The organism is Shewanella mangrovi, assembly GCF_000753795.1.
Classification (GTDB): Bacteria; Pseudomonadota; Gammaproteobacteria; order Enterobacterales; family Shewanellaceae; genus Shewanella; species Shewanella mangrovi.
In genome coordinates this window covers 346,030-461,372 of the sequence record NZ_JPEO01000001.1, presented here as the reverse complement: position 1 = coordinate 461,372, position 115,343 = coordinate 346,030, and the positions used below count along the sequence as shown (strand labels likewise).

At 50.1% G+C, this 115,343-nt stretch carries 88 protein-coding genes, 1 other RNA gene and 1 riboswitch (2 of these 90 only partly in view); of the genes, 38 read left to right on the top strand and 51 right to left on the bottom strand.

Annotated features, from left to right (window positions below):
• From ssrS to sodC, 3 genes are all read left to right on the top strand, one after another.
• A non-coding RNA gene (ssrS, locus tag HR45_RS19160) (6S RNA) lies at window positions 1–47 on the top strand; it begins 138 nt to the left of the window's first position.
• 132 nt (window positions 48–179) lie between these two features.
• Window positions 180–800 (top strand): 5-formyltetrahydrofolate cyclo-ligase, encoded by a 621-nt coding sequence (locus HR45_RS01835; protein ID WP_241461036.1) that lies wholly within the window; start codon window positions 180–182, stop codon window positions 798–800.
• 127 nt (window positions 801–927) lie between these two features.
• Window positions 928–1,455: a superoxide dismutase family protein gene (sodC, locus tag HR45_RS01830; RefSeq protein WP_037439108.1), complete on the top strand. Its 528-nt coding sequence runs from the start codon at window positions 928–930 to the stop codon at window positions 1,453–1,455.
• An 88-nt stretch (window positions 1,456–1,543) separates the two neighbouring features.
• Here sodC and HR45_RS01825 read toward each other — a convergent pair whose 3' ends face one another.
• Window positions 1,544–2,485 (bottom strand): DUF808 domain-containing protein, encoded by a 942-nt coding sequence (locus HR45_RS01825; protein WP_037439106.1) that lies wholly within the window; start codon window positions 2,483–2,485, stop codon window positions 1,544–1,546.
• Window positions 2,486–2,721: 236 nt separating this feature from the next.
• Between HR45_RS01825 and rpiA the strand changes: the two genes are divergently transcribed.
• Window positions 2,722–3,381, top strand: a complete 660-nt coding sequence (gene rpiA / locus HR45_RS01820; protein WP_037439101.1) for a ribose-5-phosphate isomerase RpiA — start codon at window positions 2,722–2,724, stop codon at window positions 3,379–3,381.
• A 41-nt stretch (window positions 3,382–3,422) separates the two neighbouring features.
• Here the strand turns inward: rpiA and HR45_RS01815 are convergent, their stop codons facing one another.
• The 6 genes from HR45_RS01815 to brnQ all read right to left on the bottom strand — a co-directional run bounded on the left by HR45_RS01815 (window position 3,423) and on the right by brnQ (window position 9,676).
• Window positions 3,423–3,785, bottom strand: a complete 363-nt coding sequence (locus HR45_RS01815; protein ID WP_037439099.1) for a cupin domain-containing protein — start codon at window positions 3,783–3,785, stop codon at window positions 3,423–3,425.
• Window positions 3,786–4,322, bottom strand: coding sequence for a hypothetical protein (locus HR45_RS01810; RefSeq protein ID WP_037439097.1), 537 nt, complete (start codon window positions 4,320–4,322; stop codon window positions 3,786–3,788). It lies immediately after the preceding gene.
• A 326-nt stretch (window positions 4,323–4,648) separates the two neighbouring features.
• Window positions 4,649–6,373, bottom strand: a complete 1,725-nt coding sequence (recJ, locus tag HR45_RS01805) for a single-stranded-DNA-specific exonuclease RecJ (RefSeq protein WP_037439095.1) — start codon at window positions 6,371–6,373, stop codon at window positions 4,649–4,651.
• 84 nt (window positions 6,374–6,457) lie between these two features.
• On the bottom strand, window positions 6,458–7,177 hold the full coding sequence (gene dsbC / locus HR45_RS01800) for a bifunctional protein-disulfide isomerase/oxidoreductase DsbC (protein ID WP_037439093.1): 720 nt from the start codon (window positions 7,175–7,177) through the stop codon (window positions 6,458–6,460).
• A 123-nt stretch (window positions 7,178–7,300) separates the two neighbouring features.
• Window positions 7,301–8,215: a site-specific tyrosine recombinase XerD gene (xerD, locus tag HR45_RS01795; protein ID WP_037439084.1), complete on the bottom strand. Its 915-nt coding sequence runs from the start codon at window positions 8,213–8,215 to the stop codon at window positions 7,301–7,303.
• A gap of 57 nt (window positions 8,216–8,272) precedes the next feature.
• Window positions 8,273–9,676, bottom strand: coding sequence for a branched-chain amino acid transport system II carrier protein (brnQ, locus tag HR45_RS01790; RefSeq protein ID WP_037439077.1), 1,404 nt, complete (start codon window positions 9,674–9,676; stop codon window positions 8,273–8,275).
• Window positions 9,677–10,016: 340 nt separating this feature from the next.
• On the opposite strand from brnQ, the gene HR45_RS01785 reads away from it, so the two are divergent.
• The 4 genes from HR45_RS01785 (at window position 10,017) to HR45_RS01770 (ending at window position 16,584) form a co-directional block, all read left to right on the top strand.
• Entirely contained in the window at window positions 10,017–10,739 is a 723-nt protein-coding gene (locus HR45_RS01785; RefSeq protein WP_037439075.1) for a tRNA1(Val) (adenine(37)-N6)-methyltransferase, read from the top strand.
• An 82-nt stretch (window positions 10,740–10,821) separates the two neighbouring features.
• Window positions 10,822–12,042, top strand: a complete 1,221-nt coding sequence (gene srmB / locus HR45_RS01780; RefSeq protein ID WP_037439073.1) for an ATP-dependent RNA helicase SrmB — start codon at window positions 10,822–10,824, stop codon at window positions 12,040–12,042.
• A gap of 187 nt (window positions 12,043–12,229) precedes the next feature.
• Window positions 12,230–13,438: an efflux RND transporter periplasmic adaptor subunit gene (locus HR45_RS01775; protein ID WP_037439071.1), complete on the top strand. Its 1,209-nt coding sequence runs from the start codon at window positions 12,230–12,232 to the stop codon at window positions 13,436–13,438.
• Window positions 13,438–16,584 (top strand): efflux RND transporter permease subunit, encoded by a 3,147-nt coding sequence (locus HR45_RS01770; RefSeq protein ID WP_037439069.1) that lies wholly within the window; start codon window positions 13,438–13,440, stop codon window positions 16,582–16,584. The genes HR45_RS01775 and HR45_RS01770 overlap by 1 nt, the downstream gene beginning before the upstream one ends.
• A gap of 56 nt (window positions 16,585–16,640) precedes the next feature.
• Here HR45_RS01770 and HR45_RS01765 read toward each other — a convergent pair whose 3' ends face one another.
• Window positions 16,641–17,651 carry a response regulator gene (locus tag HR45_RS01765; RefSeq protein ID WP_037439067.1) on the bottom strand — a complete coding sequence of 337 codons (1,011 nt, stop codon included), beginning with the start codon at window positions 17,649–17,651 and terminating at the stop codon, window positions 16,641–16,643.
• Window positions 17,648–20,590, bottom strand: coding sequence for an MHYT domain-containing protein (locus tag HR45_RS19205; RefSeq protein ID WP_052074415.1), 2,943 nt, complete (start codon window positions 20,588–20,590; stop codon window positions 17,648–17,650). The genes HR45_RS01765 and HR45_RS19205 overlap by 4 nt, the downstream gene beginning before the upstream one ends.
• 237 nt (window positions 20,591–20,827) lie before the next feature.
• Between HR45_RS19205 and HR45_RS01755 the strand changes: the two genes are divergently transcribed.
• Both HR45_RS01755 and HR45_RS01750 read left to right on the top strand, forming a co-directional pair.
• Complete coding sequence (locus HR45_RS01755; protein ID WP_037439066.1) at window positions 20,828–21,442, top strand: TatD family nuclease-associated radical SAM protein; 615 nt, start codon at window positions 20,828–20,830, stop codon at window positions 21,440–21,442.
• A gap of 74 nt (window positions 21,443–21,516) precedes the next feature.
• Window positions 21,517–23,742, top strand: a complete 2,226-nt coding sequence (locus HR45_RS01750) for a PAS domain-containing protein (RefSeq protein ID WP_037439064.1) — start codon at window positions 21,517–21,519, stop codon at window positions 23,740–23,742.
• Here HR45_RS01750 and HR45_RS01745 read toward each other — a convergent pair.
• From HR45_RS01745 to HR45_RS01725, 5 genes are all read right to left on the bottom strand, one after another.
• Window positions 23,729–25,180, bottom strand: a complete 1,452-nt coding sequence (locus HR45_RS01745; RefSeq protein ID WP_052074414.1) for a hypothetical protein — start codon at window positions 25,178–25,180, stop codon at window positions 23,729–23,731. The genes HR45_RS01750 and HR45_RS01745 overlap by 14 nt on opposite strands.
• A gap of 71 nt (window positions 25,181–25,251) precedes the next feature.
• Complete coding sequence (locus HR45_RS01740) at window positions 25,252–25,752, bottom strand: hypothetical protein (protein ID WP_037439060.1); 501 nt, start codon at window positions 25,750–25,752, stop codon at window positions 25,252–25,254.
• The gene (locus HR45_RS01735; RefSeq protein WP_052074412.1) at window positions 25,745–26,221 is read right to left on the bottom strand and encodes a hypothetical protein; all 477 of its coding nucleotides are present in this window, start codon (window positions 26,219–26,221) and stop codon (window positions 25,745–25,747) included. Before HR45_RS01735 ends, HR45_RS01740 begins: the two co-directional genes overlap by 8 nt.
• Window positions 26,222–26,561: 340 nt before the next feature.
• Window positions 26,562–27,077, bottom strand: a complete 516-nt coding sequence (locus tag HR45_RS01730) for a hypothetical protein (RefSeq protein WP_037439057.1) — start codon at window positions 27,075–27,077, stop codon at window positions 26,562–26,564.
• A 9-nt stretch (window positions 27,078–27,086) separates the two neighbouring features.
• A complete protein-coding gene (locus HR45_RS01725) occupies window positions 27,087–27,908 on the bottom strand; it encodes a cytochrome c3 family protein (protein WP_037439055.1) in 822 nt (273 codons plus the stop codon).
• Window positions 27,909–28,401: 493 nt separating this feature from the next.
• Here HR45_RS01725 and HR45_RS01720 point away from each other — a divergent pair, with 493 nt between their 5' ends.
• Window positions 28,402–29,148 carry a winged helix-turn-helix domain-containing protein gene (locus HR45_RS01720; protein WP_037439054.1) on the top strand — a complete coding sequence of 249 codons (747 nt, stop codon included), beginning with the start codon at window positions 28,402–28,404 and terminating at the stop codon, window positions 29,146–29,148.
• Complete coding sequence (locus HR45_RS01715) at window positions 29,141–29,656, top strand: hypothetical protein (RefSeq protein WP_037439053.1); 516 nt, start codon at window positions 29,141–29,143, stop codon at window positions 29,654–29,656. The genes HR45_RS01720 and HR45_RS01715 overlap by 8 nt, the downstream gene beginning before the upstream one ends.
• On the opposite strand, the gene HR45_RS01710 is transcribed toward HR45_RS01715, so the two are convergent.
• The 4 genes from HR45_RS01710 to HR45_RS01695 form a co-directional block, all read right to left on the bottom strand.
• Complete coding sequence (locus HR45_RS01710) at window positions 29,653–31,434, bottom strand: ABC transporter ATP-binding protein (protein WP_037439052.1); 1,782 nt, start codon at window positions 31,432–31,434, stop codon at window positions 29,653–29,655. The genes HR45_RS01715 and HR45_RS01710 overlap by 4 nt on opposite strands.
• Window positions 31,424–33,169: an ABC transporter ATP-binding protein gene (locus HR45_RS01705; RefSeq protein ID WP_037439051.1), complete on the bottom strand. Its 1,746-nt coding sequence runs from the start codon at window positions 33,167–33,169 to the stop codon at window positions 31,424–31,426. Before HR45_RS01705 ends, HR45_RS01710 begins: the two co-directional genes overlap by 11 nt.
• Window positions 33,170–33,578: 409 nt before the next feature.
• A complete protein-coding gene (nhaD, locus tag HR45_RS01700; protein ID WP_037439049.1) occupies window positions 33,579–35,036 on the bottom strand; it encodes a sodium:proton antiporter NhaD in 1,458 nt (485 codons plus the stop codon).
• A 239-nt stretch (window positions 35,037–35,275) separates the two neighbouring features.
• A complete protein-coding gene (locus HR45_RS01695; protein ID WP_037439047.1) occupies window positions 35,276–36,013 on the bottom strand; it encodes a DUF481 domain-containing protein in 738 nt (245 codons plus the stop codon).
• A gap of 297 nt (window positions 36,014–36,310) precedes the next feature.
• Between HR45_RS01695 and HR45_RS01690 the strand changes: the two genes are divergently transcribed.
• Entirely contained in the window at window positions 36,311–37,675 is a 1,365-nt protein-coding gene (locus HR45_RS01690) for an MATE family efflux transporter (RefSeq protein ID WP_037439045.1), read from the top strand.
• Window positions 37,676–37,757: 82 nt separating this feature from the next.
• Here the strand turns inward: HR45_RS01690 and HR45_RS01685 are convergent, their stop codons facing one another.
• Entirely contained in the window at window positions 37,758–39,914 is a 2,157-nt protein-coding gene (locus tag HR45_RS01685) for a S46 family peptidase (RefSeq protein ID WP_037439409.1), read from the bottom strand.
• A 175-nt stretch (window positions 39,915–40,089) separates the two neighbouring features.
• A complete protein-coding gene (locus tag HR45_RS01680; RefSeq protein WP_037439043.1) occupies window positions 40,090–41,277 on the bottom strand; it encodes an amino acid permease in 1,188 nt (395 codons plus the stop codon).
• A 296-nt stretch (window positions 41,278–41,573) separates the two neighbouring features.
• A riboswitch (yybP-ykoY riboswitch) is annotated at window positions 41,574–41,676 on the top strand.
• A gap of 84 nt (window positions 41,677–41,760) precedes the next feature.
• Here HR45_RS01680 and HR45_RS01675 point away from each other — a divergent pair.
• The 3 genes from HR45_RS01675 to HR45_RS01665 all read left to right on the top strand — a co-directional run bounded on the left by HR45_RS01675 (window position 41,761) and on the right by HR45_RS01665 (window position 44,546).
• Complete coding sequence (locus HR45_RS01675; protein ID WP_037439040.1) at window positions 41,761–42,318, top strand: TMEM165/GDT1 family protein; 558 nt, start codon at window positions 41,761–41,763, stop codon at window positions 42,316–42,318.
• 744 nt (window positions 42,319–43,062) lie between these two features.
• Entirely contained in the window at window positions 43,063–43,731 is a 669-nt protein-coding gene (locus HR45_RS01670; protein WP_037439039.1) for a RipA family octameric membrane protein, read from the top strand.
• A gap of 92 nt (window positions 43,732–43,823) precedes the next feature.
• Window positions 43,824–44,546, top strand: a complete 723-nt coding sequence (locus HR45_RS01665; RefSeq protein WP_037439037.1) for a hypothetical protein — start codon at window positions 43,824–43,826, stop codon at window positions 44,544–44,546.
• Window positions 44,547–45,078: 532 nt separating this feature from the next.
• Here the strand turns inward: HR45_RS01665 and katB are convergent.
• The 5 genes from katB to HR45_RS01635 form a co-directional block, all read right to left on the bottom strand.
• Window positions 45,079–46,539, bottom strand: coding sequence for a catalase KatB (gene katB, locus HR45_RS01655; RefSeq protein WP_037439033.1), 1,461 nt, complete (start codon window positions 46,537–46,539; stop codon window positions 45,079–45,081).
• 380 nt (window positions 46,540–46,919) lie between these two features.
• A complete protein-coding gene (locus tag HR45_RS01650) occupies window positions 46,920–47,351 on the bottom strand; it encodes a hypothetical protein (protein ID WP_037439031.1) in 432 nt (143 codons plus the stop codon).
• 215 nt (window positions 47,352–47,566) lie between these two features.
• Window positions 47,567–48,853 (bottom strand): serine hydrolase domain-containing protein, encoded by a 1,287-nt coding sequence (locus HR45_RS01645; RefSeq protein WP_037439029.1) that lies wholly within the window; start codon window positions 48,851–48,853, stop codon window positions 47,567–47,569.
• 262 nt (window positions 48,854–49,115) lie between these two features.
• Window positions 49,116–49,565, bottom strand: a complete 450-nt coding sequence (locus HR45_RS01640) for a PaaI family thioesterase (protein WP_037439027.1) — start codon at window positions 49,563–49,565, stop codon at window positions 49,116–49,118.
• 81 nt (window positions 49,566–49,646) lie between these two features.
• A complete protein-coding gene (locus HR45_RS01635; RefSeq protein ID WP_037439025.1) occupies window positions 49,647–50,255 on the bottom strand; it encodes a DUF2238 domain-containing protein in 609 nt (202 codons plus the stop codon).
• Between the two features lie 156 nt (window positions 50,256–50,411).
• On the opposite strand from HR45_RS01635, the gene serA reads away from it, so the two are divergent.
• Both serA and ygfZ read left to right on the top strand, forming a co-directional pair.
• The gene (serA, locus tag HR45_RS01630) at window positions 50,412–51,641 is read left to right on the top strand and encodes a phosphoglycerate dehydrogenase (protein ID WP_037439023.1); all 1,230 of its coding nucleotides are present in this window, start codon (window positions 50,412–50,414) and stop codon (window positions 51,639–51,641) included.
• A gap of 112 nt (window positions 51,642–51,753) precedes the next feature.
• Window positions 51,754–52,719, top strand: a complete 966-nt coding sequence (gene ygfZ, locus HR45_RS01625; protein ID WP_037439021.1) for a tRNA-modifying protein YgfZ — start codon at window positions 51,754–51,756, stop codon at window positions 52,717–52,719.
• A 56-nt stretch (window positions 52,720–52,775) separates the two neighbouring features.
• Here ygfZ and HR45_RS01620 read toward each other — a convergent pair whose 3' ends face one another.
• Together HR45_RS01620 and HR45_RS01615 are read right to left on the bottom strand one after the other, a co-directional pair.
• Window positions 52,776–53,795 carry a response regulator gene (locus HR45_RS01620; RefSeq protein WP_037439020.1) on the bottom strand — a complete coding sequence of 340 codons (1,020 nt, stop codon included), beginning with the start codon at window positions 53,793–53,795 and terminating at the stop codon, window positions 52,776–52,778.
• 22 nt (window positions 53,796–53,817) lie between these two features.
• Window positions 53,818–59,085, bottom strand: coding sequence for a PAS domain S-box protein (locus tag HR45_RS01615; RefSeq protein ID WP_037439019.1), 5,268 nt, complete (start codon window positions 59,083–59,085; stop codon window positions 53,818–53,820).
• Window positions 59,086–59,375: 290 nt separating this feature from the next.
• On the opposite strand from HR45_RS01615, the gene HR45_RS01610 reads away from it, so the two are divergent.
• The 3 genes from HR45_RS01610 to HR45_RS01600 are packed head-to-tail and all read left to right on the top strand — an operon-like array spanning window position 59,376 to window position 63,701.
• Window positions 59,376–60,056 carry an ABC transporter ATP-binding protein gene (locus tag HR45_RS01610; RefSeq protein WP_037439018.1) on the top strand — a complete coding sequence of 227 codons (681 nt, stop codon included), beginning with the start codon at window positions 59,376–59,378 and terminating at the stop codon, window positions 60,054–60,056.
• The gene (locus tag HR45_RS01605; protein ID WP_037439016.1) at window positions 60,049–62,583 is read left to right on the top strand and encodes an ABC transporter permease; all 2,535 of its coding nucleotides are present in this window, start codon (window positions 60,049–60,051) and stop codon (window positions 62,581–62,583) included. Before HR45_RS01610 ends, HR45_RS01605 begins: the two co-directional genes overlap by 8 nt.
• A complete protein-coding gene (locus HR45_RS01600; RefSeq protein WP_052074411.1) occupies window positions 62,583–63,701 on the top strand; it encodes a lipocalin-like domain-containing protein in 1,119 nt (372 codons plus the stop codon). Before HR45_RS01605 ends, HR45_RS01600 begins: the two co-directional genes overlap by 1 nt.
• Window positions 63,702–63,758: 57 nt before the next feature.
• Here the strand turns inward: HR45_RS01600 and HR45_RS01595 are convergent, their stop codons facing one another.
• A complete protein-coding gene (locus tag HR45_RS01595) occupies window positions 63,759–64,904 on the bottom strand; it encodes a serine hydrolase domain-containing protein (RefSeq protein WP_081933353.1) in 1,146 nt (381 codons plus the stop codon).
• Window positions 64,905–65,174: 270 nt separating this feature from the next.
• Between HR45_RS01595 and HR45_RS01590 the strand changes: the two genes are divergently transcribed.
• The 6 genes from HR45_RS01590 to phoA all read left to right on the top strand — a co-directional run bounded on the left by HR45_RS01590 (window position 65,175) and on the right by phoA (window position 75,116).
• Complete coding sequence (locus HR45_RS01590) at window positions 65,175–66,155, top strand: MDR family oxidoreductase (protein ID WP_037439012.1); 981 nt, start codon at window positions 65,175–65,177, stop codon at window positions 66,153–66,155.
• Between the two features lie 217 nt (window positions 66,156–66,372).
• On the top strand, window positions 66,373–67,668 hold the full coding sequence (locus HR45_RS01585) for an amidohydrolase (RefSeq protein WP_037439011.1): 1,296 nt from the start codon (window positions 66,373–66,375) through the stop codon (window positions 67,666–67,668).
• Window positions 67,669–67,976: 308 nt separating this feature from the next.
• Window positions 67,977–69,614, top strand: coding sequence for a malate dehydrogenase (quinone) (mqo, locus tag HR45_RS01580; protein ID WP_037439010.1), 1,638 nt, complete (start codon window positions 67,977–67,979; stop codon window positions 69,612–69,614).
• Between the two features lie 627 nt (window positions 69,615–70,241).
• On the top strand, window positions 70,242–71,852 hold the full coding sequence (gene mqo / locus HR45_RS01575) for a malate dehydrogenase (quinone) (RefSeq protein ID WP_052074410.1): 1,611 nt from the start codon (window positions 70,242–70,244) through the stop codon (window positions 71,850–71,852).
• A gap of 170 nt (window positions 71,853–72,022) precedes the next feature.
• Entirely contained in the window at window positions 72,023–73,693 is a 1,671-nt protein-coding gene (locus tag HR45_RS18955) for an ArnT family glycosyltransferase (RefSeq protein ID WP_052074409.1), read from the top strand.
• Window positions 73,694–73,718: 25 nt separating this feature from the next.
• Window positions 73,719–75,116, top strand: a complete 1,398-nt coding sequence (phoA, locus tag HR45_RS01565) for an alkaline phosphatase (RefSeq protein ID WP_037439009.1) — start codon at window positions 73,719–73,721, stop codon at window positions 75,114–75,116.
• Window positions 75,117–75,176: 60 nt separating this feature from the next.
• Here the strand turns inward: phoA and HR45_RS01560 are convergent, their stop codons facing one another.
• The 5 genes from HR45_RS01560 to HR45_RS19200 form a co-directional block, all read right to left on the bottom strand.
• Window positions 75,177–76,406, bottom strand: coding sequence for an MFS transporter (locus tag HR45_RS01560; RefSeq protein ID WP_037439006.1), 1,230 nt, complete (start codon window positions 76,404–76,406; stop codon window positions 75,177–75,179).
• 103 nt (window positions 76,407–76,509) lie between these two features.
• Complete coding sequence (locus HR45_RS01555; RefSeq protein WP_052074408.1) at window positions 76,510–78,678, bottom strand: bifunctional diguanylate cyclase/phosphodiesterase; 2,169 nt, start codon at window positions 78,676–78,678, stop codon at window positions 76,510–76,512.
• Complete coding sequence (ercA, locus tag HR45_RS01550) at window positions 78,662–79,846, bottom strand: alcohol dehydrogenase-like regulatory protein ErcA (RefSeq protein WP_241461035.1); 1,185 nt, start codon at window positions 79,844–79,846, stop codon at window positions 78,662–78,664. The genes HR45_RS01555 and ercA overlap by 17 nt, the downstream gene beginning before the upstream one ends.
• Before the next feature lie 198 nt (window positions 79,847–80,044).
• The gene (locus HR45_RS01545; RefSeq protein WP_241461034.1) at window positions 80,045–80,245 is read right to left on the bottom strand and encodes a hypothetical protein; all 201 of its coding nucleotides are present in this window, start codon (window positions 80,243–80,245) and stop codon (window positions 80,045–80,047) included.
• A gap of 52 nt (window positions 80,246–80,297) precedes the next feature.
• The gene (locus HR45_RS19200; protein WP_037439002.1) at window positions 80,298–80,474 is read right to left on the bottom strand and encodes a DUF1328 domain-containing protein; all 177 of its coding nucleotides are present in this window, start codon (window positions 80,472–80,474) and stop codon (window positions 80,298–80,300) included.
• Window positions 80,475–80,792: 318 nt separating this feature from the next.
• Here HR45_RS19200 and HR45_RS01535 point away from each other — a divergent pair, with 318 nt between their 5' ends.
• Window positions 80,793–82,199 (top strand): diguanylate cyclase, encoded by a 1,407-nt coding sequence (locus tag HR45_RS01535; protein ID WP_052074407.1) that lies wholly within the window; start codon window positions 80,793–80,795, stop codon window positions 82,197–82,199.
• 275 nt (window positions 82,200–82,474) lie between these two features.
• Here the strand turns inward: HR45_RS01535 and HR45_RS01530 are convergent, their stop codons facing one another.
• From HR45_RS01530 to HR45_RS01500, 7 genes are all read right to left on the bottom strand, one after another.
• Window positions 82,475–84,385: a CocE/NonD family hydrolase gene (locus HR45_RS01530; RefSeq protein WP_206537873.1), complete on the bottom strand. Its 1,911-nt coding sequence runs from the start codon at window positions 84,383–84,385 to the stop codon at window positions 82,475–82,477.
• Between the two features lie 151 nt (window positions 84,386–84,536).
• Window positions 84,537–86,444 (bottom strand): CocE/NonD family hydrolase, encoded by a 1,908-nt coding sequence (locus tag HR45_RS01525; RefSeq protein WP_037439000.1) that lies wholly within the window; start codon window positions 86,442–86,444, stop codon window positions 84,537–84,539.
• A gap of 150 nt (window positions 86,445–86,594) precedes the next feature.
• Window positions 86,595–88,022, bottom strand: coding sequence for an ATP-dependent RNA helicase DbpA (gene dbpA, locus HR45_RS01520; RefSeq protein ID WP_081933351.1), 1,428 nt, complete (start codon window positions 88,020–88,022; stop codon window positions 86,595–86,597).
• Window positions 88,023–88,074: 52 nt separating this feature from the next.
• Window positions 88,075–89,334 carry a glycerophosphodiester phosphodiesterase family protein gene (locus HR45_RS01515; RefSeq protein ID WP_037438996.1) on the bottom strand — a complete coding sequence of 420 codons (1,260 nt, stop codon included), beginning with the start codon at window positions 89,332–89,334 and terminating at the stop codon, window positions 88,075–88,077.
• Window positions 89,335–89,467: 133 nt separating this feature from the next.
• Window positions 89,468–90,748 (bottom strand): hypothetical protein, encoded by a 1,281-nt coding sequence (locus HR45_RS01510; protein WP_037438994.1) that lies wholly within the window; start codon window positions 90,746–90,748, stop codon window positions 89,468–89,470.
• A gap of 197 nt (window positions 90,749–90,945) precedes the next feature.
• Complete coding sequence (locus tag HR45_RS01505; RefSeq protein ID WP_037438992.1) at window positions 90,946–91,659, bottom strand: 16S rRNA pseudouridine(516) synthase; 714 nt, start codon at window positions 91,657–91,659, stop codon at window positions 90,946–90,948.
• The gene (locus HR45_RS01500; RefSeq protein ID WP_037438990.1) at window positions 91,649–92,287 is read right to left on the bottom strand and encodes a helix-turn-helix transcriptional regulator; all 639 of its coding nucleotides are present in this window, start codon (window positions 92,285–92,287) and stop codon (window positions 91,649–91,651) included. Before HR45_RS01500 ends, HR45_RS01505 begins: the two co-directional genes overlap by 11 nt.
• A gap of 127 nt (window positions 92,288–92,414) precedes the next feature.
• Between HR45_RS01500 and HR45_RS01495 the strand changes: the two genes are divergently transcribed.
• Entirely contained in the window at window positions 92,415–93,017 is a 603-nt protein-coding gene (locus tag HR45_RS01495) for an NADPH-dependent FMN reductase (RefSeq protein ID WP_037438988.1), read from the top strand.
• Window positions 93,018–93,031: 14 nt separating this feature from the next.
• Entirely contained in the window at window positions 93,032–93,451 is a 420-nt protein-coding gene (locus HR45_RS01490) for a VOC family protein (protein ID WP_037438987.1), read from the top strand.
• A gap of 70 nt (window positions 93,452–93,521) precedes the next feature.
• Here the strand turns inward: HR45_RS01490 and folM are convergent, their stop codons facing one another.
• Window positions 93,522–94,226, bottom strand: a complete 705-nt coding sequence (gene folM / locus HR45_RS01485; protein ID WP_037438985.1) for a dihydromonapterin reductase — start codon at window positions 94,224–94,226, stop codon at window positions 93,522–93,524.
• Window positions 94,227–94,250: 24 nt separating this feature from the next.
• Complete coding sequence (gene ung / locus HR45_RS01480) at window positions 94,251–94,919, bottom strand: uracil-DNA glycosylase (protein WP_037438983.1); 669 nt, start codon at window positions 94,917–94,919, stop codon at window positions 94,251–94,253.
• Between the two features lie 147 nt (window positions 94,920–95,066).
• Between ung and HR45_RS01475 the strand changes: the two genes are divergently transcribed.
• A complete protein-coding gene (locus HR45_RS01475; protein ID WP_037438981.1) occupies window positions 95,067–95,456 on the top strand; it encodes a tautomerase family protein in 390 nt (129 codons plus the stop codon).
• Between the two features lie 115 nt (window positions 95,457–95,571).
• Window positions 95,572–95,901, top strand: a complete 330-nt coding sequence (locus HR45_RS01470; protein WP_037438979.1) for a DUF3144 domain-containing protein — start codon at window positions 95,572–95,574, stop codon at window positions 95,899–95,901.
• 90 nt (window positions 95,902–95,991) lie between these two features.
• Here the strand turns inward: HR45_RS01470 and HR45_RS01465 are convergent, their stop codons facing one another.
• Window positions 95,992–96,999, bottom strand: coding sequence for a zinc-binding alcohol dehydrogenase family protein (locus HR45_RS01465; protein WP_037438976.1), 1,008 nt, complete (start codon window positions 96,997–96,999; stop codon window positions 95,992–95,994).
• Between the two features lie 122 nt (window positions 97,000–97,121).
• On the opposite strand from HR45_RS01465, the gene HR45_RS01460 reads away from it, so the two are divergent.
• Complete coding sequence (locus tag HR45_RS01460; protein WP_037438974.1) at window positions 97,122–98,015, top strand: LysR family transcriptional regulator; 894 nt, start codon at window positions 97,122–97,124, stop codon at window positions 98,013–98,015.
• Here the strand turns inward: HR45_RS01460 and HR45_RS01455 are convergent, their stop codons facing one another.
• Together HR45_RS01455 and HR45_RS01450 are read right to left on the bottom strand one after the other, a co-directional pair.
• Entirely contained in the window at window positions 98,016–98,630 is a 615-nt protein-coding gene (locus HR45_RS01455; protein ID WP_037438972.1) for a LysE family translocator, read from the bottom strand. It lies immediately after the preceding gene.
• Between the two features lie 144 nt (window positions 98,631–98,774).
• A complete protein-coding gene (locus HR45_RS01450) occupies window positions 98,775–101,282 on the bottom strand; it encodes a TonB-dependent receptor plug domain-containing protein (RefSeq protein WP_037438969.1) in 2,508 nt (835 codons plus the stop codon).
• A 460-nt stretch (window positions 101,283–101,742) separates the two neighbouring features.
• Here HR45_RS01450 and HR45_RS01445 point away from each other — a divergent pair, with 460 nt between their 5' ends.
• The gene (locus tag HR45_RS01445) at window positions 101,743–103,347 is read left to right on the top strand and encodes an AMP-binding protein (protein ID WP_052074406.1); all 1,605 of its coding nucleotides are present in this window, start codon (window positions 101,743–101,745) and stop codon (window positions 103,345–103,347) included.
• Between the two features lie 7 nt (window positions 103,348–103,354).
• Here the strand turns inward: HR45_RS01445 and HR45_RS01440 are convergent, their stop codons facing one another.
• Together HR45_RS01440 and hemG are read right to left on the bottom strand one after the other, a co-directional pair.
• Window positions 103,355–103,870, bottom strand: a complete 516-nt coding sequence (locus HR45_RS01440; RefSeq protein WP_037438967.1) for a cytochrome b/b6 domain-containing protein — start codon at window positions 103,868–103,870, stop codon at window positions 103,355–103,357.
• A gap of 9 nt (window positions 103,871–103,879) precedes the next feature.
• Window positions 103,880–104,401, bottom strand: coding sequence for a menaquinone-dependent protoporphyrinogen IX dehydrogenase (gene hemG / locus HR45_RS01435; protein WP_037438965.1), 522 nt, complete (start codon window positions 104,399–104,401; stop codon window positions 103,880–103,882).
• Between the two features lie 257 nt (window positions 104,402–104,658).
• On the opposite strand from hemG, the gene HR45_RS01430 reads away from it, so the two are divergent.
• Complete coding sequence (locus HR45_RS01430) at window positions 104,659–105,501, top strand: TIGR03899 family protein (RefSeq protein WP_052074405.1); 843 nt, start codon at window positions 104,659–104,661, stop codon at window positions 105,499–105,501.
• 10 nt (window positions 105,502–105,511) lie between these two features.
• Here HR45_RS01430 and cobA read toward each other — a convergent pair whose 3' ends face one another.
• Window positions 105,512–106,321 (bottom strand): uroporphyrinogen-III C-methyltransferase, encoded by an 810-nt coding sequence (gene cobA, locus HR45_RS01425; protein ID WP_037438963.1) that lies wholly within the window; start codon window positions 106,319–106,321, stop codon window positions 105,512–105,514.
• Between the two features lie 280 nt (window positions 106,322–106,601).
• Between cobA and HR45_RS01420 the strand changes: the two genes are divergently transcribed.
• Together HR45_RS01420 and HR45_RS01415 are read left to right on the top strand one after the other, a co-directional pair.
• Window positions 106,602–107,537 (top strand): phospholipase A, encoded by a 936-nt coding sequence (locus HR45_RS01420; RefSeq protein WP_081933350.1) that lies wholly within the window; start codon window positions 106,602–106,604, stop codon window positions 107,535–107,537.
• Between the two features lie 18 nt (window positions 107,538–107,555).
• On the top strand, window positions 107,556–108,998 hold the full coding sequence (locus tag HR45_RS01415; protein ID WP_037438961.1) for a S41 family peptidase: 1,443 nt from the start codon (window positions 107,556–107,558) through the stop codon (window positions 108,996–108,998).
• 330 nt (window positions 108,999–109,328) lie between these two features.
• On the opposite strand, the gene HR45_RS01410 is transcribed toward HR45_RS01415, so the two are convergent.
• The 3 genes from HR45_RS01410 to HR45_RS01400 are packed head-to-tail and all read right to left on the bottom strand — an operon-like array spanning window position 109,329 to window position 113,609.
• Entirely contained in the window at window positions 109,329–110,084 is a 756-nt protein-coding gene (locus tag HR45_RS01410) for a phosphoadenylyl-sulfate reductase (RefSeq protein ID WP_081933349.1), read from the bottom strand.
• Window positions 110,077–111,771 carry an assimilatory sulfite reductase (NADPH) hemoprotein subunit gene (gene cysI / locus HR45_RS01405; RefSeq protein WP_037438957.1) on the bottom strand — a complete coding sequence of 565 codons (1,695 nt, stop codon included), beginning with the start codon at window positions 111,769–111,771 and terminating at the stop codon, window positions 110,077–110,079. Before cysI ends, HR45_RS01410 begins: the two co-directional genes overlap by 8 nt.
• Before the next feature lie 50 nt (window positions 111,772–111,821).
• Window positions 111,822–113,609 (bottom strand): assimilatory sulfite reductase (NADPH) flavoprotein subunit, encoded by a 1,788-nt coding sequence (locus HR45_RS01400; protein WP_037438955.1) that lies wholly within the window; start codon window positions 113,607–113,609, stop codon window positions 111,822–111,824.
• A 414-nt stretch (window positions 113,610–114,023) separates the two neighbouring features.
• Here HR45_RS01400 and HR45_RS01395 point away from each other — a divergent pair, with 414 nt between their 5' ends.
• Window positions 114,024–115,343, top strand: the 5' portion of a protein-coding gene (locus HR45_RS01395; RefSeq protein WP_037438953.1) for a Re/Si-specific NAD(P)(+) transhydrogenase subunit alpha. It continues 207 nt past the right edge of the window; the window shows 1,320 of its 1,527 coding nt (coding positions 1–1,320); the start codon lies at window positions 114,024–114,026; its stop codon lies beyond the right edge, outside the window.

Below are 115,343 nucleotides of genomic sequence, written 5' to 3'. Positions count from 1 at the left end.
CTTCTGGTTCAAGGGCTTACGCCGGTTAACGGCACTTTGGGGAGCATCCCAATATATAAAATCGGCTTAGGCCGATTTTTTTCTTTGTGGCGCTGCGAGTGACATCTGGTGCGCTTGCACTCTCTCAGAGCAGACGCCATCATAGCGCTAGAACTGGTGAACTGATAACGAGCATTTTTGTGACCATTCCGGCTGGCAGCGCGATTCCCCATGATCAACGATTAGCCCTTTGCAAAGCGCTTAGGAGCCAGATCCGCAAGCAACGCCGCGCCCTATCTGCCGAATTTCAGCAGCAAGCTTCAACCGCAGCAGCGGCTCGGTTATTGGCGGTCATCGACGCGCAACCAAAGATACAGCAGGTCGCACTCTATTTTAGTTGTGACGGTGAGCTGGACACGTCACCACTGTTCGCTGCGTTATGGCAGCGCGGTATCAAAACCTGCCTGCCAGTGTTACATCCCTTTAATCGCGGTCATCTGCTGTTCTTACACTACCACGCTGACAGCCCCATGCGGCAAAACCGTTTTGGCATTGCCGAGCCGCTGTTGGATATCCGTCACCTGGTGTTGCCCACCCAGCTGGATATGATTGTGACGCCGTTAGTCGCCTTTGATAACCAAGGCAACCGTATGGGAATGGGCGGCGGTTTTTATGATCGCACCCTAGCTAATCCTCACGTATCTGCCCTGGCTGTCGGCTACGCCCATGACTGCCAACATCACGAGCAACTGCCTCTGGCCGAGTGGGACATTCCATTACCGCTTATCGTCACCCCGAACCGCTTAATTAATAATCATTAACCAAACAATAATATGATTTGCGTCACGTTTTTTATGAGTATAAGCTGATGCGACTGCCGTAAGGGTGCCTGCTACCTATCTGCGTAGTTGTCTTACGGTTCATTCATAACCAACGGAGAGGTTGTCTATGTTTAAACGTTCTATGATTGCGCTGGGTTGCTCGGCGTTATTGTTATCCTCTGCTGCAATGGCTGCCGATGCTGAAGTCGAAGTCTCCTTATTAACCGCCTCAGGCAGCACACCTATTGGTACTGTAGAGCTGAGTGATTCCGCATACGGTTTAGTACTGACACCACATCTGAAAGATTTAACCCCTGGCGTACACGGTTTCCATATTCACCAAAATGGTAGCTGTGGCCCAGCGGAGAAAAATGGCAAAACGGTACTGGGTGGCGCAGCAGGCGGTCACTTTGATCCTGATGGCACCGGCAAGCACGGTTACCCATGGACAGATGGCACCCACAAAGGTGACTTGCCCCCCTTGTTCGTGACGACTGATGGCATGGCAGGAACACCTGTGTTAGCGCCAAAATTGAAAGTAGCCGATGTAAAAGGTCACGCGCTGATGATTCATGCTGGCGGTGATAACTTCTCGGATGAGCCAAAACCTCTTGGTGGTGGCGGTGCTCGCATGGCCTGTGGTGTGATTGAATAAGTCAGCCCAAGCTAAATCTAATCCTAAAAAACGCAGCTTTATTGAGCTGCGTTTTTTATGCGGTTTCTCACGGCGTTTAACCCTGAGCTTAGCCCGTCACTCGCTGTTTTATTTTGCTCAGGCCGCTAATCAGCACTAGCACCACGGCACCTGCAACAATGCCTAATCCTGCATTGAGCAGCGTCGGCACCAATATACTCAACAGACTCCCCATGCCTTCGATAGCCGATGCCGCCACCGCTTGGTGTTCAATCCATTCGCCAATGCTATGCACCCCGTGAGCAATAATGCCGCCACCCACCATAAACATCGCCGCGGTACCCACAACCGTCAATAGCTTCATCAGTTTTGGTGCGGCACTGACTAACATCAGTCCGACACGGCGAATGAATTGCCAGCCTCGGCCCTGTCCCTGCCGCTCGCTCATATACAGGCCAACATCGTCCAATTTGACAATCGCCGCCACCAGCCCATAAACCCCCGCGGTCATCACCACCGCAATAATGGCAAGTGTGGTTAACTGAGTGACGAACTCACTGTCGGCCACGATGCCGAGGGTTAACACGATAATTTCCGCTGACAGCACAAAATCGGTGCGAATAGCGCCTTTGATTTTGTTTTGCTCCCACGCTTCCAGCCCGCCTGCGTGTTTAAGACTCTCTGCGGCATCCGCTTCGCTCTTGTGTTCAGTTTTATGGGTCAACTGATGCCACACCTTCTCAAAACCTTCAAAGCAGAGAAACAAGCCACCGAGCATCAGCAGCGGCATAATCAACCAAGAAATAAAAGCGCTAATCAGCAAGGCTGCGGGCACTAAAATCGCCTTATTCCGCAGCGAGCCTTTGGCCACAGCCCACACCACAGGCAATTCCCGTTCAGCACGAAAGCCGGTCACTTGCTGCGCGTTGAGAGCCAAGTCATCGCCGAGTACACCGGCAGTTTTTTTAGCGGCAACTTTACTCATTACCGCTACGTCATCGAGAATGGTGGCAATGTCATCCAGCAATGTCAGCAAACTCGCCCCTGCCATATGTTTACTCCTTGTCATTAAGTTCGACTAAACGCGGCAGAGAACATCCCCTGAGCACGCGCAACACCGACGCAAATATGCAATCGATAAATTCAGTTTGAGCGCAACATAGTACCTCAGTCACCATGCGAACTCCGTAAAATTTAACGCGTTTTATCAGCAATCGCTGCAGTAACGCCAATATGTGGCTATAATAGCGCGCGTTACTCCTCATCCTCTCAACTCTGGAACAGATAATGACCCAAGATGAATTGAAGAAAGCTGTTGGCTGGGCTGCACTGAAATACGTTGAAAAAGACAGTATTGTGGGCGTAGGTACCGGTTCTACTGTCAATCATTTCATTGATGCACTCGGCAGCATTAAAGCCGATATCGAAGGAGCTGTGGCAAGCTCTGAAGCTTCTGCCCAACGTTTAAAAGCGCTCGGTATTCCGCTACTGGATTTGAACAGCGTTGATCAACTTGATGTGTATGTTGATGGTGCTGACGAGATCAATCCGCATATGGAGATGATCAAAGGCGGTGGTGCGGCGCATACCCGTGAAAAAATCGTCGCTGCTGTCGCGAAAAACTTCATCTGTATTGTCGATGAAAGCAAGTTGGTTGATGTGCTGGGCGACTTTCCACTACCAGTTGAAGTGATCCCGATGGCGCGTTCTTATGTTGCGCGCGAGTTGGTGAAGTTGGGTGGCGATCCGGTCTACCGTGAAGGTGTGGTCACCGATAACGGCAATATCATTCTTGATGTTTATAACTTCAAGATTATGCATCCGGTTGAGATGGAAAAAACCATCAATAATATTACCGGTGTGGTCGCGAACGGCTTGTTTGCATTACGTGGTGCCAATGTAGCGCTAGTGGGCACTAACGAAGGTGTAAAAACCATCGAAGGCTAAGCCAAGATTCGCTAAAAAAGCCGCGTTATACGCGGCTTTTTTTATGTCTCTTTTCTGTCAGTCTTGGTATTGACATCAGCGGGATAAAATACCGCTAACCACACGGTAATCTCAGCAGGCGTGGTCCAACTCACACGATGGCGGCACCCCGCTGGCAGTAGCAAACTATCTCCCACCGTTAATGCCACTTCACTGTTGTCGGCATATTGAATACGTGCTGCGCCTTGCAGCAAGAGAATCCATTCGTGTTCAGCTTGATCGTACCATTGGCCTGCGGGCGTCTGTTGGCCGTGAGAAAGGATGCGTTCTATGCGCAGCTGCGGATGATTAATCAGGGTATCAAACTGCTCTGCCGCCAAAAATGGCGGCAGAGCGTCGAGCAGATTTAGCCGTTGTTGCGTCACTTAGGAATCAGAAGGTGCTAAAAACGGTGATTGCACCTGACGGTTATCCACCATAGTGATATAGCCCTGTGATGGTTGCAGCATCAGCTTAAGCGTGTAGCGAAATGGTCTGTCGATGTTATCTTCAAATTTCACATCGAAGGCATAGCTGTAATGAGTGCAAGATTTGCCATTAAGCCATTTTTGAAATTCGGCAAACTCGCGCTTTCCTTCGGCCGTCAGTTGGAACTGGTAACGGTTACGTGACTGAGTAATAAAAATCCAGCTACGTTCAGCTTGCATCATGTCGATGCCAACCAGCACTAACGGAAACTCCTTTCTAATAGAGCCCTCGGCAGATACGATCTCAGCGCCGAGTTTAATTGTTCTGAGTTTTACAAAATCGTCTACGACTAATCTTGCGCGAATAGAATCTGGGTTAATACCGACAAAATCCTGTTCATCAAAGGTCACCAGATGCTCGTCATTCCCTGTTGTTTCAGATACTGATGAACAGCCAGATAGCATGATCGCCAGCACTACCAACATATATTTCATTACGCATCTCTCCAGCCTGAAGCCAAGCCCCTTAATTGGTCCACTACACTTATAGCGTGTTCGGAGATTTTGTAAAGGCGTAAACAATTTTTTTACATTAAACTTTTTTTTAAGGGAATTTTTTTAAAAAACAAGCGTCAAAGAGGGATCCAAAAGACGAGAATTTGGCGAAAATCAGGCCATTTTTTGTCTGAAATGTGAAGTAGGCATAAAATTTGCGCGGAATAGATTTTGGCCAATAACGCACGCCATAGCGGCGTTAAATAAGTGCGCGACAATCGCCCCGATTGCCGCAGAGAAAATACCGATAACGCGGGTGCAGAATTTTACATGGGCTCCAGTTGATCGATTAACAGCTGCAGGCTGATATTGCCGCGAAACTCATTGATATCGAGCTTATAAGCGAGACGCACATGCTGTACTGAGGTATCAGGCCAGACACTCAGATCAACGTTAAACGCAATTCCATCCACCATCACGCTGCCACATTCACTTTCCAGTACCAACTTCAGGTGTTTTTCCCCCACTAAACGCTGCTGCAAAATGCGAAAATGGCCATCAAATAATGGTTCAGGAAAAGCTTGTCCCCATGGGCCAGCGTCACGCAACAACTGGGCAGTATCCAGCGTAAACAACTCTAATGGAAGTTCACCATCGGTGAGCAGCTCACCGGCGAGATCTTTTGCTGACAACTGATCGCGCACCGCTGCGTCAAAGGCTGAAGCAAACTCACTAAAAGCGGATTTTTCTAACGTCAGGCCTGCGGCCATAGCGTGACCGCCGAACTTCTTGATCATGCCCGGCTGGCGACTATTCACTAACTCCAGTACATCACGCATATGCAGACCAGCAATAGAACGCGCTGAGCCTTTTATTTCTGTATCACTGGCTTCAGCAAAAGCAATCACCGGACGGTGATAACGCTCTTTAATGCGCGACGCCAAAATACCTATCACCCCTTGGTGCCAATCGGCTTGATACAAGGCAATGCCCCACGGCATATCATCTGCACTCAATTCTAAGCTGCGCAGTCGCTGCAACGCTTCTTGCTGCATGCCGGCTTCTAACTCGCGGCGTTCTTGGTTTAAGCCGTCGAGCTCTGACGCCATACGTCGCGCTGACATAAGGTCATCACAAAGCAAGGTTTCTACGCCGAGCGACATATCATCCAACCGCCCAGCAGCATTAAGCCGTGGGCCGACCGCAAAGCCAAAGTCGGACGCCACAATTTTTTCCGGGGCGCGGCGAGCCACTTCTAGCAGCGCGGTAATCCCCGCACGACATTGGCCAGCGCGCACACGTTTGAGTCCAGCATCCACCAGAATACGATTATTGCTATCGAGCGCGACCACATCCGCAACGGTACCGAGTGCGACCAAATCTAGTAGCTGCCCTAAGTTAGGTTGCTGCATGCCACGAGCAGCAAAATAGTCGCGTTCACGCAGTTCGGCACGTAGCGCGGTCATTAAGTAAAAGGCCACCCCAACCCCGGCGATCGACTTAGAGGCAAACGGACAGCCCGCTTGGTTGGGGTTCACAATCGCATCGGCATTGGGCAACTGACTACCTGGCAGATGGTGATCGGTAACCACCACCCGCATGCCAGCGTCTTTGGCGGCAGCAACCCCGTCAATAGAGGAGATGCCGTTATCAACCGTGATCAGTAACTGCGCCCCCATCTCTTTGGCAACAGCCACAATCTCTGGACTCAAGCCATAGCCAAAGTCAAAGCGATTAGGAATAAGATAATCGCAATTGGCGTAACCCAGCATGCGCAATGCTAATAAACACACTGACGTTGAGGTCGCACCATCGGCGTCAAAGTCCCCCACAATCACTATGCGCTGCTGCTGCGCCATCGCATCTGCCACAATGCGGGCAGCGTCAGTTAAGCCCAACATAGTGCTAGGACTTAAGAGGCGTTTGAGCACAAGTTCACAATCATCGAGTTTGACGCCACGGCGGGCGTAAATCTGCTTCAGCAGTGGATGCATAGTGGCGGGCAGATGACTGTCATCTACTGTGGGGCGACGAACAATGGTATGGATCACGAGGGTAAGTCTTCTGAAAAATCGCTAGCGGCAAGATAACAAAAAGGTGAGCCTGATGCTCACCTTTTCATGGTAACAATTGGCTTAGTTCAGTGAGCTGAGCGCCTTGTTAAGCTGTTGTGGCGGCAGATAGCCAGGGATCATAGTGCCGTCTTCTAAAATCATTGACGGAGTACCACTGATACCAAAGCTCACGCCCAATTTGTATTGTCCGCCGATGTCAGCATTACAAGAAGCCAATGGCACAGATTTACCCGCTTTGGCATCGTCCATCGCTTTAAGCGGTTCTTTTGAACACCAGATAGACTGCATTTCATCAGCCACTTTTGATGGCACACCTGCACGTGGGTAGGCCATGTAACGCACGGTAATACCGAGGTCATTATATTGCTGCATTTGACTGTGCAGCTTACGGCAATAGCCACAGGTGATATCAGTAAACACGGTGACCACATGCTTTTCATTTTTAGCTTTGTACACCAGCATCTTATCTTCAAATGGCTTAAGTTCTTTCAAGCGTGGCTCCGCCATAGCGGCCTCGGTTAAGTTCTTCATACCATCATTGAGATCATACATGGTGCCTTGCACCAATTTGCTGCCATCTGGCGACACATACAAAATGCCGTGGCTGGTCACCGCTTGCAGCAAGCCTGGGATTTGTGACTCGGTCAGCGAGGTGATCTCAATGCCAAGGGTTTTACCTAAGCTCAGTTTCAGATCATCATATTTATTGGCAGGTGACGCCAACAACATAGGTGTGACAGCGAGGGAGATGCAGAGGGTTACCACTTGCGAAAATTTCATTTTACGTCTCTCTGTAGAACGCTTTACTCAATTAGCAGTTAGCGTGCATGTATTGCTGGAACACTAACGCTATTGGGACTGTAAATCAACAATCTTCACCGCGGCCAATTGTGTGTAAATCTGTCAGCCACGCGGGTGAAACTGTGCATGTAGCTGCTGCAGTCGCGCTTGTGCAACATGGGTGTAGATTTGCGTCGTCGATAGCGAACTATGCCCAAGCAGCAGTTGTACCACCCGCAGATCGGCGCCGTGATTCAGCAGATGTGTGGCAAACGCATGACGCAACGTGTGCGGCGACAGCGCCTTATTGATCCCGGCCCGCAACGCATAAAGCTTTATCCGGTGCCAAAAGGTTTGCCGCGTCATCATGCGGCTGCGACTGGAAGGAAATACCACATCACTTACTACCTCACCGAGCAATATGGGCCGCGTATGACTCAGATAGCGCTCAAGTTCTTCCAGCGCGATTTCGCCAAGCGGCACCAAGCGCTCTTTACCACCTTTACCCGTGATGCGTACCAAGCCCTGACGCAAACCGAGTTGTTCCATCGTCAGCCCGACTAATTCGCTGACACGCAGGCCGGTGGCGTAGAGTAATTCCAACATCGCTTTATCGCGCGCCTCGATGGTGTCTTCACTGTCGGGTTCAGCCAGCAGCGCCTCAATGTCGGCTTCGGTCAGGGTATCAGGCAACTTGCGCGCCAATTTCGGTGACGAGATCAGCGCCATCGGATCTTTTTCAATCTGTTTATGGATTAATAAAAAGCCGTAAAAGCGACGCAAACTGCTGAGCAAACGTGCTTGAGAACTGGCCTTCAAACCAGCATCAAAGCGTTGCCCAAGATAGTCTTGCACTATGTCACGCCCGGCGTCGATAAGCTGCACGCTCCGCTGCTGCAGATATTGGTCAAAATGTTGTAAGTCCGTGCGGTAAGCCGATAGGGTGTTATCACTCAGCCCGCGCTCCGACCAAAGATCATCAATAAAAGCTTCAATGATGGCATCGGGCTGATACGGTTGAGGATTGGCAGACAAGATTCGCTCCTTAAAAACAAATGGCGCCGCAGCGCCATTACTTTCCCTAACGCTGTAATACTAAGCGTTGGCTGCTGTAGGTTTACTGCTGTGGCCTATGATAATACAGACCACCACTGCCACCAATGTCGGCACTAACCAAGCCATCCCTTGATCATACAGCGGCAGCTCCGACATCACAGGTGATACCCAGGCGACAAACTGAATTAAGGCGCTGGCAAACGGACTGGTGTCACTCACGTCAAACGATTTCATTGACGCCGCAGCGACCTTTAAGCCATCGAAAATACCAAACAATAATGCCACTAACAGCGAGATGCGGTGGGTCAGTTTCGGACGACGGAAAAAACGTTCCAGGAAAGTCATCAGCACTAACGCAATGGCAACCGGATACACCATCATCAGCACCGGAATACTGATACTAATCAGTTGGCTCAAGCCGACATTGGCAACAACGGCACAGACAACACTCAGCAGCACCACCAACAAGCGATACGGCAAAATCGGGAACAGTTCACTGAAGTAATCCGAGCAAGAGGTCACTAGCCCGACCGCGGTGGTCAGACAGGCCAAACTCACCACTAATGCCAAGGCGATATTACCGTAATCGCCAAACTGCTGATTGACATAGTTGGTCAGAATTTGTCCACCGTTGCTGGCACCTTTGGCCAAATCACCAGCGGTGGCGCCCAGATAAAACAGCGAGATATACACAAACGCCAGGCCTGCCGCCGCGATAAATGCTGCCTTAGTCAGATAGTTGGTTTGCAGCTTGATATCGGCAATGCCCTTCTTGCGCAGCAGGTCGATAATCAGCATGCCGAACATCAATGAGGCCAGCGTATCCATGGTGTTATAGCCTTCGACAATCCCTTTCGACAGCGGATGCAAGGCGTAATCCCCCGTCGCCGCAGGCATATTGCCACCGGCAAACATAATGACGGAAATAGCGAGTCCCACTAACAAGGCAATCAACAGCGGCGTTAACACTTTACCGACACTGTCCATCAAACGGCCGGGAAAGAGCGACAACAACATCACGATAGTGAAGAAAATCAGGGTAAACACCAGTTGCGCCTGATTCAGCACTAAGCCCGCGATATTTACCATCGCATCGGTATGGTCGATAAACGGCTTCACGCCGATTTCAAATGCCACCAAACTGGTACGTGGCGCCGCAAAGGCTGGGCCGATAATGATATAGATGGCAGATGCAAGAATGGTCGCGGCCACTGGTGGCAACATCCGCATCACCTTGCCTTCTGATTTTGCCACTGCGATAAGTCCCGCCAACGGCAAGCCCACGGCAGTAATCAAGAAGCCCAACATGGCCAACGGCGTGTTTTCTCCGGCTTGATAACCGGCGAACGGCGGAAAAATCAGGTTTCCGGCGCCCAAAAAGAAGGCGAAGGCCATAAATCCTAGGCCAATAATATCGCCTGCTGTTAATTGCTTATTTTGCACAATATGCCTCTGAAATTATTATTTTTTTAAAGAGCAATCTGCGTTAAAAAACGGTGCTCTTTCAGGGTGTATATCAAGGTCAAACCTACAGCGGCATAGGGTAATACATTGCCAATAATAAGCTTCAATGCGCCGATTTGGGGCGGTTCGTCCCTTCCATCAAGGGTTCACTATTACCAAAGGCGCCCAGCACGAGCAAGAGCCAGCAACAAAAATTAACGGTTTTTCGGTATATTAGTGATTCTTAGTCGGCATCAGTAAGGCATTAACCTAAGCACAGGCGATTCACACAATAATTGCGTACAATAGCGATGTTTTTAGCAAGTTAACTGATGGATTTATGGGGTTTACCTTCAAGCAGTTTCATGTGGATGATTTTGGCTGTGGCATGCCAGTCAGTACCGACAGTGTTTTGCTGGGCAGTTGGGCGCCACTCAGCCAGGCTAAGCGTATTCTCGATATCGGTGCTGGTAGCGGCCTATTGAGTCTGATGGCGGCGCAACGTAATCATCATGCCCACATTGATGCAGTTGAGCTGGATGAAACCGCAGCCAACGCCTGCAAGCAAAACGTTGCTCATTCGCCGTGGCCTGCGCGCATCACAGTGCACCAACAGAGTATTCAGCAGTTTACTGAGCAAGCGCTGTCACAACAACGCGCGGCATATGATGTGATTCTGTGTAATCCGCCCTACTTTCTCAGCGGCCCGACAGCGGCAAACAATGCACGCGCCAACGCCAGACATACGCTGAACTTAAGCTTCAGCGAGTTAATGCACAGCTGTCATGCATTGCTAAGTGACAACGGGCTTGCCTGTTTAGTGCTACCTTGTACTGAAGCCAATAACTTGATTGCCGCGGCGGCGAAGGTCAATTTACCGCTTCAACTCTCAGTTGCAGTCAGCAGTGTTAGCGGCAAAGCAGCGAATCGACAGCTGCTACTCTTTAGCCAACAAGCCGCGCCAACTGGCTGCTTATCGCAAAGCTTTGATATTTTGCTGCGCCACGGCGTGTACTCCGACACCATGCGCGCATTAACAGAGGATTTTTACCTTAAACTCTAACGCGTAATTAGCCACGCGAAACGCTGTTACCCTGCGGCATGAACAGGTATACTGCCGCGCAATTCAATACGAGAGTATTTGCATGCAATTCGAAGAGTTTGATTTAGATCCGGCGCTGCTGGATTCGTTAAAGGCGATGAACCACACCACGCCTACCAGTATTCAACAGCAAGCGATTCCGTTAGCGATGGAGCAACGGGATATTTTGGCGCACGCGCCTACCGGTACCGGCAAAACGGCCACCTTTTTACTGCCTGCGTTGCAGCATCTGATCGATTTCCCGCGTCGTCGTCAAGGCCAAGCTCGGGTACTGATACTGACCCCAACCCGCGAACTAGCCAGCCAAGTGCACCGTTACGCTTGTCACCTCGCGTCTGATTTAGATCTCAACATCGCTATCATCACGGGTGGGGTACCTTACGCGCCGCAACAAGCGTTGCTGGAAGGCAATATCGATCTACTGGTTGCCACCCCAGGTCGATTGCTGGAATACCTCGACAAAGGCAACTTCAAAGCCACTAACGTTGAAATACTGGTGATTGACGAAGCCGACCGCATGTTAGATATGGGCTTTGCCAAAGTGGTACAAACACTGGCAATCGAAGCGCAGGAATGTAAACAAAAAATGTTGTTTTCTGCGACCTTAGAAGGCACTGGCGTCAAGATATTTGCAGAAAACTTGCTAAATAACCCGGCCGTCGTCGAAACAGCCCCACCACGCTCTGAAAAGAACAAAATTCATCAGTGGGTACATCTCGCCGATGATAAGGCGCACAAATTTGCGCTGCTGTGCCATATCCTGCGCAGTGAAGAGGTTACGCGTGCCATGGTGTTTGTCAAAACGCGTGAATCAGTGGCGAGCCTTGAAGGTATGTTGCAACAAGCTGGCATTCCTGCCGCCTTTATGCGCGGCGACATGGAGCAGAAGAAACGCTTTCAGGCGCTGGGCCGCTTTACCAAGGGCGAAGTCAAAGTCCTGTTGGCTACCGATGTTGCCGCTCGCGGTATCGATGTTGATGACATCAGCCACGTGATCAACTTTGATATGCCACGTTCAGCGGATATCTACGTGCATCGTATTGGTCGCACCGGCCGTGCCGGCAAAAAGGGCACAGCGATCTCTTTAGTAGAAGCTCACGACGTAGCCGTTTTAGGCAAAATTGAGCGTTACACCGAGCAACGTTTGAAGCGGCGTGTTATCGAAGAGTTGCGTCCGAAGCATAAAGAAGCCAAGCCGCCAGTGAAGAAAAAAGCTAACGCAAAAACTAAAAAAGCGAAAGCGACTAAAAAGTCGAAAAAATAAGGCGAATAAACCACCTACGTCACAAAAAGGACAGTTAAACTGTCCTTTTTGCGTTTCTGGCGCCAGCGTCTGCCATTCAAAAGCTTTTTGACACATTTATTTTACAAAAAGCAATTTAACGTGTTGCCCTCATCTGGTAACTTATCCAGCAGAATTCCGTAGCCTGCAACATGGAAAGAACTCCGCTATGAATCTTTTTTTAAGACGGGTACTGCCTCCGATCGCGATCGTATTACTGACAATCGTTTTGATTGTAGTGCTGTTTAAGTCAATGAAACCGCCCGAGAAGAAGCCGGAAGATGAGACCTTACCTGTGGTGAAAGTGGTTACCGCTGAACCGCAAACGGTCACGCTGTCGCTGTCATCTTACGGCACGGTCAATCCTAAATATCGCACCCAGTTGGTGAGCGAAGTACAAGGGCGTATTCAACAAGTTGCACCGCAATTTGTTGCCGGTGGCATGGTCAAAAAAGGGGATGAACTGGCGGTTATTGAGCCCTTTGATTATCAAGCGGCATTAAAGCAAGCCGAAGCCAACCTAGCGCAAGCACAAGCCTCACTGGAAGAGGAACGCGCTCGTGGTGAAGTCGCCAAAGTCGATTTTAAAGGGTTCTCCGGTGTGCCACCTGAACTTGGTCTGCGTAAACCCCAGTTGAAACAAGAACAAGCCAACGTCAAATATGCCGAGGCCGAATTAGACCGTGCCAGACGTAATTTGGAACGTACCGTTATTCGCGCCCCCTACGATGCCATCGTCAGCAGCCGCAGCGTTAACCTTGGCCAATATGTCACCGTCGGCACGAACTTAGGTGAACTGTTTGATACTGATATTGCTGAAGTCAGATTGCCGTTGGCCAATAAAGAGCTGGCGTATCTGGAGTCGGTTGATAACCCATACACTGAAGTGACCCTCACCGCCCAACTCGCCGGTAAAACCGTGAATTGGCAGGCACATATTGTCCGTAGCGAAGGCGTGGTCGACCCTGACAACCGTATGGTGTATCTGGTGGCGGAAGTGCAAGATCCTTATCTGCGCCATACCATTGCGCAAACAGGTCAGTTAGCGTTGAAGTTCGGTAGCTTTGTGGATGCTGAAATCCGCGGCCGTACCCTGTCAAACGTGGTGAAGTTGCCACGCTACTTGGTCCGCAACAATAAAGTCGCGGTAGTTAACGACGAAGACCGCATTGAGATGCGCTCAGTCAAAGTTGTACGTACCGATCTGCAAGATATCTATCTACAAGACAGCCTAAGTCACGGTGACCGCGTCGCCGAAACCACACTGGTCAATATGGAATCTGGCCTGAAAGTTAAAGTTGCCGGGGAAGCCACACCGTCAAGCAAAGCCAATGATGAAGAGCAACAACATCAGTTGGCCAAAGCAGGGAATGAGTGATGGAGACTGAAAAACAAGAAACCGGCATTATTGCTTGGTTTGCGCGCAACAGTGTCGCCGCAAACTTGCTGATGATTTTACTGGTGATTGGTGGGCTGTTTTCCGCCTTCACCATCAATAAGGAAGTGTTTCCTTCATTCGAACTCAATTTTCTGAGCATTTCGGTGGCCTACCCTGGGGCGGCACCACAGGAGATTGAAGAAGGGATCAATATCAAGATTGAAGAAGCGCTGCGTGATGTGGTGGGGATTAAGAAAATCACCTCCACCGCCAGTGATGGCGTTGGTTCGGTGCGTATCGAAGTGGCGGATGGTTATGATCCGCAAGATGTGCTTGATGAAGCCAAGATGCGCGTCGACTCTATTTCTACCTTTCCAGCAAACATTGAACGCCCGGATATTCACCGCATCCGCCCTGAAAACAACGTGATTTGGGTGTCTGTCTATGGCGATATTGATCGCCATGAAATGAAGGAACTGGCAAAGCAAATCCGTGATGAGCTGACCGATCTGCCAGCGGTAACGCGTGCCACCGTGACCGGGGTGCTCAATTACGAAATCAGTATTGAGCTTTCAGAAGATAAACTGCGTGAATATGGGCTGACCTTTTCCCAAGTTGCCAGTGCGGTACAAAACTATTCATTAGATCTTCCCGGCGGTTCGATTCGCGCCCGCGACGGCAACATTTTGCTGCGTACCAAGGCGCAAGCCTACACCTACGATGACTTTGCGCAAATCGTGGTAAGTACTCGCGCCGACGGTAGCCGCGTGATGTTGCCGGATGTGGCCACCATCAACGATGGTTTTGAAGAACGCCTTGATTACACGCGTTTTGATGAAAAGCCCGCAGCAATTATCGAAGTCACCAGTATCGATGACCAAGACGCTATTGCGATTGCTGACCAAGTAAAAGCGTATCTTGCCAAACGCAAAGCCACCCTACCTAGCGGCGCACAACTGGATTATTGGGGCGATTTGACCCATTACCTCAAAGGCCGTTTGAGCATGATGCTGTCAAATATGCTCTATGGTGCGGCGTTAGTGTTTGTGATTCTGGCGATTTTCCTCGATCTCAAACTGGCGTTCTGGGTAATGCTGGGGCTGCCCGTCTGTTTCCTTGGCGCACTCGCCTTGATGCCTATCGGCATTTTTGGTTTATCCATCAACATGTTGACCTTATTCGCCTTTATTCTGGTGTTGGGGATTTTAGTCGATGACGCCATTGTCATTGGGGAAAGCGCCCATACAGAAACTGAGAAGTACGGGCATTCGGTCGATAACGTCATTCGCGGTGCGAAAAAAGTCGCCATGCCAGCGACCTTTGGGGTGTTGACCACCATTGCCGCATTTGTGCCGATGTTGATGGTGCCGGGGCCGATGGGCGTTATTTGGATTTCTATTGGCCTGATCGTTATCCTCTGTCTGGCCTTCTCCTTGGTTGAGTCGAAACTGATCCTGCCTGCTCACTTGGCGCATATGAAGCCGAGTAAGAACAGCAACAGCTTTGCCGCGCGCAATCGTCGTCGCTTCAATAATATGGTGCAGCACTTTATTGATGTGAAGTATCGCAATTTTATGCAGCGAATGATCCCACACCGCTACACAGTAATGACCTTGTTCACCTGTGTGCTGATAGTGTCAGTAGCACTGGTTGTCACTGGCAAAGTGCGTTGGGTGTTCTTCCCAGATATTCCGTCTGACTTCATTCAAGTTAACTTGGAGATGGACGAAGGTTCGTCTGAAGTCAACACGCAAAATGTGGTGATGCAGATTGAAGACGCGCTCTATTCTATGAATGACAAAATGGAAAAAGAGCTTGGCTATCCGGTGGTCAACCATAGTTTTGTCAACATGAGTGGCCGTACCTCGGCGTTTATCTTTGCCGAGCTGACCAAGTCGGAAGACCGTGATGTGGATGGCAATGCCATTGTCGACGCGTGGCGTAAGCAGTTACCCGAGCTGGTAGCAGTAAAAAATCTCAACTTCAATGCCAGCACCAATGGCCAAGGCGGGGATATCTCCTTCCGTCTAGTGTCATCTAATCTGGAGCAGCTATCCGCCGCTTCAAAAGATTTAAAGCAGAAACTGGCTAGCTTTGATGGTGTTTATGACGTTGCCGATAACTTCTCCTCAGGTAGCCATGAGATCCGCTTAAGCATCAAGCCAGAAGCAGAAGCATTGGGGCTGACCTTATCCGATCTCGCGCGTCAGGTGCGCTACGGTTTCTATGGTTTTGAGGCGCAGCGCTTGCTGCGTAGCAAAGAAGAAATCAAGGTCATGGTGCGGTATCCGAAAGATCAGCGTACCAGCATCGGCTATCTGGAACATATGATGATCCGTACTGCTGATGGTACCCAAGTGCCGTTTAGCAGTGTCGCCAACGTCAAACTCGATGAATCTTACTCGTCGATTATTCGCGTCGATGGTCGCCGTGCCATCACCATTACGGCCAATGCCAATAAAGACAAGGTTGAGCCGTCGCGGGTGGTGAAAGAGATCACGGAAAGCTTCCTGCCGGAACTCAAAAAGAAATATCCGCAAATCTCGACGGCACTGGATGGTGCAACTCAGGATGAGCAAGATGCGCTGATTGGCTTAGTCAAAGGGTTTGTATTCGCCATCTTCTGTATCTATGCGCTAATGGCGATTCCGCTGCGCTCATACAGCCAGCCGCTAATCATCATGTCGGTAATACCGTTTGGTATGATTGGCGCCCTGTTTGGTCACCTGTTCCTTGGTCTATCAATGAGCGTATTGAGCTTGTGCGGTATCATTGCGCTTGCCGGTGTGGTGGTGAACGACTCGCTGATTTTGGTCGACTTTGTTAACCGGGCAAGGCAAGAGGGATACGCCATTCGTGACGCGGCGATTAACTCAGGTTGTGAACGTTTCCGGGCGATTATTCTCACCTCGCTGACCACCTTTGTGGGCTTAGTGCCCATCATGTCGGAGAAGAGCTTACAAGCACAGATCATGATTCCTATGGCGGTATCACTGGCGTTTGGTATTCTGTTCTCAACCGTGGTAACCCTGATTATGGTGCCGCTGGCTTACATCATTTTAGAAGACATTAAGAAAACCTTTAGCCGCTTCTTCCGCTGGTGGTGGCAACCGCAGCAGTCGCATAGCACTGAGTTGCCCAAATAAGCTGACGCAATAAAAAAGCCGGTAAACATACCGGCTTTTTTATTGGCTGAGCGACACTAAATCGCCACGTTTTCGTCCGCCCACCGTTGGCGAACTTCCTCGACTTGCGGCAAACAACGCATAAATGCCGCGATAATATTCGGGTCGAAGTGCTTACCGCTTTGCGCCTGCATATGCGCCAGCGCATCGGCAATAGGCCATGCGGGCTTATAAGGCCGAACACTGGTGAGCGCATCAAACACATCGGCCACAGCCACAATTCGCGCGATCTCAGGAATATCTTCGCCCACCAAGCCGCGAGGATAACCGCTGCCATCCCATTTTTCGTGATGATTAAGCGCCACGATGGCGGCCAACTGCAGCAGACCGTTTTCATGCTCGCCAATAATTTTGGCGCCAATTTGCGGATGGGTGCGCATCACTTGCCATTCGTCATCGTCCAGTTTGCCCGGCTTTTGCAGTATGGCGTCGGGGATACCGATTTTACCGACATCGTGCATCGCCGATGCGTGCAAAATATCATCGGCTTTCTCTTCGCTATAGCCCAGTTCCAATGCCAGCAAACGCGAAAAATGACTCATGCGCACCACATGTAAACCAGTCTCATTGTCTTTGTATTCCGCCGCGGCACCGAGGCACTGCACAATCTGCAACCGCGTGCGTTGCACATCTTTGGCACGTACTAACGACAGATGGGTTTTGACCCGCGCTTGCACGATTTGTGGATGGAATGGCTTGGTGATGTAATCGACAGCGCCCAACTCCAAGCCACGAAATTCATCCTTAGCATCTGCCATAGCTGACACGAAAATCACCGGAATATCTTCAGTATCTGGTGAACGTTTTAGTGCTTCGCACACTTCATAGCCTGAGATGCCCGGCATCATAATATCTAACAGGATCAGATCGGGACGCTCATTGGCCGCCAAACTCAGTGCCGCGACGCCATCCTTAGCAAACAGCAGTCGATATTGCTCCTGCAGACTATGGCGTAGCACCTGCAAATTGATCGGTTCATCATCCACCAACAACAGGGTGAAACGTTCATTCTGGCGACTATCACTCATGAAGATACCTTATCTACGCTACTACTCGGTGACGCAATCGCTTGCTGCAATAACTCAACCGCTTTAGAAAACTCAAAATTATCGATGGCATTTTTCAACTGATCCGCCAAGGCGAAACGGTTTGCCTGCTCCAATCCAACCACCACCGCTTGTAGCAGTTGATCGTCCAATTCACTGTGGGATAACACCTCGGCTAGTTCCCCCAACTGCTGACATAAGCTCGGCGCTAATGCATCAGGCGTGGACGCAACCTTGCTAGGTTTACCTTCTTCTTTATCGCCATAACATTGCTGCGCTTCGGCTAACAGTTGCTGCAATTTATCCATTGCCGCATGCGCCTCGCTATAGTGTTGCTGCTGAATGTATTGCTCGGCAACATCGGTGAGCTGATGAATTTCATCCAAGGCCAGATTACCAACGACGCCTTTTAGTCGATGCAGTTGCTGCCCAGTCGCAGTCCAATCGGTACTGCCATCGGCCTGTTGCTGCGGCAACTGATACTGCGACAGTTCATTAAAGAACTGCGCTAACGCACTGCGAAAACGATGTGCATCGCCCCACAAGGCAATGCCCTGCTCCCAGTTCAGACGTGAACAAGGTTGAGGTCCTTGCTCTGCCACTGGCTCGCCGATATCGATACGCAGCACCCTGGCCATCTCACGGAACAGCTGCACCGCATCCAAAGGTTTGACCGCAAAACCATTCATGCCAGCACGCATGGCTGCCTGTTGATCTTCCAGCATGACACTGGCCGTCAGCGCAATGATAGGCACCGGCAGACGCGCCTGCTGCTGCTCATATTTGCGGATCAAACGGGTCGCTGCCAAACCATCAGTAGTTGGCATATGCATGTCCATCAAAATCAGATCAAACTGCCCAGAGGTGAATTGCTCAAACGCCTCGGCGCCATCTCTGGCAGTGGTCACCTGATGCCCTGCGCGGCTTAATGTCAGACTCAGCAGCTCCAAGTTGACGCTGACATCATCGGCAATCAGCACCTGCAGAGGTGGTAGTTCGATATCCTGCTCCTGCGCTTGCGTGTTAGACGACTGCGCTTCCGCCAGCGGCAACCACACATGGAACACTGTGCCTTTGCCAAATTGACTGTTGAGTTCGATGTTGCCATTCATGCGCAATACCAACTGCCGCGCGATAGTCGTGCCGAGGCCGGTGCCACCGAAACGACGGCTGATAGAGCTGTCGGCCTGAGTAAAAGGCGAGAACACCAGCTCTTGCTGTGCCTGCGTCATCCCAATGCCAGTGTCTTGGATTTCAATGGCAATCACGCCATCGGTATAGTGAAAGCGAATATTAATACTGCCGGTTTCAGTAAACTTCACCGCATTGCCGACCAGATTGGTCAGGATCTGCAGTACCCGCAGCTGATCGCCCTCGAAGTATTCCGGCATGTTTGCCGGATATTCGACGTTGAAATTCAGTCCCTTATCTTTGGCACTCAGCCCTAATGACGACTCCAACTGCATCGCAATCGCCTTCAACGAGAAAGGTTTCAGCTCCAGTGCCACATCGCGCTGCTCCATCTTGGTGGTATCGAGAATATCGTTAATCAGACGCAGTAACGAATGCGAAGACTGATGGATGGTGTTGAGATACTTACGCTGATTGGCACTGAGTTCAGTGTCGAGCAATAGCTGCGTAAAGCCGATGATGGCATTCATTGGTGTGCGAATTTCGTGGCTCATATTTGCCAAAAAGGCCGTTTTTGCCTCGGCAGCCCGCTCTGCCCGTTCCGCCGCTTCCCGCAGAGAAAGTTCTAGTGCGTGACGTTCGCTGATATCAGAGACGAAGCCAACATATAAGCGCTCATCGTGGAGAATCATCTCCCCCACCGCCAAACGAATCGGCACCTGTGAGCCGTCTTTTTTCAAGCCCATCACTTCACGGCCAACACCAATCACCTTTTTCTCGCCGCTACTGAGGAAGTTGCGCAGATAGCCATCGTGCTGCGAACGATCGGGCTCTGGCATTAATTTCTTGATGTTACAGCCGAGCACCTCAGCTTCAGTCCAACCAAATAGCTTTTCTGCCGCGGGATTGAATTCGCGAATAGTCCCCACAGTATCCAGAGTGATAATGGCATCGACCGCGGTATCGAGCGTTGCCTTCAGCCGCGACTTACCGGCCTCCATCTCCATATACAGAGCTCGAGTACGGATCAACGCATTCAGAGCCACTACCATAATGCTGACGGTGACAATAAAAAACGCCAACGCTAACGCGATATAGCCAGCATCAAGCGGCGCAGGCGGTAACTCAGCAGGAATTTCACCGTAATAGCCGACAGCGCTCATACCGGTGTAATGCATCCCGGCGATAGCGCAGCCCATTACCACGCCACTCACCAGCAACCGTTGGCGCGCCGACAAATTACGCTGACGCAGCCCAAAACGGATCCACAGCGCAATTATCGCCAACACCACAGCAATCACAATCGAGAGTAAAAACAACCACATGTGATAGTACATGCCAAGCGGTAACTGCATCGCTGCCATACCGAGATAGTGCATAGTGCCGATACCTGCGCCGACCAATAAGCCACTAACACACAGCAATGGCAGCGAGAATTGGTGTCGAGAAAGCAGATTCAATGCAATCCCCGACGCAGCACAGGCGGGCAGTAACGACATTAAGGTGATGGTCATGTCATAGTGCACCGGCACAGGTAAGTCATAAGCGAGCATGCCAATGAAATGCATGGCCCAGATGCCACCACCGAGCGATACAGTGCCCATGCCAAGCGCCAGATGTCGATACGCCCCGGCCTGCGAGTGACACGCCATATCGGCGGTACGCAGCGCCATAATCGAGGAAAATATCGAGATAAAAATAGAGAGCGCGACTAACCAAGCGTTATAGCTGCCGGTAATCGCGGCATTGACCCCGTTCGGCGTCGAGAAGAAATGTTCAAAACCATGCATTAGCGCTGTTTACCCTTAAAAAGCTTGGGAAATCAAAAGAGTTATTCACCGCTCAATGGTTTTTCTTGTGCCTGAGCGAGACATCATCGAATTGGAGCCCGCCTATTTTTACAGCAAAGAAAATGTTATGCCAGCGCGATTTTACATAGCAGAACATCGCAGTATGACCGCTGCTACATTATCCATCAGTTAAAACGGCTAGACTAACGCGCAAATGCCGCCATTTTTCTATTACCAATGAGTAGCGACAACCAATGCTGTACCCTGGTTTATGACATTCGCGACAGCCGTTATCTGAATATCACCGGCCGTTGTACCTTACGTTGCCAGTTCTGCCCCAAGCACAACGGCAGTAAGCAGGTACATGAATATCAACTGGCGTTAGACCATCAACCAACGGCAGCAGAAATCATTCCGCAACTCGGTGATGTCAGTGCCTTCAAGGAATACGTGTTTTGCGGATATGGCGAACCCACACTGAATCTCGCCACACTGCTGACCGTCGCCCACGAAATCAAGCGCCGTGGTGGCCGAGTACGCATCAATACCGACGGTTTGGCCAACCTGTTCCATCGCCGCAACATTTTACCTGAGCTGTCGAGTTGCGTTGATGCCCTGTCAGTATCACTCAATGCGCAAAATGAGTCGGTCTACCAACAGCATTGTCAGCCACGTCTGCAAGGGTCGTGGGCGGCAGTGAATCAATTTATCAAAGATGCCCCCCGCTATATCAACGAGGTCCAAGTCTCGGCCATTGAAGGCTTGTCAGGGGTTGATATCAATTCCTGTCGGCAGATTGTCGAAGCCGCTGGTTGCCAGTTTAAACACCGGGTGCTCGACGTCGTCGGCTAAGCACTGGCTAGCCGCTGTTGCGGCTAAAATTTCGTGTTAACATAGCGACATTATTTCGCTCAGCAAGCATTTAAATGTTAAGTAAACACCATCGACTCAAGGATTCACCACTGATCCCCCACATTCGCGGCGTGCAATGGTCCCGTCAACGATTGCTGGCGATGGTCAGTCAATTGTGTATGTTGGTGATTACTGTGGTGCTAATCGCCAATGTGGTCGTCACGCTGGGAGAACGTAAGTTTCAACAAGAATGGGCCGTTCAGCGTTATAGTGAGCTGCAAACCGTTGGCACCTTGCTGGCAGATAAAGTCTCTTTCCAACAATTCCGTACCCAGATGTTTGCGCGTTCAGAGCAATTACGTCATTACCTGCAAAATCCCGGCGAACAGGAGCTAGATCGGCTGCTCAGCAGTTGGGATACCATGAAACAAAATATCCCGGAGCTGATGGACATTGCCTTATACGATGCGGGCGGCAAATTTAAACAAGCCAGCAGCCCGCGCTTTGGTGCTGCACCACTGCCTAAAAGCCTGCTAAAGCAAGTCAACACCTTGAGCGATAACGATATCTACACCTCGGCGATTGAGTTTGTGCCGGTGGAAGATCGTCTCGAACCTTATCAGATGCAGCTGGCACGTTTGGAAAATGCCGATCAATCGATTCGCGGTTACCTCGTCACCTACAACTCGCTGCAACAGATGTTACAAGCGATTAAGCCGGCGTTTTCAAGTAACGACTCACCGTTACTGCTGCTCGATGACCAAGGCCAACTGTACGCTGGTGCCAGCAACCTCGACCCACTGCCTGGGATTCCCGACACTCTAGGCAGTAGTTTACGCCAGACCTACCCAACGCTGTGGCGCGAGCTGGCAATGAATAACTTTGGTGAATTCCACGGTGACAACGCCGCCTTTGTATTCCTGAAAATCACCCTCGGCGCGCAAAATAACGACGGCCAGCAGTATGTGCTGCTGTCTTACATCCGTAACCACGACATTACCGCCCGCTTTGAAGAATGGCGCAATATTCTGTTGCTGTCAGTGGTGATCATGACCATTCTTGCCGCGGCAGTCATCGTCTTGGTGCACCTGTATCGCATCGAACAGCGCTCACGCGCAAATGCCATTGAGCTGGCAGACGGCCTGTTCCGCAGTGACGCAGGCTGCTTGTTGGTGAACACTATGGGCCGGATCGTTTGCGCCAATGATCGCGCCGCGAAGCTGCTCAAGTTAGATCAGCAAGAGATTGAAAACCGCAGTTTGCAAAAACTGTTTGAGCAGGATGATCACTGGTATCAGAAAGTACGTGAGCATCTGCAACAAGAGCAGATCTGGCACGGCGAAGCACAGCTGCAGACGCTGGAAAACATCTATATTCGCTTTAATATTCGCGTCAGCGGCGACCAAGACTACACCTTTGTGCTGATCACCTTTGACGATATCAGTGAACTCAAACAGGCACGTCAGGAAGCACATCTCAACCAATTGCTCAGCGACTCATCGGTCGCGACCGCGCTGCTGACGCCGAGCGGCCAGTTAGTGAAGGTCAACGATAGTTTTAACCATCTGCTGCGTCTCGATGGTTGTCTGCATAAAAGCTTACTCAACCTGCTGCAAAATGATTTTGAAAATCAGTGGCAGCGTATCCTTAAGCTGGTCAGCATGCACGGCCATTGGCAAGGGCAAATTCTTAACGGCGAACGTCGTGGTGAATGTCTGCAAACCACGCTCAAAGGCTGCCTTGATGAAGAAGGTGAGCTGGAATATCTCATCTGTACCCTGGAACAGGCCGGTGCCAGTCACTGGGGCCATAAAGGTGAACAAATGCCTTACCGCAGCGCGGTGATGAACGAACTGCCTGATTTAGAGCGCTATTTTGAAGCGATGAATGATGCTGATAAAAGCCATAGCTGTTTGTTGCTGCTGGATATTAACCCAGAAGATATGCTGAGCCACCTGAGCGATATCGGTCAGCTGGAGAGCCGTCAGCAACAGGTTGAAATGCAGCTGCTGCGCGATCTGCCTCGTGGTTATCAGATGTCAAATTGGCAGCTGGGACGGATTGTGATCCTCTTGCCGAATACCGATTCGACCACGGCGCATCATTACGCCAAAAACTCGCTCGACAGCCTCAGCCATAACGGCTTATCCGATGGTATTTGCATCGGGATTGCTGCCTATTGCCAAGGGCAGACGCTAGAGAAATTCTTAGCTAACAGCGAAGTGGCGCTGAAGCGCGCCAAACAGAGTGGCTACGGCAGTATTTGCCAAGCCTACACCGCTGACGCTAACTCTCTATAACCGGTTCAGATTGACGGTCGAGTCTGGCAGTCGCACTGCTGTCATGCTCGACTAAATCATCAATCAACGGCAGATTATCCGGTAAGTCACTCATCGTGATCTCCACTATCTGGTGGCGATTCACGGTGATTTTATAGCGCGCATATTGGGTATCATGTTTTTCACGCTGACACACCACCACCAGATTGATCTGATAGCGGCGCTCAACCTGCTCACTCGACACCACCCCATCCTGCTCGCGATAGATTTCATCATTACCGCGTTCAAGAAATTCCACAAACGGCACTAAACTAAATACCACCTGTTCCTGAATCGTGTTATAGCCAGTCAGAAAGTCAGTATCGGCCACCCGAGTAGCAATACCGTAGTGTAGGATTTCGGCATCCACCTTGTTCTGACTATGGCGCCGTTTGAGGATCTCATTGACGGCACTGGGGAGATCCTTGCTTTTAATAAACTCCAGCCACACCAATTGCCGGGCAATCAGCTCCTGAGTGGTAGTATCCTGCAGTGTACGACTCCAGCGCGGCCGTCCGCGTTGCACAACCCGCCACAGTGCATTACGCACATCTTCTTTAAAGATTTCACGCACGCCGTATATCAGCGCCAACACAAACACCATCACCAGCGTCAGTCCATTAAAAGCACCTTGTGCCTTAATGATCAGCGTCGATACCACCAACATCACCAATGCGGTAGCGGTACCTGTAGTGAGCTTTTTCAAGCCAACACCGAGAGGTTTAAGCTCCTCTTTGAGGACGACCCCTTGCTGAATCAACCGTCTGAGCAACAACATCTTATTGGCGATACGGTTAGCATCTTTACGGGTACGCTGTGAGTTATAGTCGCGTCCATCGCGATACTCACGTTCCTGACGGCACAACATCAGCACTTTTTCGGTCACGTGATTGGCGTTGCCATCACCATTTTTAGCCAGCAGCTTCAGCAGTTGCTGCTCAGTAAACCAAGACAGATAGTTGTCGGCATTTTCAAAGTAGTGATGCCACTTTTCATCAGCAGGCGCACCGCGGCGAAAACGTCGCAGCAAAGTAGTGGCATGCACGGTGAATTCATTTAAGGCTTTGTAAAACGCTTGCTCGTCTTCAATACGCAATAGCTCGCGCGCATCGTTTTCCATGGCCACCGCATATTGGTAGGCAAACAGGTTCATATAGAGACGGAATTCTTCCAGTGTGCGCTTTTTCTGACTAACAAAGCGCGATTGCACTAATGGCAGATGCAGTCCTTCAGAGTAATAGGCCCGGCGCCCTTGTACGCCGCTGAAATAGTATTCCTCTTCGTTGAGGCTATTGGGGCCAATGCCCATCTCTTTTGGCAGGGAAAAATAGAGATCAAGCCGCCGCCGTTCACCGCGACCAAGCAAGTGACTGAATTTAATGGAGAGTTGCTCTTCCTGTTTAATGCGCAACTTTGACAAGATCGCCGAATCCTAACCAACTATTTGATTAGTATGAATATAGCGAATTTAGCGAGTGAAAGAAATCGGCGTTAGTGTTGCAGACGACAACCGTACACCGCGTTGCCGGGTTGAAAACGCACAATGGCGTAATGCTGCTGCTCGTCGGTGTCCAACATCTCCAGCGTCATCGGATGGATCGATTTGTTGGTTAAGTTCAGGCCACTGATATATGACAGATAGTCCATATGGGCAGGCTTAGTTTTCTCCAGCAACTGCTCTTCTTTATCATGGATGGTCAAATCGTAGCTGGAGCCCGCCGGATTGCGCTTAAGATCACCGTGCATTTTGATACTGCCAACCGGCGTACCATCCACAGTAAAATAGCGATAGTTGAGCAGCACGTTATGATTGTCAGCCTGCAGATCCATCAACAAATAATACTGTTGCGAATCTTTTTTATCGTGGTCGTATAGCTCTGAGCTGCAGTTAAGCAGCAATTGCTCACTATGGTTACTACGCGCGTAGTAAACACGAACAACAGCTAATAAAACGGCAAGAACTAAGACCAACCACACCCAAGCTCTATTCACAGAGATTGACTCCGGCTAACCACTGCTGACTGAAAAATCCCATATGGCGTTCAATATCGCTGGCTTTAATATTACGCAGCTTAAAATGACCGCCCTGCTCACCTTTCATGGAGATATTGAGCATCTGCTTTTCGTGAGAAATCGACAGGTAAACCTGTTGCCAAGGCACCTGCTGACGACATTGCATTAGCGCCGCCGCGAGAATGGTCGCGTGTGACTCGAGAATATGGTTGTTCATACGCGAATTAGCGTAAAGAAGCAGTTGCACCTGCTGCCCAGACGCTAGGGTCAAGGTCTGTTGTGACAACGGCATAGTGACCGTATCGAGTGGAAAACGCTTTAGGAAAAAGACGCTCAACGCCAGCATCGCCACCAGCACAATCACAACGCCCAGCATTTTGGGTGCCGGGTTCATCTGCTCATGTAGCATATATTTCGGTGTGCGAGGTTGCGCAAAAGATTGCACCATTATTGTCCTGACCAAACGTGTTCAACATAACCTAACGAATTTTGTCCCACTGCCTCATGGCAGCAGTTGCAAGCGAGTATAGAAAAATCGCTGCGATCGAACTGTGATCTTCTTAACCAAGGTTGGCGTCCAATACGCCAAAAACAGGGTTAATTTATCAAATAGTGATCTATGCAAAACTTTTCACTAATCAATACTTAAGTAAAAAACCTTTTAAAAGCATATAGCTATGGTATATAACTTATGCCTGATTTTTGTGATCGCGACGAGCTAATGGTAAAAAGGCCGCCCTGCGACGGCCAAGATACTTACAGGGATACAACATGAAGAGGTTGTTCGATTACTGTCCGGTAGGTGCCAGCAGTGCGACTTCATTGCTCACATCATTACCAAAGATCTCAATAGCAACCCGATAACGGCCAGTGGTGCCCGGCGCAGTATCGCGGTTCCAATAGAGATTACGCGGTACAAAGCTGTACTGACCGTCGCCGTCCCTGGCTTGAATTTGCTCATCGCAGCTGGTGCCATCGCATTGATAGCTATACACCACATGCCACAGTTTCCACGCTTTTGGATTGGCCGAATTTTCCCCTTGTGGCGGAAAGCCAAAGTAGCGAATGCGATATTGCTGCGCATTGACGATGGCGAGTCCATCGGGATCTTTCAGCGAAAACTCGACGCTCCCGGTCTGCGGATCAAAACTGTCGAGGGTAAGATCGATGGCGCTGACACCGGAAATATCAATCGTGGTCTTGACCGGATCTTGTTCAACCTTCGTTTGCTCATCGGTACTATCACCGCCACAGCCGCTGACTAACGCAGTTCCCAGTAGCAGGCTTAACGCTAACTTGTTCATGGGAGCTCCTTAGTTATAGTGACCGGTATGACACACGGTACATTCCATATCGGATTTAACGCTTGGCGCTGTTGCGAAGGTACTGGTGCTGCCATGACAGGCCTGACAATTTTGTGCTTCTTCAGATGGCTTCGCTTCCGCCGTGGCACTGATCACTTCGCCAGCATAGGCACGGTTAAGCAGCTCAACCAGATGGTAGGTTACAGAAGCGGACAGACGGGCACAGCGCTCGCCTTTATCGCTGAACAACTTGCCTGATGCCTTGGACCAGTTACTAATAGAGGCATGACAAAGCACACTGTGCGCCACCGATGAACTCACCACCATGGTTTCGGTTTTTTCCACAGTAGAACCAATGCCTTCAACAAATGCCACATCTGAAAATGGCAGTGATGTATTTTCATAAAAGCGCATTGCCGCACCAATAATGGCGGAGTTCTGGCCGTTAATATCGTCCAGAATGTTCACTATCATGCCGACAGCATTGTTGTTACCGCACAAGGTCCCCTGACCGCCTACGCCAGCAGCACCGTAACCCGCAAGTGCGGTTGGAATAGTGCCAAACTTGGCAGCATCAACACTTTCTGAATTGGTCAGCATAGTGACCATGGCGTAAAACACCTGGTGCATACAACCGCCACCGGTTTGATAAGCCACTTTGGCTGCGGCCATAGGATCAAGCGGCACATACTTGAGTTTGTCCCCCAGCTCTAAGCGGAAGTTACCGTTGGTATCCGTGCCGGCGAATGCCGAAACAGCAGTAAGCCCCAATCCTGCTGCACCAGTCATACCGATAATTTTGCCCAAGGCTTGACGTCTGTTCATGCTCATCTGTTTGTCCCTTTTTGTTGTTTTTACTTAGGCGGCGCAATGACGCCGTTTGAGTGTTCGAGACTCAGCTTAAAACGCAGCGCAATGAAGATTGTGATTAATAGCGCATGAAGCGTGCGCGGCAAAAAAGGAGATTTGAGGAGCACCAATGATTTATTTATTGAATTAAAAATATAGATAACAACAGTTAAAACAGCATACAAAAGCGACTAAATCACGTTATTTGTTAAATTCATGTGAATTCAGCAAGATTCACACAGGTATGCTGGCCAGATTAAAAGGTTTCACCCAGCTCACTCGGCTCACATTTTACTTTTATCTCAACTGCTTAATTTTGAAGCACTAATACAGCAAAAAGCGAGTTAATCCATTTGTCACTCAGTAGCAGAGCTGGATCACTATTTCGCCTTTTTCCCGCATCGGGCAGCATAAAGATCACATTACTAATTAGATTTTTTGCATAGACTGGCAGCCGACAGCTAAGGAGTGCTCTATGCGAATCGGAGACTGCTGGTTTGACGAAGCCAGCGGCGAACTTACACATCAGCATGACGATAAACACTGGCATCTGCCGCGAGCAGAGCGGCATGTGTTGACCACATTAATTGCGCATCAAGGCACTCCCGTCAGCAAGTTCGACTTACGCGGTGGTGGTGATGAATATCCGCCATTAAGTGACTCTTCTGTGGCGCGCGCCGTTTGCATGCTGCGCTCTTATCTTGGCCCTGAGCATGAGATGTTAATCGAAACCGTAAAGGGCAAAGGCTATTTACTCCATCGCCACACACCCAGTAAAGCTGCCCCATCCAACAAAACAGGCTGGCGCTACTGCCAACGGCACTGGCTCATCACCGCCTTGTTAGCACTGTTACTGCTTGGCAGTGTCTACTACCTGAATCACCACACCGAGCCGCAGCCCAGTGTACCGCTGGTGAAACAGGCTCTGTTCACCCAATCGGGTCAGCAGTTACAGTTGATGCTGTATGCCAACTCGCGTACGAATAACCAGTTGTTATTACAGCAAGCCGCAGTGATCAGCACCGTAGTACAAAGCTGTCACAGCACCGTGTGGCACGAAATCTATGCCTCGCTGTCGCACGATAAACAGGTACTCAATATGACCCTGCGTGGCGAATCTAAGGGGCAGTCCTTAGTGCGTAATCTTAAGATCAGCGACGCACGACAACCAAAGGACTTTATTAATCAGTTGTGGCTACAGGGGGTAAATCTCTGTGGCTAAATCTCGCTATTGGAACTGGGCTGTCAATCTGGCGCTATTGCTGCTGTTACTGATAGCAGTGTTTAAGATCAATCAGTTACATCAGAATAGCCAGCAACTGATGCTCAACTGCAGCTCCGAGTTATACGATCGCCGTTTGGCGCAGAGTGAAGATGCTGAACACTATCTGGTGGTCGACTTGCAGATAAAAGGCGCTAACGCGGTGGTGAATTATCGTTATTTCGATCTCGATGGCTCGGCGGCGGGATCAATTTTGATGGATGGCGATGTCGAGCGCCTCGCCGATAAACAGTATCAGGTCTCCATCAACCACAAGCAGGAACTCCCGGGCAAAGGACAATACCCGGCGCACCTGCAATATGTCTCTTACATCAGTAACCTCAACCTTAATCGCGATGGCAACCACCTGATGTCGTTGGAGATTCTAGATGTAGATGCCAGTAAAGATTATGCCGTGGTGCGCTTTCAGCCCAGCAATACCGTCTGTGGTTGTCGCTTGATGCACTAGGCTTCCGCCTGCGCGACTTTTTGCGCCTGTTGCTGCAGTTCATACATGGCCCGATAGCGACCATGCTCTAGCGTCATCAACTGCTCGTGGTTGCCTTGCTCAATCAAATGGCCTTTATCCAGCACCAAAATCCGGTCGGCATTACGAATGGTCGATAACCGGTGCGCGACCACTATCATGGTCACTTGCCGATGTAGCTGGCTCAGTGCCCGTTGCACCACTTGCTCAGTTTCACTGTCAACGTTAGCAGTGGCCTCATCCAGCAGCAGAATTTTTGGCGAACCCGCCAAGGCACGGGCAATAATCAACTGCTGCCGTTGCCCAGTCGATAGACGTAAACCTCCTTCGCCTAACTCAGTCTGGTAACCCTCAGTCATCGCCATAATCACGTCATGCAGATGGGCCTGTTTCGCTGCACGTTCAACTGCTTGCGGCGTTAAATGACGCCCCATATCGATGTTATCAAAGATGCTCGATGCCAGAATAAACGGCTCTTGCGGAATAAAGCCGATGCCTTGGCGCAAACTGTCATGGCTGTAGTCGCCCAGCGCCTTAGCATCAATCAGAATCGCGCCCGACTGCGGCTGATAGAAATTGAGCAGCAAACTCAGCAGCGTACTCTTACCACTGCCGGTATGCCCCACTACGGCGTAAAACGCGCCCGCTTCTATCTCAACATTTATATTATCCAGCACTGGCTTATTGGGCTGATAGGCAAACTGCAGCTGCGAGATACTCAATTGCCCTTTTGCAATAGCGCCGCCGTGACCTTGTTGTGTATTCGCACTCGGCTCTTGCAGTAACTCATAGACACGATTGCCAGCAACGATGGCTTGTTGATACAAGCTAAACCGCTGGGTGATTTCGACCAACGGCTCGGTAAAGCGTCCCAGATAATTGAGATAGGCGTAAAGCACGCCGATTTCCGCCACGCCCTGCACCACTTTTAAGCCGAAAAACCACACAATGCTGGCAAGTACCAGAATGCTTAAGAAGTTAATCGCTGGACGTAGTAACAGCGAACCGACCGTCACCGCCTTTAAACGGGTGCTGTAATAGCGGTTATTAATGCCGTCAAACTGCGCGGTTTTCGCCTGCTGTTGATTAGTGGCCTGAATCACTGCCATGCCGCTAATCGATTCACTTACCGTGGCATTAATATCGGAACGCAACTGGCGGCTTTCGCTGACCACTTTTACGCTAAAGCGCTGATAGACATAGATAAGGCCAACCACGGTTGGCAGCAGCAATAAGGCAATGAGCATCAGTTGCAGATCCAATATCGCCATCGCCACCAAGATGCCCAGCAGCAGAATAATGTTGGATAACACGTTCGACAGGAACTGCACGTAGATGTCTTTGATGGATTCAGTATCGTTGGTGATACGACTGACCAGTTGCCCAGTTCTGGCATAGTCAAAGAAAGACATTGGCAGGCTCAACACATGCTGGAATACCCGTTTGCGAATATCCAATACGGCGTTTAGCGCCATATCCAAAAAGCGCATACTTTGCTGGTACTTCAACAAAGTACCGACTACCACCGCGAAAATAAACAGCGCCACAATGCCGACAATCGGCCACAGTGGATAATGGCCAGGCACAATAAAATCATCGATAAAAATCTTACTCAGCATGGGGCCAAGCACATCAAAGGCGGTGGCGACCACCACCAGCAACAGAGTTTTAATAAAACGCGGTTTATCGGCGAACACATAACTCATCAGCAGGCGCAAAGCGCCGCCATCTTGGTTCTTATCAGCACGATTACGAGGCATAAGCAACACTCTCCAAGGCTTGTTCCATCTGCTGATAGGCCGCCATTCTGGCATACCAACCATCATGCTCAATTAACTGCTGATGACTGCCACGCTCACAAATCTCACCATGAGACAGCACAATAATTTCGTCCGCTTGTTCCAGCGCAGATAAACGATGGCTGATGATCAGCAGCGTTTGCTGCTGCCGTTGTCTGAGATGCTGAATAATGGTTTGCTCTGTCTCCACATCTACCGCCGACAGCGCATCATCCAATATCAGAATCGGCGCTTTGCTGATCAGCGCACGGGCAATCGACACTCGTTGCCGCTGCCCGCCCGAGAGTGTCACGCCGCGCTCGCCCACTAAGGTGTGGTAAGCATCAGGGAATTGCAGAATGTCATCGTGGATCGCCGCCAGCCTGGCCGCTTCATAGACCTCGTCATCGCTGGCGTCAGTGCGACCCATACGAATATTTTCAATAATGCTACTGCTAAACAGAAACGAATCTTGCGGCACATAGGCATACATAGCGCGCAAACGGGCCAGCGGCAATTGCTGGATCGGCACGCCGCTGAGGGAGATTTCACCGACGTCGGCTTCCCAATAACGCATCAGCAGTTGCACCAGTGTCGATTTCCCCGCGCCGGTGGCGCCTGCAATCCCAAGCGTTTGATTCTCCTCCAGTTGCAGATTAATGCCATTAAGATTGGCCTGCTGAGTGGCGGGATAATGAAACTGCAACTGCTGCACTTGCAACTGATAACCTTGGCTCTGCTGCTGCCCTAGATCGGCAATGGTATCGGGCAGGTTTAGCAGTTCATCGAGCCGTTCAATCGCGGCATTACCGCGCTGAATAATGTTCATCAGCCAGCCAAAGGCAAACATCGGCCAGATAAGCTCAGACAGATACAGCGTAAAACTGGTGAGTTGGCCCACACTGAGATTGCCGCTGTGGATCTGCCAACCGCCGGCCAACAGGACAATCAACAATGCGGCTCCCAAACTCAGTTGAATGATTGGCCCGAATAAGGCTTCAGAACGCTGTACTTGATAAGTGCTGTGCGCCGCCTGCTGAGCAATACCATTAAACTGTTCGGCTTCAATGTGTTCTCGCCCCATCGACTTAATCATGCGAATGCCCGTCATCGCCTGCTGGGTCTGTTGATTCAGTGCCGAGAACTTATCGAGCGAATCTTTAAACTGACTATGGATCCGTTTTGAGACGCGATAAAACGCCACCGCCATGATGGGAAACGGCAACACCGCCAACGCAGCTAGGCGCCAATCGATGAAGACAAACATCATGATCAGCACCAAAAAGAAGGTCAAAATGCCATCAAAGCCGGACAAAATCCCCTCACCTGCGGCGACCTCAACAGCATCGATATCGTTGGTGGCACGCGCCATCAAATCGCCAGTGGAGTGCGCATTATAAAACGCCTGCCCTTGCTTGGTGAGGCGGGTATAAAAACGCTGCCGCAGAAAATTACCCAGTTTATAAGAGGTGCCAAATAGCATTCTGCGCCAACCATAACGCAGTAAATACACGGCAAAGCCACCGAGAGCTAAGCCGATAAGATATGCTTCGGTAGCGGATTGCTGCTTAGTTGCCAGCAGTTGATCCACCGCTTCACCGATAAATTTCGGGATTGCCATATTGATGATGCCGACCAGTAACAACATCAGCATCGCCAGCGCATAGGTGTACCAATAGCGCCGAAAAAACCACTTCAGATGTAAAAATAACTGCATGTCACATGATCCAAACTGACGGAGTGACGCGTCTGAGCCTCAGGGGAAAAAGACGGACTTAATAACGCATACATGACTGCCAAGCGGCTACAGCCCAGCGAGAAAACTATCATCAATGACAGCGATACACTGGCGCAACACCAGAGGATAAGGGGAATCATAAAGGAAACGTCAGTCTAAAGCCTGACACTTGGCGCGGTCTGCCAAACAAAGTAAACGGCAACACCAACAGATTCGATTACTGTCATCATCACCAACCTGAAGTTGGTAGTCTGCCGCTATTTTAGATTGATTTGCGCACCGAGGCTATCCTTGGCGCTATTAGCACTATCGCTGATAGTGATGAAAAATAGTCATAAAAAAGCCGACAACCTGAGTTGTCGGCCAGAAAGACAATAAAAGCGTGTGGTTAGAACAGGCTGTGGTTCAGGAAATAATGCACCACAATACTGGCGATATAACCAAGTGCGACCACAGGCGTCCATTTCAGGTGCGCCCCAAAGGTGTAAATGCCACGGGCCTGGCCCATCAGCGCCACCCCGGCAGCACTGCCGATAGACAACAAGCTACCACCAACACCCGCCGTCAGGGTCACCAGCAACCATTGGCCTACCGCCATATCAGGGTTCATGGTGAGCACGGCAAACATCACCGGAATGTTATCGACAATCGATGACAACACCCCAACGGCAACGTTGGCATAGGTTGGGTCCCAGTGACCATACATAGCTTGTGACACCATCGCCAGATAGCCCATCAAGCCCAGACCACCGACACACAAGACGACGCCGTAGAAGAACAGCAAGGTGTCCCATTCGGCCATCGCAATACGGCTGAACACGTCAAATGGCACGAATTGATCGCACTCTTGCAGCGCTTTTTCATCCTTATCGGCCAGCGCTTTTTGGCGCAGTTTACTGAGGTTTTTATCAAAGCCTTTGCGCAGTACAAAGCCAAACAGTTGCAGCAGGCCGAGCCCGGTCATCATGCCCAATACGGGTGGCAGTCCCAACAGTGAGTGGGCACAAACCGCCATGGTGATAGTCAGCAAAAACAACACCACAATACGCTTAGCACCGGGTTTGGTTTGCACAACTTCCGCTTTAGCGTCTGATTTATTGCTGCTAATGAACATGCTCATAATCGCCGCTGGCAGCACGAAGTTGACCAGTGATGGAACAAACAGATCAAAGAACTGACCAAACTGCACCACACCTTTTTGCCACACCATCAGCGTGGTGATATCGCCAAATGGGCTAAAAGCGCCACCAGCATTAGCGCCAACCACAATATTGATACAGGCGACGGTGATAAACTTCTTGTTATCAGCGCCCATCTTCATCACCACGGCGCACATCAACAAGGCGGTGGTCAGGTTGTCGGCGATAGGCGAAATGAAAAAGGCTAAAAAGCCAGTGATCCAAAAGACTTGGCGTAAGGAAAAGCCTTTGTTCACCATCCACGCCCGCAGCGCATCAAACAGTTTGCGCTCTTCCATGGCGTTGATATAGGTCATCGCCGCTAACAGGAATAGAAACAGTTCGGCATATTCCAATAAGTCGCTGCGGAAGGCACCTTCCGCCACTTCAGACATGCCATGCTGGGTATAGACATACCCCAAGATTCCCCAAATAATCCCCGCCGCAATAATGACTGGCTTAGATTTACGCAGATGTAATTTCTCTTCAGACATCACCAAGGCATAGGCGATGACGAAAATAGCAATACCGAGATAACCGGCAAAGGTGTGAGTTAACGCTAAGTGTTCACCAGCACCTTCACTGGCCATAACTGCAGGAGAAACGATCAATCCCAGCAAACTTCCCCCAACGGCAGCAAGCCCTTGGTACATACGCTTCAACTTCATTTTGATTGCTCTCTATTTTTATAAGAATGTGCTTAAAAACTACCATAGCCCCAATAGGGCTAATGTTGACCAAAAGCAAAGTTCGAGAATTCTGTGGCAAAAGAGATAAACCCGCTGACGGCAGGAGACAACTGTTTTTAATGTGGGATTCAAATGCTGAGAGGCGGATCACAAAGGCACCCGAAGGTGCCTTATCAACAGATCACAAAAAATGATTTTTTGCTGGCAATTTAAGCAGATTAGAAAGAATACAATAACGTCATATTGGTTTCGGTATCTGTGCTCTTAATGTCCTGCAATGGGTCGCTGTTGTAACGCACCACTACCGCAAACTTCATCGACAAGGCGCCGACGATATTGGCCGTCACCGAGGTTTCAGAGCGCGCATCCAATTTGTCACCGTAATCCGCGGTGAAGGTCTGCTTAAACTTCGAAGTTTTGCTGATTTTCAATGAGTAGTTGAGCACGCCGTGCGCCACCCAGCTCGACTCACTGGTGTAACCCAGCTCCGCTTGTTGTTCACTGTCGAGGCGTTGATATTGATAACCAGGGCCGATTTCAGCATCAAGGAAACTATTGGCACCTTGGTATAAGCGATAACCATAACCGGCCGCCGCATTGTATTTGAAATCGTAACCTGTAAATGGATCGACTTCGTATGCGCCAGTAGCAAAGGTATAGCTATGGTCGGTAAAACGGTAATTGCCCTGCACGCTACCTAAGTAACGTTTAGCAGTCACTTCGTTGGTGTCTTCTTTATAAAGCCCTTCCAACACATATTCATTTTCCCAGTTGCCCAATTCATGCTTCAGATCGAGGCGACCTTTCACAGAGGTGGTATCGGTGTTACCCGTAGTCATGGTAGCACCCAATTCAGCATCACCACCAAAGGTAGCATCGCCTGGTACAAACTCCGTATCCGCAAAAGCACTTGGCGCGGCCAGCAGCGTTGCAATCGCAATCAGCGTTGGCTTCATACATATCTCCATTGATTAAAAATTGTTCCTGAATAAATCGCGCCCGATTCTACCATCAGCGCCGATGAAATGTGAGGCAAAGCACGTTTTTTGCGGCTTTTGTATCAAATTCATGCAATTTTGCGTGACTAAAAAAGCTTTTTAACACGGTTAATCACTAGCGAACCACCGCCAAGACAGCGTAAAATACGCCCAAGCACTAGCAGTCGCCTCAGTCACGCCCGTGTACTGAATCACTTAGTGCCCTTTCTATAGGTTTATTGTCGGACTCCCGAGCAGATTAATACTGGAACACAAATGACACACCAAGCCCAACAGGGGCCGGGTTCGCTATTTTCGCTGACCTGGCCGTTGTTTATTGATATTGCGCTGCACTTTGCCACTGGCGCGATGAACACCTTTATGATGGGACAGATCAACTTTGCCGACGTCGCCGCACTCGCAGTCGGCAACCAAGTATTTGATTTGGCCATTACCGTGTTTAGTTTTGTCAGCATCGGCTCCAGTGTCGTGTTAACTCAGTATCTGGGCGCCAAACGCTTCGATGATGCGAAAGTGGTGCTCCACAGCGCCATTGGCTTTAACCTGTTGATTGGATTGCTGGCGGCGATTGTCATTCTGACCGGCGCCGGGCCGATATTGCAGATGATGAACCTGCCCGCGCACCTGCTAGGGGATGGTCAGCTATACCTCACCATTATCGGTTTGTGTCTGTTGCCAGAAGCCGCCGCGCTGTGTCTGGCGGCCACCTTACGTGCCCACGGCCATACCCGACAGGCAATGTATGCCACGCTGTTGGTCAACTTAGTCACCTTTATCAGTAACTTAACTCTGCTGTATGGCTGGTTTGGTTTACCACAACTGGGCGTCGCAGGCGTCGCCATTAGTACCGTCGTTGGCCGTCTTATCGGTATTGTGTTCCTGATCTGGTTAGTGCAAAAACGTGCTGGCATTCAATTGCTGCCGAAACTGCTGCTGCACCCCAGTAAAGATAAACTGCGCAAAGTGCTGCGCATCGGTTTACCCGCTGCCGGCGAAAACCTGTCGTGGATGCTGCAGTTTATGGTGATCACCTCGTTTGTCGGTTTGCTCGGCGAAACCGCATTGGCGACCCACTCTTACTACTTCCAAATCTGTCTATTTATGATGCTGTTTGGCATCTCCATAGGCCTAGGTAATGAGATTATTATCGGCTATCTGATTGGCGGGCGTCAGTTTGATTCCGCGTATGCGCGGCTGCTAAAAACCCTTAAGCTTGGCATTATCGTTACCTTTATCGTCGCCTGCTGCGCTGCGGTTATTGGGCGTCAGGCGGTCAGCTTTTTTAGCGATGATGCCACCATTATCCAGCAGATCTCCATGCTGTTTCTGATCAGTATCATCATGGAGCCCGGCCGTACCTTTAATCTGGTGGTGATCAACGCACTGCGCGCCACTGGCGATGCGCATTTTCCACTGCTGATGGCACTGTGTTCGATGTGGGGCATTGCGGTACCACTGTCTTACTACTTCGGCATCCATGAGGGCATGGGGTTAGTCGGTATCTGGATTGGTCTGGTGTGTGATGAATGGGTGCGCGGCCTTGCCATGTTATGGCGCTGGCGCAGTCGTCGCTGGCAGAGTAAATCACTGATTGATGATGCGACGCCATTGGCCCACTAAGCACTGAGCATCAATCGCAAGCAATAAAAAATCCCAGCTAGGATAACGCCGAGCTGGGATTTTTTGTTGTGAAGGTAATGGATTACTTCACAATCACCATTTCATCGAGCAGGTTGTCAGCATGATCCACATACTTCATTACCCACAGCATATAACGGCTGTCGAGATGGATAGAGCGGTTACTGTTATCGTCGTAATTCCAGTCGCCAATGATGCTTTCATACACACCGTCAAACAGCAGTCCAACCAGTTCGGCGCGGCCGTTCATGGTGGGAGAGCCTGAGTTGCCGCCCGTGGTATCCACGGTCGACAGGAAGTTAACCGGTACTGAATCCAGCGACTTCACATAGAGGTCACCATACTGCTTGTCTTTGATAAGTTTCAGCTCAGCTTTAGGCGCATCAAATGGCTCAACACCTGTGTCTTTCTGGGTGATCCCTTCCAATGTTGTGAACGGCACGGCGAACATACCATCTTTCGGCGAGTAGCCTTTGACGTTACCGTAGGTGACCCGCAGGCTGGAGTTGGCATCGGCATACACTGGCTTACCCTGAGCGCGATTGTAGGCAATGATCGCTTCCATATATTGCGGTCTGACTTTCATCAAATCGCCGGTCAGTTGCTTTTGCTCATTACGCAGTTGTTCACGGGTGTCATACATGGCCACCGCAAACTGGATCATCGGATCGTTCGACGTGTTAAAGTCGGCGACCGATTTATCCATCCATGCCAAACGCACGGCGTGATCGCCAAGTTTAGTCTCACTGAACATCTTATCCAGTTGCTGCTCCAGCTTGGTCGCATCGACGCCATTTTTTAAGCCGAAGAAGTTATCCAACGCCGCCAGATGCTCACTTGCGGGCAGTTGTGCGTAACGACTCAGCAGCTCAAAAGCAATCGCCTTCGCCACGGCTGGTGCGTAACGGCGGTCGATACGTTCTAAGCCGTTAACAAAGCGGGTCATATCGCGCTCTTGAAAGCCAGGTTCACGCTGCATATCCGGCAGTTGCTTCTCATGTGCGAGACGATACAAATTCTCAGCCGTCGCAGGCATGGTCGCATAGTAGAGATAGCCCAGCAGCAGATCACGCGCCTGATGTTGCTCGCCCTTTTTCACTAAGCTGTCTAGCTCTGCCAACACCTTGCCATATTGCTGCTGACGCGCGCTATCGGCGTTGATCCACTGAGTCAGTGCCGCTTCAGTAGCGCGACGCTCCTGCAACATGGTGGACTTGCCATAGAACTCGATCATCGAGGTGAAGTTCTTGGCGTAGTTTGCCAGTCCCGCCAACGTGCTTTCATATTTAATGCGGGCATCGCTGCCTGCAGGTGCCACAGTTTTGATCAGACTGATGACTTTCTCGCGCAGCTCTTTGGCAGCGGGATAGTAGTTTTCAAACTGATTTTCCACTTCATCAGCGGTGCGATAACGGTTGGTACGGCCGGGATAACCTGCCACCATCACAAAGTCACCATCGCTGACGCCTTTGGCCGATACTTTCAAAAAGCTTTTCGGCTCGTACGGTACGTTATCTGTGGCGTAGTCAGCGGGCTTGCCGTTTTTATTCACATAGGCACGGTAGAAAGAGAAATCGCCGGTATGACGTGGCCACATCCAGTTATCGACATCACCACCATATTTGCCCACGCTCAGCGCTGGGTTATACACCAAGCGCACATCGCGGATTTCCAGCTGTTTTACCAAGTAGTATTCCAGCCCGCCGTGGAAGCTATACACCTGACAACGGTAACCGTCGTCTTGCTCACAATCGGCCACTAACTTTTTATCGGCCGCTTCAATCGCTTTGTAGAACGCATCGCCGCTGAGTTTGTCAGTATCTTTTTTGACCTTATCGGTCACGTTAGTCACTGATTCAGTCACATACACCCGTGAACCCGGCGCTGCTGGCAACTCTTGTTTGAACGATTTTGCTAAAAAGCCATCGCGCAGAATGTTGTTTTCTGGAGTGGAGTTGTATTGCGCCGAACCATAAGCACAGTGATGGTTGGTCACCACCAAGCCTTTGGGCGACACGAACGATGCGGTACAGCCACCGAGGCTGATAACCGCATTCATAGGGAATTCTGTCAGCTTTGAAATTGATTTAGCGTCTATTTCCAATCCTTTGGCTTTTAACACATCAGCCATCGCAGGCAGTTGATAAGGTTGCCACATACCCTCGTCCGCGTGGGCGGCAAAGCTAGTGGCCACTGCGGCCGCAATTAACCATTTATTCATTATGTTGTAGTCCTCTTTTTGTTTTGCTGCATAAGGCCATGCGCAATCAAAAATGCCGACTTCAAAATAAAAGAGTCGGGCATTGAGCCCGACTCTAGCACAGTCAATAATTGCCACACACAAACAGGAAAAACCTGCTTACAATTGATTAACTTATGTTGCAATTCTGGATTAATTACAGCGCCACATACAGCTGCGACACTATGATCACCACCGCACAAATGCAGGTCACCACCAGCATCGGCTTACCACCAATGACCTGATAACCTTGTTGCGTTTGTGCCCGTTGTTTTAAGGCAATCGCCACCGGCAACAGCAGTGAAATCACCACCAGCGGAATCGCCGCAAACCCGAGCAAGGCGATAAAGCCTTTTGGATAGAACAGCGCACATGCCAGCGGCGGAATAAAGGTCAGCAACCAAGTCTGCGCACGGCCAGCGAAGGTCTTGCGCGCACGGATCAATTCGGCGAGGAAGTCATACAGGCTCATGGTTACGCCAAGGAAAGACGTGATTAATGCCAGATCAGCAAAGAAACCAACAAACTTGGCAATAATCGGCTTATGGGTGATCTCTTGCAGCGCGCTGATCATTTTCGCCAAGGCACCGCCAAAACCCGCAATAGATTCACTGCCGACAGTTCCTAAGGTCACTAGCAGCCACAAAATGTAGCAGAACAGCGGAATGGTCGAACCAATCAGCAGCACCTTACGCAGCGCCACCGCGTCACCATCTAAGTAGCGTACTAATGTCGCAATACACACATGGAAACCAAAAGAGGTAATCACCACCGGAATCGCCGCAAGCCACACCTTGCTATAAGATTCGGTTTCAGCATGATGCACTAATACCTCGGTGTTCACTTCTGGCAACAGGAACACAATCACCAACACCAACAGCACCACCATGGCGGTAAACAGCATACGCGACATCTTGTCGACCCAACCAACGCCCAGCGCGGCAAACACACCGAGGAACAGGGTAAACAGCAGTACTGCTGGGGTGTTGCTCAACTCGATGTTAAACCAAGACTGAGCTTTCAGCGCTAACAGGTCAGCACCGCCAGTCAGATAAGCCGCGGTCAAGGCAAACAATAAGCTCAGAAACGACAAGCTTTGCAGCACCTGCCCTTTTTTCCCTAATGCTTTACCAGTTACCACGTGTAAGTTGTCACCAACACCGGAGCGTAAATTCACTTCCAGCATCAGCAATGAGGTGTAGGCAGAGATGGCCCAACAGGCCAACATCAATACGATAGCAGGCACGAAACCGAGGGCGGCAGTTGCCAGCGGCAAGGCAAGCATACCCGCACCGACAGCAGTACCTGCGACGATTGCGATAGATCCAAGTATTTTAAAATTCACGGAAAGATGTCCTGTCTTATATTGTTATTGTTCATTGTTATTGCGCAATTGGGGGGCGCATTGTTTTATTAACGGCGAGGAGACACCCATTAACAGCGATGTCTTAAATGCCGCCCACTAACCTCTACAAGTTAATAACCTGTAAAAATGGGTCAGAACAGTTACGACATTATCAGCTCAACATCACCTCGGCAACACATCTTGAGCTCAAGTCGGCAATGTATTGCTGTTTCTGCAATCAAACTCCGCTGAATCCTTGCCATATGTTGAGTTTGTTAAATCTGCCGTTATAATGGCGCCACTTCTTAGGGGAGTAGCTGACTCAAATTTCGATTTGAGGGTATATGTCAACACACTTGGCGGTCGCCATGGCATGTACAGCAAACGTTAGATTTGCCCGGCAAGACCTGAGCATAGTGCATCACTCTTTAGGGGTGATGGTGCGCTATGCCTGGTTTTTAATTCACCCCTGAGGAATGTCGTTTGGAAGCCCTATTTGCCTCTACCTTTGCTGTTGCTATCGCCGAGATTGGCGATAAAACCCAGCTACTGGCGCTGTTACTGGCCGTCAGATTCAAAAACAAAACCGCGATTGTGTTTGGCATTTTACTGTCGACCATACTCAACCACCTGCTCGCCGCCTACGTTGGTGAATGGGCCTCAAGTTGGTTATCTCCCGATATCGCCCGCTATATTGTGGCGGCCAGTTTCTTTGCCATTGCGCTGTGGGTGTTAGTGCCTGATAAGGCCGATGATGAAGACAGCCGCTTTTATCGCTATGGCGCGTTCCTCGCCACCTTTGTGTTGTTCTTCCTCGCCGAAATGGGCGACAAAACCCAAATTGCCACTGTGGTACTTGCCGCCAAGTACCAAGCCTTAGCTTGGGTAGTGGCTGGCACCACGATTGGGATGTTGCTGGCGAACGTGCCAGTGGTGATCGCGGGTAGCATGGGCGCGGAGAAGTTGCCGATGACTTTGATTCATCGCACCTGTGCAGTGCTGTTTTTCGTGTTGGGTGTAGCCACCCTTTTGTGGTCGTAGGCTGAGCCTACGTGCCAAGCTGCGCATGGGCTTTCTATACCGCTGCGCGGTAACAAGCTAACGCTTGTCAAAGTCGTGGAGCTACTCGCTCCACACCAGAGGATAAGGGGGCTGGACAGCCTCGCCCCCTTATCAATCCCCCTGCCGCCCCACGGCACAAAACGCTACGGCGCTTCTGGTTTGCCATCTTCGCAAATCGCTCTGATTCGTCGTCCCTGACTCACCATCGCTTCTCGGCGTCCATGCCTCGATTGCTCAATGGCTGCCCAACGCACCTTCACTGCGCCGAAGGGGAATTGGTGTTGCCTGATTTTTCCGTAATAGTGATTTAACTCTATATTGCCTCAAAACGAGTTAACTCGTTGTCTGTGGCGCAGTCAAACGCCGACTTTCTCGCCTACAAATTTTCATACATTTCACTCAAATGTTGCCCTTCTTTAAAATGTCTAAAAGCTGGACAGACATACAGTCATATTTAAGTTGTGACCATTTTTATCCCAACTTCGTGCGCGTTTTCACATTCCTCAATAAATAAATATAATTAAAATCATGTGGTTATAAAAAATAAAAGTAGATAATAGGTTTGGAAAATGCGCATGCGCATTTTTCCAGATGGTGAATTTAGCAAAATGCTGATAAGTTCATTACATACAAATAGTTAACTGTGCGCGTTTTCACTGCTCCAACGAGGTAAACGCGCATGCGCACTAATAAAATGTTAACTGTCTCGAGGTTTAGCATATCATGACAGACAAAGATAAATATGATGAAAAATTCAGTGGAAAGATTAAAAGTGAATCTGAGACTATTCGTTCGGAAGCTTATAAATTTGCTATAGATACTCGTAAATTTGAAATTGATTTATATTGGAAAAGAGCAACATATTTTTGGGCATTTATAGCAGTTACTTTTGCTGGATATGGCCTTTTAAAAAGAAGTCCTTCCACTGATGATCATTTTCTGGAATTTTTCTTAACCTGTTTTGGATTTATATTGTCATTAGCTTGGTTTTTTGCAAATAGAGGCAGTAAACAATGGCAAGAGAATTGGGAACATCATGTAGATCATTTAGAAGATACAGTGACAGGTCCATTGTATAAAACAGTACTTAGACGAGTTTATCCGAGGACAATTTTACAATGGATTGATTTTATTTTTACAGGACCGAGTAAGCATTCAGTCTCAAAAATAAATCAACTTATCAGTTTGTATATCACATGTATGTGGGGAGTGCTCGTTTACAATTCTCAGGAATCATGGCGTGTTTGCAATTGGCCAGGAGTAGAAATAAGTATTTTTGTCTTTACCTTTTTGGCTGTCGTCGGAATTATTTTTGGTGCAAGAACATATTCAGGTGAACATGGACATCACCTTCATGAACGCGAATCGAATATTGTTGATAAAGACAGTTAACAAATCGCTTCAATTGACAAAATAAATGTCACGAATTTTGCAACTGAGCCCAGCGTTAGCTGCTTGCTTACATCGCGTTATAGGATAATAAAATGAATAATACAGATTGGAAAGATCATCCAATTTCAATAGCAGCAGTTGCTGTTGCCGCAACAATTGGTTTGTGTATTTTAATTGGCAAAGAAATTGTTTTGCCAACATACACAGCGTCTTTGAATAATACGATTGAACTTTTAAAAAATGAAAAAAACAAAATTGAAACCGAAAAAAAATCCATTGAAAATAAAGCTGAGGCACTAACAAAGAAACTTGGAGAATCAGACAGTACAAACAAAGATCTATTAAAAAAACTTGAGCAGGCTCAGTACGGTAATCTATTTTCAAATGGAGATCCATATCCTGTTGGTTTAGGCAGTGTGCGAATTGGTGATCCTGCAAAATCCATTTTAAAAATTTATCCTAAAGCCTCGATTGATGTTGATAAAAAAGGATTTATAACCATAAAAAATCAACACCAGTTATTTAATGATATTGTCTATTACGTAAATGAAGATGATAAAAATTTACCGATAACGCACATCATGTATCGCATAAATTACACAACTAAGATAGATGATAATTTTTTACAAAAAAAGCTAATCGATAGCTTTGGTTTGCCTGAAGAATGGGAATGGGATAACTATTACTCTTGGCAAACAAAATCAAAATTAATCATATACAAAGATGATGACAGAAGCATAATTTTAATGAACCAAAACTATTCTCCCGGTACATGGCCGAGAAGAAAATCATGTTCGCAGCTAACAAAAAATTAGTGTGGAACCGCTACGCGGCCCCACAATTAGAAATTAATCCATAGCTAAGAATGGGCCACCCACTACCTTAAGATCAACTAACTACCTGAACTATCAGGCAACACCAATTCCCCTTCGGCGCTGCGCAGGTGCGTTGGGCAGACATTGAGCAATCGAGGCATGGATGCCGAGAAGCGATGGTGAGGAATGGATTCCGAATCAGAGCGATTTGCGAAAATGGCAAACCAGAAGCGCCGTAGCGTTTTGCGCCGTGGGGCGTCGTCGGGTTTCCAAAGGGCGAGGGACGAGCATCGCCCTTTGGCTCTGGTGTGGAACGAGCAGTTCCACGACGTTAGCAACCGCAGGTTGCAATCACGCAGTGATAATCTTCATCGTAGTGTGAGCGCGAAAGCTCACGACTTTCGCAAACGTAGTTTGCAATGGCTGCAAGCCATAAATCTTTAAATCGCGCAGCGATATGCCCCTTTGGCGCCAGCCAAAGAAAAAGCCCAACTTCCGTTGGGCTTTCCATTCCAAATCAGGCAAAGCTAAGTTACTTAGCTAATGCCTTCGCAACCCTTGCCCCATAATCTGCATCAGCGCGGCTGAAATGACAGATCATCTTCTGCTGCACGTCCTGTGTGGCTTGACTCAACGTACCGGCAATGGTGTCGGCCAACCGTTGTTTCTCTTCTTCGGAGAAGATGCGATACAAATCCCCGGCTTGAGTAAAGTCATCTTGGTCGAAGCGGCTGTAGCGATCCGCATCACCGTCGATACGCAGTGGCGGCTCTTTAAACTGGCTGGCATCCTGCAAGCCGGTTTCGACCGAATTTGGTCCATAGTTCGGTGTCGCATCGCCACCGGTTTGGCTTTGATGATACGGGCACTGGGTACCAGCCATCGCGCCGGCACGTTGGTGATGGTTAGCCTGCGTCGCATGTGGGCAGTTCACTGGCAACTGGTTGTAGTTGGCACCAATGCGATAACGCTGCGCATCCGCATAGGCAAACAAACGCGCTTGCAGCATTTTATCGGGTGAGGCACCGACACCGGGCACTAAGTTGCTCGGCGCTAACGCGACCTGCTCGACTTCGGCAAAGTAGTTTTGCGGTAAGCGGTTTAGCTCCATCATGCCCACTTCAATCAGCGGGTAATCTTTGTGTGACCACACCTTCGTTAAATCAAACGGATTGACGTGATATTTCTCAGCGTCGGCTTCCGGCATGATCTGCACACACAGCTGCCAGCGCGGGAAGTTGCCATCAGTAATCGCGGCGACGATATCGCGCTGCGCGTGGTCGGGATCGATACCCTTCACTTTCGCCGCTTGTTCTTCGGTCAGATTGGCAATCGGTTGCTGGCAACGGAAGTGGAATTTCACCCAGTAACGTTCGCCTTTGGCGTTCCAGAACGAGAAAGTATGCGAGCCATAACCGTGCATTTGACGATAGTTGGCTGGAATACCGCGATCAGACATCAAAATGGTGACTTGATGCAGCGCTTCTGGGTTTAGCGACCAAAAGTCCCACATCGCTTGTGGATCTTTTAAGTTGGTCATTGGGTTACGTTTTTGGGTGTGGATGAAGTCAGGGAACTTGATGCCATCGCGCAAAAAGAAGGTCGGGGTGTTGTTACCCACAATATCGTGGTTGCCGCGCGCAGTGTAAAAACGCACACCAAAACCGCGTGGATCACGTTCGGCATCGGCCGAGCCCATTTCACCGCCCACAGTAGAGAAACGCACAAACACTTCGGTTTGTTTGCCTACGCCTTGGAAATGGTCAGCAATAGTGTATTGGCTTAAGTCGTTGGTCACAGTAAAGGTGCCGTAAACACCGGTGCCTTTGGCGTGCACAATACGTTCAGGAATACGCTCGCGGTTAAAGTGTGCCAGTTTTTCAATCAGATGGAAATCTTGCAGCAATACTGGGCCACGCGCACCGGCGGTGACTGAGTTTTGGTCATCGGCCACTGGGGCACCGTTTTGGCTAGTAATGTAGTGGTTAGTCATGGTCTTGCTCCTTAATTGGCAGATGGTGTTAACCAGAGTTCAATCAAATCAACGAGTGTGGCCATAAGTCGCTCCTGTTGAGTCAGTGGCCCTTGCTTGAGATAAAGCATAGTCGTCGTTTAAAAATCATTAAAACGATTAAAGGTGATTACCGTGATTTGTTTTTTATATTAGGAGTACATAGAGCATCACAGTTGCGATGACAGCAGCGAACTAAACTGGCCAACGAGACAAGTAAAATAGGTAGGGAAAATAGGCAGATAAAATAGAGCGCTAAACAACGGGGGATTAACCCGCTGCTTAACAAAGCAAATTGATTATATTCAAGAACTTAAAAGCAATGCAAACGGCAAGAAAAACAAGATTCAGTGCCTAAGGGATTACCCTAAAATAGCGTGCAGAAAGCCACCAGCAATCAAACACACCAGCCCGATTTTTGCGGCACGACCTAAGCGCACCTGCTTTAGAAAGTGCAAATCTCGGCGCATCGCACCGGTGGCGATATTGCCGATGGCACACTCAATCAAGATTAACGCCGCACCGAGTGAGGTGAAACAGGACGGCAGCAGTGCCCAGCGTAACCCCGCACCAGTGAAGCTCTGGTAAATCACCTGCAGTTGCATCAGCACCACAACCAGCGCCAAGCACAGCAAAATATTACGGCTAAGCGGCGGCAATTTTTGCGCTGCCTTTGCGTCAGCACTCAGGTTTGTCTGGGAATGATTTTTGGCAAGTTCTGAGGAATCCTCTTGCGAAGGGTTTTGCGAATGCTCTTGCGAAGAGCTGTGCGGTGCTTCCGGGGCAGCGTTCATGGTAAGTCCTTTACTACATTGACTATGTCAGCAACAGATTCGCTGAGTTCGGCGTTTACTCTACCACAGCACGTGCCGCTGAATTGACTCAGTTTTGGTGAAACTCTGTAACCCGTTCTTACCCGCGCGAACGAATTTGCGATGACACTGACAGATGCGCACTAACGCTGGCAAGTGCGCATAGTCAGAGGGGGAAATACGGGCAAGCGTTTAGGCTAATCAAACATGCGATACACCTGCTGCACCACTTGCGGATACAGATCGTCGCGTTGATATTGATTGATGTAATACAGCACTATCAATTGGTTTTCTGGGTCGACCAGATAGCCCGTGCCCATCATCCCGCCCCAACCGTAAGCTGTGTTGGACACGGCAGCCGCAGGTCGTTGCAACTGAAACAGCTCAAAGCCTAAGCCAAAGCGGAATTTGTCTTCCACATCATTGGAATTAGACGGCAACCGATTAATTTGGGTCATCTGAGCTACCGTTTCCGGTTTCAGAATGCGCACACCGTTGAGCTCGCCTTGATTCAGCATCATCTGCAAGAATTTGGCGTAATCGCCGATCGGACCATTGAGGCCAATTGCCCCTTCGGCATAGCGATGATCGCGGGCAACCGCGCCTTGGCGATACAGATTTGGCTCAGCCACCAACTTGCCATCGATGCTGCTGTAAGCGCTCACAAATCGACTCAGTTTATCAGGCGCATAGAACCAAGCTGTGTCATTCATACCCAGTGGTTTAAGCACCTTGTCGGTGACATATTGCTGTAGCGATTGGCCGCTGATGCGTTCAATCAAGTAGGCCAACATATTGGTGCTGACGTGATAACGCCACTCGCTGCCGGGATCAAAACCCAGCGGCCAGCGAGCCAGCTCTTGCATCTCATCTTTTAAATAGGGCCGTTGATAGTTATCACTGTGGCTCCGTTGCCCCGCGGGATATTGGCTGACAGCTTTACCATCCCATACTAGTGTCGGCAGATCGGTTTGCTCGGCATCGCCCCAACGCAATTTCGGCACTTGCCCAGCATTAAAGCCCGCCGTGTGCGACAACAGGTGCACAAAGGTCATCGGCGTTGTCACTGGCCGCGTTTGATAGCTGCCATCGGCATTGATTTGGGTTAATACGGTGTTGGGGATCTCAGGGAAATAGTTCGCTACCGGATCATTCACGTCCACCAATCCCTGCTCGACCAGCGTCATAAACGCGACCGAGATAATCGCTTTGGTTTGCGAAAACAGCACATAGTAGTCATCGGTGGCGACCGGGATCTGCTGCTCGATGTTTTTCCAGCCGAAGCCTTTTTGGTACACAACCTGACCGTTCTTGGCGACCAAGGTCACCACATTGGCGAGCTTATGGCTGTCGATAAAGGATTGCAGCAGTGCATCGAGCTTCTGCTGCTCCGCCTGATTGAGCTGCACTGCCGCAGTAGGGCTTGAGTGTTGAACTTTCGCAGCGCTTGCCACACCTGCAGCAGTGGCAAATTGCGCCAGCATTGCTCCACCCGCGCAGCTTAAACACCACACGGCTTGGCGCCAAAAACGAAATGATTTGCAAGAAGTTGAGTGGCGATGCAACACAGGGCGAGTCCTCCGCTGAAACTGAAATAGCCATTATCGTTACCATTTATAATACAAATAAGTAACGATAAATAGCCTCAGCTTACGAGAAGCGCGACAGACTCACACAGTGATAGCACGCGAACCTAGGTTGAACTGAAGTGTCGCATCGCAGTTCGCGTGACTGATTGAAGGGAACTTACTTGGCGTCGGGGCGTTTTACTACCGCGGCGGTCATACGCGAGATGCAGGTCAATTCACCGGCAGCGTTATAGATTTTGACTTCCCAGACTGAAGTGCGACGCCCGAGGTGAATCGGCTTAGCAATGCCTTTAATCTCACCGCTGCGGGCAGCTTTGATATGGTTGGCGTTAATCTCTTGGCCAACGCAGTAATACTGTTCAAAGTCGACCACAAAGTTGGCCGCATAACTGGCCACCGTTTCGGCCAATACCACGTTAGCGCCGCCATGCACCATGCCGATAGGATTATGAATGGCGGGTGTCGCTGGCATGGTCGCCACCAGATAGTCCTCACCAATTTCCGTCACTTTAATCCCCAGCGTTTGCATCAACGAGCCTTTACCACCGAGGCCCTTATCCAAACGTGCACAATCTTCCACAGTGACTTCACGAAACCAGATACTCATTTAGCGATTCCTTATTTTCCTTATGCCGCGCTCAGTGTAAGCCTTGTGTTGCAGAGTACCAAATAGCCTTTGGCCTAACCCTCACAATGATGGTTTCAGTGCCGCCAACTGCTGGTTATGCCAGCGACTAAGCAGCAACATGGCACAGATAGCACCAATTAACGCCATCAACATGTCGGACTGGGTATCCCACACATAACCTTGAGTGCCTAAGAAGGCTTCGGCTTCATCACCAGTAGCAACCGCGACCCACCATTCAATCAGTTCATAAAAGGCGGATAACGCTAGCGCAAAGCAGCAACATAAAAAGCCGCACCAGCCGCTGGGCTTGAGCACCTGATTGCGCAGCAGCACTTCGCGGCACAACATGGCGGGAATAAAGCCCTGAGCAAAGTGCCCCAACTTGTCGTAGTTATTGCGCTGCCAGTCAAACCAAGTGGCTATCCAATCAAACAATGGCACTTCGGCATAAGTGTACTTAGCGCCCACAAATAGCACGCAGCAATGCAGTAGAATCAATGTGGAAATGAGTGCCGTTGGCGGATGTTTCCATTGAAACCAACCAAGCAACGGCAGTGCGATAAGACCGGGGGCAGCTTCCATCCACCAAGTAAACATATCGTGGGGCTGATATAGCGACCAGATGAGGACGATTGCATAAACTAATAGCCAAGCGGCGGTTTTTTTCAATTTTCTGCTCCAGTTTCGCTATTGTTCTAGATCTAAAATAAACACTTTAGCCATCTAGCCCTCCACAGCGACTGAAAAAGGTGCTAATTTTAGCCTTGTGTTGACGGGGAGCTTAACACATCACGCATCAAACTATCGTTAAGGGGTATCGAAATCATGGCGAAACACTCGCTGGACAAGGACAAAATCAAGTTCCTGCTGTTGGAAGGCGTCCACCAATCTGCTGTAGAAGTACTGCAGCGTGCTGGTTACACCAACATCGATTATCACAAAGGTGCACTGGCGGGTGACGATCTCATTAACGCCATCAAAGATGCACACTTTGTCGGGCTGCGTTCCCGCACCCAACTGACCAAAGAAGTGCTGGAACAAGCAGAAAAATTGGTCGGCGTGGGCTGCTTCTGTATCGGTACCAACCAAGTTGACCTGAAAGCGGCAGAGCTGCTGGGTGTACCAGTATTTAACGCACCATTTTCTAACACACGTTCAGTGGCAGAGCTGGTGATTGGTGAAATCATCATGCTGATGCGTGGTATCCCACAACGTAGTGCAACGGCTCATCGCGGCGGTTGGTTAAAGAGCGCCAAAGGCAGTTATGAAGTACGGGGTAAGACCTTAGGCATTATCGGTTACGGCCATATCGGTACCCAGTTGGGGATTCTGGCGGAAACCTTGGGTATGCGCGTGGTGTTCTACGATATCGAAGACAAACTGCCACTGGGTAACGCGCAACAAGTTCGCTCGCTGGCGGAAATGCTGGCGCAAGCTGATGTGGTCAGCCTGCACGTACCAGAAACACCTTCAACCCAAAATATGTTTGGTACCGCTGAGCTGGAAGCACTGAAGCAAGGTGCATTCGTGATTAACGCATCACGCGGTACTGTGGTGGATATCGATGCGCTGGCTGACGCTGTTAAAGCGGGTAAAGTGGCAGGTGCTGCGGTTGACGTATTCCCAGTTGAACCTAAATCTAACGATGATGAATTCCAAAGCCCGCTGCGTGGTTTGGACAATGTGATTCTGACACCGCACGTGGGCGGTAGCACTGAAGAAGCACAGGAAAACATCGGTATCGAAGTGGCTGGTAAGCTGGCGAAATACTCAGATAACGGTTCGACTGTGTCTGCGGTTAACTTCCCAGAGGTATCGCTGCCGCAATATCACGAAACCTCACGCTTGTTGCACATTCACAACAACCGTCCGGGTATTCTGATCAAGATTAACCAAGCCTTCTCTGAAAAAGGCATCAACATTGCGGCCCAATATCTGCAAACCACACCAGATATCGGTTATGTGGTAATGGAAGTCAACACCAGCCAAGCCGCAGAAGCACTGGAACAGCTGAAAGGCATTGAAGGGACTATCCGTACTCGCCTGCTTTACTAAGCTGGCTATTCGCGACAATTTTACAGGGCGTCCTTAGTGGCGCCCTGTTTATTTGAGCCAGATCCGGTACAATCGCAGCACTTAAGTTGCAACTTCCTGCAGGACAAACTTTATGGGCATTTCTGTAACCGCGCCCGCTTGGGCACTGGACGCCGGTACGCCGGAGTTATTGCTTTCCCCTCTTAATCACCTTGGCGTGATCAGCGTTACGGGTGAGCAAAACCGCACCTTTATTCATGGTCAAGTGACTGCCGATATCACCGCGGTCGACGCCAACGACTGGCGCTGGGGCGCTCATTGTGATGCCCGCGGCAAGATGCAGTCAGCATTTCGCGTGTTCAGCGTCGGCGATGCGCTGATGTTGTTGATGCCGAAAGACACCTTAGCCGGCGATCTGCCGGAATTTAAAAAATACGCCGTGTTTAGCAAAGCCGAGCTAACCGATGCCTCGGCTGATTACAGCCTGATTGGTGTTGCTGGTGCTCAAGCCGCCAGTTGGATCAGTGCTAAATTTGCCGCATTTGATGCCAGCCAAAAAGTATCACAGCTGGAAAATGGTGCGATTTTGCAAGATGGCGAACGCTTTATTGTGCTGCTGCCAACCGCAGAAGCGGAAACCTTGCTGGCCGGTGAAACCGCTGTAGACGATGTTGCTTGGCGCGCGTTGGAAATCCTCGCGGGTTACCCTAATGTGCCAGCGGCACACCAAGGGCAATTTGTGCCGCAGATGTGCAACCTACAAGCCGTAGATGGCATCAGCTTCAGCAAAGGTTGCTACATGGGCCAGGAAACCGTAGCGCGGATGAAATATCGCGGCGGTAATAAACGTGCGTTGTATATTTTGACGGGTAAGGCGAGCACGGCGGTGACAGCTGAAAGTCAGTTGGAAATTGCCATGGACGATGGCTTTCGCCCAATCGGTGCCATCATTGAGGTGGCACAGCAAAACGATGTGGTATTACTCACTGCGGTATTGCCAAACGATACCCCAGTCGGGGCGAAATTGCGGATTGCTGAGGATGCAGCTAGCGACCTCACCGTCGCACCACTGCCATACTCATTAGCAGATACAGAGTAAGCACCACGCCTACTCCTGCCTTTTACAAGAAAACGGAATACAACTTGAGTATTCCGTTATTCTTCGTCCAGATACTGTAATCTAATCTGCTCCACCTGCGGCAGAATCTTTTTAAAGCACAACACCAGATGCGGGTCAAAATGCTTGCCCGACTCCTCTTCGAGTAGCTTAATCGCATCGGCTACCGGCCACGCCTTTTTATAGGGTCTGACCGATGTCAGCGCATCAAACACATCTGCTATCGCCACAATACGCGCTTCAATCGGGATCTGCTCGGCACGCAGACCTTCAGGATAGCCACCGCCGTCCCAACGTTCGTGATGATATAAGGCAATCCGCCGCGACATCTGCAGTAAAGGATCGGGATGCTCGCCAATGATCTCGGCACCGATATTGACGTGCAGCTGCATAATTTTCCATTCGTCGCCATCGAGCTTACCCGGCTTACGCAAAATCGCATCCGGCGTGCCGATCTTGCCAATGTCATGCATCGGCGCAGCGTTATAGATAATGTCGCAAAAACTGTCGGGTAAGCCGGCATCTTGGGCGAGCAACTTAGAGAAATGGCTGACGCGAATCACGTGGGTGCCGGTTTCGTTATCTTTGTATTCGGCGGCGCGTCCAAGTCGCTTGATGATTTCAAAACGGGTTTGTTGTAGCTCAGACGTGCGTTCCTGAACCTGCTGTTCCAGATGCCGCCGTTGATCGTACAGATTGAGTTGACTGCGCACCCGCGCTTTCACAATAGCGGCACTGATGGGTTTAGTGATGTAATCAGCGCCGCCAATCTCAAACCCCAGCTGCTCGTCGGCTTCTTCAGTCATGGCGGTGACAAAAATCACCGGAATAGCACAGGTCATCGGATCCTGCTTGAGCCGCTGGCAAACCTCATAACCGCTCATGCCAGGCATCATCACATCCAACAGAATAATATCCGGTGGCGACTTCTGCGCCAGCTGCAGTGCCTTAGGGCCGTCAATCGCCACTTTTACACGATAATCGTCCGCGAGAATGCCCACCAGAATATCAATATTTTCTGCAGTATCATCCACGACTAACACGGTCGCTTTTTCCATCCACTCTTCTCCGTACTACGGCTTAACTTCCAAGTTCATTGAGCAATGTTTGTATTGCAGCGGCGGCATCATCGTAACGGTAGGCGGCTACCATAGTGGCGACCGGCTTTAACTTCCTTGCCAGCTGGCTATCCGCTTGTTGCTGCAATTGTTGAATACTGACCACCGCCTGAGGATCGGCATCTTCCAATATGGCCAACAGTTCGCTGAGATGTGGCGCTAACTCAGCCTCAGGTATTTGGCTATTGGTTGCGGCTGCATCACTGTCTTGTTCACCAAGTTGCCAGCGTTCAATGGCGCTGACAATCATTTTTATGCGACTTTCGATGGCGTCAAGCAGCTGTTGAAGTGGCGCTTGTTGCTCCAGTGCTATTTCTAAGTTGCGCGCATCCTCACTAAGACCTTCACTGGCGAGATTACCCGCCAGTCCTTTGAGCGTGTGCACCAATCGCTGCGCGTCGGTCAGTTTGTCAGCGGCCAACGCTTGCGTAATCTCCGCCACCACATCGCGTTGCCCTTCAGCAAAACGTTCCAAAATACGGTGATACAGACGTTTTGAGCCTTGTACCAGTTGCAAACCGCGGTCAACGTCGATGTCATCGCACACCGGCCAGTTCACCATCTGATGAGAATGAATTACATCAGCGGGTGCTAATTCGAGCGCATCTCCGGCAGCGCTATCGCCCAAATAATGCAGCAGCGTCTGATACAGCAGACTGACTTCAATCGGCTTCGCCAGATGATCATTCATCCCTGCCTCAATGCAGCGCTCGCGGTCACCGCTCATGGCATTGGCGGTCATCGCCACCACCGGCAAGTCGGTAAACTGGGGCTGTTTACGCAGTTCGCGGGTTGCCTGATAGCCATCCATCACAGGCATCTGACAATCCATCAGCACGAGATCAAACGGCTGTTGTGCCAATAGTTCCAGCGCTTCCTGACCATTATTGGCTATGGTCAGTTGCATGCCAGCCTGTTTCAGGAATTCTGAGGCAACCTCTTGGTTCATTTGGTTATCTTCCACCAGCAGAATACGTTTGCCACGCAGCTGATGCATGGCCACATGCGTTGTCTGCTGTTTACGCCGCACTGGCAGCGTGCCCTCTTTGCCGAGTGCCGACATAATACAGTCGAGCAAGCGTGAGGCACTGGCAGGTTTTGCGACATAGCCATTAATGCCGTTCTCTTCTAGCTGCTCCAGCAGCTCCTGACTGGCATGGGCCGATACCATAATAATCAGCGGGCTATCATCGATTTCATGGATTTTGGCAGCGGTTTCCACGCCATCCATTTCCGGCATCATCCAGTCAATTAGTGCTAAGCCGTAACCCGTGCTTTGATATTTATCGATCGCCTCATAACCACTGCGGGCGGTATCTACCACAAACCCCATACTTTCTAGCGTGGACTTCAGAATCGTGCGCGCGGTGGCGTTATCATCAACCACCAATACGGGCATGCCTTCGAGTTCGCGTTCGACTTTCAGCAGGGTGTTATCGGCCACATTGAGTTTGACGCTAAAGAAGAAGGTGCTGCCATTGCCATATTGGCTTTCTACGCCAATTTCGCCACCCATCAGCTCGACGAGCTGCTTGGAAATCGCGAGTCCGAGGCCGGTGCCGCCATAACGGCGCGTGGTGGTGCTATCGGCTTGCGAGAAGGAACGGAATAGCTTTTGTTGTTGCTCCTGAGTTAGGCCAATGCCGGTGTCTTTGACGGCAAACTTGAGCACAATTTGCTTATCGTTACGGGACAATTCAGTGACTGACAACATCACTTCGCCCTGTTCGGTAAACTTAATCGCGTTGCCGATCAGATTCACCAGCACCTGATTTAACCGCAGCGGATCGCCTTCAAGGTTGCCGGGGATATTGGGCGCGACCGAGAACAATAACTCCAGTTGCTTGTCGGCGGCGCGCAATGAAAACATATCGGCTAAGTCTTCCAGCAGGTTATCGAGCTGGAATGGCACGGTTTCAATATCCAGTTTGCCGGCCTCGATTTTTGAGAAGTCGAGGATGTCGTTCAAAATACCCAACAGTGAGCGCGATGAGCGTTCAATTTTCTCTAAATAGTCGTGCTGTTTATTATCGAGTTCAGTCTGCAAGCAGAGCTGCGACAGGCCGATAATTGCGTTCATCGGCGTACGGATTTCGTGCGACATATTGGCAAGGAAATCACTCTTGGCATTACTGGCGGCATCGGCCTGATCGCGCGCTTCCAATAAGTCTTGCGATAGCGTCTTCAAGGCCGAGATATCCGCCATGGTCATCACCACTGACATGGTATCGACTTTGTCGGTTTTATTGCGCAGCACCGCATTAACCGCCATCCACTTACAACTGCCATCCGCGCTGATGATTGACCATTCAGCGCTGAAGTTTTGCATCTCGCCACGATTGAGTTTGGCAAGCAGCTCCGCCGCCTCTTCGCGTTGTTCTTCTGCCAACAAGTCGACAAACAAACGATGCTTGAGATTCTGTACCGGGATGTCCAGATAGTTGCCAAAGAAGTCATTGCAGTCGAGGATCACGCTGGCACTATCGAGATTGACAATGCCCATCCCAGCGCAGTCAAACAGAGCGCGGAAATGCGCTTCGCTGCGCTCCAATTCGGTTTCCATGCGTTTACGATCGCTGACATCCATCAGATAGCCGTTCCACAGCAAACCTTCTGGTGTATTGCTGCCACGGGCCCCCGCTTCTAACCAGCGATAGCCGCCGTTGGGGTGCTTAAAGCGAAACACGATATTCCACTGCATGCCCTGTTTGCCGTTGAGCAAACGCGTGATGAGTTGCCGATCATCCGGATGCACCCGGCTCGCCACCAGATCATATTCGCCCACCACTTCATCACGGTGATAACCCAAAGTGCTGATGGAGGAGTTGGAGATAAAGGTAAAGCGCCGCGCTTCGTCCACATCAACCAATAACTGATACACAGTACAAGGCACAGATTCGGTAATATTTTCCAGCTGTTGCCGCGACTCCAGTAGGCGCTCGTTCGCTAGCTTGGTTTCGGTAATGTCATTGAGACTGCCATCGAAATATAACGGCTCGTCGTTGTCATCGTAGCAGGCCTTGGCTTTTTCATGGATCCAGCGAATTGAGCCATCACGATGACGAATGCGAAACTCCACTTCCACGGCGCGATGCTCGGCAATGGCGCTTTCAATCGCTTTCACGTGTTTAGGCAGATCTTCAGACACAATGAGCGACGATAGTCCGGTTTCACGATGATTGAAGAAATAGGAGGTCGGATAGCCGGTGATATCGGTGATGTTGTCGCTGACAAATTCCAGCGGCCAGCCTTCTTCCACATAGACACGGAAAATGGCCACCGGCACGTTAGTGGCTAAGCTGCGAAAGCGTGATTCACTTTCACGGATCTTGCGCTCTACCGCGATCTGCTCGGTCATATCGTGGATAGAAGCAGCCACCTGACGGCGACCATTAAGATCCGGTGGCAGTTTACTCAGGCCAATTTGCGCCTGAAACTGACTGCCATCGGCCCGCAGTACCGGGAATGATTTGCCAAAGCCCATGATGCGGTCTTTGCCCGCTTCAACAAAGCCATCACGCAACTGCGCATGGTGACCACGAAACTCTTCCGGCACCAATTGCTCCACTTGCAGTGACAACAACTGCTTGGCGCTATATCCGAGCAGCGATTGGCAGCGTGAGTTACTGAATACCAGTTTGCCGCCATCATCAATAATCAACATGGCTTCGGGCGCCGCTTCCAACACCGCATTTGACCATGTAGCGGAAGAAAACTGCTCGGTAACATCGGTAAACAACATCTCCACCGACACCACTTGATTATCTTCGTCAATAAATGGCTGCATGAAGACATCGAGGCGGTGCAGCATGCCTTCCGCATTTTGCATTTCGACCTGGTGTGGCGGCACTGATTCGCCATTGAAAGCGCGTTCCATGTACTGCCAGTTTTTCTCATTCAGTGAATGACTGGAGAACAAGCGTTGATATTTACGCTTCACGATCTCCGGGCTGATACCAAGCACTTTCTGTACGCCGTCACTGACATGCAGTAGCTGACCATCATGTCCCATTGAGCAATAAAATGACTTCTCACTCATGCCGTCAATCAGCTGGGCAAAGCGATTACCGCGTGAGTCCAGCAATGCCTGCTCACGTTGCGCTAACATTTGTGCCATCTGGTTAAAACTGCTGGTCAAAGTGGCAATTTCACGCACGCCGCGACGGGGTTCCGGCAGCGGTTCGAGCTTGCCGTGGCTAAAGCGGCTGATGCCCGCTTCGAGCAGCTCTAGCGGTTTGGTCAGACGCCGAGCGGTGTAGTAACTGGCAAGCACTAACAGTAACACCAAAGACAACAGCCCGAGGGTCATGATGGCAAAATCAAGTAGAAACGACAGCCATAACTGACGCGTAGGCGTCAGCACCACAACCCGCCAATCCAGCGGGGCGACCTTGCTGACACTGGCCAGATATTCGGTGCCATTCGTCGCAGTAAGATTGATCTGCTGTCCGACGCTATTTAACACCCGCTGCGCTTCAAGGCCGTCCTGACTGTTTGCAAGCCACAGCTTTAGCTGTTGCTCTTGTTTTGACACTTGGCCGGGCGCGTAAATCAGCAAGCCACGATGGTCGATAACCAACAGCTTATTGGCATCAATACCGAGCTGTTCCGGCATAGAGCCAAGAGCAATATCGGCCGTCACCACCCCTAAAGGTTCATCACTGTTACCAAAGGGATGGGAGAAGGTCACCATCAGCGCGTCACCTGCGCCGGAATCAAAATAAGGAGTGGTCCAATAGCCGTTCGGATGTTTTAGCGCCTCAGTCCACCATTGCCACTCGCCATTACTGTAGTCGTAGGCTTCTTGGCCGATGTCCATGTTGGCAATACTGAGATCTCGCCGATAAGCGTAGGGTGCAAACCTTGGCTGCGCGCTAAACATCCCCGGTTTAAAAGCAATGGCGCCGCCAAACAGGCCATTATTGCGCTGTAAGCGGCTGGATAACACATCGTAGAGATAGTTGGGCAGTTGCGCTGCTTGCCATTGAATATTATTGAGTGAGGACGCTAAGGTTTGGGTGTTGGATTGCGCCAAAAATAACTCAGATTGCAACTTTTGTGCGGCATCTTCTGATTGCTCTTCCAGCTCGCTAAAAAAGGTATTTCCCTGATACTGGTAGTTCAGCCACCCAGCAATGCAATAAATCAGGGTCATGACAATAATTAGTGGAATAGCAAGCTGCGATAGAATACGACGCCGAAAGGTCTGAAATGACGCAAGATCCCGCATTAATGATTCCCTTTAGTCAGCTGCTCTGATTACGTAAGTTCACAATATACCAACATCATTAACTCAGTGTAATAACACGAAGGTAAAGCTTAAGTATATGATTTTTTCGTTACATAGCGCGTTGCCGCACAGTTGCGAACGGCGCTTCAAATGACGCTCCTGACGAATCGATTGCCGCATGTGAACTTAATCTTTCGCGGTTGCGCAGTTAACTGCAAATAGCCATTAGAATTTTGCTAAGCTAAGCAATCAAACGCCCCCGCTGTTGCGGTTAAAGGCAAAGGACTAGCATGACCGATTCTCGATTTTCTGCCATCGTCACTCTGCGCCAGATCAGTAAAGGATTTAACGATGGCGATCAGTACCATCAGGTACTCAAACAACTCAATCTCAGTATTCTGCCAGGCGAAACTGTGGCACTAACCGGCCCCAGTGGCAGTGGGAAAAGTACCCTGCTCAATATTATTGGCGGTTTTGAACAGGCCGATAGTGGCGAACTGAGCCTGCTGGGGCACAGCACCCAACACTGGCACGATCCGCAGTGGAGTGACTTTCGCCGCCGTTCACTCGGCGTGGTATTTCAGCAATACAACCTGCTAACGCCGCTCAATGTCGCCGATAATATTCAGTTTCCTTTGAGTCTGTTAGGGGAGCCATGGAATGACTGGTGCGATTATCTAGTCAATAAACTCGGCATTGCCGAACTTAAACAACGCGCCGTCGAGCAGCTCTCTGGTGGTCAGCAACAACGCGTAGCCATCGCCAGAGCGTTAGCGCACCGCCCTGCTCTGTTACTGGCCGATGAGCCCACCGGTAACCTCGATGCCCATGCTGGCGAAGAGGTCATGCAACTGCTGGTCAAGTTAGCGGCCGATGCAGGTACCGCTATTTTGATGGTGACTCACAGCGATAGCGCCGCCCACTACATGACCCGTCGTTGGCATCTCGAACAAGGCAATATCCATGAGTAGTTTTGGGCTCAGCTGGTGCGCCCTCAAAGTCTATCTGGCGCACTACCGTCAGGCGCCGTTGCAGGCTGGGGCGATTTTGCTCGGTATCATCCTCGCGGTGACCCTGCTGGTTGGGGTCAAAGCCACCAATGATAATGCGATTCACAGCTATCAGGATGCCGGCGAAGCATTAGGCGCGCAGGCGAGTCTGTTTATTTCCAGCAAAAGCCGCCGCGGCAGCATTGATCAGCAGTTGTATTTCGACATAAAAGCCGCAGGTATCGCCGCCATGCCGGTTGTGAGTGGGACGTTGGATGACAGTGATGGTAAACCGTGGCACGTTACTGGCAGCGACGTTATCGCCGCCATGTCTGCACTTACGCATCACACCGACCCACACGCCGCAGCTAAGGTAAATCCACTGGCCCAATTACCACTGGTGCGGCTGCTTGCTGGTGAGCCGCTGATTGTAATGAGTCAAAGCCAATTTGACGCTATGGGCTTTAGTGCCACAGGCCAGCACCAGTTGCTGCTAGGAGGCATGGCGCTGACTGCGATTCCCTTGCCTGACAGTGCCAATCTTGGCCATCGGCTATTTCTCGATATTAGTGTTGCCCAGCAGTTGCTTGGACAACCGCAACAACTAAGTTATATCGCGCTGTTTGGTGACATTGAAACGCTGAAACAACAGCTGCGTGCCAGTCATATCGACCTCAAGCAGGTATTACTCACGCCACAAGATCAGGGCAAAGCGCTGACCGATCTGACCGCGAGTTTTCACCTCAATCTCAATGCGATGGCGATGCTGGCTTTTTTGGTAGGGCTGTTTATCGCCTACAATGGGGTGCGCTACAGCCTGATGAAACGGCAGAGGTTATTGATCCAGCTGATGCAACAAGGTATCAGCCGCCGTGCGCTATTTAGCAGTCTGTTAGCCGAGCTGGTGCTACTGGTGTTTATCGGTTCAGCCATCGGTTTTGTCTTAGCGCTGCAATTGAGCCAATGGCTGCAACCTATGGTGGCGATGACCTTAGAACAGCTTTATGGTGCCACGTTACTGCCGGGTCAATGGCGCTGGCAGTGGTGGGCGCAAGGCGCCGGACTGACGCTGGTCGCAGCGCTACTGGCCTGTGTGCCGCTGTATCGTAGCTTGAGTCACGGCAGTTTAGCCCAAGGTGGAAAACGCTATCTGCAAGCACTCGCCCACCATCTTACCCATCAACGCCTGTTTATTATCGGCATAGTGCTACTGTTGCTGACAGCGCTGGGTTATCCCTTTAGTCAGCAACATCGGCAAAGCTTAGCGCTGCTCGGACTACTGACGATTGCGATTCCGCTGTTATTACCTCAGTTGCTGCAATGGGGATTGGCCTTGCTGACCAAGCTTACGCGACCGGGGCTGTGGCGCTACGCAATTGCCGAGAGCCGCGAGCTAATTGCACCGCTGGGGTTAGCCATGATGGCACTGCTACTGGCATTGTGTGCCAACATCGCCATGAACACTTTGGTGGGCAGTTTTGATCAGACCTTGCGTAGCTGGCTGTCAACGCGGCTACATGCCGATCTTTATCTGCATCCGGGCAGCGACAATATTGCCCCGATTGAGCGTTATCTGCGCCAACATCACCCTGAATTGGTCTATTTCTATCAGTGGCAAGCGCCCTACTTTGCGGCAGCGGGCCAGATCCAGCCTATCAACCTCATCGGCCGTGATGATGTGTCAATCAGCGAAACGACGGTGTTTAAACAGCCAGCAACAGTAGCTGGACAGCAAGCCGCTGTGGCACAGACGATTGCGGGCAATGCGGTATTTATCAGCGAGCCGTTAGCACTAAAACTTAAGCTACAGCCCGGTGATAGCATTGCGCTGTGTGGCGATAGCCAGTGCCAGCAAGCGACTCGATTGCCGATCGCCGCGATTTACTTTGACTATGGTAATCCAAAGGGCGAAATGGTGGTTAGCCCGCCGCTGTGGCAACGTCTGTCATTGCCAGCCGAGCCGATTGGGTTAGCGCTCGGCCATGTGAAGGCTATCGACACACTGACCCGTGAACTCGAACAGCAGTTTGCTTTAAACCCGGCACAAATATACAGCCAGCAGCGTATTCGCAGCCAAGCCATCGCCATGTTTAATAAGACTTTTAGCATTACCTTAGTGCTCAATACCCTCACCTTATTAGTGGCGGCGATTGGCTTGTTTAGTGCGGTGTTGATGATGACCCAATCACGGCAAGCGCCGCTGGCCATGTTACGCGCGCTAGGAGTTGAGCAAACACGAATTTGGCGCATGTTGTTGGTACAGATAATCATCGTGGTGCTGCTGACCTGCTTATTAGCCTTGCCATTGGGCGCCATCCTAGGTTACCTGCTGATTAATAAAGTGACCTTGCAGGCCTTCGGCTGGACCATCGCGATGCTGTGGGATTGGTGGGCTTATGGCCGGGTGGTGCTGCTGTCACTGCTGTGCGCTATCGTTGCCGTGCTGTTGCCACTTTACTGGCAAAGCCGACGGTCTTTAGTGTCATCCTTGCAACAGGAGGTGATGTGATGCGTCGCTGGCAACTGACTTTCGCGATGTTAGCACTGGGGCTGTTAAGCGCCTGCAAACCACCACCAGCAAACGATGCCAGCATGGGCGAGTTGATGGGGCGCGCCGATGATAACTTTGCCAAAGTCACGCCCAATCAAGCGCTGAAGTTTCCGCAAGATCATCTGGCACATCCGAAGTTTCGCCAAGAGTGGTGGTACCTCACCGCCAATCTGACCACTGACAGCGGCGAAGCACTGGGATTGCAATGGACCCAGTTTCGCATAGCGCTCAACAGCCAGGCTCCCAACAACCACTCAGCCTGGGCCTCGAATCAACTATGGATGACCCACGCAGCTATTACTACCGCAAGCAGTCACCAAACTGCGGAACGCTGGAGTCGGGATATTCAGCTTGCTGGTGCGCCAGCGGGAGTTAGCGGACTGCCACTCAATGTGTGGAATGAAAACTGGCGTTGGCAGGCAAGCGCCACCCATGATGCCAGCAATCCCAATGACGGTTTACTCCCGGCGACCCTGAACGTTAGCGATAACGAGGTCAGCTATCGCCTCAGTCTGACCAGTCGCGCGCCGTTAGTGCTGCAGGGTGATAACGGCTACAGCGTTAAAAGCGCCGATAGCAAAGTCGCCTCTTACTACTATTCGCAGCCCTTCATTCAGGTACGCGGTCAGGTCAAGCTGCACGGCCAATGGCAGAAAGTCAGTGGCCAAGCTTGGCTTGACCGCGAGTGGAGCTCAGAGTTTTTGACTCGACAGCAACAAGGCTGGGACTGGTTTGCGATTCGGCTCGATGATGGCTCAGCGTTAATGTTGTTTCAGCTGCGAGGCGCTGGCGCTAGCACACCATTTTTCAGTGGCAAACGCAGTTGGCCCAACGGTAGACAAAACGCCATTGCCGCTAAGGATATTCAGCTACAAGCAACCCAATATCACAGCGTTGGCGCTAAACGTTACCCGGTAGCATGGCAGATTAACCTGCCAACTGAGCAGCTTCAGCTTGAGGTGACGGCGCTTAATGCCAATGCGCGCATGCCACTCTCGGTAAATTACTGGGAAGGGCCAATAAACGTCACTGGCAGCCAAAATGGCACAGGCTATCTTGAGCTCACTGGCTACTAACGCAGCACTGCGCGTCCATAACGAGCAGCCATCGACTGCCCGCTAAATGGGATAACGCTATTGCTGGCGCTGATGGTAGTAATCGAGCGTGGTCAAGGCCAGTTTGAAAACATCGGCAGTGTCATCACCATCAACATTTTTCACCACGGTTACGGCCCGCTGGTGTTCGCGGCACATGATGGTCATGGTGATACCGCCCATACTCCCGCCAGAATGCATCACGGCCTGCGGCATGTCGGCCATCATCGCCAATGCCTCAGCATCATCACGATACTTGGCGCGCTGGCGATAATTATCAAACCCGATCATCCAGCCGATGCCAAAATTCACCGGCGTGCCGTCGGTTAAATGCGCTTTACTGAACATCAACGCTTGGGTAGCGGGTTTAAGATAGTCATTATCGAGCTGCGCCAGTGCAAAGCGGTCGACGTCACTTGGCGTCGCAATAAAACCACCAGCGGCCCATTTATAGCTGTGATCGGTTTGTGGTGAGTTTTGCAGCAGCCCCTCATGGACACTGTAAGGACGAGCGCGCTGACTGATGATGGCATATTGATCATCAAACACCATATCCGTCAGTTGCAGCGGCTGAAACACTTCTTGTTGCATAATCTGCCGAAAACTGCGCTTACCATCAGCCCCTTCCATGGCCGCACTCACCAGCGTCCAACCAAAAGTGGAATAGCTAAAGGCACTTCCCGGTGTAAACAACAGCGGATCCTGTTTAAACAGTTCAAGACTCGCCGTCACCGACGCAAATGGGGTATTCAGCAAAAATTCGTTAGCACCTTCTTTATAGTGACGAATACCCGCTGTGTGGGAGGTAAGCTGCCTAAGGGTAATGGTCGGTTTGTCCTGTGGCCAGCTCGGCACATATTGGGTCACGGGCGCATCAAAGTCGATTTTCCCTTGCTGATACAAGCGCATCAGCCCAGCGGTAGTAATCACTTTCGCCACACTGCCAATCCGCAGTTTATGCGCCGGTGTCATCGCGACATGGTTTTCCAGATCGGCGTAACCATAGCCTTGGGCCCACACAATGCCGCGGTTATCAGCCACTGCGACGCTAATACCGGGGACCGTGGGACTGCTGATGGCAGCGGTAAATAGCTTATCAAGGAGAGCGGGGATATCAGAGGCGTCGGCCCACGCTGCTGAAATGGAACAGCTCAATAGCGTTAGCATCGAAATCAGTTGCTTCATCGTTAGTTTATGGTTGTTGTTTTTATATCTCACCACTATAACCAAAAGCGAACACCTAGCTCGACAGTCGGCGCAGTTGATGATGTAAGTAAGTGTTTAAATCATTCGCCAAACATTCGGTTCGCCTTAAAACGTGAGCTATTACGCAAGAGTGCAGAAACAAATCGTTGCCGATATCCCATTCCATTCACTACCGCTAAAGTGGAGTTTATTCAGCGCGCAAGCTCACGTAAGGTGTTAGGCCAACGCCAAAGAACCAGGAATTTTCCCATGTTTAAAGCCCTTCTACTTGAGCAACAACAAGGCCAGACAGTAGCTCAGGTCACTCAGGTGGCTGAAAGTCTGCTGCCCGACGGTGATGTCACCGTTAAAGTCAGTTACAGCTCGCTTAACTATAAAGATGGTTTGGCCGTGACTGGCACGGGCAAAATTATTCGCCAGTATCCCATGGTGCCGGGTATCGACTTTGCCGGCGAAGTAGTGCAATCGGCCGATCCACGTTATCAGGCTGGCGATAAGGTTATTCTGACTGGCTGGGGCGTAGGCGAAAATCACTGGGGCGGAATGGCCGAACTTGCACGGGTAAAAGGCGACTGGCTGGTACCTATGCCCGCCAATTGTGATGCGGCCACGGCGATGTTGATTGGGACCGCCGGACTCACTGCGATGTTGTGCGTACAAGCCATTGTGGATGCCAAAATCCCAACCGATGCAGGTGAAGTGTTAGTCACCGGTGCTAGCGGCGGCGTCGGCAGCACTGCGGTGGCGTTGCTGGCCAAACTCGGTTATCAAGTTACTGCCAGTAGCGGGCGGCTCGAGAAAAACGGCCCGTTGCTGACGGCCTTAGGTGCAACGCAGTTACTTGATCGAAATGAGTTAGCGGAACCATCGCGGCCCTTGGAAAAGCAGCGTTGGGCAGCGGTAGTTGATACCGTCGGCGATCAACCGCTGGCAACCGCCTTAGCGCAGATGAACTACGGTGGTGTTGCCGCCATTTGTGGTTTAGCTGCGGGCTATAAACTGCCGACCACTGTGATGCCATTTATTCTGCGTGGCGTTAGCTTGCTCGGCATCGATTCGGTGTATTGTCCACGAGAAAAACGCATTGCCGCGTGGAACCGAATTTTAGAACTGTTACCCGCCAGTTTCTTTGAGCAGGCAGGTACCGAAATCAGCTTGGCCGAAGTACCACAATATGCCGCCGATATCGTCAAAGGTGCGGTTACTGGCCGTACACTTGTGAAAATTTAGTTCAGCTTATTCAGCCTGCGCGTCAGCGGCGTCATGCTACTTACGCGCAGGTTGAAGTATCACCTTCCCAGCGCAACAAGCACCCCCTCTCATTCGCCGTCGACAATCTTCCACAGTCACAGCAATGCAACATTGTTTCACAATTTAGCTATACATGACTTTTCCGATTCGTGTAGCCTTGAGCCACGAGTACCCGCAATTTGTATAAGAGCTAACAATGACCATAAAAAAGATATTCTTCAGTGGCTTACTATTGGCCAGCTGCAGCGCATTGGCGCAGGCTGAAACTGTAGAACAACTTGCCTCCAAGATAGAACCTGATGTGATTAAGTGGCGTCATCATTTCCACCAATATCCGGAGCTCTCCAACCGCGAAGTCAACACCGCCCAATACGTGGCGAACTATCTTAAAAGTCTGGGGCTGGAGGTACACACTGGTGTCGCGAAAACGGGCGTAGTCGCGGTACTAGACAGTGGCAAGCCGGGGCCGGTGGTGGGCTTACGTGCCGATATGGATGGTCTACCAGTAAAAGAGATGAATTCACTGCCTTATCGCTCAGAAGTTGTCGGCGAATACCGTGGTGAGCAGGTGCCGGTGATGCACGCTTGTGGTCACGACACCCACATGGCGATGCTGATGGGCGCAGCCAAGATTTTAGTCGAGCAAAAAGCGCAGCTAAAAGGCAAAGTGAAATTTATCTTCCAACCCGCTGAAGAGGGAGCGCCAGACGGTGAAGAGGGTGGCGCTGAATTAATGGTTAAAGAAGGCGTGTTGAAAAATCCAAATGTGGATGTGATGTTTGGCCTGCATATCAACTCAGCAACCGATGTCGGCACCGTCAAATACCGTGCTGGCGGCATTATGGCCGCCGTTGATACTTTTAAAGTGGTGATTAAGGGCCGTCAGGCACATGGCGCCTATCCGTGGAAAAGTGTTGACCCGATTGTGACCGCTGCACAAATGGTGATGGCGCTGCAAACCATTGTTAGCCGCGAGCTGACGATTATCGATGATGGCGCCGTCGTAACCGTTGGCATCATTAAAGGCGGTAATCGCTCCAACATCATTCCCGCCGAAGTGACCCTTGAAGGTACGATTCGCACACTCAACCCCACTGCCCGTGCCATGATCCACGAAGCAATGCAGCGCAAGGTAAAAGCGATTGCGGAAAGCATGCGTGCTTCTGCTGAGCTTATGCTGCCTTATGGCCCGGCTTATCCGATTACCTATAACGATCCAAGTTTAATGTCGCAGATGTTACCAACCTTGGTGCGCACAGCGGGCAATGAACATGTCGTTGAAGCAAAAGCCGTGACGGGCGCAGAAGATTTCTCTTTCTTCCAGACGCAGGTGCCCGGTCTGTATCTGTTTGTCGGCGGCAAGCCACTGAATGTCCCCGCGGCGGATGCACCAGCACACCATACACCTGATTTTTATGTCGATGATGCAGGTATGAAACTTGGAGTTGAAGTGCTGACGAACCTGACTATGGATTATATGAAACAGCACTAATCCCGCGTACTGACTTAGGTTGGGTGATGATGAGTCACCTAATCTGAGTCACACAAACAGCAAAATAGTGACTAACATCACAAAATTAGTTACATAAGTTAGCTTAGCTGGCTTAGGTTTTTCTAATTATCTAAAGATTTCCGCCACTTATTAGCAGTGATAGTTTAGCGCCGATTCAGAACAGCGAACTCTGAAACAGAGCAGACTGGCAGGAGTTCCTCAGGGCATCGCCCACTACCTGTTAGCGCTGGATGCGCGCTTCTCATCGCAGTGTCCACCGCCGAATAACTATCACAGAGCTAATCACTATGAAAAAAGTCAAACTGACGCTACTTACCGCACTGGTAAGCGCTGCCGCCGTGCTAACCCCAGCACACGCAGATGAACAGCAAGTTGATGTACTGCTTATCGGCGGCGGCATCATGAGCGCTACTTTAGGTACCTATCTGCAGGAGCTAGAGCCAGACTGGTCAATGACCATGGTTGAGCGCCTCGACGGTGTCGCTAAAGAAAGCTCCAACGGCTGGAACAACGCCGGTACCGGCCACTCAGCGCTGATGGAACTGAACTACACGCCAGAAATGCCAGATGGCAGCATCAATGTCGACAAGGCCATCAAAGTTAACGAAGCCTTCCAAATCAGCCGTCAGTTCTGGTCTTATCAAGTTGCCAACGACGTGATGCACAATCCGGAAGCGTTTATCCGCACCGTTAACCACATGAGCTTCGTTTGGGGTGATAAAAACGTTAACTTCTTGCGTAAGCGTTATGCCGAACTGCAAAAAAACACCCTCTTCCAAAGCATGGATTACAGCGAAGACCAAGAGCAGATCCGTAAGTGGGCACCACTGCTGATTGAAGGTCGTGATCCACAGCAAAAAGTGGCCGCGACCCGTTCTGTCATCGGGACTGACGTAAACTACGGCGAAATCACCCGCCAATTAGTTGCAGGCCTGCAAACTAAAGCTAACTTCGATCTGCAACTGCAAACTGAAGTACGTAAGCTGCACCAGAATGCCGATAAAAGCTGGACGATTACCGTTGCAGATTTAGCCCATGATGAAGAAGAGCACACCATCAATGCGAAGTTCGTGTTCATTGGTGCCGGTGGTGCCGCACTGCCGTTGCTGCAAGAGTCTGGTATTCCAGAAGGTGAGGCTTACGGTGGCTTCCCTGTTGGCGGTCAGTTCCTGATCTGTGATAACCCAGACGTAGTAAAACAGCACGTCAACAAAGCTTATGGTCAGGCTGAAGTCGGAGCTCCACCGATGTCAGTTCCACACTTGGACGCGCGTCGAATTGACGGTAAAGAAGTGCTGCTGTTTGGCCCATTCGCGACCTTCTCAACTAAGTTCCTGAAAAACGGTTCACTGTGGGATCTACTCGGTTCGACCACCACAGATAACGTTATCCCGATGATGAAAGTGGGTCTGGATAACTTCAATTTGGTGCAGTACCTGATCCAACAAGTGATGCTGGATGATGAAGATCGTTTTGCTGAACTGCAGAAATACTATCCGACGGCTAACAAAGCCGACTGGAAACTGTGGACTGCGGGCCAACGTGTGCAAATCATCAAAAACGATCCTGAAAAAGGCGGTCGTTTGCAATTCGGTACAGAAGTGGTTTCGTCAAAAGACGCAACCCTGGCAGCACTGTTGGGCGCATCACCTGGCGCATCAACCGCTGCACCTATCATGCTGACCGTGATGGAAAAAGTGTTCGGTGACAAAGTCGCGGGTAAATGGAATGCCAAGCTGAAAGAGATCATTCCATCTTACGGCACCAAACTGAATGGCAATGTCGCGGCCACCGAGCGTGAACTGAACTACACCAGTGAAATGCTGCACCTGCACAAGCCACAGGCGCCTAAAACCGTGGCGCCAGCTGGTGATGAAACTGTCACTCTGCCAAAGCAAGAACAGGTCGCTAACATTGAGCTGTAATTTGCAGCTGCAATAACCACAAAAAAGCCTCGCAAAAGTGAGGCTTTTTTATTGAATCGACAATACCGAAGATTAATTTTCAGCGTCGAAAACAGCGTTAAATCAACTTTAGTCGTATGGTAATTCCGATTTCAAACACAATAGCGTTTAAAACAAGAATCATCTATCGGGCTTTTCAATAGTGCAGAGTGGAGTAAATACTTCAGTTTAGATTAATAAAAGTCTTATATAACGCGCCTTTGCGCATATTTATGCACTACCAACATCGTTAACACCTTGATAAAATTTGGCAAAACACCTAACGGCAAGTTAACTTTCCGCGATATAATTCACTGTCGATGGGCCTCTTTACATCTCCGAAAAAACTAATAAAATTGACTCCCGTCACAGTTTTAGTTGCTCAAGTTAACTTATTTAGCTCAGCAGTTACGAATCATTCAAACATTTTCCGTCACTTAAGTTAACGGCAGTTTAGCAAAACATCTCACAAGATCTGAACTGGCGCATATCCCAAAATATGCGTCCAAGCAGAGGATGCCCACGCTCATTTTTAAGGATAGCGAGAGTTCCCCTACTTTTGATACTCAGTGACTAAATGCCGTAGGACGTTCACAGAGCGATATCAAAATGAGAAAAGCAAAACGTTTAAGGCTAGCCGCGCCTGCAAGTGTTTCATCATTTTTCAGTTCCGCCCAAAGTCAGTTGCAGGAAAAGGTTGATGTGCTACTGATTGGTGGTGGCATCATGAGCGCTACCATGGGGACTTACCTGCAAGAGTTAGCGCCCAATTGGTCGATCATGATGGTCGAAAGACTCGATGCTGTAGCCAAAGAAAGTTCAAATGGCTGGAATAACGCGGGCACTGGCCACGCCGCACTAATGGAACTGAACTACACCCCAAAAATGCCTGATGGCAGTATCAATATTGATAAAGCTGTCAGCGTCAACGAGGCGTTTCAAATCAGCCGTCAGTTCTGGGCCCATCAGGTAGAAAAGAAAGTACTCGGTCGTCCCGATAGCTTCATTCACACCGTCGACCACCTGAGTTTTGTCTGGGGTGATGAGAACGTTGAATATCTCAAAGCGCGCCATGAGCTGCTGCAACAGAACACCCTGTTTCAAAACATGGAGTTCACCGAAGACAAAGCCTTGCTGCAAAAGTGGGCACCATTATTGATGGAAGGACGCGATCCTAATCAAAAAGTGGCCGCTACCCGCTCTGAAATGGGCACAGATGTCGACTTTGGTGAGATTAACCGTCAGTTGGTCAACAGCTTACAACGCCATGATAACTTCAGTCTGCGTCTGCAATCGGAAGTACGTAAACTGCAGCAAAACGCCGATAAGAGCTGGACAGTGACCATTGCTGATCTGGCCAACGGTAAGCGTGAATATCGTATCAACGCCAAGTTTGTGTTTATTGGTGCCGGTGGCGCGGCATTGCCGCTGTTGCAAGCATCAGGCATTCCAGAAGCCAGCCAATACGGCGGTTTCCCTGTCGGTGGACAGTTCCTTATCTGTGACAACCCAGAAGTGGTAAAACATCACAAAGCCAAAGCCTATGGCAGAGCCGAAGTGGGCGCGCCGCCGATGTCAGTACCGCACTTGGATACTCGTTACATCGAGGGTAAAGATGTGCTGCTATTTGGCCCATTTGCCACCTTCTCCACTAAGTTTTTGAAAAACGGTTCTTTCCTCGACTTGATCCGTTCCACAAACCACAACAACCTGCTGCCGATGACTCGCGTCGGTTTAGATAACTTTGGTTTGGTGAAATACCTGATGAGTCAGGTGATGCAGAACGATAATGATCGTTTTAACGCGCTGAAAAAATATTATCCCAATGCCCGTAAATCCGATTGGAAACTGTGGACCGCAGGTCAGCGGGTACAGGTGATTAAGAAAGTGAAAAAAGGTGGTCAGCTGCAGTTTGGTACTGAAGTGGTGGCTGCACAGGATGGCACCATTGCCGCCCTACTGGGGGCTTCACCTGGCGCATCAACTGCCGCGCCTATCATTCTGAACGTGTTGGAACGGGTATTCCCCGATAAAGTCAGCGGTGAATGGCGCGACAAGCTACGCCACATCATTCCGTTCTACGGTAAGCAGTTGAACGGCGATTTGGCTGCCACCGAACGCGAATTGCTGTACACCAGTGAAGTACTGCAACTGCAAAAGCCTGAGACTCACCAAGCTAAGAACCTTGAGCAGCAAGATCTGCAACATCTGGCGAGCTAACACTCACCAGCTAAGCATTAAGCCCTGCTATTGCGGGGCTTTTTATTGGCCAATAGCCGACATATTACCTCACTTTGCGGCCGTTATAAAAACGCCACACTAGCGTCACCATTTGTTAATAAATAGTTGCAATCATCATCCCGAGACAACCACTCGTCACGGTGATGAAGATGCCTGTGCGCCAGACTCCAGACTCCAAGCGACCATTAATCGCCGTCCTCATAGTGGCTGCGAGCATTATTGTGATTCACCTGTTTATCCGCCCAATCATGCCGATAGATGAAACACGCTACATATCCGTTGCCTGGGAGATGTGGCAAAGCGGCAACTGGCTTGTCCCCCATGAAAATGGTCAACCTTACGCGCATAAGCCGCCATTGCTGTTTTGGCTGATAAATCTGGCGTGGTCGGTGACGGGCGTGCACGAGTGGTCAGCACGCAGTATGATTCCACTGTGTTCGTTGGCAAACTTTGTACTGCTCTATTATTTCGCTAAAGCGCTACTGCCTAAGAGCCCAAAAACGGCGATGTTGGCCCCAGCAGTATTGCTCGCAAGTGCAGTGTGGCTGTTTTATCTACCCACCACTATGTTTGACCTATTGCTGACCTTGTGGGTGTTAGCGTTCTGCTTGGCGATCGTGCACGGCAGTCAACACAACTATTGGCGCCATTGGCTGCTAGCAGCGGTGATGTTTGCCGCAGGCTTACTGACCAAAGGCCCAGTTATGCTGCTTTATTGTTTACCCTTTGTCGGGCTTTATCCGCTCTGGCGCCAACCTAATAGCGTTCAGACAAGACGCTTCTGGGGCTACTGCGGCTCAGCCATTGGCTTAGGCATAGTGCTGATGTTGCTGTGGGTCATTCCGGCGGTGATACACGGCGGCCCGAGTTATGAAAACGAACTGCTATGGAAACAAACCTCTGGGCGGATGGTGAACTCCTTTGCCCATGCGCGGCCGTTTTACTGGTATGTGCTGCTGTTACCACTGCTGATAATGCCACTACCGCTGCTGCGCTCATTTTGGCGTGGCGTTAGACAACCACAATCGGCCGTTGATAGAGCGCTGCTATTGCATCTCGTTAGCCTTGTCTTGGTGTTTAGCCTTATCAGCGGCAAACAGATCCACTACATGATCCCGCTCATGCCATTTGCAGCGTTGTGGATAGCGCATCGCTTACCGCTGCTGCAACTGCGCGAGTGGTATCTGACGAGCCTTTTACTTGTGCTGGCCGCCACCACGCTAAGCATGCCAATGTGGTTGCCCTACGCCTTCAAAAGCGTCACTGCCCCGCACAGTTGGTATGGATTGGGATTAATCCCGTTGGCGCTCGCGTCACTGGCATTAATGCGTAACCGCCAGCACTCCGCTGCCACACTTACCGTACAGTTGCTACTGCTGCCCATTGCGCTTACCGCCACCCTCAGTGCCCTCACGCCCGTATTGCAGCACGCCTACAATATCGAGCCGATTGCCAAGTCACTGGCGCACTATCAGCATCAAGGCAAAACATTAGTGAGCTGGAATCGCTACCATAACCAGTTTGGCTTCTATGGGCGGCTGCAACAGCCACTGATAGATCTGACAGAGCAAACACAATCGCGTTTGCAATGGGCCGAAAGCCATCCGAACAGTCTGGTTTTAGTTACCGAGCGGCATCCCAATCCACGTTGGTTTGACGTTGCACTGGAGCATCAGGTTTATCGCGGTCGACAGCTGTTTATCGTACGCGCCGCGGATCTAGTCGACGAAATGCGGCAACTCGTGGCAAATACTAGCGCACCAACAAACGTCGCAACGTCACCTTACTGTCATAAAGATTGCCTAACATTAGCGGAATAAAATAAGACTGAGTTAGGATAAGTAATTGAAATTTTCGCTAGTCACTGCGCTATTGCCGTTATTGGCAGCGCCGGTTATCGCTGCCGACTGGAGCGACCGCAATGCCAACGGCGACCTCACCCAGACCGGTGGTGCCCGCCGCTTACAACATGATATTACCGCTGACTTAAAGGCCTCACTGAGCGATAAGCGCGCCAAAAATGTCATTCTGCTGATTGGCGATGGCATGGGCGACTCGGAAATCACGATCGCGCGTAACTATGCCCGTGGTGCCAGCGGCTTCTTTGTCGGTATTGATGCACTACCGCTCACCGGACAATACACGCATTATTCGCTCGACCGCGATACTCATCTGCCCAACTATGTCACCGATTCAGCCGCCTCCGCCACCGCGTGGACAACCGGGACGAAATCTTACAACGGTGCCATTGGCGTCGATGTCTACGGCAAGCCACAAGCGACCTTGCTCGAACTGGCTAAAAAAGCCGGTAAAGCCACCGGGAATGTGTCGACGGCGGAGATCCAGGACGCCACACCCGCCGCAGAAATCGCCCATATTTCGCAACGTAAATGTTATGGACCGACGGCAACCGCACTGAAATGCCCGGAAGCCACATTAGAAAATGGTGGTCTCGGCTCAATTACCGAGCAACTACTCAACGCTCGTCCCGATGTCACGCTGGGCGGCGGCCGCGCCACCTTTGATGAAAAAGCGGCTGCGGGCAAATGGCAGGATAAGACGCTGATTGAACAAGCCTATGATCGCGGCTATCACTTTATTTCGACCGCATCAGAGCTTAACGATATTACCCGCGCCAATCAGGATACGCCGTTACTTGGCTTATTCTCGCAAGGGAATATGCCTGTCCGTTGGCTAGGACCGAAAGCCACCTATCACGGTAATCTGGATAAAAATCCGGTGGTGTGTAAGCCAAACCCTGCGCGTACTGCAGATATTCCGACGCTGGCACAGATGACCAGCAAAGCTATTGAACTGCTGCAGGCAAATAAAAAAGGCTTCTTTTTACAGGTGGAAGGCGCCTCGATTGACAAGCAAAACCATGCGGCCAACCCATGTGGTCAGATTGGAGAAACCGTCGATTTAGATGAAGCGGTACAAGTAGCGCTGAAGTTTGCCAAACAACAAGGTGATACCTTAGTGATTGTCACCGCCGACCATGCCCATTCGTCGCAGATTATCTATCCCGATGCCAAAGCGCCGGGCCTGACCCAAGGCTTACTGACCCACGATGGTGCCAAGATGAGCATCAGCTATGGCAACTCCGAAAAAGGTAGCATGGGCCATACCGGTACTCAGTTGCGGATTGCGGCGTACGGCCCACACGCCGCGAATGTCGTCGGTCTGACCGATCAAACTGACCTGCACTTCACCATTTTGGATGCGCTGGGTATCAAACATTAATCACAAGTTAGCAAAGGAGGCCCTTTATGCTCTCAATGAGGGCCTTCTTTTTTCTTCTGGCTACTCTTTCAATTTCTGCCGCTGACGGATAACTGGGAACATCCACATCCACGCAGCGACCACCACTAAGGTGCCAACGCCACCAATCACGGCCGATCCTACCGCACCAAAGGCTGCGGCTAACATGCCAGATTCAAACTCACCGAGTTGATTGGAAGTATTGATAAAAATCGAGTTTACCGCGGTCACTCGACCACGCATCTCATCCGGCGTTTCCAACTGCACCAAGGCGCCACGGATCACCATACTGACCATATCAAATGCGCCTAAAGCAAATAACGCTATCAACGACAATATCAAGTCAGTCGACAGTGCGAACACTAACGTCGCCACGCCAAATCCCGCGACCGAGGCAAACATAATCTTGCCAACGTTACGCTCAAGACTATGACGCGCTAACCAGAACGACATCAATAATGCGCCGACGGCAGGCGCGGCACGCAGCAGCCCTAGTCCCCAAGGGCCAGTGTGCAAAATATCTTTGGCAAATATCGGCAGCAAGGCGGTAGCACCGCCGAGCAACACTGCAAAAAGATCGAGCGAAATGACACCGAGGATCACTGGCCGGGCGCGAATAAACCGCACACCAGCAAACAGGTTGTTGAGATTCATCGGCTGCTTCTTCGGTACTTTATGGTGATACCTGAGGCCGAATAAGCCGATTAACGAAATGAAATAGAGTCCGGCCGCCAGCCCATAAGCCACCACGGGTCCACCAATATAGAGTAAGCCTCCCAACGCCGGGCCGGCGATACTGGCCATCTGAATACCGGACGAGTCCATTGCCAGCGCCCTTGGCAACACCTCATCTGGCACCAAGGCCGGTAACATTGACTTTAATGCTGGAAATTCAAAGGCTTTAAACACACCTATGATAAACACCAACAGCAGGATGAGTTGCTCGTCGAGTAGCTCAAACCAACTGCCGCCCACCAAGGCCACCAGCGCTAACCACTGGCAACTTTGCGTCACTAATACAATGTTGCGCCGATGAAACTGATCTGCCACATGCCCTGCAGGCAGTGCCAGTAACACCGAAGGAATAAACTGTGCGAGGCCGATTAATCCCAGCGTTAGCGGATCGCCGGTGAGATCATAGACCTGCCAACCAACCGCAACCGAAATAACCTGGAAACCAAAGGCAGATGCCAACCGCGTTACCCAGTAACGCCAAAAGGCCGGATAAGCTTTCAGTGACGACGCAGGCGCCACCGCAGAATGCGTGCTCATAGATTGAAGAGTAAAAACAAGAGGGAGTTCGATGCTAGCACGGTAAGCGCTTAGCCCACCAGTCCACTTTAGTTAAGCGATACCTGAAATATTCTGATTGCGCTTATTGATGCAACTGCAAAAACGTCATGAACTGTTCCGCTGGCATCGGCTTCGCCAGATAATAGCCTTGCACTTCATCGCAATTAAACTGTTGTAACACACTCATGACTTCGGCGGTTTCAACCCCTTCGGCGATGGTCTTTAAACCAAGTCCTTTTGCCATCTGAATAATGGCGCGCACAATCGCCGCATCATCATCGTCTTCAGTAATATCACGTACAAACGACTGATCGATTTTTAGTTTATCCACGGCGAAGCTTTTTAAGTACTGTAAGCTGGAATAGCCAGTACCAAAGTCATCGATAGTAAATTGAAAACCTTGCTGTTTTAAGCGCGTAACTGTGGCTAACACACTTTCAGTATCATGGATCATTATCGACTCGGTGAGCTCCAGCTCTAACATCGATGGTGTAATTCCCGCCGCCGCAACAGCATTATTTACCGCCTGTTCAATGTTGCCGCGGGCAAACTGCAGCGCCGATAGGTTCACTGCCACCACTGGGTCCAACATACCTGCGTCACGCCAGCGCGCCACCTCACGACACGCTTCCTGCAATACCCATTCGCCCATCGCCACTATCAGCCCTGATTCCTCGGCCACTGGAATAAAACTGGCGGGCGAAATCATGCCTGCGTCTGGATGCATCCAGCGCAGCAGTGCCTCAGCGCCGACAATCCGGCCAGAGAGCAGGTCCAACTGTGGCTGATAAAACAGTTGAAACTGTTTGAGTTCCAGCGCCTTGCGTAAACCCACGCTGATATTCAGTTGTTCAATCGCTTCGTAATTCATCTCTTCATTGAAGAAGCGGTAGGTATCGCGTCCTTCCGACTTAGCTCGGTACATGGCCATGTCGGTCTTTTTCAGCAGGGTTTCAAAATCCTCACCGTCATCAGGACTCATGGCGATCCCCACCGAAACAGAGAGACGCAGTTCGGTTTGTGCCACAAAATAAGGTTTTGCGAGGTTATCCATCAGCCGGCTGACGATATTGATACAAGAGTCGGCATTTGGCAGGTTAGGCAACAAGACTAAAAACTCATCACCGCCCTGGCGACTGACGGTATCCACCTCACTCACCTGCGACACAATACGCTCGGCAACCTGCACTAATAACTCATTACCAATGCCGTAACCCAATGAATCATTGATAGTTTTAAAGCGATCGACATCAATCGCCAGTAGGCCAACCAATCGTTGATTGCGGGTCGCCATAGATACCGCTTGTGACAAACGGTCTTTTAACAGCTGGAAATTGGGCAGCTTGGTGAGCGAATCATGGTGCGATAAAAACAACGCCTTATCTTCAGCAAGCCGCAGATCATTCACGTCGTTAAACATCCAGATACTACCTTCATCCGGACGTTTGGGATTATTCGCCTGACCAGTCAATTCACAGAGAAACTCTCTGCCATCGGCCCTCTTTAACATCACCCGTGCGCTGTACTTGCTGCCGTCTTTCATCGCCCGATAGGCATCTTCACCAAGGGCATAATAGGCATCTTCCTCCTGATAAAGAATGCGGGTGCTTTGGCCGATCAACTGCTCCGAGGTATAACCCATCATCTGTTCAAAGCGGCGATTACAAGATTCAAAGCAACGATTGCGCACACTCACAATGCCAACTAACGCATTATCGAGCAGCGCCGCCTTCTCCGACAACAACTTGTTCATCAACTCTTCGTTGCGTTTGCGCTCGGTAACATCACGCCCGACCAGCACGCCAAAGTTTTGCAAATCCACCTTGGCGATTTTAAAGCTGAGTTCCAGCCAAATCGGATTACCACTGCCATCCCCTCTGGAAATTAACGAATGATTGGGGTAATGACGCTGCTTGCCACCTATCACCATATCGCGATGCAATAACTCGACGATGCGCTTGCAATCACTACAGAAAGATAAGTCACTAAAAGATTGCCCGATAAGCTGTTCCACATTGGACTTCATCAACTGCCCAAATGCGGCATTCGCATCCGTGATTTCGCCACTGGGCATGCTGATGAGCACCACAAAATCTGAGGTGTGATCGAGCAAGGTATGGAAACGCTGCAGCCGATCCATGTTCTGCCGCAGCTGTGGATAATAGCTCTTGCGAAATGACCGTTCCCCTAGTCCGATGATACTGGCTTTACGTGCTTCCCAGCTTTGTTCGTCATCAGAGGGCTTCGCCATAGATCACCTTTAGGTCGTCCAACGATGCATGACGCGGGTTGGTGACTAAACAAGCATCTTTTGCGGCATGATGGGCTAAATCAGCAATATCACCATATTTAACGCCCCAATTGCTCATTTTGTCTGTCAGCCCAAGTAAACGGCGCTTTTCAGCCAATGCGTCAGTAATGCTGTTAGCGCGTTGCTGTTGATTGTGGCTCGGGTTGTGAAGGCCCATAATCGTGGCAATACGTTGATAGCGATCCGGTTCGGACGTAATGTTAAAGCGGATAACGTGATCAAGCAGCAACGCATTACACTCTCCATGCGGCAGGTCCAGATAGCCTCCGAGCGAGTGCGCCATCGCATGTACCGCCCCTAAACTGGCGTTAGAAAATGCCAGTCCCGCCTGCAAACTACCGAGCAACATATTCTCGCGCGCCGCTAAATCATTCGGCGTTAACACCGCTTTTTCAACGTTGTTCCACAAGAGTTCAATCGCTGCTAGAGCGTGCACATCCACTACAGGCGAATTTGCTGTGGAAACAAAGGCTTCAATTGCATGCGTGAGTGCATCCATGCCGGTGCAGGCGGTAAGATGGGGTTGCAAGGTTAAAGTGGTTTCGGGATCGATAAGCGCCACATCCGGCACCACACTTTTACTGATAATAGCCATCTTATAGCGCTCGGGTGAATTCACTATGATGCTGAACTGCGAGATATCTGCCGATGTTCCGGCGGTGGTAGGAATACAGATAAGTGGTGGGCCGGGAATATCCACATTATCCACGCCTTCAAACGCATGCACATCGCAACCATTGGCGTAAACAATCCCGATGGCTTTGGCACAATCGATCACGCTGCCACCACCAAGTGCGATAATGACGTCGCACATCTGTTCTTGGTAGAACTTGGCGCCCGCCATTACCTCATAATCTTTGGGATTTTCCGTGAGACCGCTAAACACGGCATACTCGATGCCCGCTTCAGCGAGATCTTGCTTAATTTCTTCCAGCCATCCAGCGGCAATTACCCCTGCGTCCGTGACAATAAGTACTTTGCGTGCTTGCATGTTACGTGCATAAAAGCCCGCTCTATGCCTCGCACCTACACCAAAGATAAACTCAGGTGCAACAAACTTACGCATCTCATACAACGGCATATTGCCCCTCACAACAGTTACTGTCATCGCATCACTTCTTAAGAAGTGTAGACCAGCAAATGCACGCTGAGAGGAAAAACTGCATTTGTACGGCTGAAACTCGCTATTTTCGATAAAGAGGCAAAAAAGCAAAATAAAATCAGTGACTAATAGAGCTCAAACTACCTCTTTATAGGTAGAAAAGGCGACTCAATGCGTCGCCTTTTTAGAAGTGGCGACACGTTGTTAGCAATCAGTATCTTTAGCGCCGGTTTGTTCCTTCAGCGCTTCACATTTATCTTCGATAGCATTGCCCGCATCAGTCATGGTGTTATCAATTTTTTCACCGATATCCTCTGCGGTAGTGTTATCTTCTGCGCCAATCAAAGACACACTGATTAGAATAGCCGCACCGACAATGATGACTAACATAAGTACTTTTTTCATCGTTGAACTCCTTGTGATATTTCGAATTTTCTCAAATCAAACGAGCGTTGTTTTACGCTTTAGGTGGGCGACCTCTGAGTGCGCGCGACACCAGCGAAAGCAGCAACAGCACCACGAAAACAAAGAAAATGATTTTAGCGATGCCGGTCGCAGCACCAGCAATGCCACCGAAACCGAGCAAACCTGCAATCAACGCTATAATCAGAAAAACGAGTGTCCAGCCTAACATCGCAACCTCCTTGAAAGCCTTTCGCTGCTTCTGCACTCCTAGTGCATTTTTTAAAGTCAGCGGAATTTTGCGGTGGTTTAATTAATGCGAGAGTGATGCCAATGTCACAAAGAAATACAACCAATTGATAAAAATAAAGATTTTTAAAAGTTAATCGACAAAAACTCAAACAACAACCGCGCACAACGGAAATTTTTACTGATGGGGCTGTAAGAGTTGCCTGTCGCAATACACAACGACGAATGGATTAATCTAATCTCAGGAATGTTTTTCTATTCAGATAATTAACCTGAGCTGCTAAGCTAAGAAAACAACAACATGATGTATTACCGACAGGGAAAAGCGGGTATTCGTGTGAATTTAGGCTTGGGTTTTAAACAGAAATCAATGCTATGGTTGCTATCGGCCATCTACTTGGTGCTGTCTGTTATTATCACAGAGTTTGTCACGCAAACTTACGCCCAACGGCAACTTTCAGCAGAGCAAGATGTGGTGAAGGATCGCCTGTCTTTAGTACGCTCCCATCTTGAATCCGCCATTTTTATGGATACCTACTTAGCCGATAGTTTAGCAACAGTAGTGACCATCGACCCCAAATTTGCCACTGATAACTGGAATGCCATCGGCGCCAAGTTACTGAGCAAAGCACACTTTGTGCGTAATGTGGGCATTGCCCCTAACAATATCATCTCTCACACCTACCCTTTGAAAGGTAACGAAAAAGCCATCGGCTTTGATTTTCGTACGCGACCAGAGCAATTACGCACGGTGGAGTTAGCACGGCAAATCCAGGGAGTATATATCGCCGGTCCATTGGAATTAGTGCAAGGTGGGCAAGCCATTATCGCGCGCTTTCCTATCTTTGCCGATTATCCTAAAAATACCCGCTACTGGGGTGGCGTCAGTGTGGTAATGGATTTTCAAAAACTCTTGGAGCAAAGCGGCATCGTCAATATTGATGGTGCTCACGTCAGTCTTAGCAAATTCGATATCGCCAATCCTCAGGGCAAGGTGTTTTATGGTGATCCCAATATTTTCGCCAATCCCGATGTTGAAATGAAGGTCAAACTGCCAAACGGTGAATGGCATTTAGCAGCTCACTACGATATCAATGATGCTGAGCACGTACAGATGACCAAGGCCAGTATTCGTGCAATGGGCGCCACCGTATCTGTGCTGGTCTATATCGTATTGCTGTTGCTGTATCGCAACTATTTAATAGTACACACTGCTTCCATGCAGGACGAGTTGACCTCTCTACCTAATCGACGTTCAGTGATGGGATTGCTGCAACGCCTGTTTGAAAAAAACGACAGTGACCAAACGTTTGCCATCCTTAATATCGATCTGAACGGCTTTAAGCATGTCAATGATGAACTCGGGCATGAAGCGGGAGACGAGCTACTTAAACACGTGGCAAAACAGCTAAGTAACGCCGTGCGCAGCGATGACATGGTGGCGCGCATCGGCGGCGATGAATTTGTGATTGTGTTGCAGAATGTGCGAAAAGACACCCGCATTGAAGTGGTCGCCAGCAAAGTGAAACAAATGACCGAAGCGCACACTATGTCATGGGGCGAGCATCAGGTGAAACCATCGCTCAGTGTGGGTTACGCCATCTATGACGGCAGCCAGACGTCCATCAAAGACCTGCTAAAACAAGCTGATAGCCATATGTATCAGGTAAAAACCCGTCATAAACATGGACTCGATTACAGTATATAAAGTGTAGAGCGTGTCTATCTTGACCAACATGTGAAATAGTCCAGTGACTGGCGAGCTTGGCCCAGCAGGCGCATAGGCGTCCAGCGAGTTCAGCTATGGCCACTCACATTAGTGGCGTACAACAGCACTATGCTTGTCATCAATTCCGGCGCTGATATCAAAAGTCCATCTTAGAAGCCGTCTATCGCGAACTCACAGTCAAACAAAAGGCCGGGTTAGTATGACACTAACCCGGCCTTGGTGATGTATATCCTACTATGGCTTACACCAATAAACTATTTGGCAATCGGCAGTACGATGTTCGACGGCGCTTTGGCATCGTGATGCACCTTGATGGTGGCCTTTTTATAGTCCTGCGGTTTCGCCCAAAAGATGTTATCCACGTAGGTTTGTGGGTTACGGTCATATAGCGGGAACAGGCTTGATTGCACCTGCACCATAATCTTATGCCCCGGCAGGAACACGTGATCTACGTTCGGCAACTCAAACTGATAATGTTCCACTTTATTTGGCGTTAACGCGGCAGGTTTATCAAAACCATGCACGTAGCGACCACGGAAGATCTCAATCCCCAGCGGCAGCTCAAAGCCGGTCATCTCTTGGCCAACATAACCTTGCGAGTGGCCTTCAGAGGTGGTGTTGGGATACACATCCACCAACTTCACTACCCAATCGCCATCGCTACCAGAAGTCGACGCAAATAGGTTCACCAGCGGCGCGCCCATAATGTGGACCGGTTTATCCAACACATCGGTGCTGTACACCAATACGTCTGGGCGGCTCGAAGCAAAGCGCTGATCGTGCACTAACCACGGCTTCCATTGGCTGGAGTCATCCATATTGATAGGACGAGGAATAAACGGCACCGGTTTCGCCGGATCCGACACATAATCATCAAATGCTTGCTTGGCTTTGGGTGCATCGAATGACAGGCCAAAGTTATCACTCAGGTAGATTTTCTTGCCTTCGCCCATTGGCCATTTCGGCGATTCATTCCACTTATTTACACCAGTCGCGTAGGTCAGTACGGGTGGCGTATGCGGATCCGGTGCGCCTTTCAAATAATGGTCGAAAAACGGCTTCATGTATTTGACGCGGAACTCTTTAGCGGTATCACCAGTAAAGGTCAGCGCCCCGAGTTTGTAGCCGTAGTGATTCACGCCAGAGTGACGCCATGGGCCAATCACCAATGACACTTTGTCATTGTATTTATCTTTCGGCTCAATCGCTTTATACACCGCTGGCGCGCCGTAAGAATCCTCTTGGTCCCACTGACCGACAATCAGCATGGTCGGCACTTTCAGTGGCTCTTTGGCGAGGATTTTATCGACCGCCTGCAACGACCAGAAATCGGTATAAGCTGGGTTTTCGGTCAATTTGCGAATGAAGGGATAGTTCTCATAACCCCATTTCTTGATGTAATCACCCGTAGAACCCGCTTCCAAAAAGCGGCTGTAGTCATCCATTGGCTCGGTGGCGATGTCCCAACCTTCAGCCTTGGCGGTGCTTTGACCAATGGTGTAACCAATATTCACATTACGAAACGCACCGTTATGGAACCAGTCATCGCCCATCCAACCATCCACCATCGGGCTTTGCGGCGCAGCGGCTTTCAGCGCCGGATGTGGATTAATCTCCGCCATCAAGCTAGTAAAACCGAGATAAGATGAGCCAACAATGCCCACTTTGCCATTGCTTTCGGCGACGTTTTTCACCAACCAATCAATGGTGTCGTAAGCATCGGTCGCTTCATCAATACCCGTGTTGTTCAGCGGGCCAACCACAGGACGGTTAGTCACATAGTCGCCTTCAGAATTGTGCAGGCCGCGAATATCCTGATAGACACGAATGTAGTTGTCTTGCACATATTCGATGTCCATCGCATCCACCAGCTCTTCAATATGCTGGCTGGAAGTACGCGCGGTACTACCTTTGGCATCATAGGGCGTGCGACTCAGCAAAATGGGCGCATTCTTGGTGCCCTTTTTCATCAGAATCACGGTGTAAAGTTTGGTACCGTCACGCATAGGTACCATTTCAACCCGTTTGATGTAATCCGCTTCAGGACGAATTTTGTTATAGCTGGCAACACCATCTGGCGTCATCGGCGTGACTTTGTCTGCCGCAAATGCAGCTGGCAGCATGCTACTAGCCGCTAATGCAAGCATCAGTGGATGAATTTTCATTACTTGCCTCTATCTGTTTTCGAGATGATTTTTATCGTTGTTATATGTGCCGTTTACAGCGGCCCGTTCCACACTACTCCGATGCGGCGGTAGCAGCAAAAGGCAAAGTGTTACATGGCGTGACACTTTGCCTTATTCATCTAACTATCAGTTACTTAACGATAGGTAGTTCAATGTTGGAACTGTGGAATACGCTCATGGTAGCCTTTTGATAATCCTGCGGCTTGGCCCAAAAGATATTGTCCACATAAGTTTGCGGGTTACGGTCGTACAATGGGAACAGGCTTGATTGCACTTGGATCATCAACTTATGCCCCGGCTGGAATACATGATCCACGTTCGGCAATGCAAACTGGTAATGCTCCACTTTACCCGGCGTTAACGGCGCTGGCGTGGCAAAACCATGCACGTAGCGACCACGGAAGGCTTCAATACCCACCGCCAGTTCAAAGCCAGTCATCTCTTGGCCGACATAGCCTTGCGAATAGCCTTCTGAGGTAGTATTAGGATAAACATCAATCAGCTTGACCACCCAATCGGCGTCGGTGCCGGTGGTAGATGCAAACAAGTTCACCAACGGCGCGCCCATGATGTGTACCGGTTTTTCCAGCACCTCGCTGGTGTACACCAATACGTCAGGGCGACTTGAAGCAAAACGCTGATCATGTACTAACCAAGGGCGCCACTGCGCTGAATCATTGAGGTTAATCGGCCGCGGTACAAACGGCACCGGCTTGGCAGGATCGGCGACATAATCATCGTGCGCTTTGGCATTGCTATCTGGCTTGAACGACAGCCCCATGTTGTCGTTCACATACAGTTTCTTCGGCGTCCCCATCGGCCATTTGGAGGACACATTCCACTTATTCTCCCCCGTGGCATAGGTCAACACTGGTGGTGTTTTTGGATCTGGTGTGCCTTTGAGATGATGGTCGAAAAACGGCTTCATATATTTGACGCGAAACTCTTTGGCGGTATCACCAGTAAAGGTCAGCGCGCCGAGTTTGTAGCCGTAGTGATTCACGCCAGAGTGACGCCATGGGCCAATCACTAACGACACCATGTCGTTATTTTTATCTTTTGGCTCAATCGCTTTATATACCGCGGGCGCGCCGTAGGAATCCTCTTGGTCCCATTGACCAACAATCAGCATGGTCGGTACTTTGAGTGGCTGCTTCGCCAGAATTTTATCCACCGCTTGCAGTGACCAAAACTCGGTATACGCCGGGTTTTCTGTCATTTTGCGCAGCATCGGATAATGTTCAAAGCCCCATTTTTTTAGGTAATCGCCGGTAGATCCCGCTTCTAAAAAGCGGCTGTAATCATCTTGTGGGCCGGTAGCTGTACCTTCGCTTTCAGCTTTAGCGGTGCTTTGCACCACTGAGTAGTTGATCACCGCATTACGAAAGGCGCCGTTGTGGAACCAATCATCCCCCATCCAGCCATCAACCATCGGGCTTTGCGGTGCAGCCGCTTTTAGCGCTGGATGCGGATTAATCTCTGCCATCAGCGTGGTAAAGCCCAAATAGGAAGAACCAATAATGCCCACATTGCCGTTGGTTTCCGGCACGTTTTTCACCAGCCAATCGATGGTGTCGTAAGCATCGGTCGATTCATCAATGCCGGTGCTATTCAGCGGGCCGGTTAACGGTCGGTTACCGATAAACTCGCCTTCTGATTTATGCACGCCGCGCAAATCTTGATAGACGCGAATATAGTTATCTTCGACATAATCGACATCCATAATCGGCACTAACTGGCTAATGTGTTGGCTGTTACTGCGAATAGCACTGGCTGCCGCATTGTAGGGGGTGCGACTTAGCAAAATCGGCGCGTTCTTGGTGCCCTTTTTCATCAGCATGATGGTGTACAACTTGGTGCCATCACGCATGGGGATCATCACTTCACGCTTAACAAAATCCGCCTCAGCGCGAATATTGTTATAACTAGCGACACCATCAGGTGTCATTGGCGTGACTTTATCGGAGGGAGCCGCCGCGAATACAGCTGGCACAACACTGGCCGCCAGCAGCGCCAGCGTTAAGGGATGGAGTTTCATGGATTGCCTCAATTTGGTATTGCGATGTTTTTGTTAGCGGACGGCTTGGCGCCGTCCTTTTTTTGAATACCGTATACGCTTTATTTCACTAACGCAAAACAAAAGCCAAACAACACATTGAAACTAAGTAACAAATTTTAACAGCCGTGTTTAACGTCCCATCACCCAAGCACGGAACGACTTCCCTTTGAGCTTGCCGTTGCTCAGTTTCTTGGCCGCTTGTTTACCTAGCTCACGGCGTACCGCCACATAAGCCCAGATATCGTTGACTTGAATTTTACCGACATCACTACCGTTAATGTCATTGCCTGCCGTTAACGCCCCGAGAATGTCACCGGGGCGCAATTTATGCTTTTTACCACCTTCGATACGAATGCAGCTCATATTCGCCAGCAGCGGTGCCGTATTAGTGACCTCTGGCAATTCATCAAATTGCAATGTGCCGTAGCGATCTTCCAGCAGTGCTAAACGCATATCATCGTTTGGAGCCACTAAACTCAGCGCCACGCCTTTAGCGCCCGCACGGCCTGTACGACCAATGCGGTGTACGTGCGCTTCTTGCTCAAACGCCAGTTGGTAGTTGATCACCAAGTCGAGCGCATCAATATCTAACCCACGCGCGGCAACATCAGTGGCCACCATAACCACGGCACTTTTCAAGGCAAACGCCACCAGTGCACGATCGCGTTCGCGCTGATCCAGATCGCCATGCAGCGCTACCGCATCGAAACCTTTGTCAGCCAAGAAATCGGCCACATCTTGGGTTTCTTGCTTGGTGTTACAGAACACCACCGCACTTTCAGGGCGCTGCTTCAACAACAGTTGATACACACCTTGGCGGCGGCCTTCGATATTGCTAATGCGATAAAAAGTTTGCTGAATATTGGCATTAGTGGCGCTTTCAGCCACTTTCACTTCCACCGGTTGCTGCAGCGTTTCTTTCGCTAACGCCAGAATTGAGGCGGGAAAGGTCGCACTAAACAGCAGGTTTTGCCGTTTACGCGGTAAGAATGCACGGATTTGATCCAGCGCTTCGGTAAAGCCCATCTCCAACATGCGATCGGCTTCATCCATTACAAACTGGTTTACATCGTCTAAAAACAGTCGACGTTGCTCCAGATGCTCCAATACCCGACCAGGTGTGCCAACAATAATGTGCGCACCATGCTCCAGCGACCCTATTTGTGGACCAATCGGCGTGCCGCCACACAGCGTTAAAATCTTAATGTTGTGAATGCCACGAGCAAACTTGCGCAGTTCGCTGGCTACTTGGTCAGCCAGTTCACGGGTTGGGCATAACACCAAAGATTGCACGCGGAATTTTTTCACATCCAACAACTGCAAAATGCCCAAGCCAAAGGCACAGGTTTTACCAGAGCCTGTTTTCGCTTGAGCTAACACATCGCGACCATCAAGTATTGCTGGCAAGCTTTGCGCTTGGATGGGCGTCATATGGGCGAAACCTAGGTCGGCCACAGTGGCAATAAGTGATTTTTTCAGCGGCAGCGCGCTAAAGTCAGTAGCAGTTGATGAAGTCAAAATAGATCCTGATGCACAATCAAACGGAAAGGAAAGCATGAAACGGCGCTATTGTAACAGTTATTCATAGTTTCGCTCGGGATTCTGCCAGTTATAGTCCCATGCAATTGGCATAATAGGTCACGCTGCCTGGCCAATCGCTAAATATGGCGCTGACGCCTACTTGTTTTGCCAATACATCCAACACCTTAAGCATGTCACCATCTTTGTGAATAGCAGCGTTAATGCTTTGGTAATACCAACCGCCGCCATTAGCCAGCGGCCCGGAACGTTCAAAACTCCAAGCGATAATCCGCAATCCTGCCCGCTTTGCTTCAAGCGCATAGCGAGATGGTACTATTTCGCCATTGGCATCAAGCGTCAGCAACATCCATATCGCTGGGGCAATCGTAGTGACACCTTGCTGTTTCAATTGCGCCATGCTCCACTTCCAACTGCTGGGTTGCATCGGATCGAAGTTCGCACTGTTTTCGCCCTCATCGAGGAATATCGCCTGCTTACCAAAGGCGGGAGTATGTTCAATCCAGTAACGCACGTCGGCCAACGAAAATGACTGCGCTAACACCTCATCTGCACTGATGCCGGCGGCGCGGTAACTATCAATCAATTTTTGCGCGTATTGCTGTTGGGTCATACCTGCAAACGGCATAGCGACCATCGGCGCTTTTAGCTCTGGCGTTTGCTTTACGCCCAGCGATTTAAACAACGCAATCGATTCATCGAGCGTCATCAAGGTCCCAGTTTGGGCGTATAAATCGCTGCGCCAGTGTGGCGTGCCATTGAGATATTCGGCGGGCGTACTGGCCTTGGGATTAAAACCATCCATCTTACCTTTGAGCTGTTTAAACTGGGCTAAGGTGATGTCTGAGGTGCAGCATTGCACACTGGCATCAGCGCCAGTGGCTGCATTGGCGGGAGAAAAAGGTTGGCGACATTGTTTGGCAATATCGTCATGAAGCAGGATATCGGTGGTATTGGCCAGATCGCATTGACTGTGGCGGCACACTAGCGCTTTATCTTTGGTAAAGGTGACATCGCATTCCAGCGTGCCAGCGCCCATTCGCGCGCCCGCCAAATAGCCCTCTTTCGTGTGCTCGGGAAACAGTAAAGGTGCACCGCGATGGGAGATAACAAAGTTACTGCGATAAAATGGCCCGGCAGCGCATTGCGCCAGCTTGTCCTTTAGTGCACCAGCATCCAAGTCATCGACAAGATAGTATGGCCGAACCCCGACTTGTGCCGGCACCTTTACTGCGACCGATGTATTTTCGGCAAGCGGCATTGGTGACGCGGTGCAACCCGCCAACAAAGCAACACCCAACAGCACATACCATACTGACTCTTTTAGCATACCCAACTCGTTGATTAGAGATTCCTTTCTTAGTGTTGAGCTTAACGAGATTGGCTTAAAATTTCGACAAAAACAAAAAACGGTGGCTATAAAAACCACCGCTGAGAAATGTGACGTCCGAGTAGAGTTCAGCTTAATTACACATCACAATACTGCCTACCGTGTGGCAAACCGCAATATTTCGGGAAGGCGTTGCTATCGGTTGCACTTGTGGCGCCTGCCAGCTATTAATGCTTTGCAGCATGCGCTGATTGTTTTGCTGCAGCTGTTGGCTCGTTTGGTTGATCTGATTCCATATTTGCTGATTCTGTTGCTGCTGAACGATTTGCTGTTGCATGGCTATTTGCTGCTGTATAAGCCGCTGTTGTTCTACGTTAGCAGCTTGCGCTTGCATATTTTTCAGCCGCTGTTGAAAGCGAAGAGAAGCCTCGGCATAAGGTTTTTTGAACTGATCTCGCCAAGTACACACTTTGGTATACTCTCGCTGCTTCAGCCCCTTTATTGCGCTGTTGCCATTACAGGCCTTATACAAATACTCACGCTCTATTTGCTGCGCGCTTTGCAGATGTTGCGTCACTTGCCCCAGATCAGTTCTGACCTTCTGGTAAATAGTATTAAGGTGATTAGTGTATTCAACAGGCAGTTTCACAAGTTCCACATTTTGACCATTTTCAATACGATACTGCCGTACAAGACCATTACTAAACCCAGCCACAGCAACGCCGCCCCTAGTCTTACTATTCGGTTCCATAATTTCTAACGTATAAACCGGCGCGTTCGGATTAATCACAGGTGTTGCGGTGTTGTCAGTTACGGCGTATATAATGGAATTATCTACATTAGTGGCGTAATAGAATCGTGTGGTATTAAACGGTGACATCTCCAATACTGAGACTTGGCCTTTTTCATCGACGGCAGTCATTGTTTGCACAACGATGAATCCGTCATATCCATCACGATAACTTTCTCTAATGTACGAAGACGCTGGCCACTTTTCCCCACCGACGCTGTATAGAACAAATTTATTGACGAAATCATAAAGAACTTTGGGTTGAAGGCGGTTATCGCCAGTGCCGTTGTGAAAGGTAATTTCTTCAAGATGGTGGGTATCAGAAATTGAAATATCTCGACCAAGCCCATAGGCGAAGCCATTTTTACATTCGCCATCCCAGTATGCCCGAAAATGCGGCCGCTTTTGCTGTGCTTTGCTGGACGGCAGTTTACAAGGTTCGGTTTTGTTAACTGGCTGGGTGTAAACAAATTCGGCTGGCTTTTGACTAGTTGGCAAGCTCAGCAATGCGCGTTCGAAGGTTGAAGCCTCTTCATAGCTGAGCTCCCGCAGACCGTCACCTGATGATGCACATCCGTAGACAGACATTAGCCCAATGGCAACTGCGATATATCTCTTATTCATGTGGTATTCATCCTAAATATTGCTGTCATCCTCTTACTCCACATATTACTTATGCAATGCGGTTTATCTATGTCCGCTATTAGAGTTAGAGCGAAAAATAGTGCCCAGAATTAAAACCTTAACAATGAGCGCTGAAAATGCTATCACCTGAACGCCCCGTAGCGCTACCCTCAGCTCAAAAGGCCGTATGAATCCAATCAAATAACTACGGAAGCAATCTCATCAGCGCGCAATTCACGCGCCTCACCAAGCGCGAGATTATCATCCAATACAATTTGCCCAATCTGATAACGATGCAGTGCCACTACCGGATTACGAAAGCGGCCAAACATGCGTTTGATCTGGTGATACTTGCCTTCGGTAAGCACCACATCGGCGATATAGTCGGAGACAATCGTTAGCTCAGCGGGCGCCGTAGTGATGTTCTCAAACTCAAAATAAAAGCCGTCACGAAAGGCGCTAACGTAGTCGTCTGTCAGCGGGTTTTGCAAGGTCACCCGATAATGTTTGCGCTTGCTGGCCGATGGCTGGGCAATCGCCTCACTCCAGCGCGAGTCATTGGTCAGTAGCAATAGGCCGGTGGTGTATTTATCCAGCCGGCCCGCAATGTGCAGTTGCTGTGTTTGCGCTATCTCTGGCAACAAACTCATGACGGTTTGCTGCTCAGCATCGCTAGTAGCACTCACCACGCCCGCCGGTTTGTGCAACATCCAATAGGCAGGTGCAAGCGCTTGTAGTAACTGGCCTTGGCATTCAATGCGGGTGAATTCGTTGATGATGATATTCACCTGCGTGACAGCGGCGCCATTGAGCAGCACCTCACCTTGGCGGATCAGTTGCTGCGCTTGGCGGCTGGGGATTTGTAATCGACTCGCTAAAAAGCGGTCGATGCGACCGCGTTTACTGTTCATGAGTAGTCGCCGTATGCGGAGTAATGCGATAAGCACAGCGACGTGAGCCATCCAGAATATGTTCCTCCCGCTCGACACGGGCAAGCGGCTTTAACAGCGTTTGAAACAACTGCAATTCGGAGCGACAAAAATTCAGGCAATGACTGGCGGCACTACAGATCGGGCAGTGGTTTTCGAGTAGAAAATACACGCCATCCTCTTGGCTAATGGTCGCCATGTAGCCTTCCGCAGTGCGCTGTTGTGCTAACGCATCTAACTGCGCGGCCAGCCCCTGATGCGGCGCAATTGCGTTGGCGTACAGCTGCTGTTGTCGTTGCTCGCGATGTTGGATCAACTGCTCCATGCCACTATCGCCAAATACGGTTTTGACCGATTCGATCAGTTGCACGCTTAGCTCATCGTGGCGATCAGCAAACAGTGATTGGCTCGCCTCGGCTAACAGCCAATAGCGCGTCGGGCGCCCACGGCCTTCAATACGGTCTTCTACCGTCACCAGTTGCTGTTGCTCTAAGGCTTGCAGGTGCTGGCGTACACCCATGCTGGTGAGTTGCAACATATCGGCCAGCATTTTGGCGGTCTGCGGCCCGTTAACCTTAAGAATATTGACGATTTTATCTGCAGTTTTCATCTTTCCTCCACCACGCCATTATGCCGTGACCACAGATTAAATAAAGTTTTTTGTTTATTTTATATTTACAAGAATAAATAAAGCGATTACCTTACAAAAAAAATTAATAAACAAAAATGTTTATAAAATGAGATTATTGATTGTTAGCGCCAGCCAAAGGAGCCCGTCACAAACGCAACGAGTGGCAAGCTATCTTGCTGAAAATGCACAACAACATGGTTTTGAACACATCGATTTGTTGGAACTTTGCCAACAAGATTTACCTTTTTGGGACGGCGAAGATGACCACCGTGGTGCGCAGTGGCCTCGCATCGATTCACTGGTACAAGCGGCCGATGCGTTGGTGTTGTTAACGCCGGAGTGGGGCGGTATGGCCTCACCGCTGCTGAAGAACTTTCTGCTGATGTGCGACAAGCAACAAACCGCGCATAAACCAGCATTGTTGGTGGCGGTGGTGGGTGGCATTAGCGGCGCGTATCCCATCAGCGAGCTGCGTATGAACGCGCTCAAAAATAACAAGTTAGTGGCGATTCCTGATCATCTGATCATTCGTAACGTTAAGCAGATGCTGCAAGCGGAGATTGACAATAGACACGACCAGCAACTGCGCGAACGCATCCACTACAGCCTGCATATGCTGGCGCAATATTCACAGGCGCTAGCGCCAATCCGCAGCGCTCACATCGGCACGCCCTATCCCAAACAACAAGAATATCTCTACGGCATGTAATCAAGGAGCACGCCATGGTCTATTTGGAACATTTAAATCTAGTGGTGAACGATATTCCCGCCGCGATGCAGTTTTACCAAGCGGCTTTTCCGCACTGGCGCGTGCGTGGTGGTGGCGAGCAGATGTGGTATGGCAAGTCGCGCCAATGGTTGCACTTGGGTGACGACTATCAATATCTCACCCTCAATGACGACGGTGAAGGCAGCAACCGCGATCTCAGCGGTCATCAAATCGGACTGGCGCACTTTGCTTTTGTCACCGATAACCTTGCGGCCTTGATTGAACGGATGCAGCAAGCAGGTCACAAGGTGGCGAAACCGGGCGATGAAAGCGGCCCTCGGCGCAACGTGTATTACTTAGATCCAGCCGGTTTTGAAGTGGAATTTGTGGAATACCGCAGCGATATTCCGACGCAGCGTAATGTATATCAATAAGCGCCGCTAACATCGATTTATTAGGTGCTGCCGTCATGCTCCGCTCACTCTTGGCGGCGGCACCGCCCTATCATTTTAATGCTCGGCCACCATCAAGATGCAGACACTGGCCGGTGATGTAACCACTGCCGAGCAGATAATTTACCGCGTCGATAAACTCCTGCTCACCGCCCTCTTTTGGCAGTAACGCTTTGGTGAGCGTTTTGGCGCGATATTGCGCATCATCGTGCTCGTTAAACAACATCAGCGCCGGGGCGATGCTGTTCACTTTCACTTGCGGCGCCAGCTTAGCAGCAAACGATTGAGTCAGGTTTTCCAGCGCCGCTTTACTGGCGGCGTAAGCCAAATGCTTAGCACTACCTTTTTGCGCCACGTAGTCAGTGACATGGATGATGTCCGAACTGGCGGTATCGCCTTGTTGCAACAGTGGCGCCAACGCGAGATTCAGCAGATACGGCACCCGTGCATGAATGCCGAGCATGGCATCAAATACCGCCGCCGGTTGCGCCGACTTTTCCGATAACCAATCAGAAGCGTTATGCACGATGGCGCGCAGCGCACTGTGGCGCTGTTGTATATTGGCGATAAACTGCTGCAACGCCGCGTCATCTAACAGATCGAGTTGATGCAACTCAGCGCCGTTATCACGTAATGCCTGTAACTGCGGGTAGTCACTGCGATAGGTGCCGATCACCTGCTCGCCTTGCGCTAATAGCGCTTGCGCGAGGGCAAAGCCTAAACGTTTACCAATCCCTGTAATCAATATCGCGGCCATGCTCGGTTCCTTGTGCTGGGTTGCTTACGGTAGTTGTGGTTGCCAGTCGATAGGCGCTTGGCCCCATGCCACCAACTGGCGGTTGATTTCAGAAAAATGACCGCAACCAAAGAAGCCACGATAGGCCGACAATGGTGATGGATGCGGGCCACTAATGATGCGATGACGTTGGCCGTCCAAACGCTTACCTTTTTTCTGCGCATGGCCGCCCCACAGCACAAAAATCTTCGGTGTCTGGTGCTGATTCAGCAGATCGATCACTTCATCTGTAAAGGTCTCCCATCCCGCTTTAGCGTGGGAATGAGCTTTGCCCTGCTCGACCGTCAACACAGTATTGAGCATCAGTACGCCCTGCTTGGCCCAACTTTCCAAAAAACCGTGATTGGGGATCTCAAAGCCATCAATATCGGTCGCCAGTTCTTTATACATGTTAGCTAACGATGGCGGTGCTTTGATGCCGGGTTTTACCGAGAAACACAGGCCGTGCGCTTGATCTGGGCCGTGGTAAGGATCTTGGCCGATAAGCACTACTCGCACCTTCTCCAACGGTGTTAAATCAAAGGCGCTAAAGACCTCGTTTTCAGGAGGATAGATAGCTTTGCCACTGGCACGCTCGTGTGCCACAAACTCGCTTAACTGCTGAAAGTAAGCTTGCTGTTGTTGCTGTGCAATAAAGTCAGCCCATTGTTGCATGATGATAAATTGTCCAAGCGATCATTCGGTTAGCAGTAGCTTAGAGATGCGCGGCGTATGACACAAGTCCAGAATAACTGCGCTGAGGGCGTGCATCTCATGAATGTGAGCCGTACAATGCCTTTTTAAGTAACGGGGAAAAACAAGATGCCATTGTTAGTATTTGATGTAGTTGAGGGGCAAAATGTCAGTGACCTGCGCAGAATGCTCGATTGCGCCCATCAGGTCGTACTGGAAGTGTTTCAGGTACCAGAACGCGATCGCTATCAGATCGTCAATGAACACAAAGCAGGTTTGATGGTGATTGAAGATACCGGACTCGGCTTCGAGCGTTCACGCCAAACGACGGTACTGCGAGTATTTACTAGCCCTCGTCCTCAAGAACAAAAGCATCTGTTTATGCAACGTCTCGCCGCCGAATTAAACGAACAATGTGGTATCCGTGGCGAAGATTTAATGATCTCCTTCTTCAGCAATGAACGTGAAGATTGGAGTTTCGGCATGGGCGAAGCCCAATACGCCACAGGTAAGTTATAAGCGGCATAAGTATTCGCTAAAATATCTGCTGAGAAGTTGCGCGCTTTGCTTTAGAATTGCGCGCTTTGCTTTAGAATTGCACGGTTTTTTTATAACAACACAAGAGAGCGGACGTATGACAGACGCCAATAAAGACACCACTATTTTTGAACTGGCCGATCAATTTATTGCGCTTGCCAATGAGTTAAGCCAGTCAGAGCAAGATGTCGGTAAAGTAGGTACCGCATTGCGCTTTGCCGCAGCGCGTTACAATGCCTTTGAAGCAGCGATTAAGTCTTCTGATTTAGCCGCCGAGCGAGACAGCGCACTACAGTGGTTTGCTAACGAATATCGTGAGATGCTGCAGGATAACTTGGACGATCATATCGCCAATCCGCCACAAGCGCCTGCTGCCGAGCAGGAAGCTGCGCCAGCAGATAACAGCGTGCAACAATTCCAACCGTAATTGCGGAGAATTGCGGACATAAAAAAGGGGCTAAACAGCCCCTTTTTGCTTGTTGGAATTTATATAAGAGTAAAGCAAGTTGCGGTCTGCTTAAAAACCGTTTAACACAATCTTTCCACGCGCCTGATGCGACTCAAGCAACTGATGCGCTTTGAGAATATTCGCCGCATTGATGCTGCCAAATTGCTCAGCCACGGTGGTGCGGATCTGCCCATCATCGACTAGCTTAGCGGTGGCGGCGAGGATCTCATGTTGGCGCTGCATATCTTCGGTGCCGAACATCGAACGGGTGTACATAAACTCCCAGTGCAAGGATAAGCTTTTACGCTTCAATAACTTAATATCAAACACTTGTGGGTCATCAATAAGCGCCAACTTCCCCTGCGGTCTGAGCGCATCTACAATGCGCTGAATATGTTCATCGGTGTTATTCAGCGACGCCACATAGTGCACGCCATCAATGCCGAGCGCTTGCAGTTGCGGAATAAAATCCTGATGGTGGTCAATCACATGGTCGACACCTAATTCTAGCAACCACTGTTTAGACGCTTCACGGCCAGCGGTCGCCACCACAGTTATATTGCTAATGCGTTTGGCTAACTGCACCAGAATTGAACCAACACCACCAGCAGCGCCGACGACCAGCAGCGTTTTCGCCGATTCATCATCAGTAAGCGCAAGACGGTCATACAACAACTCCCATGCTGTGAGGGTTGTCAGCGGCAAGGCTGCAGCTTCGGCATCGCTGAGACTGGTGGGCGCCAAGGCGGCAATACGCTCATCAACTAATTGATATTCCGCATTACTGCCGGGACGAGTTAAATCGCCGGCATACCAGACACGATCACCGACCTTAAACAAACTCACCTCACTGCCGACGGCAGTAACAGTTCCTACAGCGTCCCACCCCAGTACCTTATAGCCACCTGCGTCAGCACTGACATTGGTGCGAATTTTGGTATCAACCGGATTAACAGAAATCGCACTCACCTGCACCAGAATATCGCGCGCTGCAGGGCTAGGCATTGGCAATTCGATATCCGTTAAGCTGTTTTCAGCCCCAAGCGCATGCGCTTGCTGGTAACCAATGGCTTTCATGGAGTTTCCTTAATCACGCGAGAAAATATGCCCCTAATCTAACGATGTTGTTTGCCTTGAAAAACCACTAAAATTGAATAATAGTTTTAAAAAATTTTTGAAAATAAACCGGTGGCACTGGAATGCTAAAAGGCTTGCAAGATCTTCAAATATTGTTGGAAACCGCTCGACAAGGCAGCCTCTCCAACGTCGCACGCTCAATGGACATGACGCCAGCGGCCATAAGCGCGGCCATTAAGCGAGTGGAACAACAACTGGGGACTGTGCTATTTGTGCGCTCAACCCGCAACCTCAGATTAACGCCGCAAGGTGAGCAATATCTGCAGCAATGTGAGCAGGCATTAACGACCTTAGCGAACGCAGAGGCACAGTTACATTCACAGCACACCCGCTTGCAAGGGCAACTGCATCTGTCGTTGCCATCTGATCTAGGTCGTCACCAATTTATGCGGCTACTGGATGAATTTTTGCAGTTGTATCCGCAAGTCAGCCTCAAATTGCAGGTCAGTGATCATCTGAGTAACCTCTATCGGCAACCACTCGACCTACTCATTCGTTATGGTGTACCCGCAGATTCCAGCCTGATTTCACTGCCATTAGTCAGTGACAACTGCCGGGTGTTGTGTGCCTCGCCAGACTATATTGCACGCCATGGCAAACCTGACTCACCATTAGCCTTGAGTGAGCATAATTGCCTCTGCTTTATGCTGGCCGATAGATTACACAACCGCTGGCAGTTTAGTCGTGATGGCGAAGTATTGAGGGTGGAAGTCAGCGGCGATCGCAGCGCCGATGATGGCGAAATGGTGCATCGCTGGGCGTTAGCAGGGGCAGGCATTGCCTATAAGTCCCACTTGGACGTGAGGGATGATTTGGCTGCCGGTCGCTTGCTGCCATTGTGCCAAGACTGGCAAGGAGAAGCGGCGCCCTTGAATATGTTAGTGCCTGATAGGCGCCAGCTATCACCACTGATTAAGGCGCTGCGACAGTTTCTTCTGCAACGCCTGCATCATTAATTAAATCGATACCACGACCCGTACTGCCAACAGCAATAACACCACGCCGGTGATTCTATCGATCAGTTGCGCTTTAGCGCGCAATTTATCGAGCACTTTGGGCTGTGACAACATAAAGGCGATAATGGTGTACCACAGACCATCAACAATCACTGGCGTCAGTACAATTAAACTCTTGCCGCCACTGTGCTGCGCCGCCAGCACAAACTGGCTGAACAGCGCCATAAAGAACAGCATGATTTTGGGGTTCAATAACGAAATGGCAAAGCCATCTCGCGCAGCTGCCCACGCGGATACGGGGGCACCACCCGCGAGCTTTTGCTGCATACCACCTTGCGCCGTCAGCGCTTTCCAGCCCAACCAAGCTAAATACAGGCCACCCGCCAGGGCAATTGCATTGAACAGCATCGGATAATGTTTAAGTAGTGCCGCAAGGCCAAGCAAAGTAATCAGTGCATAAATGCCGATACCGATCGAATGTGCCCACGCACACATGATGCCACGGCTACGTCCGCCACCTAGGGTATGACGCACCACCATTGCCAGACTAGGACCCGGTGACATTGCGCCCAATGCACATATGGCTAACAGCCCCAGCCACATACTTAAACTCATACTCTTTCCTTGCTGCCTGCAACTTGTTGAATAAACACGCACTATAACGTATTCAGCGCGTGACTCAGAAGCGCTAATCCCACACACAAAAATAAAAAAGGGCAATAGACAGCGCCTATTGCCCAATAACCACGTCAAGGATGGTTAAAAACGGTAGTTCAGACGGCCGTAATAGAAGCCGCCGTTAAAGCCATATGGCGAAGTCACCGGATATTTCGCACCAGCAATACCTGCCCATGGGTTTTCGTCTGGATAGGCATCAAACAAGTTTTGCGCCCCAATCGATACACTCCAATCGTCGTTGATGTCATAGCCAAGCTCAGCATCGACAGTAAAGGCACTGGACACATCAATTGGGAGATCACCATCTGAATCCAAGTGGTTTTCCCAGTAAGCACCGTAGTAGTTCACCCGCACCATTGAGCGCAGATTAGCAGTGACTTCCTGGGTCCACGTCAGTGAGCCTTTGTGGTGTGGAATTGCTTCTTCCAGCGCTTTCACTTTAGCGTCACTGATGTTTTCTGGATTGAAGTCATCAACCTCAGTCTTAGTCCAGTTATAGGCCAAAGAGAAGTTGCTGCCATCAAACCAATCTGGCGCATAGCTAATCACTAAGTCGATACCTTGAGTCGTGGTATCAAAGTCGTTGGTGAAGTAACGCACCGCTGAGTAACTGCTAGCATCCAGAATGCCTTGGGCGATCAACGCATCACGGTCATCTTGCGTTAACTGCAACGCAGAGGTTTGCGAAATACGATCTTTTAGCTTGATGTTGAAGTAATCCAACGTCAGGAAGAACGTATCCACATTCAACACACCGCCCACCGACAAGTTGACTGACTTTTCCGGATCCAGTGGCTTGCCCCCTTTTTGCACCGAAATTGGGTTCGTCGGTGGCAAGGTTGCTTGGTCCTGCAGTCCATTCGGGCCAAAGGAGGTCGACACGTTACGCACGTTGCTTTGACCCACGGTTGGCGCACGGAAACCAGTGCTCGCCGCGCCGCGCAATGAGAAGTACTCATTCACGGTCCAAATGGCTGATAACTTGCCGTTAGTGGTGGAACCGAAGTCGTCATAGTCTTCGTAACGTACTGCACCCGTCACCAACAAATCCTGTGTCAGTTCTTTTTCCACATCGACGTAGATGGCGTAGTTATCGCGGCTCCACTTACCAGCGTCTTCTGGCTTAAAGCCGGGGAAGCCGTTGGAACCGATACCAAAGCCTTGCGAAGCCAATGGGCCGATTTCAAACGAGTATTGATCACCGTTATAGATCTCAAAGGTTTCGCGGCGGAATTCCGCGCCCATGGCGATGTTCCAGCTTTCGATACCGTAGTAATCAAAATCGACGTTCACCCCACGCTCAGTTTCAACATAACGGCCAGGGTCAAAATCATTTGGCGTATCTGGGCCTAATGACGCGTTGACCGTGTTTTTGATGTAGAAGTCGGAATCGTTGTTACCGTATGAGAACGCGGCATCGTAACTCCAGTCAGTCGACAGCTCGCCTTTCATACCCACAACGAACGACGCGTCCTTCACTACACCGCCAAAACGAGGCGTAAAGCCGCCGGGGAACATTTCAGTGAATGAGTAACAGCTATCTGATGCTGCAGCGTCAGCAATGCTCATGCCTTCGCAACCGCCAGACATGTCACCCGTCAAATCACCGATCAGCGGCGTAGCGCCACCATCATTGCTGTATACACCGCTGCGGTTTTCTGGGTTACGGTAATAGAAGCCGCCTTCGACATCGCGACGCGCCCAGTTACCAAACAGATACAGTTTATTGTGGTCGTCTAAGTCCAGGCCTGAGTTAAAGAAGAATTTAAAGTCTGATTTAGTTTTTGGCGTGCCCCATACCTGAGCTGGCTCCGGCACCGCCAGATTACCCGCGTCAATCAGCGCCTGTGCATCATCACGCTGCACACTGCGGTTAGTATCGTCCTGCTCTTTGTATTCAAAACTCAGGTTGGCAAAACCAGCCGCAGTAAGTGGCAAACCGACGTTGGCGGCAATCTGCCCCATACCACCGTCGCCTTGGTAATATTGACCGCTACGCAACTCAATTTCGCCGCCTTCGGCCGCATCTTTGAGCTGGAAGTTAATCACCCCGGCAATCGCATCTGAACCGTATTGTGCCGCTGCCCCATCACGCAGTACCTCAACCTGTTTCAACGCGATCGCTGGAATCACTGAAATATCGGGACCTTGTGCACCATCAGAAACACCACCACCTTGGAATGCAATCACAGAAGCACGATGACGGCGCTTACCATTGACCAATACCAAGGTGTGATCAGGTGCCAAACCGCGCATATTTGCCGGACGAACTAAGGTCGCCGCATCGCTGATTGGCTGTGCGTTAACATTGTAAGACGGCACCACCTTCCCCATCAGATCATTCATATCTGTGGCGCCGTTCTTAGTAAACTCTTCATTGCCGATAATATCGACCGGTACTGGCGATTCGCCCACTGAACGCGGCGCAGCCCGTGACCCCACCACGGCGATGCGTTCTACGTTAGATGTAGCACTGCTAGTGGCCGCCGCATCATCCTCTGCCATCACTGGTGCCGCTAATGCCATTGAAACGGCCAAGCTGATGCTGCTCAGCATCCACGTATTTGTGTTCTTATGTTGTTTCTTCATTCTTTAGTGTCTCGCTATATTTTTATTGTTGTGCAAGGGTCATGCTAGATGACGCTTTGCCCCACCTCGGTCTCCCAGCGCGAAAATCACACCAAAACCCAAAAATGGCAACACAAATGTAACATTGAGCACAAAATTCCAAAATACCGATTATTGAATATTTAATTATTTAACCATTTTTTATTCTTATATTTAATAACGGAAGGTAATGAGTGATATATGAACACCATTTAAGCAAATGATTAATAAATGCGCATTATTAACAAATGTATACTTAAGCCAGTAGCGCTTAGTGGTTGTAAGCAAATGAATCTTTGCAATAAAGCGAAAGTCGTAGGACGTATCCGCCAAAAGTCAGATGCGCGATCGAGAAAAAAACTCTATGCTCAGTAACAGCACTTATCCTTTTACGCCAATGAGTTGATGGGCGTCTTGCCAACAACCTGAAAAAATCTGCCTTATGACAACTGTACCGCTGCAACAACCCGCCAGCACAGTGCAACAACCCGCATCACTGGCACAATTGATTGAACAGGTGTGTTTCCGTTTTTCCGATAGGAGCGCATTTTACTGCCGCGGCGTATCACTCAGTTTTGCTGAGCTTGAACGGGACTCGCGAGCATTCGCCGCTTGGTTACAGCATTATACCCAGTTGCAGGTCGGTGACCGCATCGCACTGCAATTGCCCAACTGCTTACAGTATGTGATTTGCGCTTATGGTGCCCTGCGCGCGGGATTGGTTGTAGTGAACACCAACCCACAGTTCACAGAGTCGGAACTCATCGCGCAATTTAACGATGCACAAGTGCAAGCCTTAGTGGTGATTTCGGACCTATTACCGGGGCTTGCCAAGGTCAGTATGAATACGCCGATCACCACGGTAATTTCGACCCACTTGCAGGATCTGCACAAACCGGTGCCGCAGCCGAGAACGGCGCTGCAAAATGTGGAATTTAATCGGGTACTCGCCGCTGGACGCAGTCTGGTATTTACGCCAGTGGCGCTTGAGGGCAACGCCTTAGCCTTATTGCAATACACCGGTGGTAGCAGCGGCACAGTAAAAGGGGCGATGCTCAGCCACCATAACCTGCTTGCCAACCTGTCGCAGTGCTATCAACGTCTGCAACACTACATCAGCGAAGGCGCAGAACAGTTATTGTCTCCTTTGCCTATGTACCATATTTATTCGTTTATGGTGCATCTGCTGTATTTCGCGCACGGGGCAACCGCCACCCTACTGCCTACATTGCGCAATTTAGATGAGATGGTTGAGGTGTGGACACTAAAACCCGCAACCTGCTTTGCCGGGTTAAGCAGCCTATTTGCTCCACTGTGTCATCATGCAAAATTTCAGGAGTTGGATTTCAGCCAACTAAAACTCACCCTTGCAGGTGCTACCAGTTTGTCAGAAGTCGCGGCCAAACAGTGGCAAAGATTAACCGGTTGTGCCGTCAATCAAGGTTATGGTCTCAGTGAAACCTCGCCCGTGGTCACCATCAACTTGTATGGAGAGCAACTGCCATTAAGCATTGGCAAACCTGTGTCTGACACCGATATTCGTATCGTGGATGATGATGACAATCAGGTAACCAGTGGCGAGTGCGGTGAACTGTTAGTGAAGGGGCCACAATTGATGCAAGGCTACTGGCAACAGCCACAGGAAACAGCCGCCGTCATCACCGCTGATGGCTACTTTCGTACCGGCGATATGGTACGCGAAGATAACGACGGCAATTTGTATGTTGTCGATCGCAAAAAAGACATCATCATTGTGTCGGGAATGAATGTTTCGCCTGCGGAGGTAGAACGCGTGCTGATGAGGCATGAAGATGTGGTACAAGCCGCTGTTTTTGGCGTGCCACACGAACGCACTGGTGAACAAGTACAAGCACGTATCGTATTAGCGCCAACGACCAAACCCAATCCTGAACTTGAAGCTCAACTGCAGCAACTTTGCGAAGAGCAATTAGCGCCTTATAAGATCCCTAAGCTCATGCAGTTTGATAACGAGCTGCCGCTGAATAATGTGGGCAAGTTATTGCGGCGGCAATTGACCGACAAATAACACCCAGTTAATCGCGTACTAGATCAATTAGATGGCTCAAAGCGCAGATCACGTGCACGATCAGCAGCCCGATAAACCAATGAGCGGCGCTATGATGCCAGAGACGCCAACTTGCCGCGTCAGCACTGCCTTGGGTCAAAAACCATAGTGCGCCAGTCACCCCCGTTAGCAGCAGTGATAACACAGTAAAGCCCTCGATCAGGCTGAAGAGACCTGCACCACCGGCTGATGGCACTTTACCTTTGCTCAGGCCTTTAATGTCATTGAGAATCGGGCGCCACGCTAATGCTAGCCACGGAAAATACAAACGCCAACGACCATGCACACACAGCTTGGCGAAGAATATCAGCGCGAGGACTGCCGCTAGCCAGCCGAGCCACACATGGGATAGGTCCCAGAAACCAGCGTTATCGGGAATACGCCGCAGCATCATCAGCTTTGAGCTTCCGATTAACAGGAAGGCACACAGTAACATCAGCACCAGATGCACCGACTGCACTAACAATGCAACTAAGCGTTTCATTAACTTCTCCTAAGCCGCGGCAAATTGTTCAGCAAATGCGCTCACTTTCTGCCAATCGGTAAATTCAACACAGGTGTTAGGATCGGTTGGGCCTTTGGTGATCCACATAATGAAACGAATGATATTTCTGTCCATGGCGCCATAGCCCTGATAGTTGAGGTTACCGCCAAATACCGCCATCAACTGTGGCTTCCAGCCAGATTTTTCCAAAAACGCCTGCATATAAGGGTTAGTTTCTGGTGTGTTCTTGGCGGGTTTACGGGCGACCAGACTGACAGAGAAGAAACCACTGACTTTAGTTTCCAATAGCGTTTGGTGTTCGCGAATAAAATCGTACACATTGGTGCGATGCTTACCATGGCGAATACTGGCACCAATCAAAATCTTGTCGAAATTCTCTAGCGCTGGCGCTTCTGCCACTGGCGCCAATGTCACCTGTTCACCATGCTGGCGTAATTGCTCCGCCATGGTGTTACAAATCTTCAATGTTTGTCCATGGACTGTGGAGTAAAGAAGCAGTGTTTTAGTCACTTTAACCCCTGAGTGTTCATAATGTTAGCTAGTCGTATGTTAGGAGCATCATGCCATAAATTACATGAAACAGATCACGAGCATTCGCTCCGATGCTGACCAATCCGCTGATTTTCAGGAGAGTTCACAAAATACTAAAGAAACACTAAGGTACAAAAAGTGGCACAATCAATTGACATATTTGTTACGCAGTTTACTGGACAACAAATTCATTTCATTGCATAAAAAAGCAACATCAAGAAAGAGATACGCCAGCCATGAGCGACGATAATCGAACACTGGAAAGTTCAGCCCATGTGGAAACACATATAGAGATGTCAGCCCGCAAGAAGGTGTTACGCCTAGGACGCTTGTTGGGACTCGCCTCAGAAGCAGATTATCAGCCGGCTAATGCTACGGTATTGGATCGCGCCCACATGCGCCAGCGTAAACAACTTGAACAATATCAACGTAATCTCGAAGCCATCTATGCGATGACCTTGAGTTATACCCCCTCGGATGTCACCGGCGCAGAGCTCGATGCCGATTGGATACATCAGTTTTTCGCCATGGCAGAAACAATCCATAACCACACCATGCAGGATTTGTGGGCACGTATTCTGGCCAGCGAAATCGTCCAACCGGGGAATTTTAGCCTGCGTACCTTAGAAACATTAACCAAGCTCACGCTCAAAGAGGCGCATATTCTTGAAAAAGCCCTTGGTATGGCAGCCAGACTCAACCATGAATCACGGCTGAAATTGATCAGCGGTTATCGACTCTCGGGCGGCATTGGTCACTATTTTCGTAAGCAGAGTCATGTCAATTTGGGGCTATCTAATTTTGGAATGCCCTACTCTAACCTGCTGACGCTGGTGGATGCGGGCTTACTACATCGCGGTGAGTTTGAAACCGGATTATTGGCGCCGAAATCAGCCGTTGAGCTGCATTTTCCCCACAGCACTATCACGCTGAAGCCCAAGTCTGGGCATCTGCTATTTAACTATTATCGACTGAGTCCTGTAGGGGAAGAACTGGCGGCGTTGGTAGCGCCTAAGATCGACGACGCTTATCTGAGCGCTATGCGCGCCTTGTTTGCTAAAGACTTCAGCATTAGCTGATGCTTGAGTATTAGTTTTCTAGTAGCTGCGGCAACGCTTGCTGTGACAGCTGCTGTTCAAACCAATTCAGCTGTGAAGACAGCGTCACTACTTCACCAATAATAATCAGCGCTGGCATCTGCAATTCAGCTGTTTGCGCCAATTGGCTCAACTCACCAAGCGTGCCGATAAAGCTGCGTTGCTCGCGGGTACTGGCTTTGGAGATAATAGCAACTGGCGTAGCAGCGCTGCGTCCGGCCGCCAACAAGCCTTGTTGAATGGTGGCGGCATTGATAATGCCCATGTAAATCACCAAGGTGTTATCCGCTTGCGCGTAATAATGCCAATCAACTGGCTGGCCATCCTTCTGACAGTGGCCGGTGATAAAGGTTACCGAACGGACAAAATCACGATGGGTCAAAGGAATGCCCGCATAGGCAGACGCACCTGAAGCAGCGGTAATGCCGGGCACGACTTCAAATTCGATATTGGCTTCTATCAGCGCTTGCAGCTCTTCGCCACCACGACCAAAGATAAAGGGATCGCCGCCTTTCAGGCGAATAACTTTGGCGCGTGTATAGGCTTTTGTGACCAACAAACGGTTGATCTCTGCCTGTGCCGCACTGTGTTTACCAGCGCGCTTACCCACTTTGATTTTTTCTGCATTGGCTGGGATTAATGCGAGAATCTCGTCACTCACAAGGGCGTCGTATAACACCACATCGGCTGACTTCAGCAAGCGCCATGCTTTCACCGTCAGCAAGTCGGCATCACCGGGACCAGCCCCCAGCAGATACACTTTGCCTTTTACCTGATTGTCTGACAGATGTAGCAGTGCCATCACCAAATCTCCCCATGAGTAATGACTGCACTATAACGAGGGATTTAAGCATAGATAAATATAAATTAATTAGTTTTTATAACCAAAGGAGATAACAGAACTAAAATACTGTTGAAAAATTAGCCAATGAATAACAAAGCTGTCATCAAGTTAATCGCTAATTTAACAGAATATTAGGCAAGCCTAAGCGCTTATGTCATGATTTCAAACGCGATGTTACACTCCAGCACATATTAAAAATTGATTTCAAGTGATTGACTAAAAAGGGAGTTAATAGTTTATGCACTTCAAATTTTCGCCGTTGCTTTGGGCCGCCTTCGCCAGCTATTTCATTGTCAGTCAAAGTTGGGCTGCCGACGACGCAGACAAATCCGAAACCGCACAACAACCCCAGCAACCCTCATTGTTGGAGCAGCGGGTCGCAGATGAGCTTAAGGCCAGCGATAATCCTTTTGTGATCACACCTCACAAGGTGAATTACTTTTTACCCTTTACCTACAGTACCTCTGTTAACGACGCGCCTTTTGCCGAAGAAATGGAACAAGATGGCTATTCACTTGATCACAGCGAAGCCAAATTCCAAATCAGCTTTAAATTTCCATTGGCATATAACGTCTTTGGCGACAATGGCCATCTGTTTTTTGCTTACACCAACCAGTCTTGGTGGCAGGTATATAACAAAGAGATCTCCTCGCCATTTCGTGAGACCAACCATGAACCAGAATTTTTTATGGTGTTTAATAACGACTGGAAAATCGGCAGCTTTACCAACTCGCTCTGGGGCTTTGGTGTCGTACATCAATCCAACGGCCGCTCTGGTACCCTGTCCCGCAGTTGGAACCGTGTCTATGGCAATATGATCTTTGACAGCGGGCCATTGGCTTTCTCAGTTAAAGCATGGTGGCGGATACCGGAAAGCAAAAAAGAGGACATTTACGATACCAGCGGTGATGATAATCCCGATATCAACCGCTATATGGGTAATATCGAATTAACTGCCCTGTATGGTTTGGAACGACATAGATTTAGTTTGATGCTGCGCAACAATCTGCGTAGCGAAAACAAAGGGGCGTTACAGCTTACTTGGAGTTATCCAATTCTGGGGAATTTGCGCCTTTATGCTCAATACTTTAATGGCTATGGCGAGAGTCTGATCGACTACAATGTGCACACACAACGTATCGGCATCGGCTTTGCGCTGAACGACCTACTCTAGCAAAAAGGTGAGTAATCAGTGTTTAAAGGTGGCTTCAGGGTCATTCTCTACCTGTTTTGGATGGCGCTGCTGATCAGCGCCATCCAGCTTGCGCGTTTTGCCATCCAGGATCCGCAACAACGCGACATTCTCACGAACCGCCAATTGCTACAAGATCTGCAGCTACTCCAGCAGCAGATCCGCCGCTTTAGCGCCTTTGCTGTTCTTAAGCCGCAGGTTAACAGCCAAATTGAGCAGGCGATAGCCGCATTGGCGCAACGCTATCCAACCCAACTCAGCCGCCAGCAACTCAGCATTGAGGTCGCCAAGCTGATGACACTGCTGACCGATCCTGCCGCCAGCATCTCCCCTTGGCCACGAGAATCCCATCTGCCTTTGATATTACGACAAATGGACCACCGCTGGTTGGCGTTGAACGAGCAACAACAAGCGTTCGATAGTGAGCGCCCATTTGTGACCCATATTGACGGTATTCCGATGCAGCGCTGGCAACTCGCGGCCCAACAACTGTTAGCCGATGGTGCTGAACGACCGCAGCGACTGGCTAGGATGATGGCGCAAACTGTGCTGCTGCGGCAACAAATTGGCTTAAGCGCGAGTGACAGCGTGCGGGTAACACTGACGAATGACGAACTGACACCTTTGTCAGTCACCATGCCATTAGCCACCAGCCCAACAGCACCCACCTTAGCGATGAGCCGTTGGCGTTTGTTAGCGCCCAATATTCAACTGCTGCGCAATGACGATCTCGATTCCTTCGAATCAAATCGTCAATTACGTCTCGATCTGCAAAAAGCGCTGGCGGCAGACACCTTGGTACTGGATTTACGCCATGCTGATGGTGTCAGTTCAAGTTTGTTACAACTCTTGGCAATCAACCATGAAAATCCCAGCAGCCAACCCGCTGGCTATGGTCGCTATAAGCGGCAGCCACAGCTACGCAACGATTTTCTCGCACCGTTTGGCTACCAAGCATTATCGCGTTTCAACTTGTTTCCGAGTGTCAAAGTGCGTCTGATGCAAGCGAGCAATAGTGAGTTGAGTGACTGGTTTGCCAGACCGCCATTGGTCAGTAGCACTCAGGCAGAGGCAATCTCCTCTATCAATCAGTCGCCACAACAGCTGTTGTTATTGATAGGGCCACAGTGTCGCCACGAATGTGAGTGGTTGGTGCATGCAGCGGCAAACTGGCCACGTACTTTATTGTTGGGCAGCAAAACCTTGGGAGACTTTGGCCGAACCCATCAATTTAGGTTACCCGCCAGTGGCTTGAATGTGCAGTTCAGTGCATCGCTTGCCTATGACAGCTATGGCAACCTGCTGTCTGGCATTGGCACTGCGCCAGATATCGAAATTAATACCGATGGTACTGTTGACTGGCCGTCACTGTTAAAAGCGCTGCGGCATTACCGCAATAATGAAATCAGCCACCCGCATACGACGCCAACAGAGACTCGTTAAAACGAGAAATCCCGGACAACCTTAGGCTATCCGGGATATGGAAGAAGCTTTGATGCTGCGCTAACAAGTCAATCAAAGCGTGCAGTCACTGCTCAATAAGCTGAGCAACTCAATCACCGCTAACGACAAAACCATTAATGCTGCCTGCCAAGGGCCAACACTCAAAAGAGCGTCCGATACAGCGGGTAATGTCATTTTCCCCTATGGGAATTTCTGAGTATAACGCAGAATATTCCGCTGTGAATAAATTTGTGCATTATTTGAGCATAAATTTATATTTAACAATTAACTCAATAAGTTAAACGTGGCAAAATTAACGGTTCAGCCGTATTAAATTTCGTAGTGCAAGCCACATTCCCGCTTCAAACCGTTAAAGCGCGTTTCTTCCTCCAACATGCCGGGTTCCAGCGGTTTAGTGGAGTGAATATCGCCGACAGAGACATAGTTTTCATACCACAATGGATGATATGGCAACTCATGATCGGTCAGGTACATATGCACATCACGATCGCTCCAGTCGATAATCGGCAGCAGCTTAAAGCGTTCACCGTGAATGGCGAGGATCGGCAAGGCTTCGCGAGTCGATGATTGGCTACGACGCAAACCGGCAAACCAGCTGCCTACCTGCAACTCTTCCAGCGCATGTTTCATTGGCTCAACTTTATTCATGCGGTTATACAGCTCTAAACCTTCTAGGCCTTTTTCCCACAGTTTGCCAAAGCGCGCTTCTTGCCACGCAGGCGTCAACTCGGAACGATAGATTTTGACGTTCAGCGTTAAGCGTTCGGTCAACTCATCAATAAAGCGATAGGTTTCTGGAAACAGATAGCCAGTATCAGTAAGAATGACCGGAATATCGGCACTCTGACTGCTGAGCAGATGCAACATCACCGCCGCCTGAATACCGAAGCTCGATGACAAAGCATGAGTGCCGGGCAAATAAGCTAAGCCCCATGCCACTCGCTGCTCGGCCGTAAGCGCCTGCAGATAACGGTTGATCTGTTCAAGTTGTGCTGTTTGCTCAGCTTTATCTTGCTGCAGCAGCGCGACAAGATCGGCGCTGCTGACGGGTGATGCATTAGCCATGAAAATCCTTAGCAGCATCTATCACTGCTTTGACAACACCGATACGCACGACAAAGTCACCAAAGCTTTCATCTGCGTTACGCTCACTGGCGTATCGGCCAAATAACTCGTCCAACTCGGCGAGGATTTCCGCTTCCAGAATATTCTCACGTACCATTTTGTTGAGACGGGTCCCTTCAAAACTGGCCCCTAAATAGAGGTTATAACGTCCCGGCGCTTTACCTACTAAGCCGATTTCGGCGGCAAATGGACGAGCACAGCCGTTCGGACAACCGGTCATGCGCACCACAATCGGCAATTCACTGATACCGTGCTTTGCCTGCAGCGCTTCAACCTTGGTCATAAACTCAGGGAAGTAACGCTCAGATTCCGCCATCGCCAACGGGCAGGTTGGCAGCGCCACACACGCAATAGAGTGTTCGCGGGTGGTGGTGAGCACATCACCGAGCAAGCCGTACTGACGCGCCATCGCTTCAATGCGGTCTTTTTCCGACTCAGGCACGCCAGCAATGATCATGTTTTGGTTGGCGGTCATGCGGAAGTCGCCTTGGTGCACTTTGGCAATTTCACGCAGGCCGGTTTGCAACATTTTGCCGGGCTCATCTTTGATACGGCCACACTCGATGAAGAAAGTCAGATGCCATTGATCATCAATGCCTTTGACCCAACCAAAGCGATCGCCGCGATCTTGCAGTATTACATCGCGCTTCGGTTGGAATTTCACGCCGGCGCGTTTTTCCACTTCCGCTTTAAACGCTTCATAGCCGTGATCGACGATGGTGTATTTGAGACGCGCACGTTTACGGTTCACGCGGTTACCCCAATCACGCTGGGTGGTGACCACCGCTTCGGCAAACTTGATCACATCTTCTTTGTTGATAAAGCCAAAGTCATCGGCCAGACGTGGGAAGGTTTCTACTTCACCATGAGTTGAGCCCATGCCACCGCCAGCAGTTAGATTGAAGCCGACCAACTGGCCATTTTCGGCCACCGCAATCAAACCAAAGTCATTGGTATAGACATCGACATCGTTATCCGGTGGGATCGCTACCGCCATTTTGAATTTACGTGGCAGGTAGGTGTCACCGTAAATCGGTTCCACTTCCTCTTCGGTGCTCAGCAGTTTTTCTTTGTCGAGCCAGATTTCCGCATAGGCTTGGGTATGCGGCAGCATGTGCTCAGACAGATGCTTAGCAATTTCGTACACCTCAGCGTGCAAATCAGACTGTACCGGATTCGGGTTACACATCACGTTACGGTTGACGTCACCGCACGCGGCAATCGCATCCAAGGTGGCACGATCCAGACTCTGTACTAACTCTTTCAAATTGCGCTTTGGAATACCGTGGTATTGGAAGGTCTGACGCGTGGTCAAACGGATGCTGTTAGAGGTGGTTAGCTGGCGCGAGATATCATCCACCGCCAACCACTGTTCAGCACTACAAACACCGCCGGGCACGCGAGCACGCAGCATAAAGCTATACAGCGGCTCCAGCTTTTGTTCTTTACGTTCATTACGTACGTCACGGTCATCCTGCATATAGGTACCGTGGAATTTCAATACTTGGGTATCATCATCGCTGATAGCGCCAGTGACGCTATTGGCCAGACCTTCTTCGATAGTGCCGCGCAGATGACGACTGCGTGCCTTGATATATTCGTTTGCCGCTAATTTTTGCTCACTCATGACTTACTCTCTTAATTCGGCTGTTGGCAGGACTTGGGTAAATGTCCGGCTCAGTACACATCTTTTTGGAAGCGGCCTGCGGCGCGCAGTTGTTCTAACCATTCGCTGGCAGCGGCGTGGTCCATTTCTCCAAACTCAGCGACCACGTCAGTCAGCGCTTGTTGTACATCTTTGGCCATACGTTCAGCATCGCCACACAGGTACAGATGCGCCCCTTGTTGCAACCATTGCCATAGCTCAGCGCCTTGCTGCTGGATCCGATGTTGTACATAGATCTTCTCTTGTTGATCTCGCGAAAAGGCGAGTGAGATTTTCGACAACACGCCAGATTTTAGGTACTGCTGCCACTCGGTCTGATAGAGGAAATCTTGCTCAAAATGGGGGTTACCAAAGAACAACCAGTTTTTCCCCGCATCACCTTGGTTGGCACGCTGCTGCATAAAGGCACGGAATGGTGCAACGCCAGTACCAGGACCAATCATGATCACCGGTGTTTGTGGGTTCTCCGGTAGACGGAAATGTTTATTGCTTTCCACATAGACTTTGACATTGGCGCCTTCCTCAGCATGAGCAAGGAAACGTGAAGCGCCACCGTAGCGAATTTCGCCGTTGCGTTCATCAGCCACCAAACCCACGGTCAGGTGCACTTCACTATCAACTTCAGCCTGACTTGAAGCAATCGAGTACAAACGTGGCGTTAATGGTCGCAACGCATCCACCAAGGTTTGTGGGTCGATATTGCTCAGCGGATACAGCTGTTGCAGATCGGCCACTTGATGGCTACGAACAAACTCACGGGTTTGTGTTTTGTCTTCAATAATCGCCAGCAGCGCCTTGGCTTTTGACTGCTCGGCCCAGAACTTGACTAAGCCTGGGTACAACTGGGTCAGCTCTTTCTTCTCCAGTAACGCTTGCTGCAAGCTGACGCTTTCTTTGCCGACGGTCACCACGATGTCACCATCAAGCTGCCATGCACTTAGCAAGGATTCGACCAGCGCTGTGTCATTATTAAAGTACACACCCAGTGCATCACCTGGTCGATAGCTGATTCCAGATTCACCGAGGTCGATTTCAACGTGGCGCGTATCCTTAGCGGAATCACGGCTAGTAAGCTTTTGGCTGACAATCACTTCCGCAGTATACGGCTGCTGCTTACTGTATTGCTGTTCACTGCCTGCAAATGCGACTGAAGGCGACGCGGCGCTGGCATGAGATGATTGCGCTAATAGAGGCTTAGCGGCGGCAATCACTTCACTCTGCCAAACTTCGCTGGCTTGTTGATAATCCAAGTCGCAATCAACACGTGGCAACAAAGGCTCGGCGCCCAGTTTTGCTAAACGCTCATCAAACTCTTTACCGGTTTGGCAGAAGAATTCGTAAGAGGAATCACCTAAGCTCAATACTGCATAACGTACGCCATCCAGTTTAGGTGCACGTTTTGAGGCGAGGAACTTGTGAAACTCTATCGCATCGTCAGGCGCTTCGCCCTCACCTTGCGTACTGACGACCACGGCCAGCAGGCTTTCTTGTTTAAGATTTCGGCTGTTGTAATCGCCCATCGACACCAAATTTACCGCAACCCCAGCAGCCTTAGCTTGGTTAGCCAGCTCAGTGGCAACACCACGACTGTTACCGGTCTGGCTACCGTAAAGGATTGTTAATTTACTGTTATTCTCAGCGACAGAGACGGCTGCAGGTGCCGCATTTGCGCTGGCGGCTAAGTAACCACTGACCCAGGCGAGCTGGACAGGCGTTAGTTGTGCCGAAAATTGCTTAAGCGTCTCAACCTGTTGTGCAGACAAGGGGGACGCCAATGATGACAGTTCGTTAAGGGACATGAGCTAAGCCTTCAAATATAGATATGCACGCAAGCTTAGCGCTGCTCACTTTGGTTAAAAAAGAATAAAATTTACTTTTTTATGCGTATTTGGAATATGCGAATAAAGCTATTTAAGTTAAAAAAATGTGTGCTGGTGCAAAGATTTTGCTCCGACCAGTACAGATTAGCGTCGCTTTGCGATTCAGCGCTTGTTTCCGTTGCTGGAGTTGCCAAAATGCATCTAGCACGAATGTGCCATGAAGGGAAGTTATGCACTCACATCTCAACTTTCTGTTCATGTAAGGATCAATAAACAGTCGAATATACCGATTACACAGCGTATATTGATTGATTCTGAGCGATACAGTTTATCGCCTTGTTGCGCAAGTAATGCGCGCAATAAAGCGTATTTATTCAATATCAGGGAATAGTCATGCAAATTGGAATACCGAGAGAAAGCCTCGCCGGTGAAACCCGGGTCGCTGCGACCCCGGCCACCGTTGAGCAACTACAAAAGCTCGGCTTCGAAGTTACTGTTCAAGCGGGCGCGGGGGCGTTGTCCAGCTTTGATGATAAGGCCTTTGAAGCTGCAGGGGCCACTGTGGCACCTGACGTATGGCAAGCCGACCTGATCTTCAAGGTCAATGCACCGACCGAGGAAGAGATAGGTCTAATCAAAGATGGGGCAACCCTGGTGAGCTTTATTTGGCCAGCACAGAATCCTGAGTTGGTTGAAAAACTATCGCAACGCAACATCAATGTGATGGCCATGGATATGGTGCCACGTATCTCTCGTGCCCAGTCATTAGATGCGCTGTCGTCAATGGCTAACATCGGTGGTTACCGTGCAGTGGTTGAAGCCGCGCATGAGTTTGGCCGCTTCTTTACTGGCCAAATTACGGCTGCGGGTAAAGTACCACCTGCCAAAGTATTGGTGATTGGTGCCGGTGTTGCCGGTCTTGCAGCTATCGGTGCAGCAGGTTCACTGGGTGCCGTAGTACGCGCCTTTGACACGCGTCTTGAAGTAGCAGAACAGATTGAATCTATGGGCGGTCAGTTCCTCAAACTCGAATTTGACGAAGACGGCTCATCTTCTGACGGTTACGCCAAAGTGATGTCAGAAGAGTTTATTAAAGCGGAAATGGCCTTGTTTGCTGAGCAAGCCAAAGAAGTAGACATTATCGTCACTACCGCACTGATCCCCGGTCGCCCAGCGCCGCGCCTCATCACCAAAGAGATGGTGGATTCAATGAAGCCAGGCTCAGTGATCGTCGATATGGCGGCACAAACCGGCGGTAACTGCGAATACACCAAGCCAGGTGAACTGTTCGTCACCGATAACGGCGTCAAAGTGATAGGTTACACCGATCTGCCGGGCCGTTTGCCAGCACAATCATCCCAACTTTATGGCACTAACCTCGTCAACCTGATGAAGTTGATGTGTAAAGAGAAAGATGGCAACGCTGTGCTCGACTTTGAAGATGTGGTGATGCGCAATATGACCGTGGTAAAAGCCGGTGAAGTCACCTTCCCACCACCTGCGATTTCGGTATCTGCGGCACCACAAAAGCCTGCGGCTAAAGCGGCACCAGTAAAAGATGACACACCAAAAGCGCCATCAAAGCTTAAATACATTTTGGGTGCACTCGGCATGGTAGGTTTTGCCGCCGTGGCTTCGGTCGCACCGGCAGAATTCCTGTCGCACTTCACCGTATTTATGCTTGCCTGTGTGGTGGGTTACTACGTGGTATGG

What these genes read in the sequence shown, in the direction of transcription:
- HR45_RS01765 (WP_037439067.1), bottom strand. Translation starts at nt 17,651, where the DNA reads ATGAGTGATAGTCGCCAGAATGAACGTTTCACCCTGTTGTTGGTGGAT.
- HR45_RS01410 (WP_081933349.1), bottom strand. Translation starts at nt 110,084, where the DNA reads ATGGCTAATGCATCACCCGTCAGCAGCGCCGATCTTGTCGCGCTGCTG.
- HR45_RS01510 (WP_037438994.1), bottom strand. Translation starts at nt 90,748, where the DNA reads ATGAATAAGAGATATATCGCAGTTGCCATTGGGCTAATGTCTGTCTAC.
- sodC (WP_037439108.1), top strand. Translation starts at nt 928, where the DNA reads ATGTTTAAACGTTCTATGATTGCGCTGGGTTGCTCGGCGTTATTGTTA.
- HR45_RS01525 (WP_037439000.1), bottom strand. Translation starts at nt 86,444, where the DNA reads ATGAAACTCCATCCCTTAACGCTGGCGCTGCTGGCGGCCAGTGTTGTG.
- HR45_RS01750 (WP_037439064.1), top strand. Translation starts at nt 21,517, where the DNA reads ATGTTAAGTAAACACCATCGACTCAAGGATTCACCACTGATCCCCCAC.
- HR45_RS01590 (WP_037439012.1), top strand. Translation starts at nt 65,175, where the DNA reads ATGTTTAAAGCCCTTCTACTTGAGCAACAACAAGGCCAGACAGTAGCT.
- HR45_RS01545 (WP_241461034.1), bottom strand. Translation starts at nt 80,245, where the DNA reads ATGAAAAAAGTACTTATGTTAGTCATCATTGTCGGTGCGGCTATTCTA.
- nhaD (WP_037439049.1), bottom strand. Translation starts at nt 35,036, where the DNA reads ATGAAGTTGAAGCGTATGTACCAAGGGCTTGCTGCCGTTGGGGGAAGT.
- HR45_RS01720 (WP_037439054.1), top strand. Translation starts at nt 28,402, where the DNA reads ATGCGAATCGGAGACTGCTGGTTTGACGAAGCCAGCGGCGAACTTACA.
- mqo (WP_037439010.1), top strand. Translation starts at nt 67,977, where the DNA reads ATGAAAAAAGTCAAACTGACGCTACTTACCGCACTGGTAAGCGCTGCC.
- HR45_RS01620 (WP_037439020.1), bottom strand. Translation starts at nt 53,795, where the DNA reads ATGGAAAAAGCGACCGTGTTAGTCGTGGATGATACTGCAGAAAATATT.
- HR45_RS01500 (WP_037438990.1), bottom strand. Translation starts at nt 92,287, where the DNA reads ATGAAAACTGCAGATAAAATCGTCAATATTCTTAAGGTTAACGGGCCG.
- ygfZ (WP_037439021.1), top strand. Translation starts at nt 51,754, where the DNA reads ATGGGCATTTCTGTAACCGCGCCCGCTTGGGCACTGGACGCCGGTACG.
- HR45_RS01595 (WP_081933353.1), bottom strand. Translation starts at nt 64,904, where the DNA reads ATGAAGCAACTGATTTCGATGCTAACGCTATTGAGCTGTTCCATTTCA.
- HR45_RS01615 (WP_037439019.1), bottom strand. Translation starts at nt 59,085, where the DNA reads ATGCGGGATCTTGCGTCATTTCAGACCTTTCGGCGTCGTATTCTATCG.
- HR45_RS01710 (WP_037439052.1), bottom strand. Translation starts at nt 31,434, where the DNA reads ATGCCTCGTAATCGTGCTGATAAGAACCAAGATGGCGGCGCTTTGCGC.
- HR45_RS01420 (WP_081933350.1), top strand. Translation starts at nt 106,602, where the DNA reads ATGCACTTCAAATTTTCGCCGTTGCTTTGGGCCGCCTTCGCCAGCTAT.
- serA (WP_037439023.1), top strand. Translation starts at nt 50,412, where the DNA reads ATGGCGAAACACTCGCTGGACAAGGACAAAATCAAGTTCCTGCTGTTG.
- HR45_RS01555 (WP_052074408.1), bottom strand. Translation starts at nt 78,678, where the DNA reads ATGGCGAAGCCCTCTGATGACGAACAAAGCTGGGAAGCACGTAAAGCC.
- mqo (WP_052074410.1), top strand. Translation starts at nt 70,242, where the DNA reads ATGAGAAAAGCAAAACGTTTAAGGCTAGCCGCGCCTGCAAGTGTTTCA.
- HR45_RS01610 (WP_037439018.1), top strand. Translation starts at nt 59,376, where the DNA reads ATGACCGATTCTCGATTTTCTGCCATCGTCACTCTGCGCCAGATCAGT.
- HR45_RS19205 (WP_052074415.1), bottom strand. Translation starts at nt 20,590, where the DNA reads ATGCATGGTTTTGAACATTTCTTCTCGACGCCGAACGGGGTCAATGCC.
- HR45_RS01535 (WP_052074407.1), top strand. Translation starts at nt 80,793, where the DNA reads ATGATGTATTACCGACAGGGAAAAGCGGGTATTCGTGTGAATTTAGGC.
- HR45_RS01825 (WP_037439106.1), bottom strand. Translation starts at nt 2,485, where the DNA reads ATGGCAGGGGCGAGTTTGCTGACATTGCTGGATGACATTGCCACCATT.
- dbpA (WP_081933351.1), bottom strand. Translation starts at nt 88,022, where the DNA reads ATGCTTTCCTTTCCGTTTGATTGTGCATCAGGATCTATTTTGACTTCA.
- HR45_RS01735 (WP_052074412.1), bottom strand. Translation starts at nt 26,221, where the DNA reads ATGGTGCAATCTTTTGCGCAACCTCGCACACCGAAATATATGCTACAT.
- HR45_RS01490 (WP_037438987.1), top strand. Translation starts at nt 93,032, where the DNA reads ATGGTCTATTTGGAACATTTAAATCTAGTGGTGAACGATATTCCCGCC.
- dsbC (WP_037439093.1), bottom strand. Translation starts at nt 7,177, where the DNA reads ATGAAATTTTCGCAAGTGGTAACCCTCTGCATCTCCCTCGCTGTCACA.
- srmB (WP_037439073.1), top strand. Translation starts at nt 10,822, where the DNA reads ATGCAATTCGAAGAGTTTGATTTAGATCCGGCGCTGCTGGATTCGTTA.
- ercA (WP_241461035.1), bottom strand. Translation starts at nt 79,846, where the DNA reads ATGACAGTAACTGTTGTGAGGGGCAATATGCCGTTGTATGAGATGCGT.
- HR45_RS01470 (WP_037438979.1), top strand. Translation starts at nt 95,572, where the DNA reads ATGACAGACGCCAATAAAGACACCACTATTTTTGAACTGGCCGATCAA.
- HR45_RS01585 (WP_037439011.1), top strand. Translation starts at nt 66,373, where the DNA reads ATGACCATAAAAAAGATATTCTTCAGTGGCTTACTATTGGCCAGCTGC.
- HR45_RS01770 (WP_037439069.1), top strand. Translation starts at nt 13,438, where the DNA reads ATGGAGACTGAAAAACAAGAAACCGGCATTATTGCTTGGTTTGCGCGC.
- HR45_RS01460 (WP_037438974.1), top strand. Translation starts at nt 97,122, where the DNA reads ATGCTAAAAGGCTTGCAAGATCTTCAAATATTGTTGGAAACCGCTCGA.
- HR45_RS01605 (WP_037439016.1), top strand. Translation starts at nt 60,049, where the DNA reads ATGAGTAGTTTTGGGCTCAGCTGGTGCGCCCTCAAAGTCTATCTGGCG.
- HR45_RS01455 (WP_037438972.1), bottom strand. Translation starts at nt 98,630, where the DNA reads ATGAGTTTAAGTATGTGGCTGGGGCTGTTAGCCATATGTGCATTGGGC.
- rpiA (WP_037439101.1), top strand. Translation starts at nt 2,722, where the DNA reads ATGACCCAAGATGAATTGAAGAAAGCTGTTGGCTGGGCTGCACTGAAA.
- HR45_RS01445 (WP_052074406.1), top strand. Translation starts at nt 101,743, where the DNA reads ATGACAACTGTACCGCTGCAACAACCCGCCAGCACAGTGCAACAACCC.
- HR45_RS01685 (WP_037439409.1), bottom strand. Translation starts at nt 39,914, where the DNA reads ATGAATAAATGGTTAATTGCGGCCGCAGTGGCCACTAGCTTTGCCGCC.
- HR45_RS01640 (WP_037439027.1), bottom strand. Translation starts at nt 49,565, where the DNA reads ATGAGTATCTGGTTTCGTGAAGTCACTGTGGAAGATTGTGCACGTTTG.
- HR45_RS01645 (WP_037439029.1), bottom strand. Translation starts at nt 48,853, where the DNA reads ATGCTGGCGCAATTTGCCACTGCTGCAGGTGTGGCAAGCGCTGCGAAA.
- HR45_RS01475 (WP_037438981.1), top strand. Translation starts at nt 95,067, where the DNA reads ATGCCATTGTTAGTATTTGATGTAGTTGAGGGGCAAAATGTCAGTGAC.
- ung (WP_037438983.1), bottom strand. Translation starts at nt 94,919, where the DNA reads ATGCAACAATGGGCTGACTTTATTGCACAGCAACAACAGCAAGCTTAC.
- folM (WP_037438985.1), bottom strand. Translation starts at nt 94,226, where the DNA reads ATGGCCGCGATATTGATTACAGGGATTGGTAAACGTTTAGGCTTTGCC.
- HR45_RS01730 (WP_037439057.1), bottom strand. Translation starts at nt 27,077, where the DNA reads ATGAACAAGTTAGCGTTAAGCCTGCTACTGGGAACTGCGTTAGTCAGC.
- HR45_RS01785 (WP_037439075.1), top strand. Translation starts at nt 10,017, where the DNA reads ATGGGGTTTACCTTCAAGCAGTTTCATGTGGATGATTTTGGCTGTGGC.
- cobA (WP_037438963.1), bottom strand. Translation starts at nt 106,321, where the DNA reads ATGGCACTGCTACATCTGTCAGACAATCAGGTAAAAGGCAAAGTGTAT.
- HR45_RS01810 (WP_037439097.1), bottom strand. Translation starts at nt 4,322, where the DNA reads ATGAAATATATGTTGGTAGTGCTGGCGATCATGCTATCTGGCTGTTCA.
- HR45_RS01505 (WP_037438992.1), bottom strand. Translation starts at nt 91,659, where the DNA reads ATGAACAGTAAACGCGGTCGCATCGACCGCTTTTTAGCGAGTCGATTA.
- HR45_RS01560 (WP_037439006.1), bottom strand. Translation starts at nt 76,406, where the DNA reads ATGAGCACGCATTCTGCGGTGGCGCCTGCGTCGTCACTGAAAGCTTAT.
- HR45_RS01400 (WP_037438955.1), bottom strand. Translation starts at nt 113,609, where the DNA reads ATGTCCCTTAACGAACTGTCATCATTGGCGTCCCCCTTGTCTGCACAA.
- HR45_RS01665 (WP_037439037.1), top strand. Translation starts at nt 43,824, where the DNA reads ATGAATAATACAGATTGGAAAGATCATCCAATTTCAATAGCAGCAGTT.
- HR45_RS01495 (WP_037438988.1), top strand. Translation starts at nt 92,415, where the DNA reads ATGAGATTATTGATTGTTAGCGCCAGCCAAAGGAGCCCGTCACAAACG.
- HR45_RS01670 (WP_037439039.1), top strand. Translation starts at nt 43,063, where the DNA reads ATGACAGACAAAGATAAATATGATGAAAAATTCAGTGGAAAGATTAAA.
- HR45_RS01600 (WP_052074411.1), top strand. Translation starts at nt 62,583, where the DNA reads ATGCGTCGCTGGCAACTGACTTTCGCGATGTTAGCACTGGGGCTGTTA.
- HR45_RS01690 (WP_037439045.1), top strand. Translation starts at nt 36,311, where the DNA reads ATGACACACCAAGCCCAACAGGGGCCGGGTTCGCTATTTTCGCTGACC.
- HR45_RS01515 (WP_037438996.1), bottom strand. Translation starts at nt 89,334, where the DNA reads ATGCTAAAAGAGTCAGTATGGTATGTGCTGTTGGGTGTTGCTTTGTTG.
- HR45_RS01430 (WP_052074405.1), top strand. Translation starts at nt 104,659, where the DNA reads ATGAGCGACGATAATCGAACACTGGAAAGTTCAGCCCATGTGGAAACA.
- HR45_RS01650 (WP_037439031.1), bottom strand. Translation starts at nt 47,351, where the DNA reads ATGAACGCTGCCCCGGAAGCACCGCACAGCTCTTCGCAAGAGCATTCG.
- HR45_RS01695 (WP_037439047.1), bottom strand. Translation starts at nt 36,013, where the DNA reads ATGAAGCCAACGCTGATTGCGATTGCAACGCTGCTGGCCGCGCCAAGT.
- HR45_RS01725 (WP_037439055.1), bottom strand. Translation starts at nt 27,908, where the DNA reads ATGAGCATGAACAGACGTCAAGCCTTGGGCAAAATTATCGGTATGACT.
- HR45_RS19200 (WP_037439002.1), bottom strand. Translation starts at nt 80,474, where the DNA reads ATGTTAGGCTGGACACTCGTTTTTCTGATTATAGCGTTGATTGCAGGT.
- HR45_RS01465 (WP_037438976.1), bottom strand. Translation starts at nt 96,999, where the DNA reads ATGAAAGCCATTGGTTACCAGCAAGCGCATGCGCTTGGGGCTGAAAAC.
- cysI (WP_037438957.1), bottom strand. Translation starts at nt 111,771, where the DNA reads ATGAGTGAGCAAAAATTAGCGGCAAACGAATATATCAAGGCACGCAGT.
- HR45_RS01755 (WP_037439066.1), top strand. Translation starts at nt 20,828, where the DNA reads ATGAGTAGCGACAACCAATGCTGTACCCTGGTTTATGACATTCGCGAC.
- HR45_RS01440 (WP_037438967.1), bottom strand. Translation starts at nt 103,870, where the DNA reads ATGAAACGCTTAGTTGCATTGTTAGTGCAGTCGGTGCATCTGGTGCTG.
- HR45_RS18955 (WP_052074409.1), top strand. Translation starts at nt 72,023, where the DNA reads ATGCCTGTGCGCCAGACTCCAGACTCCAAGCGACCATTAATCGCCGTC.
- HR45_RS01450 (WP_037438969.1), bottom strand. Translation starts at nt 101,282, where the DNA reads ATGAAGAAACAACATAAGAACACAAATACGTGGATGCTGAGCAGCATC.
- katB (WP_037439033.1), bottom strand. Translation starts at nt 46,539, where the DNA reads ATGACTAACCACTACATTACTAGCCAAAACGGTGCCCCAGTGGCCGAT.
- HR45_RS01530 (WP_206537873.1), bottom strand. Translation starts at nt 84,385, where the DNA reads ATGAAAATTCATCCACTGATGCTTGCATTAGCGGCTAGTAGCATGCTG.
- HR45_RS01705 (WP_037439051.1), bottom strand. Translation starts at nt 33,169, where the DNA reads ATGCAGTTATTTTTACATCTGAAGTGGTTTTTTCGGCGCTATTGGTAC.
- HR45_RS01775 (WP_037439071.1), top strand. Translation starts at nt 12,230, where the DNA reads ATGAATCTTTTTTTAAGACGGGTACTGCCTCCGATCGCGATCGTATTA.